Annotated in this window: 76 protein-coding genes, 2 tRNA genes and 2 pseudogenes (1 of these 80 running past the window's edge); 57 read left to right on the forward strand and 23 right to left on the reverse strand. The window is 70.5% G+C overall.

The genetic code is table 11. The features are described from left to right. The 5 genes from ACFQ58_RS07495 to ACFQ58_RS07515 form a co-directional block, all read left to right on the forward strand. Positions 1 to 51: the 3' portion of a TetR family transcriptional regulator gene (locus tag ACFQ58_RS07495; RefSeq protein WP_376950454.1), read on the forward strand. The gene continues 603 nt to the left of window position 1, outside the view; the window shows 51 of its 654 coding nt (coding positions 604-654); its start codon lies off the left edge, out of view; its stop codon occupies positions 49 to 51. A gap of 110 nt (positions 52 to 161) precedes the next feature. Beyond that, complete coding sequence (locus ACFQ58_RS07500; RefSeq protein WP_376950455.1) at positions 162 to 974, forward strand: ABC transporter ATP-binding protein; 813 nt, start codon at positions 162 to 164, stop codon at positions 972 to 974. Next, positions 971 to 1,663, forward strand: a complete 693-nt coding sequence (locus tag ACFQ58_RS07505) for an ABC transporter permease (RefSeq protein WP_376950456.1) — start codon at positions 971 to 973, stop codon at positions 1,661 to 1,663. Before ACFQ58_RS07500 ends, ACFQ58_RS07505 begins: the two co-directional genes overlap by 4 nt. Then, the gene (locus tag ACFQ58_RS07510; RefSeq protein WP_376950457.1) at positions 1,660 to 2,418 is read left to right on the forward strand and encodes an ABC transporter permease; all 759 of its coding nucleotides are present in this window, start codon (positions 1,660 to 1,662) and stop codon (positions 2,416 to 2,418) included. The genes ACFQ58_RS07505 and ACFQ58_RS07510 overlap by 4 nt, the downstream gene beginning before the upstream one ends. Continuing rightward, positions 2,415 to 3,347, forward strand: a complete 933-nt coding sequence (locus tag ACFQ58_RS07515) for an ABC transporter substrate-binding protein (protein WP_376950458.1) — start codon at positions 2,415 to 2,417, stop codon at positions 3,345 to 3,347. The genes ACFQ58_RS07510 and ACFQ58_RS07515 overlap by 4 nt, the downstream gene beginning before the upstream one ends. Here ACFQ58_RS07515 and ACFQ58_RS07520 read toward each other — a convergent pair. From ACFQ58_RS07520 to ACFQ58_RS07530, 3 genes are read right to left on the reverse strand one after another with little or no spacing between them, the layout of a single operon-like run. After that, positions 3,344 to 4,090, reverse strand: coding sequence for a DedA family protein (locus ACFQ58_RS07520; RefSeq protein WP_376950459.1), 747 nt, complete (start codon positions 4,088 to 4,090; stop codon positions 3,344 to 3,346). The two genes, ACFQ58_RS07515 and ACFQ58_RS07520, sit on opposite strands and share 4 nt — an antisense overlap. 49 nt (positions 4,091 to 4,139) lie before the next feature. Next, positions 4,140 to 5,066 carry a M56 family metallopeptidase gene (locus tag ACFQ58_RS07525; RefSeq protein ID WP_376950460.1) on the reverse strand — a complete coding sequence of 309 codons (927 nt, stop codon included), beginning with the start codon at positions 5,064 to 5,066 and terminating at the stop codon, positions 4,140 to 4,142. 1 nt (position 5,067) lies between these two features. Next, a complete protein-coding gene (locus tag ACFQ58_RS07530) occupies positions 5,068 to 5,439 on the reverse strand; it encodes a BlaI/MecI/CopY family transcriptional regulator (RefSeq protein ID WP_376950461.1) in 372 nt (123 codons plus the stop codon). Positions 5,440 to 5,548: 109 nt separating this feature from the next. Here ACFQ58_RS07530 and ACFQ58_RS07535 point away from each other — a divergent pair, with 109 nt between their 5' ends. From ACFQ58_RS07535 to holA, 10 genes are all read left to right on the forward strand, one after another. After that, entirely contained in the window at positions 5,549 to 6,961 is a 1,413-nt protein-coding gene (locus tag ACFQ58_RS07535) for a cytochrome ubiquinol oxidase subunit I (protein ID WP_376950462.1), read from the forward strand. Positions 6,962 to 6,973: 12 nt separating this feature from the next. Then, on the forward strand, positions 6,974 to 7,981 hold the full coding sequence (gene cydB, locus ACFQ58_RS07540) for a cytochrome d ubiquinol oxidase subunit II (protein ID WP_376950463.1): 1,008 nt from the start codon (positions 6,974 to 6,976) through the stop codon (positions 7,979 to 7,981). A 1-nt stretch (position 7,982) separates the two neighbouring features. Continuing rightward, entirely contained in the window at positions 7,983 to 9,635 is a 1,653-nt protein-coding gene (gene cydD, locus ACFQ58_RS07545; protein ID WP_376950464.1) for a thiol reductant ABC exporter subunit CydD, read from the forward strand. After that, entirely contained in the window at positions 9,628 to 11,352 is a 1,725-nt protein-coding gene (gene cydC, locus ACFQ58_RS07550) for a thiol reductant ABC exporter subunit CydC (protein WP_376950465.1), read from the forward strand. Before cydD ends, cydC begins: the two co-directional genes overlap by 8 nt. Before the next feature lie 165 nt (positions 11,353 to 11,517). Then, a complete protein-coding gene (locus ACFQ58_RS07555; RefSeq protein ID WP_376950466.1) occupies positions 11,518 to 13,056 on the forward strand; it encodes a M20/M25/M40 family metallo-hydrolase in 1,539 nt (512 codons plus the stop codon). Positions 13,057 to 13,148: 92 nt separating this feature from the next. Next, complete coding sequence (gene pabB / locus ACFQ58_RS07560) at positions 13,149 to 14,624, forward strand: aminodeoxychorismate synthase component I (protein WP_376950467.1); 1,476 nt, start codon at positions 13,149 to 13,151, stop codon at positions 14,622 to 14,624. 81 nt (positions 14,625 to 14,705) lie between these two features. Next, complete coding sequence (gene leuS / locus ACFQ58_RS07565; protein ID WP_376950468.1) at positions 14,706 to 17,282, forward strand: leucine--tRNA ligase; 2,577 nt, start codon at positions 14,706 to 14,708, stop codon at positions 17,280 to 17,282. Positions 17,283 to 17,373: 91 nt separating this feature from the next. Further along, on the forward strand, positions 17,374 to 18,081 hold the full coding sequence (locus ACFQ58_RS07570) for a helix-hairpin-helix domain-containing protein (RefSeq protein WP_376950469.1): 708 nt from the start codon (positions 17,374 to 17,376) through the stop codon (positions 18,079 to 18,081). Position 18,082: 1 nt separating this feature from the next. Continuing rightward, positions 18,083 to 20,491 (forward strand): ComEC/Rec2 family competence protein, encoded by a 2,409-nt coding sequence (locus ACFQ58_RS07575; protein WP_376950470.1) that lies wholly within the window; start codon positions 18,083 to 18,085, stop codon positions 20,489 to 20,491. A 43-nt stretch (positions 20,492 to 20,534) separates the two neighbouring features. Further along, positions 20,535 to 21,551 (forward strand): DNA polymerase III subunit delta, encoded by a 1,017-nt coding sequence (holA, locus tag ACFQ58_RS07580; protein ID WP_376950471.1) that lies wholly within the window; start codon positions 20,535 to 20,537, stop codon positions 21,549 to 21,551. A 111-nt stretch (positions 21,552 to 21,662) separates the two neighbouring features. Here holA and rpsT read toward each other — a convergent pair whose 3' ends face one another. The 4 genes from rpsT to ACFQ58_RS07600 form a co-directional block, all read right to left on the reverse strand. Further along, complete coding sequence (gene rpsT, locus ACFQ58_RS07585) at positions 21,663 to 21,923, reverse strand: 30S ribosomal protein S20 (RefSeq protein WP_376950472.1); 261 nt, start codon at positions 21,921 to 21,923, stop codon at positions 21,663 to 21,665. A gap of 119 nt (positions 21,924 to 22,042) precedes the next feature. Further along, entirely contained in the window at positions 22,043 to 22,834 is a 792-nt protein-coding gene (locus ACFQ58_RS07590) for an alpha/beta fold hydrolase (protein ID WP_376950473.1), read from the reverse strand. Between the two features lie 3 nt (positions 22,835 to 22,837). Continuing rightward, complete coding sequence (locus ACFQ58_RS07595; protein WP_376950474.1) at positions 22,838 to 23,464, reverse strand: response regulator; 627 nt, start codon at positions 23,462 to 23,464, stop codon at positions 22,838 to 22,840. Beyond that, positions 23,461 to 24,687 (reverse strand): sensor histidine kinase, encoded by a 1,227-nt coding sequence (locus ACFQ58_RS07600; RefSeq protein ID WP_376950475.1) that lies wholly within the window; start codon positions 24,685 to 24,687, stop codon positions 23,461 to 23,463. Before ACFQ58_RS07600 ends, ACFQ58_RS07595 begins: the two co-directional genes overlap by 4 nt. 79 nt (positions 24,688 to 24,766) lie before the next feature. Here ACFQ58_RS07600 and lepA point away from each other — a divergent pair, with 79 nt between their 5' ends. The 3 genes from lepA to hemW are packed head-to-tail and all read left to right on the forward strand — an operon-like array spanning position 24,767 to position 28,543. Next, complete coding sequence (gene lepA, locus ACFQ58_RS07605) at positions 24,767 to 26,623, forward strand: translation elongation factor 4 (protein ID WP_376950476.1); 1,857 nt, start codon at positions 24,767 to 24,769, stop codon at positions 26,621 to 26,623. A gap of 40 nt (positions 26,624 to 26,663) precedes the next feature. Then, positions 26,664 to 27,311 (forward strand): DUF1990 family protein, encoded by a 648-nt coding sequence (locus ACFQ58_RS07610; protein ID WP_376950477.1) that lies wholly within the window; start codon positions 26,664 to 26,666, stop codon positions 27,309 to 27,311. Positions 27,312 to 27,313: 2 nt separating this feature from the next. Beyond that, positions 27,314 to 28,543 (forward strand): radical SAM family heme chaperone HemW, encoded by a 1,230-nt coding sequence (hemW, locus tag ACFQ58_RS07615; RefSeq protein ID WP_376950478.1) that lies wholly within the window; start codon positions 27,314 to 27,316, stop codon positions 28,541 to 28,543. Here hemW and ACFQ58_RS07620 read toward each other — a convergent pair. Both ACFQ58_RS07620 and ACFQ58_RS07625 read right to left on the reverse strand, forming a co-directional pair. Further along, on the reverse strand, positions 28,536 to 29,024 hold the full coding sequence (locus ACFQ58_RS07620) for a DUF4870 domain-containing protein (protein ID WP_376950479.1): 489 nt from the start codon (positions 29,022 to 29,024) through the stop codon (positions 28,536 to 28,538). The genes hemW and ACFQ58_RS07620 overlap by 8 nt on opposite strands. 119 nt (positions 29,025 to 29,143) lie before the next feature. Beyond that, a complete protein-coding gene (locus tag ACFQ58_RS07625; protein WP_376950480.1) occupies positions 29,144 to 29,566 on the reverse strand; it encodes a DUF4870 domain-containing protein in 423 nt (140 codons plus the stop codon). A 206-nt stretch (positions 29,567 to 29,772) separates the two neighbouring features. Between ACFQ58_RS07625 and hrcA the strand changes: the two genes are divergently transcribed. The 13 genes from hrcA (at position 29,773) to leuA (ending at position 43,101) form a co-directional block, all read left to right on the forward strand. Continuing rightward, the gene (gene hrcA, locus ACFQ58_RS07630) at positions 29,773 to 30,792 is read left to right on the forward strand and encodes a heat-inducible transcriptional repressor HrcA (RefSeq protein ID WP_376950481.1); all 1,020 of its coding nucleotides are present in this window, start codon (positions 29,773 to 29,775) and stop codon (positions 30,790 to 30,792) included. A 61-nt stretch (positions 30,793 to 30,853) separates the two neighbouring features. After that, positions 30,854 to 31,954: a molecular chaperone DnaJ gene (gene dnaJ / locus ACFQ58_RS07635; protein WP_376950482.1), complete on the forward strand. Its 1,101-nt coding sequence runs from the start codon at positions 30,854 to 30,856 to the stop codon at positions 31,952 to 31,954. Between the two features lie 25 nt (positions 31,955 to 31,979). After that, positions 31,980 to 32,714, forward strand: a complete 735-nt coding sequence (locus ACFQ58_RS07640; protein WP_376950483.1) for a 16S rRNA (uracil(1498)-N(3))-methyltransferase — start codon at positions 31,980 to 31,982, stop codon at positions 32,712 to 32,714. Between the two features lie 24 nt (positions 32,715 to 32,738). Further along, positions 32,739 to 33,095 carry a histidine triad nucleotide-binding protein gene (locus ACFQ58_RS07645; RefSeq protein WP_376950484.1) on the forward strand — a complete coding sequence of 119 codons (357 nt, stop codon included), beginning with the start codon at positions 32,739 to 32,741 and terminating at the stop codon, positions 33,093 to 33,095. A 76-nt stretch (positions 33,096 to 33,171) separates the two neighbouring features. After that, a complete protein-coding gene (locus ACFQ58_RS07650) occupies positions 33,172 to 34,206 on the forward strand; it encodes a PhoH family protein (RefSeq protein ID WP_376951106.1) in 1,035 nt (344 codons plus the stop codon). 10 nt (positions 34,207 to 34,216) lie between these two features. Then, entirely contained in the window at positions 34,217 to 34,678 is a 462-nt protein-coding gene (gene ybeY, locus ACFQ58_RS07655; RefSeq protein ID WP_376950485.1) for an rRNA maturation RNase YbeY, read from the forward strand. A gap of 2 nt (positions 34,679 to 34,680) precedes the next feature. Further along, positions 34,681 to 35,997, forward strand: a complete 1,317-nt coding sequence (locus tag ACFQ58_RS07660) for a hemolysin family protein (RefSeq protein ID WP_376950486.1) — start codon at positions 34,681 to 34,683, stop codon at positions 35,995 to 35,997. Continuing rightward, positions 35,994 to 36,887: a GTPase Era gene (gene era / locus ACFQ58_RS07665; protein WP_376950487.1), complete on the forward strand. Its 894-nt coding sequence runs from the start codon at positions 35,994 to 35,996 to the stop codon at positions 36,885 to 36,887. The genes ACFQ58_RS07660 and era overlap by 4 nt, the downstream gene beginning before the upstream one ends. 79 nt (positions 36,888 to 36,966) lie before the next feature. Next, positions 36,967 to 38,157 (forward strand): sensor histidine kinase, encoded by a 1,191-nt coding sequence (locus tag ACFQ58_RS07670; protein WP_376950488.1) that lies wholly within the window; start codon positions 36,967 to 36,969, stop codon positions 38,155 to 38,157. Beyond that, positions 38,154 to 38,822, forward strand: coding sequence for a response regulator (locus ACFQ58_RS07675; RefSeq protein ID WP_376950489.1), 669 nt, complete (start codon positions 38,154 to 38,156; stop codon positions 38,820 to 38,822). Before ACFQ58_RS07670 ends, ACFQ58_RS07675 begins: the two co-directional genes overlap by 4 nt. Before the next feature lie 92 nt (positions 38,823 to 38,914). Next, positions 38,915 to 39,676 carry an ABC transporter ATP-binding protein gene (locus tag ACFQ58_RS07680; protein WP_376950490.1) on the forward strand — a complete coding sequence of 254 codons (762 nt, stop codon included), beginning with the start codon at positions 38,915 to 38,917 and terminating at the stop codon, positions 39,674 to 39,676. Further along, positions 39,673 to 41,073 (forward strand): FtsX-like permease family protein, encoded by a 1,401-nt coding sequence (locus tag ACFQ58_RS07685; RefSeq protein ID WP_376950491.1) that lies wholly within the window; start codon positions 39,673 to 39,675, stop codon positions 41,071 to 41,073. Before ACFQ58_RS07680 ends, ACFQ58_RS07685 begins: the two co-directional genes overlap by 4 nt. Positions 41,074 to 41,325: 252 nt before the next feature. After that, on the forward strand, positions 41,326 to 43,101 hold the full coding sequence (leuA, locus tag ACFQ58_RS07690) for a 2-isopropylmalate synthase (protein WP_376950492.1): 1,776 nt from the start codon (positions 41,326 to 41,328) through the stop codon (positions 43,099 to 43,101). 57 nt (positions 43,102 to 43,158) lie between these two features. Here the strand turns inward: leuA and ACFQ58_RS07695 are convergent, their stop codons facing one another. Both ACFQ58_RS07695 and ACFQ58_RS07700 read right to left on the reverse strand, forming a co-directional pair. After that, a complete protein-coding gene (locus ACFQ58_RS07695) occupies positions 43,159 to 43,836 on the reverse strand; it encodes a trimeric intracellular cation channel family protein (RefSeq protein ID WP_376950493.1) in 678 nt (225 codons plus the stop codon). Beyond that, positions 43,833 to 44,624, reverse strand: coding sequence for an SDR family oxidoreductase (locus tag ACFQ58_RS07700; RefSeq protein WP_376950494.1), 792 nt, complete (start codon positions 44,622 to 44,624; stop codon positions 43,833 to 43,835). Before ACFQ58_RS07700 ends, ACFQ58_RS07695 begins: the two co-directional genes overlap by 4 nt. Before the next feature lie 80 nt (positions 44,625 to 44,704). Between ACFQ58_RS07700 and recO the strand changes: the two genes are divergently transcribed. The 3 genes from recO (at position 44,705) to ACFQ58_RS07715 (ending at position 47,131) form a co-directional block, all read left to right on the forward strand. Beyond that, positions 44,705 to 45,442: a DNA repair protein RecO gene (gene recO, locus ACFQ58_RS07705; protein ID WP_376950495.1), complete on the forward strand. Its 738-nt coding sequence runs from the start codon at positions 44,705 to 44,707 to the stop codon at positions 45,440 to 45,442. Then, the gene (locus ACFQ58_RS07710; RefSeq protein ID WP_376950496.1) at positions 45,439 to 46,242 is read left to right on the forward strand and encodes an isoprenyl transferase; all 804 of its coding nucleotides are present in this window, start codon (positions 45,439 to 45,441) and stop codon (positions 46,240 to 46,242) included. Before recO ends, ACFQ58_RS07710 begins: the two co-directional genes overlap by 4 nt. Positions 46,243 to 46,465: 223 nt before the next feature. Then, on the forward strand, positions 46,466 to 47,131 hold the full coding sequence (locus ACFQ58_RS07715; protein WP_376950497.1) for a DsbA family protein: 666 nt from the start codon (positions 46,466 to 46,468) through the stop codon (positions 47,129 to 47,131). Positions 47,132 to 47,229: 98 nt separating this feature from the next. Here ACFQ58_RS07715 and ACFQ58_RS07720 read toward each other — a convergent pair whose 3' ends face one another. Beyond that, positions 47,230 to 47,715, reverse strand: a complete 486-nt coding sequence (locus ACFQ58_RS07720; RefSeq protein WP_376950498.1) for an aminoacyl-tRNA deacylase — start codon at positions 47,713 to 47,715, stop codon at positions 47,230 to 47,232. A gap of 93 nt (positions 47,716 to 47,808) precedes the next feature. Here ACFQ58_RS07720 and dusB point away from each other — a divergent pair, with 93 nt between their 5' ends. The 12 genes from dusB (at position 47,809) to ACFQ58_RS07780 (ending at position 61,171) form a co-directional block, all read left to right on the forward strand. After that, the gene (dusB, locus tag ACFQ58_RS07725; RefSeq protein ID WP_376950499.1) at positions 47,809 to 48,963 is read left to right on the forward strand and encodes a tRNA dihydrouridine synthase DusB; all 1,155 of its coding nucleotides are present in this window, start codon (positions 47,809 to 47,811) and stop codon (positions 48,961 to 48,963) included. 4 nt (positions 48,964 to 48,967) lie between these two features. After that, entirely contained in the window at positions 48,968 to 50,224 is a 1,257-nt protein-coding gene (locus ACFQ58_RS07730; protein WP_376950500.1) for a deoxyguanosinetriphosphate triphosphohydrolase, read from the forward strand. A gap of 20 nt (positions 50,225 to 50,244) precedes the next feature. Then, positions 50,245 to 52,197, forward strand: a complete 1,953-nt coding sequence (dnaG, locus tag ACFQ58_RS07735; protein ID WP_376950501.1) for a DNA primase — start codon at positions 50,245 to 50,247, stop codon at positions 52,195 to 52,197. A gap of 189 nt (positions 52,198 to 52,386) precedes the next feature. After that, a complete protein-coding gene (locus tag ACFQ58_RS07740) occupies positions 52,387 to 54,024 on the forward strand; it encodes an ABC transporter substrate-binding protein (protein WP_376950502.1) in 1,638 nt (545 codons plus the stop codon). 86 nt (positions 54,025 to 54,110) lie between these two features. Continuing rightward, positions 54,111 to 55,202, forward strand: coding sequence for an ABC transporter permease (locus ACFQ58_RS07745; RefSeq protein WP_376950503.1), 1,092 nt, complete (start codon positions 54,111 to 54,113; stop codon positions 55,200 to 55,202). A 1-nt stretch (position 55,203) separates the two neighbouring features. Then, entirely contained in the window at positions 55,204 to 56,277 is a 1,074-nt protein-coding gene (locus ACFQ58_RS07750; RefSeq protein WP_376950504.1) for an ABC transporter permease, read from the forward strand. Next, entirely contained in the window at positions 56,274 to 57,965 is a 1,692-nt protein-coding gene (locus tag ACFQ58_RS07755) for an ABC transporter ATP-binding protein (RefSeq protein ID WP_376950505.1), read from the forward strand. The genes ACFQ58_RS07750 and ACFQ58_RS07755 overlap by 4 nt, the downstream gene beginning before the upstream one ends. Continuing rightward, a complete protein-coding gene (locus tag ACFQ58_RS07760; protein ID WP_376950506.1) occupies positions 57,962 to 58,828 on the forward strand; it encodes an ATP-binding cassette domain-containing protein in 867 nt (288 codons plus the stop codon). The genes ACFQ58_RS07755 and ACFQ58_RS07760 overlap by 4 nt, the downstream gene beginning before the upstream one ends. Next, positions 58,825 to 59,853 (forward strand): D-isomer specific 2-hydroxyacid dehydrogenase family protein, encoded by a 1,029-nt coding sequence (locus ACFQ58_RS07765; RefSeq protein ID WP_376950507.1) that lies wholly within the window; start codon positions 58,825 to 58,827, stop codon positions 59,851 to 59,853. Before ACFQ58_RS07760 ends, ACFQ58_RS07765 begins: the two co-directional genes overlap by 4 nt. 89 nt (positions 59,854 to 59,942) lie before the next feature. Next, positions 59,943 to 60,015 (forward strand) — tRNA-Asn (locus ACFQ58_RS07770). A 143-nt stretch (positions 60,016 to 60,158) separates the two neighbouring features. Next, complete coding sequence (locus tag ACFQ58_RS07775) at positions 60,159 to 60,869, forward strand: AzlC family ABC transporter permease (RefSeq protein ID WP_376951107.1); 711 nt, start codon at positions 60,159 to 60,161, stop codon at positions 60,867 to 60,869. After that, on the forward strand, positions 60,866 to 61,171 hold the full coding sequence (locus ACFQ58_RS07780; RefSeq protein ID WP_376950508.1) for an AzlD domain-containing protein: 306 nt from the start codon (positions 60,866 to 60,868) through the stop codon (positions 61,169 to 61,171). The genes ACFQ58_RS07775 and ACFQ58_RS07780 overlap by 4 nt, the downstream gene beginning before the upstream one ends. Before the next feature lie 19 nt (positions 61,172 to 61,190). On the opposite strand, the gene def is transcribed toward ACFQ58_RS07780, so the two are convergent. After that, the gene (gene def, locus ACFQ58_RS07785) at positions 61,191 to 61,757 is read right to left on the reverse strand and encodes a peptide deformylase (RefSeq protein ID WP_376950509.1); all 567 of its coding nucleotides are present in this window, start codon (positions 61,755 to 61,757) and stop codon (positions 61,191 to 61,193) included. Between the two features lie 41 nt (positions 61,758 to 61,798). Here def and ACFQ58_RS07790 point away from each other — a divergent pair, with 41 nt between their 5' ends. From ACFQ58_RS07790 to ACFQ58_RS07800, 3 genes are all read left to right on the forward strand, one after another. Beyond that, on the forward strand, positions 61,799 to 62,716 hold the full coding sequence (locus tag ACFQ58_RS07790; RefSeq protein WP_376950510.1) for a DMT family transporter: 918 nt from the start codon (positions 61,799 to 61,801) through the stop codon (positions 62,714 to 62,716). Between the two features lie 177 nt (positions 62,717 to 62,893). Further along, positions 62,894 to 64,111, forward strand: coding sequence for a glycosyltransferase (locus ACFQ58_RS07795; protein WP_376950511.1), 1,218 nt, complete (start codon positions 62,894 to 62,896; stop codon positions 64,109 to 64,111). Positions 64,112 to 64,121: 10 nt separating this feature from the next. Further along, positions 64,122 to 64,195, forward strand: a tRNA-Ile gene (locus tag ACFQ58_RS07800). A gap of 192 nt (positions 64,196 to 64,387) precedes the next feature. On the opposite strand, the gene ACFQ58_RS07805 is transcribed toward ACFQ58_RS07800, so the two are convergent. Together ACFQ58_RS07805 and ACFQ58_RS07810 are read right to left on the reverse strand one after the other, a co-directional pair. Then, positions 64,388 to 64,516 carry a hypothetical protein gene (locus tag ACFQ58_RS07805; RefSeq protein WP_376950512.1) on the reverse strand — a complete coding sequence of 43 codons (129 nt, stop codon included), beginning with the start codon at positions 64,514 to 64,516 and terminating at the stop codon, positions 64,388 to 64,390. Positions 64,517 to 64,582: 66 nt separating this feature from the next. Then, positions 64,583 to 64,924 (reverse strand): hypothetical protein, encoded by a 342-nt coding sequence (locus ACFQ58_RS07810; RefSeq protein ID WP_376950513.1) that lies wholly within the window; start codon positions 64,922 to 64,924, stop codon positions 64,583 to 64,585. 365 nt (positions 64,925 to 65,289) lie between these two features. On the opposite strand from ACFQ58_RS07810, the gene ACFQ58_RS07815 reads away from it, so the two are divergent. Together ACFQ58_RS07815 and ACFQ58_RS07820 are read left to right on the forward strand one after the other, a co-directional pair. Next, positions 65,290 to 68,655, forward strand: a complete 3,366-nt coding sequence (locus tag ACFQ58_RS07815) for a BTAD domain-containing putative transcriptional regulator (RefSeq protein WP_376950514.1) — start codon at positions 65,290 to 65,292, stop codon at positions 68,653 to 68,655. 530 nt (positions 68,656 to 69,185) lie between these two features. After that, a pseudogene (locus tag ACFQ58_RS07820) lies at positions 69,186 to 70,384 on the forward strand (DDE-type integrase/transposase/recombinase). A gap of 512 nt (positions 70,385 to 70,896) precedes the next feature. On the opposite strand, the gene ACFQ58_RS07825 reads toward ACFQ58_RS07820, so the two are convergent. Continuing rightward, positions 70,897 to 71,181 (reverse strand): hypothetical protein, encoded by a 285-nt coding sequence (locus tag ACFQ58_RS07825; RefSeq protein WP_376950515.1) that lies wholly within the window; start codon positions 71,179 to 71,181, stop codon positions 70,897 to 70,899. Here ACFQ58_RS07825 and ACFQ58_RS07830 point away from each other — a divergent pair. Continuing rightward, positions 71,180 to 72,343, forward strand: a complete 1,164-nt coding sequence (locus ACFQ58_RS07830) for a hypothetical protein (protein WP_376950516.1) — start codon at positions 71,180 to 71,182, stop codon at positions 72,341 to 72,343. The genes ACFQ58_RS07825 and ACFQ58_RS07830 overlap by 2 nt on opposite strands. Before the next feature lie 275 nt (positions 72,344 to 72,618). Then, positions 72,619 to 72,912 (forward strand): hypothetical protein, encoded by a 294-nt coding sequence (locus tag ACFQ58_RS07835; RefSeq protein ID WP_376950517.1) that lies wholly within the window; start codon positions 72,619 to 72,621, stop codon positions 72,910 to 72,912. A 13-nt stretch (positions 72,913 to 72,925) separates the two neighbouring features. On the opposite strand, the gene ACFQ58_RS07840 is transcribed toward ACFQ58_RS07835, so the two are convergent. Both ACFQ58_RS07840 and ACFQ58_RS07845 read right to left on the reverse strand, forming a co-directional pair. After that, complete coding sequence (locus tag ACFQ58_RS07840; RefSeq protein ID WP_376950518.1) at positions 72,926 to 73,924, reverse strand: glutathione synthase; 999 nt, start codon at positions 73,922 to 73,924, stop codon at positions 72,926 to 72,928. Then, positions 73,921 to 75,102, reverse strand: coding sequence for a flavohemoglobin expression-modulating QEGLA motif protein (locus tag ACFQ58_RS07845; RefSeq protein ID WP_376950519.1), 1,182 nt, complete (start codon positions 75,100 to 75,102; stop codon positions 73,921 to 73,923). Before ACFQ58_RS07845 ends, ACFQ58_RS07840 begins: the two co-directional genes overlap by 4 nt. 266 nt (positions 75,103 to 75,368) lie before the next feature. On the opposite strand from ACFQ58_RS07845, the gene ACFQ58_RS07850 reads away from it, so the two are divergent. Beyond that, the gene (locus ACFQ58_RS07850) at positions 75,369 to 75,809 is read left to right on the forward strand and encodes a nucleoside deaminase (RefSeq protein WP_376950520.1); all 441 of its coding nucleotides are present in this window, start codon (positions 75,369 to 75,371) and stop codon (positions 75,807 to 75,809) included. A 124-nt stretch (positions 75,810 to 75,933) separates the two neighbouring features. On the opposite strand, the gene ACFQ58_RS07855 is transcribed toward ACFQ58_RS07850, so the two are convergent. The 3 genes from ACFQ58_RS07855 to ACFQ58_RS07865 all read right to left on the reverse strand — a co-directional run bounded on the left by ACFQ58_RS07855 (position 75,934) and on the right by ACFQ58_RS07865 (position 78,099). Further along, positions 75,934 to 76,422: a carboxymuconolactone decarboxylase family protein gene (locus tag ACFQ58_RS07855; RefSeq protein WP_376950521.1), complete on the reverse strand. Its 489-nt coding sequence runs from the start codon at positions 76,420 to 76,422 to the stop codon at positions 75,934 to 75,936. A 42-nt stretch (positions 76,423 to 76,464) separates the two neighbouring features. Further along, positions 76,465 to 77,391, reverse strand: a complete 927-nt coding sequence (locus ACFQ58_RS07860; RefSeq protein WP_376950522.1) for an NADP-dependent oxidoreductase — start codon at positions 77,389 to 77,391, stop codon at positions 76,465 to 76,467. A 117-nt stretch (positions 77,392 to 77,508) separates the two neighbouring features. Further along, a complete protein-coding gene (locus ACFQ58_RS07865; protein WP_376950523.1) occupies positions 77,509 to 78,099 on the reverse strand; it encodes a DUF1992 domain-containing protein in 591 nt (196 codons plus the stop codon). A gap of 259 nt (positions 78,100 to 78,358) precedes the next feature. Between ACFQ58_RS07865 and ACFQ58_RS07870 the strand changes: the two genes are divergently transcribed. From ACFQ58_RS07870 to ACFQ58_RS07880, 3 genes and pseudogenes are all read left to right on the forward strand, one after another. Further along, entirely contained in the window at positions 78,359 to 79,651 is a 1,293-nt protein-coding gene (locus ACFQ58_RS07870) for a glycosyltransferase (protein WP_376950524.1), read from the forward strand. A 537-nt stretch (positions 79,652 to 80,188) separates the two neighbouring features. Beyond that, positions 80,189 to 80,389: pseudogene (locus ACFQ58_RS07875) on the forward strand (transcriptional regulator); the annotation flags it as partial. Positions 80,390 to 80,616: 227 nt separating this feature from the next. Next, complete coding sequence (locus ACFQ58_RS07880; RefSeq protein WP_376950525.1) at positions 80,617 to 81,471, forward strand: cation diffusion facilitator family transporter; 855 nt, start codon at positions 80,617 to 80,619, stop codon at positions 81,469 to 81,471. A 42-nt stretch (positions 81,472 to 81,513) separates the two neighbouring features. Here the strand turns inward: ACFQ58_RS07880 and ACFQ58_RS07885 are convergent, their stop codons facing one another. Continuing rightward, positions 81,514 to 81,954, reverse strand: coding sequence for a DUF1801 domain-containing protein (locus ACFQ58_RS07885; protein ID WP_376950526.1), 441 nt, complete (start codon positions 81,952 to 81,954; stop codon positions 81,514 to 81,516). Positions 81,955 to 81,973: 19 nt separating this feature from the next. Then, the gene (locus ACFQ58_RS07890; protein ID WP_376950527.1) at positions 81,974 to 82,957 is read right to left on the reverse strand and encodes an alpha/beta fold hydrolase; all 984 of its coding nucleotides are present in this window, start codon (positions 82,955 to 82,957) and stop codon (positions 81,974 to 81,976) included. Positions 82,958 to 83,157: the final 200 nt, after the last annotated feature.

The following is an 83,157-nucleotide window of genomic DNA, read 5'->3' on the forward strand; positions in this document are numbered from 1 at the left end:
CGCGAGTACCTCGACGAGCACCTCGCCGAGCGCGCGTCGTCGGCCGCCTGACGCGCGACCTCACGGAACGCAACCCACCGAAAGGCGATTGCCTCCGCGGCCTGCGAGGTGTTTGGCTTGACCGTGTGCGCCGAACGGCGCACGCACCGGGAAGAGGCAGCATGATCGAGTTCCGCGGCGTCACCAAGCAGTTCCCCGATGGCACGGTCGCCGTCCGCGACGTCGACATCGTCATCCCCCCGCACAAGACCACGGTCTTCGTGGGATCCTCCGGCTCGGGCAAGACCACGCTGCTGCGGATGATCAACCGCATGGTCGACCCGACGTCCGGGCAGGTCCTGATCGACGGCGCGGATGTCGCGACCCGCGACCCGGTGAAGCTCCGCCGCGGCATCGGCTACGTCATGCAGAACTCGGGGCTGCTGCCGCACCGCAAGGTCATCGACAACGTCGCCACGGTCCCGCTGCTGCGCGGCACGGGCCGGCGCGAGGCGCACGCCCGAGCACTCGAGCTCCTCGACACCGTCGGTCTCGACCGGTCGCTCGCCGACCGGTACCCGAGCCAGCTGTCGGGCGGCCAGCAGCAGCGCGTCGGAGTTGCGCGCGGGCTGGCGGTCGACCCGAACATCCTCCTGATGGACGAGCCGTTCGGCGCGGTCGACCCCATCGTGCGTGCCGAACTGCAGCAGGAGCTGCTGCGGCTGCAGGGCGAGCTCGGCAAGACCGTCGTGTTCGTCACGCACGACATCGACGAGGCGTTCCTGCTCGGCGACCAGGTGGTGATCATGCAGCAGGGCGGCAAGATCGTGCAGTCTGGGTCGCCCGCCGAGATCCTCGCATCGCCCGCCGACGACTTCGTGGCGGGATTCATCGGTGCCGATCGCGGCCGACGGATGCTGCACATCACCGAGGTCGACGGGCGCCGACTCGTCGTGGACGACGACGGCCGCCCGGCCGGGGTGCTCACGCCGTGACTTGGCTGTGGGACAACCTCGACCGCGTCGGCGAGCTCGCGCTCGTCCATCTGGCATTGTCAGTGCCTGCCGTCATCCTGAGTTTCGTGATCTCCGTGCCGATCGGGTGGGCCGCGTGGCGGTACCGGTGGTCGCGCGGCGTCGTGCTCGGCCTCTGCGGGATCATGTACGCGATCCCGTCACTGCCGTTGTTCATCGCGATGCCTGGCATCATCGGCACCAGTCTGCGTTCGCCCGTGAACGTGATCGTCGCCCTCACGCTCTACGGCATCGCGCTCATGGTGCGCACCGCCGCCGACGCGTTCGGCGAGGTCGACCCCGGCGTTCGCCTCTCGGCGACGGCAGTCGGCTATTCGTCGCAGGGTCGCTTCTGGACGGTCGATCTCCCGTTGGCTGGGCCGACACTGCTCGCTGGGCTCCGCGTCGTGATCGTCAGCACGGTGAGCCTCGTCACGGTCAGCGCGGTTCTGGGCATCCAAAGCCTCGGCAGCCTGTTCACTGACGGATTCCAGCGGAACATCCCGGTCGAGATCGCAACGGGCATCGTCGCGACCGTTGCGCTCGCGCTCCTCCTCGATCTCGCGGCGGTGCTGCTCGGTCGCCTGCTCCTGCCCTGGACCACGGCCGCCGGCCGTTCGCAGCGCGCCGTCCGCCATCTCATCCGCGATCCCGAGGGGGCCGTCACGTGAGCCTGTTCGCCGAGGCGTTCGCCTGGATCCTGGACCCGGCGAACTGGAGCGGACCCGACGGCATCGGCGCCCAGCTCTGGTTTCACCTCGTATTCAGCCTCGCCATCGTGGCCGCGGCCACCATGATCGCCCTGCCCATCGGTGCGTTCATCGGCCACACCGGTCGGGGGCGCGAAGCTGCCGTCTCCATCTCCGGCGGCATGCGCGCCCTGCCCACGCTGGGCCTACTCGTCCTGGTGGCGCTCTGGCTGGGCGTCGGGCTCATCGCGCCGTTCATCGCCCTCGTGGTGCTCGCGATCCCGCCAGTTCTCGCAGGCACGTACGCCGGGATCGGTGCGGTCGACCGCCGCACTGTCGATGCGGCCCGAGGCATGGGCATGACCGAGGCGCAGCTCGTTGGGCGCGTCGAGTTCCCGCTCGCGCTGCCGACCATCATGGGCGGCGTCCGGTCGGCGGTGCTGCAGGTCGTCGCGACCGCAACCCTTGCCGCGTATGTCGGTGGTCCCGGTCTCGGCACCTACCTGTTCCTCGGCATCCAAACGCGCGACTACCCGCTCATGCTCGCCGCGTCGATCCTCGTCATTGCGCTCGCGCTCGTACTCGACGGGGTCTTCGCCGCGCTCCAGCGGCTCGTCGTGCCCGTGGGTGTCCGCGCTGCGCGCGATGGCGACGGTCTTCGCCTCCGACCATCCCGGTCGAGGGCGATCGTGGGCTCCCCGGTTGCGGGGCCCGTCAACGAAGGGAATGCATCATGAGGTCCGTGACTGGAAAAGGCCGGCTCGCCGCGTTTGCGGCGGTCGCGGTCGGGGCGACAGTGGCCCTGGCAGGGTGCGCGTCGGGGGATCCCCTCGACGAGGATTCGGGAAACGGGGGTGACGGCGGCGGCGAGACGATCGTGATCGGCTCGCAGGACTACTACTCGAACGAGATCATCGCGGAGATCTACGCGCAGGCTCTCGAAGCGAACGGTCACACGGTCGAGCGCGAGTTCCGCATCGGGCAGCGCGAGGTCTACATCCCCGAAATCGAGTCGGGTGCGATCGACCTCTTCCCCGAGTACACCGGCAACTTGCTGCAGTCCTACGTCCCCGACACGACGGCCACCACGGCTGATGATGTGTACGCCGAACTCGAGGGCGCACTGCCTGAGGGACTCCGCGTCCTCGATCAGTCCCCGGCGACCGACCAGGACTCGTACAACGTCACGCGTGAATACTCGGAGGCGAACGGTGTCACGAGCCTCGCTGACTTGAAGGACGTGTCCGAGTCGATCACACTCGGCGGCAATGCCGAACTGAAGACACGTCCGTATGGGCCCGATGGGCTCAAGGAGGTCTACGGCGTGGAAGTCGGTTTCAAGCAGATCAATGACTCCGGCGGCCGGTTGACGCTGGACGCGCTCCTCGACAACACGGTGCAGATGGTCAACATCTTCAGCGCGAACCCCGAGATCGCAACGAGCGACCTCGTCACCCTCGACGACCCCGAGGGCCTGTTCCTCGCCTCGAATGTCGTCCCCGTGGCGAGCGAGAACGTCACCGACGAGATCGCCGAGATCATCAACGAGGTCAGTGCCGCGCTGACGCCCGAGGGTCTCGTCGAACTCAACTCGCAGAGCGTGAACGAGCAGCGGTCGGCCGACGACATCGCGGCCGAATGGCTCGAGGCCGAGGGGCTGGCCTAGGCCTCGCGCTCGCGCTCCGAGGGGTCGGTCGTCTCGGCGGCCGGCCCCTCGTGCGTCTCGTGCGGCATCGACCCGGCGGGGTGCGGGTGCCCCGAGTCATCCGGGGCCGCCGTCATGTGCCGGGCCTCGAGCTTGAGCAGGACCTTCTTGCCGGCCCAGACGATGACGAGGAACAGCACGATGGCGCCCACGAACAGGTAGCCGGCTCCGTGGAGGTCCTCGCTGAGTTGCCGATATCCGCCTGCCGCGGCCGATCCGACGCTCACGTACGAGAACGACCAGATGACACAGGCCGGCACCGTCCAGGCGAGGAACCGGCGATACGACATGTCGCTCATCCCGACCGTCAGGGGGACGAGCGAGTGCAGCACCGGCAGGAACCGCGAGATGAACACGGCGGGACCCCCTCGGCGCGCGAGGTAGCGCTGCGCCCGGTGCCAGTTGTGCTCGCCGATGCGCCGTCCGAGCCTCGAATGCTGGATGTGCGGGCCGAACCACCGGCCGAGCGCGAACCCGATGCTCTCGCCGATGAGGGCGCCGACGATCACCGTGAGCGCGAGCCCGAAGTACTCGGCGGGCCCGTCGACCGCGGTGGCGGCGACGATCACGATGGTGTCGCCCGGCACCACGAGCCCGACGAGCACCGACGTCTCGAGCATGATGCCGAGCCCGGCCAGCAGGGTCCGCAGCACCGGGTCGACGCTCGCGACGAGTCCGAGGATCCCGTCGAGCAGCTCGTTCACCCTTCCGAGCCTACGGGCTTCGCAGGCGACCGCGGTGGGGTGCCGGCGGTCAGGTCGCGATCGCGGCGAGGATGCCGAGCGGCACGACGACCAGGCCGATGGTGGCGGCCCAGCAGGCCACCCGTGCCCCTCGGTCGAGCGGACGCCGCGCCCCGCCGAGCCGCGTCAGCCGCTGCTCGAGCATGGCCGCGTCGGGATTCACGCCGCCGGAATCGGCGTAGGGCCCGGGCTCGCCGGTCGCACCGAGGCGCGTGAGCGCTGCAGCGAGCGGTTCGGCGCCGACCTCACGGCGGGCGGCGTCGTCGGCGAGCATCTCGGTGAGCAACGACACGGCCCGTTCCGCGCGGTTGGCGATGGGGAACCACGGCAGCGCCTCGTGCCAGGCACGGAACGCCAGGAGCACGAGGTGGTGGAACTGGTCGAGGTGCGCACGTTCGTGGGCGAGCACGGCGCGCAGCTCATCGGCGTCGAGGAGGTCGACGAGGCCCTCGGTGACCACCGTGACGGTGCGCAGGCCGGGTACGCAGTACGCGAGCGGGATGGGATGGGACAGCACGCGCGCCCCGGATCCGTCGGCGGCAGGATCGGCGAGCAGGTCGACCATGGTGTGCAGGCGCCGGCGGGCACGTTCGGCGCGGATCGCGGTCGTGACGAGGTTGAGCGCGAGGTGCACGGCCAGCCCCACGGCGAGCGTGAGTGCGGCGACCTGGACGACGCCGAATCCCGTCGGGATCGGCCCCGCAGCGAAGGCGGGCAGCAGCTGGCGTGCGGCGTCGAGGAGCGAACCGGCCGGAGCGGCGCCGAATGCGAGCAGCGATCCGATCATCGCCAGGCCGCCGCCGAGGGCGATGCCCTGCCAGAGTGCGAGAGCCGCCGCAGGGGAGCGGCTCGGCCAGGCCGCACGTGAGAGTACGACCGGCACCGGCCACGCGAGGGCGAGCGCGAGCGCGCCGAGTGCGACGGCGGCGGCGATCACGTCAGTGGCGGACGAGCTCGTCGAGCAGCCGGCGCAGCGTGTTCGCCTCGCCCGCTGAGGCCGTGCCGACGAACCGTGCGAGCGCCGCGTCGCGATCGGACGACGAGGACAGCACCTCGTGCATGAGTTCGGCCGTGTGCTCGGCGCGACTGAGCAGCGCGTGGTAGCGGTGCGGTCGGATGTCGCGGGCGCGGGCGACGAAGCCCTTGCGCTCGAGCCGGGAGAGGACGGTGAGCACGGTGGTCGTCGCGGGCCCGTGCGATGCGGCGGACGGTTCGGCGAGGCGGTCGCGGACCTCGTTCGCGGTGAGCGGGGTATCGCTCATCCAGAGCTGCTCCATGACGGAGCGCTCGAGCTCGCCGAGTCCTGCCATACGACGAGGATAACGCGCGGGCCGCAATGTTTCTACATGGCGTAGAAATCTGCTCTACGCTGTGTAGAAGAATCGCGTCGCAGTTCACTCCCACGGAAGGGGCCCTCCAGTGAACGACCTCCTCGATCCGCTCCTGCTCGCGCGGTGGCAGTTCGGCCTCACGACCGTCTACCACTTCCTCTTCGTGCCGATCACGATCGGGCTCGCGAGCACGGCGGCGATCTTCCAGACGGCGTGGGTGCGCACCGGCAAGGTGGAGTACCTCCGCATCACGCGGTTCTTCGGCACGATCTTCCTGATCAACTTCGCGATGGGCGTGGTCACGGGAATCGTGCAGGAGTTCCAGTTCGGCATGAACTGGTCGGAGTACTCGCGATTCGTCGGCGACGTCTTCGGCGCGCCCCTGGCGCTCGAGGGCCTGCTCGCGTTCTTCCTCGAGGCCACCTTCATCGGCCTGTGGATCTTCGGCTGGAACCGCCTGCCGCAGAAGGTGCACCTCGCCACCATCTGGGCGACGGCGATCGGCACCATCCTCTCGGCGTACTTCATCATCGCCGCGAACGCGTTCATGCAGAACCCCGTCGGCTACGAGATGAACGCCGAGCGCGGGCGCGCGGAGCTCGTCGACATCTGGGCGCTGCTCACCAACCCGGTCGCGCTGGCCGCGTTCCCGCACACGATCGCGGCCTCGTTCATGGTGAGCTCGGGCCTCGTCATCAGTGCGGCCGCGTGGCACCTCGCGCGCAACCAGCACCTGGACACGATGCGGCCCGCGCTCAAGTTCGGCCTCTGGGCGATGGTGATCTCCGGCGCGCTCACGACGTTCTTCGGCGACCAGCTCAGCCTCGCGATGGTGGCGACGCAGCCGATGAAGATGGCCGCGGCCGAGGCGACGTACGACACGGTCTGCGGGGCGGATGCCTCGTTCTCGCTGTTCACGCTCGGCACCCCCGACGGCAGCAGCGAGCTGTTCTCCATCCGCGTGCCGTACCTGCTCTCGCTGCTGTCGACGCATTCGTTCGACGGCTGCGTCGAGGGCATCAACGACCTGCAGGCGCTCTACACCGAGCTCTACGGCCCCGGCGACTACGCGCCCATCATCTGGGTGACCTACTGGGCGTTCCGCTGGATGATCGGTCTCGGCATGCTCCACGTGCTCGTCGCGGTCGTCGGACTGTGGCTCACGCGCAAGGGCCGCATGCCGAAGCAGCGCTGGGTGTGGCAGGTCGCCGTCTGGAGCTTCCCGCTCTCGCTCGCCGCGATGATCGTCGGCTGGATCTTCACCGAGATGGGACGGCAGCCCTGGATCGTCTTCAGCCTGCTGCCCACCGAATCCGCGGTGTCGCCGAACGTGACGGGGCTGGAGGTACTCATCTCGCTCGTGGTGTTCACCCTCGTCTACGGGGCGCTCGCGGTCGTCGAGGTCAAGCTGATCCTCCGCGCCATCCGGAAGGGCCCGCCTGAGGTCGCGCCGCCCGACCCGGAGACGGGTGAGGTCGAACACGCGGCAACGGTCTACTAGGAGGAGAACGACATGGATCTCGCAGTGCTCTGGTTCTGGATCGTCGCGTTCCTGTTCGTCGGCTACTTCGTCCTCGACGGGTTCGACTTCGGCGTCGGGATGTCGCTGCCCTTCCTCGCGAAGGACGACACCGACCGGCGCGTGCTCATCAATACGATCGGCCCGGTGTGGGACCTCAACGAGACGTGGGTCATCGTGGCCGGCGCCTCGCTCTTCGCCGCGTTCCCCGAGTGGTACGCCACGCTGTTCTCGGGGTTCTACCTGGCGCTGCTGCTCATCCTCGTCGCGCTCATCGCGCGCGGTGTCTCGTTCGAGTACCGGCACCAGCGGCCCGAGGCCGAGTGGAAGCGACGCTTCGATTGGATGATCATCATCGGATCGGCGGTGCCCGCGCTGCTCTGGGGCGTCGCGTTCGCGAACATCGTGCAGTGCGTGCCGCTGGACGCGGACCACAACTACATCGGCACGCTGTTCGACCTGCTCAACCCGTACGCCCTGCTCGGCGGGCTCACGACCCTGCTGCTGTTCTTCACGCACGGCGTCGTGTTCGCCGCGCTGAAGACCGACGGCGAGATCCGCGAGCGCGCCCGGCGCCTCGCCGCTCGCTCCGGCGTGCTGACGATCGTCGTGGCGGCGACGTTCCTCGTGTGGACCGGGTTCGCGCACGGCACCGCGTGGTTCTGGGGCCTCGCCGCGGTCGCCGCCGTCGCCCTCATCGGCGGATGGCTCGCCAACGGGCGCGGCGCGGAGCGCACGGCGTTCGCACTGATGGCCGTGACGATCGGCGCGGCAGTGTTCGCGCTCTTCGCGGCGCTGTTCCCCGACGTCATGCCGGCTTCGAACGACCCGGCCAACAGCCTCACCATCGCGAACGCGTCGAGCACGCCCTACACCCTGACGGTCATGAGCTGGACGGCGCTGATCTTCCTGCCGCTCATCCTCGCCTACCAGGGGTGGACGTACTGGGTCTTCCGCAAGCGCGTCACGCGGCAGACCATCGACGCCGCCGTCGTGCACTGACGTGCGCCCCCTCGATCCGAGGCTGCTCCGCCGGTCGCGTGCCGCGCGGGGCTTCCTCGCGGCCGGTGCGATGCTCGCGCTGCTCCAGGCGGGCGCGATCGTCGCGTTCGCCTGGTCGCTCGCGACGCTCGTGGTCGGCCTAATCGAGGGCGGCGGCGCGCTCGACGCGGTGCCCGGCGGTGCCGGCGCGATCGTCGCCGTGCTGCTCGTCGCCGCGAGCATTCGCGCGCTGGCCGGTTGGACCTGGGAGTGGATCGGCTCCGCCGGTGCCATGCGGGTCAAGTCCGAGCTGCGCGAGGACGTGCTCGCCACGCTCGAGGATCGCCGTCGTGCCCGGTCGATCACGACGGCGCGCGCCGCGACGCTGCTCGGCTCGGGCCTCGACGCGCTCGACGAGTACTTCGGGCGGTACGTGCCGCAGCTGCTGCTGACGGCCGTCGCCACGCCCGTGCTCGTCGCCGCGGCATGGACGGCGGACTGGCTCTCGGGGCTGATCGTCGTCCTCGTGCTGCCGCTCATCCCGGTGTTCATGGCGCTGATCGGCATGGCCACCGAGGTCGTGCAGCGCACGCAGTGGCAGCGCCTCCAGGCGCTCTCCCGCGGCTTCCTCGAGGTGCTCGGCGGGCTCTCCACGCTCATGGTGTTCGGGCGTGCCGAGCGGCAGGTCGGCCGCATCCGGGCCGTCACCGACCAGTACCGGTCGAGCACGATGAAGGTGCTCCGCGTCACGTTCCTGTCCGGCTTCACGCTGGAGCTCGCGGCGAGCCTCTCGGTGGCGCTCGTCGCCGTCTCGATCGGGCTCCGGCTCGTCGCCGGCGAGATGTCGTTCGCGCCGGGGCTGTTCGTCCTCATCCTCGCGCCCGAGGTGTTCCTGCCGATCCGCAACGTCGGTGCGGCGTTCCACGCGTCGACGGCGGGCCTCGAGGCGTCGCGCGATGCGCTCGACGTGCTCGATGGTGGTGGGGACGACGCTGCGGCGGTCGCGCCATCCGACCGGCCGAAGACCACGAGCGAGCCGGATGTCGCGGGGGTGCGCGCTCGGGACCTTCGCGTGCTCCGCGACGGCACGCCGGTCGTCGAGGGAATGGACCTCGACGTCGCGCCGGGCGAGCTGGTCGCGCTCACGGGCCCGAGCGGGTCGGGAAAGAGCTCGGTCCTCGCCGCGCTGCTCGGGTTCGCCGAAGCCGAAGGCGAACTCCGCATCGACGGTGAGTCGGCCGGCGACGCGACTCGCCGAGCGGTGGCGTGGTCGGGCCAGTCGCCCCAGCTGCTCGAGGGGACGGTGGCCGAGAACGTGCGGCTCGGATGTCCCGACGCAGTGCCTGCAGTCCTCGAACGCGCCCTGGCCGTTGCCGGCGTCGACGTGCCGGCCGAGCTGTCGCTCGGCCCGGGCGGAGCAGGACTTTCCGGAGGCCAGGCGCAGCGCGTCGCCGTCGCCCGCGCCATCCACCGATCCCTCGCGACCGGCGCGGGCGTCGTGCTGCTCGACGAGCCCACGTCCGCGCTCGACGCCGAGCGCGAGGCCGCGCTCGGGCGGGCGCTGCGGGAGTTCGCGCGCGAGGAGCGACGAGCCGTGCTGGTCACCACGCACCGCGGCGGACTCGCGCAGGCCGCCGACCGCATCGTGCCGATCATGGAGGACGCGCATGTCTGATCGCTCACGATCGGTGCTCCGGGACGCCGTGCCGCCGGCCCGGTCGCTGATTCCCTCGGTCGTGCTGGGCGTGCTCGCCGGGCTCTCGAGCGTCGCCTTGCTCGGTGCCAGCGCGTGGCTCATCGCCCGGGCCGCGGAGCAGCCGCCCGTCCTCTACCTCCAGGTCGCGGTCGTCGGCGTGCGTGCGTTCGCCCTGGGTCGCGCCGCCTTCCGGTATCTGGAGCGGCTCGCCGGGCACGATGCCGCCTTCCGCCAGCTCGCGCGCATCCGCTCAGGCGTGTTCGAGCGGATGCTGCCGCTCGCACCCGACGGCCTCGCGGCGTCCCGGCGCGGCGACCTGCTCGCGCGGTTCGTCGGCGACGTCGACGACCTCCAGGATGTCTCGCTGCGGATCGTGCAGCCGATCGCGAGCGCGACCATCGTGCTGGTCGCGGCGATCGCCGGGCTGGCGTGGCTCGCTCCGACATCGGCGCTCGCCGTCGGCACCTGCCTCGTGGTCGGCACCGCGCTCGCCGCACTGGCGCAGGTCGTGCTCGCGGCGCGGGCCGACGCCCGGATCGCGCCCCTGCGCGGCGACGTGCAGGCCGCCATCGTCGAGCACGTCCAGGCCCTCGACGTGCTCGTCGCGTTCGACGCCGCCGAGGCCGGCCGTGCCCGGATCCGCCGGCTCGGCGCGCGACTCGAGCGCGCGACCCGCGCGCGGGCATCCGCGGTCGGACTGGCCGCCGGGGCCATGAGCGCGGTGGGGGCGGTCGCTGCCGCGGCGAGCCTCAGCGCAGCGCAGCCGCTGCTCGAGGGCGGGCGGATCGACGGGCCGACCTTCGCGGTGCTGTGCCTCGTGCCGCTCGCGATCGCAGAGGTGGCCGCCGCCGTGCCGGTCGCGATCGGGTCGCTGCGGGTCGTGCGTGCGAGTGCGCACCGGGTGGCCGACGCCGTGCCCGAGCGGGTGCCGCCCGCGATCCCGGCTCCATTCGACGCCGCGACCGCGACGGCGATCGCCGAGGACGCCGACGATTCCGTGCCGGCGATCCGGCTGCGCGGCGTCCGGGCGAGCTGGCCTGCGGTCGTGCACGCGGGCGCTGCGACATCCGCCCCCGTCGCCCTCGACGGCGTCGACCTGGACGTGGCGCCCGGTGAGCGACTGCTCGTCGAGGGCCCGTCGGGATCGGGCAAGACGACGCTCGCGCACGTGCTCGTCCGATTCCTCGAGTACGACGGCTCGTACCTCGTCGGTGGACGGGAGGCGCACGATCGGCACCCGCGGGAGATCCGCCGCGTCGTCGGCCTCGTGGAGCAGCGCCCGTGGCTCTTCGACGAGGACGTGCGCCAGAACCTGCTGTTCGCCCGCGACACCGCGACCGACGAGGAGCTCTTGGACGTGCTGTCCCGGGTCGGGCTGCGCGAATGGGTGGAGCGGCGCGGCGGGCTCGACGCGCCAGCCGGAGAGCGCGGCGCGCTCGTCTCGGGCGGGCAGGCGCAGCGGATCGCGCTCGCCCGCGCGATGCTCGCCGACTTCCCGGTCCTCGTGCTCGACGAGCCCACGGCGAGCGTCGACCCCGAGCGGTCGGAGGCGCTGCTCCGCGACCTGATGGCGGCGGCCGGTCGGGACCGGTCCGTGATCCTCATCTCCCACACCGGCGCGCCGGAGGACCTCGTCGATCGCCGGCTCCGGCTCGAGGCCGACGCCCCCATGGCGCCGGCACGCCCTGGATCCTGACGGCGGGCACGCGCGCGACGCGCGGAATCGCGCGCACGACGCACCCATCGTGCGCCGTGAGCGCGAAGTCTTCCCGAGGCCCCCTCACGTGCGCTACGGTCACGGTCAACGGCGCGCGCCGTTCGACGTGTGCCGAGCACCTCCCTCCAGTACGAAGGAGCACCTGTGAATCACCGAACCCGAAACACCCTCCGTGCCGGCGCCGTCGCAGCGTCGGCCGCGGTCTGTGCGACGCTCGCGATCGTCGGCCCCGCCAATGCCTCGGTCGTCACCGACACCTCCGATCTGCAGGACGCCGTCACCGTCGACGGCGTGAAGGAGCACCTCGAGGAGTTCCAGGCGATCGCCACCGCCAACGGCGGCAACCGCGCAGCGGGAACGTCGGGGCACGAGGCGTCGCTCGAGTACGTCGAGAGCCAGCTCGAAGGCGCGGGCTACACGACCACTCGCCAGGAGTTCACCTACGAGCGGACGAACTTCACAGGGACGTCGCTCTCGCGCACGTCGCCCGACCCCGACGTGCAGTACACGCTGGGCATCGACTACTTCCCCATGGACTTCACCGGCGGCGGGAACGTCTCGGCGCCCGTGACGGCCGTCGACGTCAACCTCGTGGGCGACCGCGCGTCGACGAGCGGCTGCGAGGCCGATGACTTCACGGGTTTCCCGGCCGGGAACATCGCGCTCATCCAGCGCGGCTCGTGCGACTTCGCGGTGAAGGCCGCGAACGCCCTCGCCGCAGAGGCCAGCGGCGTGATCATCTTCAACCAGGGCAACGTCGTGCCCGGCGACGACCGGCTCGGGTTGTTCGGCGGCACGCTGGGCTCGATCATCGACGAGAACCTCCCGGTGGTCAGCGCGCCGTTCGCGCTCGGCGAGGAGTGGGTGAACACGCCCGGACTGGAGATGAACCTCAGCGTCCAGATCACCGTCGAATCGGTCACCACCGAGAACATCTGGGCCGACACCAGCGGCCGTGCCGACCGCACCGTCGTCGTCGGCGGCCACCTCGACTCGGTGGCTGAGGGTCCCGGCATCAACGACAACGGCTCGGGCACGGCAGCGATCCTCGAGACCGCGATCCAGATGTCCGAGCTCGGCATCGAGCCCGAGAACCGCGTGCGCTTCGCGTTCTGGAGCGGCGAGGAGGACGGCCTCATCGGCTCGAGCTATTACGTGTCGCAGCTGACGAAGAAGGAGCTGAAGGGCACCGCCCTGAACCTGAACTTCGACATGATCGGCTCGGTCAACGCGGTGAACTTCATCTACGACGGCGACGGCGACGCACTCGGCGTGGCGGGCCCGAACGGCTCTGGCACGATCGAGGGCGTCTTCGAGGACTTCTTCGACTCGGAGGGCGAGCCCACCGAGCCGACCGACTTCGACGGCCGCAGCGACTACTTCGGCTTCATCGAGGCGGGCATCCCGGCGGGCGGCCTGTTCACGGGCGCCGAGGGGATCAAGTCGGCCGAGCAGGCGGCCATCTTCGGCGGCACCGCTGGGGTGGCGTACGACCCGTGCTATCACGCGGCGTGCGACACGTTGGCCAACGTCGACGACGAGACGCTCGGCCTCATGTCCGACGCGGTCGCGCACTCGACCCTCGTCTTCGCCGAGACGACCTCCGCGGTCAACGGAACGGGCAAGGGCAATGCGGTCGGCCAGTTCACGCCGGAGTTCAAGGGCCACAAGGCCATCCGCTGACACCGACGCGCATCGATCGGGGTCGTCGCTCACGCGGCGGCCCCGATCCGCGTCCGGGTGGGCCGGGGTGCGAGCGCCCGTATCCTGAGGGGATGCCGCGACGCGTCCGGAGCCTCACGCTGTCCGAGTGGCGCGACCCCGAGTCGGTGTTCCTCGCCCTCGCGGCGGACGCTCGCCGCGTGGCCTGGCTCGACGGGGGACACGACGCCCGCGACGGTCGCAGCGTGATCGCGGTGGCAGCCGACGACGCACCGCTCGTGCTCGCGTCGGACTCCGACGACGCCGACGACGTGTATGCCCGGCTGGGCTCCGAGCTCGGCCCGGTCGAACTCGGCGAGGAACTCGATCCCGCGGGTCGTGCCGCCGTCGGCTGGCACGGCTGGTTCGGATACGAGTTCGGCGCCCGCACGCTCGGTGTGCCGATCGCCGAAGCGGAAGGGCCGGCGGTCGCGTTCTTCCTCGCCGATCGGGTGGTCGTGTTCGAGCACGACGCGCGAGTCGTTCGGCTCGAGTGGATCGAGGACGACGGCGACGCGGCAGCCATCCGCGAATGGGTGCGCGCGACGGAGTCCGCGATCGCCGCGATCGACACGGATACCGCCGCCTCGGCGTCGCCGGAGCAGGAGCGCGGTGCTGCGACATCCGTCGCCGCGACACCGGCGACCACCCGGTGGCGACACGACGCCGCCGCGTACCGCCGCATGATCGCGGAGTGCCGCGCCGCGATCGTGCGCGGCGACGCCTACCAGCTCTGCCTCACCAACCGCGTGGAGGTCGACGCCTCGCCCGACCCGGTCGCGGCGTACCTGCGGCTGCGTCGATCGAGCCCGAGCCACCACGGCGGCTTCGTCCGGATCGACGACGTCGCCCTGCTCAGCGCCTCACCCGAGCAGTTCCTGCTCGTCGAGCGCGACGGCACCGTCGCGACCAAGCCCATGAAGGGGACCCGGCCGCGATCCGACGACCCCGCGACCGACCTCGCGCTCCGCGCCGAGCTCAGCGCGAGCGAGAAGGAACGCGCCGAGAACCTGATGATCGTCGACCTCATGCGCAACGACCTCGGCCGCATCGCCGAGGTGGGCAGCGTCCAGGTGCCGAGCCTGCTCGAAGTGGAGGAGTACCCCCACGTGCACCAGCTCGTCTCGACGGTCACCGCGCGGCTGCGCCATCCGCTCACCGCCCTGGACGCCGTGCGGTCGGCGTTCCCGGCCGGATCGATGACTGGCGCGCCCAAGCTCTCGGCCATGACGATCCTGCACGGGCTCGAGCACGGCCCGCGCGGCGTCTACTCGGGCGCGTTCGGATGCCTCGGAGTGGACGGCACGGCGGACCTGGCCATGGTGATCCGATCCATACTGCTCACCCCGTCCGGGGCGTCGATCGGCACCGGTGGCGGCATCACGGCCCTGTCCGACCCCGACGATGAGGTCGAGGAGACCCGGGTGAAGGCCCGTGCGCTCATCGCCGTGCTGGGTGGCGAGGTGCCCGGCGCGCCCGGCTCCCCGCGTGCGGAGGACCCCGCTGCGCCCGACGCGAACGGCCACCGGCCGCCTCGGCCGATCGAATAGGCTTGTCACCCGGGCGTCGCCTCCGCGCGCCCGCTTCCGGGCATGCGCCCAGGCCCCCCGCGCTTCACGATTGAGAGTCACGTGGCATACGAGCAGGACACCCCGCAGGCCGCCGACACCGGCACGTACGACTTCGCCGCGATCCAGGCGAAGTGGCTTCCGGTGTGGGAGGAGCTCGCGCCGTTCCGCGCGGCCCGGCCCGGCGACACGCGTCCGCGCAAGTACATCCTCGACATGTTCCCGTACCCGTCCGGCGACCTGCACATGGGCCACGCCGAGGCGTTCGGCTTCGGCGATGCGGCCGCGCGCTACTGGCGCCACCAGGGCTTCGACGTGCTGCACCCCATCGGCTGGGACTCGTTCGGCCTGCCCGCCGAGAACGCCGCGATCAAGCGCGGCGCCGACCCGCAGGAGTGGACGTACGCGAACATCGAGCAGCAGAAGCGCTCGTTCAAGCAGTACGCGCCGTCGTTCGACTGGAGCCGCGAGCTCCACACGAGCGATCCCGAGTACTACAAGTGGAACCAGTGGCTGTTCCTGAAGCTCTACGAGAAGGGCATCGCGTACCGCAAGGCAGGCCTCGTCAACTGGTGCCCGGTCGACCAGACGGTGCTCGCCAACGAGCAGGTCATCGACGGCCACTGCGAGCGCTGCGGCGCCGTGGTCACGAAGAAGGCGCTGACGCAGTGGTACTTCCGCGTCACCGACTACGCCGACCGCCTGCTCGACGACCTGAACCAGCTCGAGGGCAAGTGGCCCTCGAAGGTGCTCACCATGCAGCGCAACTGGATCGGCCGCTCGACGGGTGCCGACGTCGACTTCGCGATCGAGGGCCGTGATGAGCCCGTCTCGGTGTTCACGACGCGTCCCGACACGCTGTACGGCGCGACGTTCATGGTCGTGGCCCCCGACTCCGAGCTGGCGGCCGAGCTCGCGGCCGGTGCCTCCGACGACGTGCGGGGGCGCTTCGAGCAGTACCTCGAGTCCGTGCGCTCCGAAAGCGAGATCGAGCGGCTCTCGACCGAGCGGCCCAAGACGGGCGTGTTCCTCGAGCGCTACGCGACGAACCCGCTGAACGGCGAGCGGCTGCCGATCTGGGCGGCCGACTACGTGCTGGCCGACTACGGCCACGGCGCCATCATGGCCGTGCCCGCGCACGACCAGCGCGACCTCGACTTCGCGCGTGCCTTCGAGCTGCCCGTGCGCGTCGTCGTCGACACGAACGCGCCCGTCACCGGCGTGATCCCCGTCATCCCGGTCGACGACGAGGGTGTGCCGCTGCCGCTGGAAGACCTGCCCGAGCTCGACCCCGCGAGCACGGGCGTCGCCCTCGCCGGCGACGGCCGGCTCATGAACTCCGGGCCGCTGAACGGGCTCAGCAAGTCCAACGCCATCCGGCGCGCCATCGAGCTGCTCGAAGAGCGCGGCGTCGGGCGCGCGGCGAAGAACTACCGCCTGCGCGACTGGCTGATCTCCCGGCAGCGCTACTGGGGCACGCCCATCCCGATCATCCACTGCGACGAGTGCGGCGAGGTCGCGGTGCCCGAGGCCGACCTGCCGGTGCGCCTGCCGGATGCCGCGGGGCTCGACCTGAGCCCCAAGGGTGCGAGCCCCCTCGGCGCGGCCGAGACGTGGTCGCGCGTCGCATGCCCGAACTGCGGCGGCGACGCGCGCCGCGACTCCGACACCATGGACACCTTCGTCGACAGCTCGTGGTACTTCCTGCGCTACCTCGACCCGAACGACGACACGCGTGCCTTCGACCCCGCCGAGGCCGAGAAGTGGCTGCCCGTCGACCAGTACGTCGGGGGCGTCGAGCACGCCATCCTGCACCTGCTCTACGCGCGGTTCTTCACCAAGGTGCTGTTCGACCTCGGCTATCTGGGCTTCACCGAGCCGTTCACCTCGCTGCTCAACCAGGGCATGGTCATCATGGACGGCGCGAAGATGTCGAAGTCGAAGGGCAACCTCGTCGAGTTCGCGTCCGAGCTGTCGGCGCACGGCGCCGACGCGCTGCGGGTCACGATGGCGTTCGCCGGCCCGCCTGAAGACGACGTCGACTGGGCGGATGTCTCGCCCGTTGGTGCCGCGAAGTTCCTCGCTCGCGCGTGGCGCATCTCGGGCGAGGTCGCCTCGAGCCCCGACGTCGAGTGGAAGACAGGCGATCCCGCGCTCCGACGCGTGACGCACCGGCTGCTCGCCGACGCGCCCGGGCTCGCCGAGGCGTTCAAGTTCAACGTCATCGTGGCCCGCCTGATGGAGCTCGTGAACGCGACCCGGAAGGCGATCGACTCGGGTCCCGGCGCGGGCGACGCGGCGGTCCGCGAGGCGGCCGAGGTGACGGCCATGATCCTCGACCTGTTCGCGCCGTTCACCGCGGAGGACATGTGGCAGCGGCTCGGTTACGAGCCGACCGTCGCGAACGTCGTGTGGCGCAAGGCCGACCGCGCCCTGCTCGTCGAGGAGTCGGTGACCGCGATCGTGCAGGTCGACGGCAAGGTGCGCGACCGGCTCGAGGTGTCGCCGAAGATCGGCGCCGACGAGCTCGAGGCGCTCGCGCGTGCCTCGGCCGCCGTGGCCCGCTCGGTCGGCGAGCGCGAGATCGTCAACGTGATCGTTCGCGCGCCCAAGATCGTGAACATCGCGACGCGGGGCTGACCGGTCCTCCACAGCGCGTTGCCCCGGCCGGCCGCTCACGCGGTGCCTGGCGCGCGTCGAACGGCGACCGTCGCCGCCGTAGCGTCGGGCCATGCCCGAGCCCGCCGCCGATCCGCTGTCCGCGCTCGACGGCAGCCGGGCGCGCCCGCGCGCCCGCATCGCCGTCGGTGCGGCGGTCGCGCTGTTCGTCGTCGCCGTTGCCGTGTCGGCGATCGCCTCGTTCGTCGGTGGGGGCGGCGGAGCGCAGGGTGAGGTCGTCCCCGCGGCATCCGTCGACGGGACGGGCGACGTCGCCGCAGGCGGCGCGCCGGCTTCGGGCACGACCACGACGGAGGGTGCCGCCGACATCCTCCTCGTGCACGTCCTCGGCGCGGTCGCCGAGCCGGGCATCGTCGAGCTGGCACCGGGGTCGCGCGTGGTCGACGCCGTCGCGGCGGCGGGCGGGCTCACGGCCGAGGCCGATCCCGGAGGGGTGAACCTCGCCCGCGCCCTGGTCGACGGCGAGCAGCTCGTCGTGCCGAAGGTCGGCGAGGTGCCGCCGCCCGCGAGCGCCTCGGGCGGCACGGGCGCGGGCGCCGGCGGCGCGCCGGCCGCGGGCGGCGCCGGCGGCCGTGTGAGCCTCAACAGCGCCGACGTCGCGGCGCTCGACACGCTCCCGCGGATCGGTCCGGCGCTCGCGCAGCGCATCATCGACTGGCGCGAGGCGAACGGGCCGTTCACCGACGTGTCGCAACTGCTCGAGGTCACCGGCATCGGCGACGCGGTGTACTCCGGCCTGGTCGATCTCGTGAGCCTCTGAGATGGTGCGCGTCCACGACCTGCGGCTGCTGGGACCGGCGGTCGCCGCATGGGCGGCAGCCTGGCTTGCGACCGGTGCCGCGGATGTCTCGGCGCCGGCCTGGATCGTGCCGGCGGCGTGCTGGGCGCTCGCTGCGCTTGCGGTCGGGAGCCTGGCAGCGGGCGTGCTCGGCGCTCGGCGTGCTCGGATGCGCGCGGATGCGCCCGCCCGCCGCCTGACGACGCTCGCGGCCTTCGCTGCGCCGCTCCTCGTGGCCGTGGTGTGCGCCGCGCTGTCGGCGACCACGGCGGGCGCCGCGCTGTCCGCCCGCCAATCGAGCCCGCTGCTCGAGGCGGCGGCGACCCGAGAGCCGGTCGACCTCGCCGTGCGCCTCGATTCCTCGCCTCGGCCGGCGCCCGCGTCACCGTGGGGCGGGGAGGGCTCCGTGCGCGTCCGCGCCACGCTGATGACCGTCGACGGCCGTGCGGCGCCGCCGCTGTCGCTCGAGGTCTCGATGCCCGACCGTGATCCGCCGTCCGGGCATCTCGGTTTCGGGTCGCGCCTCGAGCTCGTCGGACGGGTCGCCGAGCTCGCAGGCTCCGAGCGGGCGGCGTTCCGCGTACGGGCGTCCGACGTCTCGGCGATCCACCCCGCTCCGGCATTCATCGCCTGGACGCATCCGCTGCGCTTAGGGCTCGCCGACGGCGCCGAGCGCCTCGGCGGCGACGGCGGCGCGCTGGTCCCGGGACTCGCCATCGGCGACACGTCACGACTCGAGCCCGGACTCGAGGACGCGATGGCGAGCGCGTCGCTGACTCACCTCACCGCCGTCTCCGGAGCGAACTGCGCCCTCGTGACGGCGCTGGCATTCTGGGCCGCGGGCGCGATGCGGCTGCGCCGTTCGGTCCGCGTGATCGTCGCACTGGCGGCCCTCGGAGGCTTCGTGGCGCTCGTCACGCCCGAGTCCAGCGTGGTCCGCGCCGCCGCGATGGCGGTGGTCGTGCTGGTCGCGTGCGCCACGGGTCGGACTGGTGGTGGCGCACCCGCCTTGGGGCTCGCGACCATCGCGCTGCTCGTCGTCGACCCCTGGTACGCGCGAGACTACGGGTTCGCGCTCTCGGTCTGCGCCACCGCGGGACTCGTGCTCGGGTCCGGACCACTCGCGAAGCTGCTGGGGCGGTGGATGCCGCGCCCGCTCGCCCTGGTCCTCGCCGTCCCGCTCGCGGCGCAGCTCGCGTGCCAGCCGGTGCTCGTCCTGCTGGACCCCGTCGTGCCCGTCTACGGCGTGCCCGCCAACCTCCTCGCGGCCCCTGCGGCACCGATCGCGACGATGGCCGGACTCGCCGGCTGCCTCCTGCTGCCAGTGCTGCCCTCGGCCGGGTTCGCCGCACTCCAGCTGGCCTGGCTGCCTGCGGCATGGATCGCGCTCCTCGCGGGCGGCGTCGAGTCCATGCCGTTCCGGGCGGTGCCGTGGCTGCCCGATGCCGTCGGGGCCGTCCTGTGCGCGGCGTCCATCGCCGCGGGCGTGCTCCTCGCCGCGCGATCCGAGCCGGGCCGGTGGTCGCGGTCGTTGCGTGCGGCCGCCGCGGTCGTGCTCTGCGTCTCCCTCGCCGTGCCGATCGGAGTCGCCGCGGGCCGACCGGTCCTGGCTCAGGCCACGCTGCCCGACGGGTGGAGCATCCTGCAGTGCGACGTGGGCCAGGGCGATGCCGTGCTGGTGCGCGACGGCGGAGCCACCCTGCTCGTCGACACCGGACCCGACCCCGCACGCCTCGCGTCATGCCTCTCGCTCGCGGCGGTGGACCGCCTCGACCTGGCGATCATCACGCACTGGGATGCCGACCACGCCGGCGGAGTCGCCGCGATCGCGGGCCGCGTCGACGTCGTCCTCCACGGCCCGCTTGACGGCGGGCGATCGGACCGGGCACTCGAGCCGCTCGAGCGCGGCGGCGCCGAACTCGTGCAGGTCGGCGACGGCGCGACCGGCGGGCTCGGCGACGCGCGGTGGCGCATCCTCTGGCCGCCGGCCCGAGCCGAACCCGGGAACGACGCGAGCGTCGTGCTCGATCTCGTCGCGCCCGACTACCGCGCCGTGTTCCTCGGCGACCTCGGTGCCGACGCGCAGGCGGCGATGCGGCACGCCCATGAGCTCGGACGTGCCGACATGGTGAAGGTCGCCCACCACGGCAGCGCCGACCAGGATCCGGAGCTCTACCGCGAGCTCGCGGCGCCGGTCGGGCTGATCGGTGTCGGGGAGGCCAACGGCTACGGCCACCCGACGCCGAGCCTGCTCGGGATCCTCGCCGAGACCGGCACCGTGGTGGTCCGCAGCGACCGCTCGGGAGCGGGCGCGCTCGTCGTCGACTCCGGCCGCTTCGCGCTCTGGTCGGAGCGGGGGGATCCCGCGCTCGGTGTCACCGGGGCTCCGTAGACTGGTGCGGGCCCTGCACCACGGCGCAGGCGAAGGGAGACACGTGGCGGCACGCGGTGGCACGGCGAAGGCGAAGGTCGCGATTCCGCAGCTCTCGTGGAAGGCCGTGCGAGCTGCGCCGATCGTGCTCGTCTCCGGCCCCGAAGACGTGCTCGCCGAGCGAGCCGCGACCATGCTGCGCGATGCACTGCGCAGCGAGGACCCCTCGCTCGAGGTCAGCGATCTCGAGGCCGACGGGTATGCGCGCGGCACGCTATTGACCCTCGCGAGCCCGTCGCTCTTCGGCGAGCCCCGGCTCATCCGGGTCAGCGGTGTCGAGAAGGCGAGCGACGAGTTCCTCGCCGATGCCCTCGACTACCTCGCCGATCCCGCAGACGGGACCACCGTCGTCCTGCGCCATCGGTCCGGCGTGCGCGGCAAGAAGCTCCTCGACGCCATCCGCGCGGGCGAGGGCAGGGGCATCGAGGTCGTCTGCGCCGAACTGCGCAGGGACCCCGAGAAGCAGGACTTCGCCGCCGACGAGTTCCGGCTCGCCGGCCGGCGCATCGCCCCGGCGGCCCTGCGCGCGCTCGTGGGCGCCTTCAGCGACGACCTCGGCGAACTGGCCGCGGCGTGCCGGCAGCTCATCGCCGACGTCCCCGGCGACGTCGATGAGGCGACGGTCGCCCGGTACTACGGCGGTCGCGTCGAGACGACGGCGTTCGAGGTCGCCGACGCGGCGATCGCCGGCCGGCACGGCGAGGCGCTGATCGCACTGCGCCACGCGCTCGACTCGGGCGCAGATCCCGTTCCCATGGTCGCGGCGTTCGCCATGAAGGTGCGCACGATGGCCAAGGTCGCGGGTGCGCGCGGCGCGGCCGCCGGCTCGCTCGGCCTCGCGCCCTGGCAGGTCGACCGGGCCCGACGCGACCTGATCGGCTGGACCGACGAGGGCCTGGGTTCCGCGATCCAGGCGCTGGCCGCCGCCGACGCCGCGGTCAAGGGCGCCGAGCGCGACCCGGTGTTCGCGCTCGAGCGGCTCATCGGGGTCATCGCGGCGCGCGGCCGCGTCGAGGCCTGACGACCTCCGCATTGGGCTCGGAATCGCAGGGCCTTCGACGGTCCGAGCTCCGGCCGGAAACGACGAAGGCCCCGCACCGAACGGTGGGGGCCTTCGAACGAACGGCTCGGATCAGAGCGCGGCGACCTGCTTCGCGATGGCCGACTTGCGGTTCGCGGCCTGGTTGCGGTGGATGACGCCCTTGCTCACGGCCTTGTCGAGCTTGCGCGTCGCGACGCGGAGGGCGGCGGTCGCCTTCTCCTTGTCGCCGGCGGCGGCGGCCTCGCGCGCGGCGCGGACGACCGTCTTCAGCTCGCTCTTGACGGCCTTGTTGCGCTCCTCGGCCTTGCGGTTGGTGCGGATGCGCTTGATCTGCGACTTGATGTTTGCCACGTGGTTCGTCTTTCGTGTGTTCTGCGGGTACCGGATGAGTGCCGCAATCGGTAGAGGGGCCGTCGCGGCGAATCGTGCGGGGTGGGACCCACACGCAAGCCAACAGGCAACGATACCAGCTACGACCGGGCGGCACCAATGCGGCGGAGGCCCCGCCGCGCTTCCGCTCGGCCGCGACGAACGGCGCGCACCTCGAGCTCGGCGACCACGCCGAGCACCGCCGCGGCGAAGTCGTCCGGCCGCACGAGGCTGACCAGGTGGGTGGCGCCGTCGATGAGCACGAGGTGTCCATCGCGGGCGGCGCGGACGATGCGCTGTTCCTCGAGGCGGAAGTGGTCGTAGCGCCCGTTGACGAACCAGATCGGCACGTCGATCGCCGCGATCGACCGTTCGATGTCGAGCTCGGCCACGGCGGAGATCGCGGGCTGCATGACCTCGAGTGCGACCCCGCCGGCGAGCACGTCGTCGACCGCGGCAGGGGAGAGGAACAGCCGGGCCATGGCGTCGTTGAGTCCGCGGCCGCGGTCGGGGAGCCGCCGGATCGCCGCCGCGATCGCGAGGTACCCGCGAAGCGCCGCGCCGCGCGGCCGTGTGCCGCACGATGCCGCGATGAGCCCGTCGATCCGATGCGGATGCCGCGCCGCGTACTCGATCGTGACGTAGCCGCCGAGGCTCAGTCCGACGAGCAGTCGCGGCACCAGGTCGTCGCCGTCGGCAGGCGTGCCGATCGCCTCGTCGATCGCGCGCATGGCGGCCTCGAGCGTGAACTCCTCGTCGATCCGGCCGCCGTGCCCGGGCAGGTCGACGGGGACGACCTCGAGGTCGTGCCGCTCGAGGCGCGCGACCTGCCCCCGCCACATGGTGGCGGACGTGCGGATGCCGTGCACGAGGATGACGCGGGCCCGCGGCATCCGTCAGCCCGCCCTGATGGCGCCGAGCTCGCGCGCCCTCGCCACCGCCGCGGTGCGGGAGCCGACGCCGAGCTTGGTGAAGATGTGCACGAGGTGCGACTTCACGGTCGCCTCGCTGAGGAACAGGGCCTGCCCGATCTCGCGGTTCGTGCTGCCGGCCGCGACGAGCTGCAGCACCTCGGCCTCCCGCACCGTGAGCCGCTGGTCGGCGCTGCGCTGCGATTCGTCGAGGCGCGATGCGACCGCGGGAGCGAGTGCCGACTCGCCGGCGGCCGCGGCGCGGATCGCGGCGACGAGCTCGCCGGGTGGGGCGTCCTTGAGCAGGTAGCCGCTCGCCCCTGCCTCGATCGCGCCGAGGATGTCGGCGTCGGTGTCGTAGTTCGTCAGCACGAGCACGCGCGGCGAGTCGGGCAGGGACCTGATGCGGCGCGTGGCCTCGACGCCCTGCAGTGAGCCCGGGAACTGCAGGTCCATGAGCACGAGGTCGATGCCCGGTGCCGCGGCGAGCTGCACGGCCTCCTCGGCGGACGCCGCCTCGCCCGTGACCTCGAGGTCGGGCTCGGCCTCGAGGAGGGCGCGCATGCCGGCCCGGACGACGGGGTGATCGTCGCTCAGCAGGAGCCGGATCACGCGGCCACCGCCGGGATCCGCACCGACAGCGCCGTGCCGCCGCCGGGCCTGGACTCGACGTCGGCGGTGCCGCCGAGGTTCTCCGCGCGCTGGCGAATCGCCCGGAGCCCGAACGACGGCTCGCCGGCGCGCTCGCCCTCGAGCGTGGCGGGATCGAAGCCCACGCCGTCGTCGACGACGTCGAGCGCGACCTCGTCGCCGAGGTAGCTCAACGTCAGCTCGGCACGCGCCGCATCGGCGTGCTTGACGACGTTCGAGAGCGAGCCCTGCGCGATCCGCAGCAGCGTCGCCTCGATCGACATCGGGAGTGCGACGGGCTCGCCGCTCATCGAGAACGACACGCGGGTGCGGGAGCCCGCCTGCGCCGACTGCTCGTTCGTGGCGTCGGCGAGCCGGCGGAGGGCGGCGGGCAGCGTGCGCTCGTCGAGCGCCGGCGGCGTGAGCTCCCGGATGAACCGACGCGTCTCCTGGAGGTTGTCGGCGGCCGTCTCGCGAGCAAGCCGCAGCTTGTCGCGCGTCGCCTCGTCGGCGACGTCGCGCTCGGCCGCGTGCAGCAGCATCTGGATCGACGAGAGCCCCTGGGCGACGGTGTCGTGGATCTCGCGCGCGATGCGCTCGCGCTCGGCGAGCGTGCCGGCTTCGCGGCTCGCGGCAGCGAGCTCCTCGCGCGTGGCGAGCAGGTCGAGGATGAGCGCCTGGCGCTCGCGCGACTCCACGGCCATGGCGCGGTACCCGAGGCCGATGATGACCGCGACGCCCGCGGAGATCAGGGGGCCGAGCACGCTGCCGACCTCGAAGCCGAGGTGGGACGTCGAGCCCCAGACGCTCAGGACGAACGTCACCGCGACGAGCGGCACGCTCCAGCGCGCCGGGAGGACGTGCAGCTCGATGAAGAACAGCGGGAACGCGAGGAACGCGGCATCGGGTGTCAGCGCACTGAGCCCGAGCCAGAGGCCGAGCAGCATCACGAGCCAGCCGGCGCGCATCCACGGCGTGATCACCTGGTGCGCGGTGACGATGCCGACCGCGTACGTGCCGAGGAACGCGATCGACAGGATCGCGATGGCGACCAGGTCCTCACTGCCGACGACGACCGCCCGCGCGGCCACGAAGACCGTGAGGCCGACGACGAGGACGTGGAGGCCGACGCGCAGCGAGGTGAAGACGGGCCGCAGCGCCGATGGCTGCACCCGTCCGACGAGGGGGGCATCGAGCACGGTCATGGTGCGATTCAGCCTAGTGACCGGCCCCTTCCGCGGCATCCGTCGAAAGTGTGATCGGGCGCATGGGAGAATCGTCGGGATGTCTCCGAGAGCCGCCAACCCGCCGGTGCCCGCCGCCACCGACCCCGCGCTGATCCGCAACTTCTGCATCATCGCGCACATCGACCACGGCAAGTCGACCCTCGCCGACCGCATGCTCCAGATCACGGGCGTCGTGGCCGACCGCGACATGCGGGCGCAGTACCTCGATCGCATGGACATCGAGCGCGAGCGCGGCATCACCATCAAGAGCCAGGCCGTGCGCATGCCGTGGCAGCTCGCCGACACGTCGTACGCGCTGAACATGATCGACACTCCTGGGCACGTCGACTTCAGCTACGAGGTCTCGCGCTCGCTCGCGGCGTGCGAGGGCGCGATCCTGCTCGTCGACGCGGCGCAGGGCATCGAGGCGCAGACGCTCGCGAACCTCTACCTCGCGCTCGAGAACGACCTCGAGATCATCCCCGTGCTCAACAAGATCGACCTGCCCGCGGCCGAACCGGAGAAGTACGCGAAGGAGCTCGCCGACCTCATCGGCGGCTCGCCCGACGACGTGCTGCGCGTCTCGGGCAAGACCGGCATGGGCGTCGAAGACCTGCTCGACCGCGTCGTCGACCGCATCCCGGCGCCCGTCGGCAATGCGGATGCCCCGGCCCGCGCGATGATCTTCGACTCCGTGTACGACAGCTACCGCGGCGTCGTCACCTACGTGCGGATGGTCGACGGCAAGCTCAACCCGCGCGAGCGCATCCAGATGATGTCGACGAAGGCGACCCACGAGATCCTCGAGATCGGCGTGAGCGCGCCCGAGCCCACGCCCACGAAGGGCCTCGGCGTCGGCGAGGTCGGCTACCTCATCACCGGCGTGAAGGACGTGCGCCAGTCGAAGGTCGGCGACACCGTGACGACGGCGGTCAAGCCCGCCGCCGAGGCGCTCGCCGGCTACACCGAGCCGCTGCCCATGGTCTTCTCGGGGCTCTACCCGATCGACGGCAGCGATTACCCCGAGCTCCGCGAGGCGCTCGACAAGCTCAAGCTGTCGGATGCCGCGCTCGTCTACGAGCCCGAGACGTCGGTCGCCCTCGGCTTCGGCTTCCGCGCCGGGTTCCTCGGGCTCCTGCACCTCGAGATCGTGACCGAGCGCCTGCGACGCGAGTTCGGGCTCGACATCATCAACACGGCGCCGTCGGTGGTCTACGAGGTGACGACGGAGGACAAGAAGACCGTCACCGTGACGAACCCGAGCGAGTTCCCGACGGGTGGCAAGATCGCCGAGGTCCGTGAGCCCATGGTCAGGGCGGCCATCCTCGCGCCGAAGGACTACGTCGGCACCATCATGGAGCTCTGCCAGTCGCGTCGCGGCAGCCTCCTCGGCATGGAGTACCTCGGCGAGGACCGCGTCGAGATCCGCTACAACATGCCGCTCGGCGAGATCGTGTTCGACTTCTTCGACCAGCTGAAGTCCAAGACGGCCGGGTACGCCAGCCTCGACTACGAGCCCTCGGGCGAGCAGGCCGCCGACCTCGTGAAGGTCGACATCCTGCTCCAGGGCGAGCAGGTCGACGCGTTCAGCGCCATCGTGCACCGCGACAAGGCGTACGCCTACGGCGTGCTCATGACCGGGCGCCTGCGCGAGCTCATCCCGCGCCAGCAGTTCGAGGTGCCGATCCAGGCCGCGATCGGCGCGCGCATCATCGCCCGCGAGTCGATCCGCGCGATGCGCAAGGACGTGCTCGCCAAGTGCTACGGCGGCGACATCACCCGCAAGCGCAAGCTCCTCGAGAAGCAGAAGGAGGGCAAGAAGCGCATGAAGATGGTCGGCCGGGTCGAGGTGCCCCAGGAGGCGTTCATCGCCGCGCTCTCGGGCGAGACCGAGAAGAAGGACGCCAAGAAGTAGGCGGTCCGACTCGGTCAGGGCCGTTCCGTAGAATCGACGGATGACTCGCCGGAGCACCTTCACCGACCAGTCCGTCACGTACGGCGCGATCGGCGCCACACTCGACCCCGACCTGCTGCGCTACCCGCCCGCCGGATTCCGGCCCGCTGAGGACTCCGTGAAGCTCGGGTCCGGCAGGGATCGGTTCGACCGCGCCGCCGAGGAGCTCATGACCTGGGGCGTCCAGAAGGGCGCCGGCTTCGAGATCGTCGACGCGGCGCCGGGAACGGGGGCGCAGTACACCGGCATCACCTACGGCCCCGACGGGGCGCCGCTGGCCGACCAGCCGGCCGCTCGGGTCGAGCAGCGGTACGGCCCCGACGGCACCCCCTACGTCGGCGCGGGCATGACGGCGACGCTCAAGCCGCGCGGGCGACGCCGCGCGCGCGGCATCCCGGTGCTCGTCGTCTACGTCGTCGACGAGCCAGAGCGCGTGGGCTTCGCGTACGGCACGACCGGTGACGCGCCCGAGAGCGGCGAGGAGTCGTTCATCCTCGAACATCGTGACGACGACACCGTGTGGCTGACCATCAGGTCGGTGCTCGAGCCGCGCGGCGGCATCCGGCGGATGTTCTCACCGCGGACCCGCCGCCGTCGTCGCGAGCTGACCACGCGCGAGCTGCGGGCGCTGCATCCCGCGTACGCCTGACGATGGCGGGAGCGCTTCCCCTCGCCGACCCGGCGCCCGCCGACGGGCTCCTGCCCGCCGTCGCGGCGACCGCCGCCGCCGGGCGCGCGTTCGGCGTCTACGTGCACGTGCCGTTCTGCCGCGTCCGCTGCGGCTACTGCGACTTCAACACCTACACCGCCGGCGAGGTGCGCGGCACGTCGCAGGCGCAGTACGCCGACCAGGCGATCGCCGAGCTCCGCTTCGCGCGCGGCGTGCTCGAGGCATCCGGCGCTCCCGACCGCCCCGCCGACACGGTGTTCTTCGGCGGCGGGACGCCGACGCTGCTGCCGGCCGCCGACCTCGTGCGGACGCTCGACGCGATCCGCCACGAGTTCGGCATCGCCGCCGGCGCCGAGGTGACCACCGAGGCCAACCCCGACTCGGTCGACGCCGACGACCTCAGGCGCCTTGCCGACGGCGGGTTCACGCGCGTCTCGTTCGGCATGCAGTCCGCCGTGCCGCACGTGCTCGCCACGCTCGATCGCACGCACGATCCGGCGCGCGTGCCCCTGGTGGTGCGCTGGGCCCGCGACGCAGGGCTCGACGTCAGCCTCGACCTCATCTACGGCACGCCGGGGGAGTCGCTCGACGACTGGCGTCGGAGCGTCGATGCGGTCATCGCCGAGCGGCCCGATCACGTCAGCGCCTATGCGCTCATCGTCGAGGACGGCACCAAGCTCGCACGGCAGATCCGCCGTGGCGAGCTCGCGACCCCCGACGACGACCTCTCGGCCGACATGTACGAGCTGGCCGACGACCTGCTCGCCGCCGCGGGCTACGGATGGTACGAGGTGTCGAACTGGGCGACGGATGCCTCGCACCGCTCGGGCCACAACCTCGGCTACTGGCGCGGCGACGACTGGTGGGGCGTCGGCCCGGGCGCGCACAGCCACGTCGGCGGCGTGCGGTGGTGGAACGCCAAGCACCCCGCGGCGTACGCGGACCGCCTCGCCGCCGGGATCTCTCCGGCGGTCGGCCGGGAGACGCTCGACGGCGCCGCTCGCGAGACCGAGCGGGTGCTGCTGGCGACGCGCATCCGGGAGGGCATCGAAGTGGCCACGCTCGGTGCCGGGGGCCGGCACGCGGTCGCCGGCCTCATTGCCGACGGCCTCGTGGATGCGGCAACCGCCCTCGCCGGTCGGCTGACGCTGACGCGACGAGGGCGGTTGCTCGCTGACGCCGTCGTGCGACGGCTGTTGACGGCTAGCTGACGAACTTGATCGTCAGCGGGTAGGTGTAGGGCTGACCCTGGTTGGCCTTCACGGCCGCGATGATGCTGAACACGATCGTCACGACCCAGATGGCGATCGACAGGAAGATGCCGATGATCAGCACCCACAGGATGCCGGCGACGATGTTGGCGATGAGCATCGTGATCTGGAAGTTCAGCGCGGTCGCCGAGTGCTCGCGGACGAAGTTGCCCCGGTCCTTCAGGACCAGGTAGCCGACGAGCGCCGGGACGAACGAGAAGAAGATGCCGCCGACGTGGATCAACGTCGCCCACAGACGCTGGTCCTGCGGGCTCATCGCCACGTTCTGCTGGTAGCCCTGCTGGTATCCGGGGTCGCCCGCGGGCGGCGGAGGCGGGGTCGGACCGCCGGGCGGCGGCGGAGGCGTGGTGCCGCCGGGCGGCGGAGGCGTGGTTCCCCCGGGCGGCGGGGTGGGGGGCGTGGGAGGTGGTGCGTCGGACATGATGCTGGCTCCTTGGAAGGTCGCGCCCGGATCGCGGGTCGTTGTCATCATGCTGGCACAGTGCGACGCGCCGGTCGAGGCATACCCGACCGGCGCGTCGCGAGCCGCGAGGAGGCGGACTACTTGATGAGGCGGATGGCGAAGGGATAGCGGTAGTGCTGTCCCTCCTTGGCCTTGAGGAAGCCCAGGACCGAGAAGACGATCACGGCCGCCCACAGCGCGAGGTACAGCAGGCTCGCGACCACGCCGAACAGGCCGAACGTCACGGCCGTGAGGATCGACGAGACGATGAACAGCGCCACCCAGCCGATCAGCGCGGTGATCTGGAAGTTCAGCGCCTCCTTCGACTCGGTCGCGGTGAAGCGGCCGCGGTCCTTGAACACGAGCCAGATGATCAGTGAGGGCAGGATGCCGAGGATGCCGCCGAGGTGGGCGAAGGATCCCCACTGCACGTCCTGCTCCTGCGAGAGCGGGGCGCCGGGCTCGGCGGCCGGCTGCGAGGCGACGTTCGGGTCGTGCGGGGGGACGTTGGGGTCGGTCATGTGACTGCCTTTCGGATCGGGAAGCGCGCACCGGCCACGAGTGGGGGATGCCGGCGCGGTGCTGCGAGGACGTTGCACACGCTACTGCCGCGCAGATCCGGGCGGCAACGGTGCCATCGTCGAATGTCGCGATATGATTAGCAGTCACGTGAGCCGAGTGCTAAGCCTCGGCGCGCCCCGTGCGACGGTCGAGGGAAGCGAGGGCCATGGTCTCCGAACGCAGTCTCGCCGTGCTCCGCGCGATCGTGCAGGACTACGTCGCCTCGCGCGAGCCCGTCGGGTCGAAGACGATCGTCGAACGGCACCACTTCGGCGTCTCGGCCGCGACCATCCGCAACGACATGGCCGTGCTCGAAGAGGAAGAGCTGATCGCCGCGCCGCACACCTCGTCGGGCCGCATCCCGACCGACAAGGGATACCGCGTGTTCGTCGACCAGCTGGCCGACATCCGCCCGCTCACGAGCGCGCAGCGGCAGGCGATCGAGACCTTCCTCGGGGAGTCGAACGACCTCGACGAGTTGCTCGCGCGCACCGTCCGGCTGGCGTCGCAACTGACTCGGCAGCTCGCGGTCGTGCAGTACCCGAGCTTCCAGCGCGCCCGGGTGCGCCACGTCGAGCTCGTCTCGCTCGCCCCGACGCGCGTGCTGTGCATCCTGATCTCCGACACCGGCCAGGTCGAGCAGCGGCTGGCCGAACTCGACCACCCGGCCGACGACGAGACGCTCGGCCGCCTGCGCAACCGCCTGAACGAGGTGGCGGCCGGGCTGACGATGACGGATGCCGCGACCGCGCTGTCGGCCGAGACCGCGAGCGCCGATCGGGCGCACGCCGAGGTGCTCCGCACGCTCGCGGCGACGCTCGCCGACCAGGCGGCGTTCACGCGGAGCGATCGACTCGTCGTGGCCGGCGCGGCGAACCTCGTGCGGACCGAGCAGGACTTCTCGGGCAACATCCTCGGCGTCATCGAGGCGATCGAGGAACAGGTCGTCATCCTGAAGCTCTTCGGCGAGATGCACTCCGAAGACGGCATCACCGTCCGGATCGGCCGCGAGAACGCCGCCTACGGCCTCGGCGACGCGTCCGTCGTGTCGAGCTCCTTCGAGATCCCGGGTCGCGACGTGTCGCGGCTCGGCATCGTCGGACCCACCCGCATGGACTACTCGCAGGGCATGGCCGCCGTGCGCGCCGTCGCTCGCTACCTCTCCCGGACGCTCGGCGAGAGCTGAACCGCGCGGAGCCGCCCGTCGCGGCATCCGCCACCGGCAATTCGAAAGGAACCCGCCTGCAGTGGCCGACCACTACGAGGTCCTCGGCGTCTCCCGCGACGCCACCCCCGACGAGATCAAGAAGGCGTACCGCCGTCTCGCGCGCGAACTCCACCCCGACGTCAATCCCGGCGCCGAGGCGTCCGAGCGGTTCAAGCAGGTCACGCACGCGTACGACGTGCTCTCCGACCCCAAGCAGCGCCAGCAGTACGACCTCGGCGGCGGCCAGGGCGGATTCTCGGGTGCCGGGTTCGGCGGGTTCGGCGACATCTTCGAGACGTTCTTCGGGGCCGGACAAGCCAGCCGTGGGCCGCGGTCGCGCCGTGAACGCGGCCAGGATGCGCTCATCCGGCTCGAGGTGAGCCTCGACGAGGTCATCTTCGGCACGCATCGCGACCTCGAGGTCGACACCGCGGTCACGTGCGAGACGTGCCACGGCTCGTGCTGCCAGCCGGGCACGGCGCCGGTCACGTGCGACATCTGCGGCGGCTCCGGGCACATCCAGCGCTCGGTCCGTTCGCTGCTCGGCAACGTGATGACCTCGAGCCCGTGCGGATCCTGCCGCGGCTACGGCACGATCATCGCCACGCCCTGCGTGACGTGCCAGGGCCAGGGGCGCGTGCGTGCGCGTCGCACGGTGCCCGTCGACGTGCCCGCCGGCGTCGACACCGGGGTGCGCCTGCAGATGCCGGGCTCGGGCGAGGCCGGGCCCGCCGGGGGCCCGAACGGCGACCTCTACCTCGAGGTCAAGGTGCGCAACCACGACGTCTTCAGCCGCAACGGCGACGACCTGCTCTGCACGCTCGAGGTGCAGATGACCGATGCGGTGCTCGGCACGACCGCGAAGGTCGAGGCGCTCGACGGCGACGTCGACCTCGAGCTCAAGGCCGGCGTGCAGAGCGGCGAGATCCTCACCGTCAAGGATCGCGGCATCACCCACCTGCGGGGCGGCGGGCGTGGCGACCTCAAGGTCGCGGTGCACGTCGTCACGCCCACCAAGCTCAGCCACAGGGAGCGCGAGCTCGTCGAGCAGCTCGCCAAGGCGCGCAAGGCGCAGCCGCCGGAGCTGGGGCACTTCCAGCAGGGGCTGTTCGCGCGGCTGCGCGACCGGTTCCTCGGCTGACGGCGACGATCGGGCGGATGGCGCGATGAGCAGCCTCTACCTCGACGAGACGCTCGACCTCTCGGCGGTCGGGCGCGGCGATGAGGTGACGCTCGGCGGCGACGAGGCGCGCCACGCCGTCACGGTCGCACGGGTGCGCGCGGGCGAACGGGTCTCGGTGGGTGACGGCCACGGCCGGGTGGTGACCGGCGTGGTCGCGACGGCCGAGGGGAGGCGGCTCGAGCTGACCGTCGACGAGGTCCGCGACGAGCCCGAGCCCGCGCCGCGGATCACGCTCGTCCAGGCGCTCGCGAAGGGCGACCGCGACGAGCTGGCCGTGCAGGCCGCGACCGAGCTCGGGGTCGACCGCATCGTTCCGTGGTCGGCCGGCCGCTCGGTGTCGCGCTGGGACGGGCCGAAGGCCGAGAAGGGTCGCGCGCGCTGGGCGACCATCGTGCGCGAGGCGGTCAAGCAGTCCATCCGTGCGCGCATCCCGTCGGTCGAGCCCGTCGCGTCGACGCGTGAGCTTCCAGAGCGCCTGGCCGGCGAGCGGATGCTGCTCCTCGTGCCCGGCGCCACGACGCCGTTGTCCGCCATCCGCCCCGACGGCCGCGACCTCGCACTCGTCGTCGGACCCGAGGGCGGCATGGATCCCGCCGAGATCGAGCGGCTGCGCGAGGCCGGCGGCGAACCCGTCCGGCTCGGGACGGGCGTTCTGCGCACCTCGACCGCCGGGCCCGCCGCGATCGCCGTGCTCTCGGTCGCGCTCGGGCGGTGGTGAGCGATCGCTCGCTACGATGGGGGCATGAGCGGAACGGGTGAGCCCACGGTCTTCGAGCGCATCGCCGCGGGCGAGATCCCGGCCAGCATGGTCCTCGAAACCGACCGCGTGATCGCGTTCCACGACATCGCGCCGCAGGCGCCCGTCCACGTCATCGTGACGCCCCGCGAGGGCCGGCACCGTGACGTGGTCGAACTCGCCGCGGCCGACCCCGAGCTGCTCGCCGAGCTCGTCGCGGCCGCCAAGCGGATCGCCGACGAGCTGACCGACGGCGAGTTCCGGCTCATCTTCAACACCGGCCCGGCCGTGGGGCAGACCGTGTTCCACGTGCACGCGCACCTCCTCGGCGGAGGCCTCAAGGAGGGATCGCTTGCCGGCTGACGACCTGGGCGAGACGCCGCTGCCCGCACCCGAGCGCCGCGCCGACGAGGAGCGGCTGCACATCGACGGTATCGCCATGGTGCGGCTCCTCGGCCCGCAGGACCGCCTGCTCACGAGCATCGAACACGAGTACCCGGGCGTCGAGGTCCATGTGCGGGGCAACGAGATCGCCATCCGCGGTGAGCCGGAAGACCGCGCCCGCGTGCGCCGCCTCATCGAGGAGCTCCTCGAGCTCGTCCGCGGCGGCGAAGACCCGACGCCCATCGAAGTGAGGAGCTCCGCCCGCATGCTCGACGCCGATCCGGCATCCCGTCCGTCCGACACGCTCGGCCAGGTGATCGTCTCCAGCCGGGGCAAGTCCATCCGGCCGAAGACCGAGGGCCAGCGCGCCTACGTCGACGCGATCGACGACTTCACCATCGTGTTCGGCATCGGGCCTGCGGGGACGGGCAAGACCTACCTGGCCATGGCGAAGGCCGTCCAGGCGCTGCAGCGCAAGGAGGTCAACCGCATCATCCTTACGCGGCCGGCCGTCGAGGCGGGGGAGCGGCTCGGGTTCCTGCCGGGCACGCTGACGGACAAGATCGACCCGTACCTGCGGCCGCTGTACGACGCGCTGAACGAGATGATGGACCCCGAGATCGTGCCGAAGCTGCTCGCGTCGGGCACGGTCGAGGTGGCGCCGCTGGCGTACATGCGCGGCCGCACCCTCAACGACTCGTTCGTCGTGCTCGACGAGGCGCAGAACACCACGCCCGAGCAGATGAAGATGTTCCTGACGAGGCTCGGGTTCGGGTCGAAGATGGTGGTCACGGGCGACATCACGCAGGTCGACCTGCCGGGCGGCGCGTCGGGGCTGCGGCTGGTGACGCGCATCCTCGACGAGGTCGACGACATCCACTTCGTCCGGCTCACGAGCGACGACGTCGTGCGACACTCGCTCGTCGGCCGCATCGTCGACGCCTACACCGAGTACGACCAGCGCCAGCAGGCGGCCCGCTTCGAGCGCGAACAGGCACGGGAGTTCGCCAACCGCGCCGAGCGGCGCGGCGCCGACCGGCGCACCCCGCCGGGCCCCCGCGACCACCTGCCCCGCAAGCGGCCGTCCTGAGAGGAGCATCGTGAGCATCGAGATCAACAACGAGTCGGCCATCGAGGTCGACGAGGGGGCGCTGCAGCGACTGGCCGTCTACGCGCTCGATGCGATGCACGTGCATCCCGACGCGGAGCTCGCGATCGTGCTGGTCGACGAGGGGGCGATGGAGCAGCTTCACGTGCAGTGGATGGATGAACCGGGTCCGACCGACGTGCTGAGCTTCCCGATGGACGAACTGCGCCCGGGCACCGAGGACCAGCCCTCGCCTCCGGGACTGCTCGGCGACGTGGTGCTGTGCCCCCAGGTCGCCGAGTCGCAGGCGAAGTCGGCCGGCCATGCGCTCCTCGACGAGCTGCTGCTGCTGACCACCCACGGCATCCTCCACCTCCTGGGTTTCGACCACGCCGAGCCCGCCGAGGAGAAGGAGATGTTCGGGATCCAGCGCGACATCCTCGTCGGATTCTCGATGCAGGAGCGCCGCCGCTGACCATGCTGCCCTGGCTCTTCCTCGCGGCGGCGTTCGTGCTCGTCGCCTTCGGCGGCCTGATGGCCGCGGTCGACTCCGCGATCGGCGTCGTCTCGCGTGCGGACATCGTCGACCTCTCGATCGGCGCACGCGCGGCGCGCTCCCTGCGCGCGATCGCCGACGACCCCGGCGCGCACGTGAACGCCGTCAACTTCATGCGCATCCTCGCCGAGACCGCGGCGGCCGTGCTGGTCACGCTCGCGTTCACGTTCTTCATCGACGACGTGTGGCTCGTGCTGCTCGTGTCGGCGCTCGTGATGACGGCAGTGTCGTTCGTGCTCGTGGGCGCGAGCCCGCGCAGCGTCGGACGCGCGCATCCCGACGTCGTGCTGCGGCTCTCGGCACCGCTCGTGCGGTTCGTCCGCGTGCTGCTCGGCCCGCTGGCCAACGCGCTCGTCTCGCTCGGCAATCGCGTGACGCCGGGACGCATCCGCTTCGCCGGCGTCTCGAGCGAGGAGCAGCTGCTCAGCATGGTCGACGAGGCGACGGAGCTCGAGGTCCTCGAGCAGGGCGACCGCGAGCTCATCCACTCGATCTTCGAGTTCAGCGACACGCTCGTGCGCGAGGTGATGGTGCCGCGCACCGACATGGTCACGATCGAGACGACCGCGCACCTCCCGCAGGCGATGGCGCTGTTCCTGAAAGAGGGGTTCTCGCGCATCCCCGTCGTCGACCGCGAGGCCGACGACGTCGTCGGCATCCTGTACCTGCGCGATCTCGCGCGTCTCGGCTTCGAGCGGCCGCTCGACGCGGAGACCCTGACCGTGGGCGACCTCGCCCGGCCGGCGTCGTTCGTCCCCGAATCGATGCGCGCCGACGCGCTGCTGCGGCAGATGCAGCTCGAGTCCAACCACCTGGCGATGGTCGTCGACGAGTATGGCAGCATCGCCGGCCTCGTGACCCTGGAAGACCTGATCGAGGAGCTCGTGGGCGACATCTCCGACGAGTACGACCGCGAGGCCGCGCAGGTCGAAGAGCTCGGCGAGGGGCGGTACCGGGTCAACGCCCGGCTGCCCGTCGACGAGCTCGGCGAGCTGTTCGGGCTCGACCTCGAGGACGAGGACGTGGACTCCGCCGGCGGCCTGCTCGCCAAGGAGCTCGGCCACCTGCCGCAACGCGGCGACCGTGCGTCGGTGAGCGGGCTCCTGCTCGAGGCCGAGCGCACCGAGGGGCGTCGCAAGCGCATCGCGACGATCCTCGTCGAGGCCGACCAGGCGCTCATCGACGTGCGCACCGCGTTCGCGGGCGACGCCACCGCAGACCAGGGGGATCGAACATGACCGACTACCGCGCCGGATTCGTCTCGTTCGTCGGGCGCCCGAACGTCGGCAAGTCGACGCTCACCAACGCGCTCGTCGGCGAGAAGGTCGCCATCACCAGCTCCAAGCCGCAGACGACGCGTCGCGCCATCCGGGGCATCGTGCATCGCCCGTACGGCCAGCTCATCGTGGTCGACACGCCGGGCCTGCACCGGCCGCGCACGCTCCTCGGCGAGCGACTGAACACACTCGTGCAGACCACGCTCGGCGACGTCGACGTGATCGGGTTCTGCGTGCCGGCGAACGAGGCCATCGGCCCGGGCGACCGGTTCATCAACGAGCAGCTCGACCAGTACCCGCGCGCGAAGAAGGTCGCGATCGTGACCAAGACGGATGCCACGGGCAAGGCGAAGGTCGCCGAGCAGCTGCTCGCGGTGTCGCAGCTGCGCGAGTGGGACGCGATCATCCCGGTCTCGGCGCCGAAGGGCGAGCAGCTCGACGTGCTCGTCGACGAGCTGCTCGAGCTCATGCCCCAGTCGGAGCATCCCCTCTACCCGGCCGAGACGACCACTGACGAGGAGACGGCGGAGCGCATCGCCGAGTTCGTGCGCGAGGCGGCGCTCGAGGGCGTGTCCGACGAGCTGCCGCACTCGATCGCGGTCACGGTCGACGACATGATCGAGCGAGACGACAAGGACCTGCTCGAGGTGTACGCGAACCTCTTCGTCGAGCGCGACAGCCAGAAGGGCATCATCATCGGCAAGGGCGGCGCGCGCCTGCGCGAGGTCGGCGAGCGGGCCCGCCGCGAGATCGAGGCGCTCCTCGGCCGCAAGGTGTACCTCGCGCTGCACGTGAAGGTGGCGAAGGACTGGCAGCGCGACCCGAAGCAGCTCGGCAAGCTCGGCTTCTGACCCGGTGGGGCGTCAGACCGGAGGATGATTTCCTGAGGTCGCCTCTCCTGGGGCCGTGCCGAGGACGTAGCGTGGGTCGGTGAGCTTCTCGTCCCAGCGCGCCGTCCTCGTCGTCGACGGGATCCTCGCGGCGCTGTTCTTCGGGGTGTGCTCGCTCTACGCCCTCGTCGCCGGGCCGCCCGACCTCATCGTCGTCGCGCTGTTCTCCGCGGCGCTCGTGCTGCGCCGCGCTGCGCCGGGCGCCGCACTCGTCGTGGCCTGGATCGCCGCGTGCACGCAGATGCTCATGCTGCGCGACCTGCAGCCGGCGGATGCGGCGGTGTTCGTGATCGTCTACTCCACCTCGGCGCATGGCTCGCGTTCCGTCCGGTGGTGGGGGCTCGGGTCCGCCGGCGTGGGCGCGTTGCTCGCTACGATCTACCTCGGCGTCGTCGTGCCGATCGTGGGCGGCGTCGGCCCGGCGGTGTCCGGCGACCTTCCCGGGCGGATCATGTGGAGCGCGATCCTGTTCGGCGCCGCCCTGGCGGGGCTCGTGCTCGCCTGGACGATCGGACTGCTGACCCGAACGGTGCGCGATGCGCGCGAGCAGCGGCGCCGCGCCGAGTTCGACCGCCGGGAGCGCGAGCACGCCGAGTACCGCTACGTCGTCGAGCAGGAGCGCACGCGGATCGCCCGCGACATGCACGACGTGGTCGCGCACTCGCTCGCGGTCGTCATCGCCCAGGCCGACGGCGCCCGCTTCGCGGCACGGAGCCGACCCGACGCCGCCGTCGAGGCGCTCGGCACCATCGCCGGCGTCGCGCGCGGCGCGCTCGGCGACGTGCGGTTGCTCCTCGGCGAGCTGCGCCACCGCGAGGGCGCGTCGCCGCAACCCGAGCTCGACGACCTCGACGACCTCGTTGAGCAGGTGCGCGGCGCCGGGCTCGACGTGCGACGCAGCGACCGCGGCGAGCGCGTGCCGCTCGGCGCGGGCCACCAGATCGCGGTGTACCGCATCGTGCAGGAGGGACTGACGAACGCGCTCCGGCACGGCGACACCTCGAAACCGGTCGAGCTCGAGCTCGATTGGGACGCCGATGGCGTCGGCGTCCGGCTCGAGAACGCGGTGCCGGCGGATGCCGCGGCGAACGAGGCCGGGTCGGGGCCGCGGCATGGCATCCCGGGCATGCGCGAGCGCGCCGAGCTCGCCGGCGGCGCATTCGCCGCGGAGGCGACGGAGGACGGACGGTTCCGCGTCACCGCGCGCATCCCGGCGCGGAGCGCCGCATGAGCGCCATCCGCGTCGCCCTGGTCGACGACCAGGCCCTGTTCCGCGCCGGGATCCGCATGCTGGTCGAATCGCAGGACGACCTCGTGTTCGCGGGCGACGCGGCGGACGGGCGGGCGGCCGTCACCCTCGCCGAGCGCAGCCGTCCCGACGTGATGCTCATGGACGTGCGGATGCCGCAGCTGGACGGCATCGCGGCCACCGAGCAGATCCTCGCCGACGCCGAGCTCGACGGTCGCGAGCCGCCCCGGATCCTCGTGCTGACCACGTTCGACCTCGACGAGAACGCGGCGCGCGCCATCCGTGCCGGTGCGAGCGGCTTCGTGCTCAAGGATGCGGATCCGGAGTTCCTGCTCGCCGCGATCCGCACGGTGCATCGCGGCAATGCGGTGATCGCCGCGAACGCGACGCGCGAGCTCATCGCGAGCGGCGCGCGGCGGAGCGGGCGACGTCCGGCTCCGCCGACGTGGAACGACCTGACCGCGCGCGAACGCGAGATCTTCGCCCTCGCGGCGAAGGGCCTCTCGAACGCCGAGATCGCGGCATCCGAGTACCTCAGCGAGGCCACCGTGAAGACGCATCTCAGCCGCGTGCTCGCCAAGCTCGGGTTGCGCGACCGCGTGCAGCTCGTGGTCTTCGCGTACGAGCACGAGCTGACCGGAGGCTGACGCCCTCCGCTCAGCCGTCATCCGATCGGATGACGCGGAAGGCGACGCGCGGCCGACGCGGCGGGTGATCCGCCGTCCGTAGCGTCGACGACATGCAGATCCAACCTTCGGACCTCGGACTGGTCGCCCGCGTCGCCGGGCTCGGCAAGCGGTACGGCACGGGCGCGGGCAGCGTCACGGCCCTCGCGGACGTCTCGCTCGGCCTGCGGCGCGGCGAGTTCACCGCGATCATGGGCCCGTCGGGCTCGGGCAAGTCGACGCTCATGCACATCATGGCCGGTCTCGACACGCCCACGTCGGGCCGCGTCTGGCTCGGCGACACCGACATCACCGAGTTGCCGGATGCCGCGCTCACCGTGCTTCGCCGTCGCCGGGTGGGCTTCGTCTTCCAGTCGTTCAACCTCGTTCCCACGCTCGATGTCGAGGGCAACGTGCTGTTGCCGTTCGAGCTCGACGGCCGGCGTCCGACGCGCGAGGAGCGCGCGCTGATCGACGGCCTCATCGAACGCCTCGGCCTCGCATCCCGCCTGCGGCACCGGCCTCACGAGCTGTCGGGCGGGCAGCAGCAGCGCGTCGCGATCGCCCGCGCCCTCGCGACCCGCCCCGACCTCGTCTTCGCCGACGAGCCGACGGGCAACCTGGACTCGCGCACGGGGCGCGAGGTGCTCGCGATCCTGGCCGACGCGAGCCGCGAGTCGGGCCAGTCGATCGCGATGGTCACCCACGACCCGATCGCGGCGAGCCACGCCGACCGCATCCTGTTCCTCGCCGACGGCCGCATCGTGCGCGACGCCGCACGCTCGAGCGCCGAGGAGATCGCCACCTACATGCTCGCCATGGAGCGTGCCGCGTGATCCGGCGACTGCTCGCCGAGCACGGTCCCACGCTGCTCGTCGCGACGCTCGCCTCGTCGTTCGGCGTGGCGCTGCTGCAGGTCACCGGGTACCTCGGCTCGGCGATCCGCGCCGACGACGTCACGGGCGAGAGCGGCACCGCCGCCCTGATGGTGCAGATCGCCGCGTGGGTCTTCATCGTCATCGCGATCTACGTCAGCGCGATCGTCACGTCCAACACGGTCGCGACCGTCGTCGCCGGCCGCACGCGGCTCATCGCCCTGCTCAGGCTCATCGGGTCGAGCGCGCGGGCGCAGCGGGCGGCCATCGCGCGCGAGGGCCTCGTGATCGGCGCGATCGGCGCGGTGCTGGGGCTCGTGGTCGGCACGGCGGCCGCGATGGCGCTGGCCGAGCTCGCGGCCGCCGCGGACGTCCTGCCGCGCGTCGAGCACGCGTGGGTCGATGCCGCCGTGCTGCCGCCCGCCGTCGTCGCCGCGCTCACGACGTGGCTCGCCGCATGGGTGGGCTCGCGCCGGGTGCTCGCGGTGCGCCCGGCGGAGGCGCTGGGCAATGCGACCGAGTCGTCCCGCGACGAGCTCGCGGCGCGGCGCGGCCGCACGGCGACCGCCGCCGTGCTCGCCGGAGTCGGCCTCGTCCTGCTGCTCGGCGGCGTCGCGCTCGGCCTCGTCACGCCGCTCGGCGTGCTCGTCGGCCTGCTCGGCGGAATCCTCTCGTTCACGGGCATCGTGCTCGGCGCGCACGTGATCATGCCGCCGGTGCTGCGGCTGGTCGGCCGGGCGCTCGGCACGTCGCCGCCGGCGCGACTGGCCGCAGAGAACGCGGTGCGCCATCCGGAGCGCAGCTCGCGCATGACCATCGGACTCGTCAACGGCGTGACGCTCGTCACGATGTTCGCCGTCGCGATGGAGTCGTACCGGACGCTGCTCCTCGCTGCGACGGAGGACCGCCCCGAGATGGGCGCCGCGATCGAGGAGATGGTGGCCGCCACGGTCACGGTGTTCAGCATCCTGGTCGGCTTCAGCGCCCTCATCGCGGCGATCGGCTTGGTGAACACGCTCTCGCTCAGCGTGCTGCAGCGCACGCGCGAGCTCGGCCTCCTGCGCGCGCTCGGCTTCGAGCGGCGCCAGCTGCGGCTCATGGTCGTCGCGGAGGCGGCCGCCCTGACCGCGGCGGCGACCGCGACCGGGCTGGTGCTCGGCGTGTTCTACGGGTGGGCCGGCGCGCAGTCGATGCTCGGCAGCGTGCAAGGCGACCCACTGGTGATCGCGCCGTCCGTTCCGTGGCTGCTCGTGGTCGCGCTCGTCGGCGCCGCGGCGGTGCTCACGGTCGTCGCCTCGCTCACGCCCGCTCGACGGGCCACGCGCGTGTCGCCGGTCACGGCGCTCGCGATCGAGTGAGGCCGACCGGATGACGCGTGGCGGGTGCCGTGACCTGGGGGGCGGCACCCGCCACGACGCGCGCGGACGCCCGCCCGCGCCATCCGCTCGCCGATGTCATCGTTGCGCACCCACCGGACGCCGGTGTTAGCCTTGCTTCGTGCTTCACGGCGTGCTTCTCCTTAGCTGCCGCAGCGAGTCCTAGTTCACAGGCCTCCCTCGCTGCGGAGTTCGTCGTCGGCTGAAACCCCCGAAAAGCGAGAAGAGCGTCCCATGCAGAACCATCAGAAGCCGTCGCCGATGCCCGTGCATCGGTATCGCCCGTTCCACGAGCAGATCCGCGTCGAGCTGCCCGACCGCACGTGGCCGTCCAAGCGCATCGAGAAGGCGCCGCGCTGGTGCGCCGTCGACCTGCGCGACGGCAACCAGGCGCTCATCGACCCGATGAGCCCCGAGCGCAAGCGCATCATGTTCGACCTGCTCGTCAAGATGGGCTACAAGGAGATCGAGGTCGGGTTCCCGAGCGCGAGCCAGACCGACTTCGACTTCGTGCGCAGCCTCATCGACGAGGGCGCCATCCCCGACGACGTCACCATCCAGGTGCTGACGCAGGCGCGCGACCACCTCATCGAGCGCACCTACGAGTCGATCCGCGGCGCCAAGCAGGCGATCGTGCACCTCTACAACTCCACGAGCGTGCTGCAGCGCGAGGTGGTCTTCCGCACCGACAAGCAGGGCATCATCGACATCGCCCTGCACGGCGCCCGGAAGTGCCGTGAGATGGAGGCGACGGTGCCCGGCACGACCGTCTACTACGAGTACTCGCCCGAGAGCTACACGGGCACCGAGCTCGAGTACGCGGTCGACGTGTGCAACCAGGTGATCGAGGTCTTCGAGCCCACTCCCGAGCGCAAGGTCATCATCAACCTGCCCGCGACCGTCGAGATGGCCACCCCCAACGTGTACGCCGACTCGATCGAATGGATGTCGCGGCACCTCGCGCACCGCGAGAACGTCATCCTCTCGCTCCATCCCCACAATGACCGCGGCACCGCCGTGGCGGCTGCCGAGCTCGGCTACCTGGCCGGCGCCGACCGCATCGAGGGGTGCCTGTTCGGCAACGGCGAGCGCACCGGCAACGTCGACCTCGTCGCCCTCGGCATCAACCTGTTCACGCAGGGCGTCGACCCGCAGATCGACTTCTCGAACCTCGACGAGGTCAAGCGCACCGCCGAGTACTGCAACCAGCTGCCGGTGCACGAGCGCAGCCCGTGGGCCGGTGACCTCGTCTACACGGCGTTCTCGGGCTCGCACCAGGACGCGATCAAGAAGGGCTTCGAGGCCATGGAGGCGCGCGCCGACGAGCGCGGAGTCTCGGTCGACGACCTGCAGTGGGCCGTGCCCTACCTGCCGGTCGACCCGAAGGACCTGGGCCGCAGCTACGAGGCCGTCATCCGCGTCAACTCCCAGTCGGGCAAGGGCGGCGTCGCCTACCTGCTGAAGAACGACCACGCGCTCGACCTGCCGCGCCGGCTGCAGATCGAGTTCTCCGGCGTGGTGCAGGCCAAGACCGATGCCGAGGGCGGCGAGGTCACGAGCGAGCAGATCTGGTCGGTCTTCACCGACGAGTACCTGCCCGCTCCCGAGGATCGCCCCGACGAGAAGTGGGGCCGCTTCGAGCTGCTCTCGATGCGCACCGAGAGCGACCTCACGGGCGACGTGCGCGTGCGCGTCGGCCTGCGCGACGGCGACGAGCGCGTCGACGCCGACGGCTCGGGGAACGGCCCGATCGCGGCCTTCCTCTCCGTGCTCGCGGCTGAGGGTGTCGACGTCCGCGTGCTCGACTACAGCGAGCACGCGCTCTCCGCGGGCGGCGACGCGCTCGCGGCGGCGTACGTCGAATGCCAGGTCGAAGGCCGCACGCTCTGGGGCGTGGGCGTCGATGCCGACATCTCGACGGCGTCGCTCAAGGCCGTCGTGTCGGCCGTCAACCGCGCGCTGCGCGCCGCGCGCGTGCGCGAAGAGGCGGCGGCCCCGGCGCTCGCCTGAGCTCCGATCCGGATCGCACGGGCGGGCGCGACCTCGGTCGTCCCGCCCGTCGCCGGCTCAGGGGCGCGCGGTGCGCTCGGTGCGCCGCCAGACCCGCCAGCTCGCGATCGCGCGCTGCTCGGGCAGGCTCCAACCCCAACGCACCGACCCGAGCCGGATCAGCGTCGTCACGATCACGCACGTCGTCGCGGCCACCGTGATGTTCGCCCCCAGCGCGACGAGCACCACGATGAGCACGGTTCCGGCACCCGCCGCGACCGCGTAGAGCGAGCCCACGTGCATGAGCGCGATCGGAAGGTTGAGCGACACGTCGCGCAGGATCGACCCGCCGACCGCCGACACGACGCCGACGAACACGGCCGGCACCTCGGGCACGCCGTACGCGAGCGCCTTGGTCGTGCCGATCGCCGCGAACAGCCCGATCGTGACGGCGTCGAGCGCGATGATCAGCGGGTTCAAACGCGTGAAGACGCGCAGCAGCGCCATCCCGAGCAGCGCGGCGAGCGTCGCGACGACCAGGTACCAGTTGGTCTTCATCGCCGCGGGCAGCTGGTTGAGCAGGATGTCGCGCAGGAGGCCGCCGCCGAGACCGACGAGGATGCCGATCAGCGCGACGCCGAGCAGGTCGAGCCGGCGTTCCTTGAGGCGGCCGGCGAACATCGCGCCCTGCAGGGCGCCGATGCCGACCGCGGTGAGGTCGGCCCAGAGCGGGATCTCGAAGGGTGCAAGCGTCATGCCTCGGTCGTCCCATGCGAGTCGCGCGGCGCGGCCGTTGGGGCGGCGTCGGTCTCGAGGAACTCCTCGAACGTGATGCGGCCGTACGGCTCGCCGGGCACGAGGTTCGCGCCGGAGGAGAACGCCCGGAATCGGGTGCCGGGAAGCCGGAACGCGAGCGTCGGACGCCGGGACCCGCGCGCGGCGAGGTAGGCGCGGGCCAGGTCGCGGGCCGTGCGGACGTCGGGGCCGCCGATGTCGGGTGCCATGCCCGCGGCATCCGCGTCGAGCAGCTCGACGAGCCGGCGCGCCACGTCGTCGACCGCGATCGGCTGGAACGAGAACGCCGGCGCGGCGACGACGGGGGAGAAACGCTGGATGCGGAACAGCATGGCGATGAAGTCGTGGAACTGGGTGATGCGCTGGACGGTCCACAGCATCCGCGATTCCGCGATCAACCGCTCGGACGTGCGCTTGCCCGCGTAGTACGCGAGCGGGATGCGGTCGATGCCGACGATCGACGAGTACAGGATGCGCGGACGGCCCGCCCGATCGGCCGCCTGGACGAGCGTGCGGGTGATCTCGGTGTCGTCGCGCAACGTCGTCGCCAGGTGCAGGATGGCGCGCGTGCCCTCGATCGCGGCCTCGACGCCCTCGCCCGTCGCGAGGTCGCCCCGCACCGTGCCGGGCGCACCGCTGCGACTGAGCACGCGAACGTCCTCGCCGCGATCGGCGAGCAGGCGGACGACGGCCCGGCCGAGGGTGCCGGTGCCTCCCGTGACGAGGACGGGCGCTGACGACGTGGTCACCCGACCATTCTGCCGTCCGATCCGGTGCGCCGTGCGCGGCCCTCGGCCGGGGTGCCGGCGGTCGGTGGGACAATCGACAGGTGCCCGTGTACCGAGATGACGCCGTCGTGCTGCGCACGCACAAGCTGGGCGAGGCCGACCGCATCGTCACGCTGCTCACGCGCCGCCACGGCAAGATCCGGGCCGTCGCGCGAGGCGTCCGGCGCACCGCGTCGAAGTTCGGCTCGCGGCTCGAGCCGTTCATGGTCGCCGACCTGCAGCTCTACGAGGGCCGCACGCTCGACGTCATCACGCAGGCCGAGACCATCGGGGCGTACGGCGCCGAGATCAGCCAGGACTACGCGGCCTACACCGCGGCGAACGCGATGGTCGAGGCCGCCGACCGGCTGACCGAGGCCGAGGGCTCGCTGCAGCAGTACCTCCTGCTCGTCGGCGCGCTCCGGTCGCTGTCGCGGCGCGAACACGGCCCGGCCCTCACGCTCGACTCGTACCTGCTGCGCGCACTCGCGATCGCGGGCTGGGCGCCGACCTTCGCCGACTGTGCGCGCTGCGGTCGCGAGGGCCCGCACACGGCGGTCGTGGTCCAGCTCGGCGGCGTGGTGTGCGACGAGTGCGCCCCGCCGGGCACGCCCCGCATCGCGGCGTCGACGGTCGAACTGCTCGGCGCGCTGCTCGCCGGCGACTGGGAGCACGCCGAGGCTGCTCCCGAGCGGGAACGCGGGCAGGCGAGCGGTATCGTCGCCGCGTACGCCCAGTGGCACCTCGAGCGCGGGCTCCGCTCGCTCTCCCACGTCTCCCGAGAAACGGCCCCCCAGTGACCCCGAAGCCCTACACCCACAAGGATGCCGTGCCCTACCGGCCCATCGACTGGACCGGCGTGTACCCGCCCGCCCTCCCGAAGGGCGCGGTTCCCGATCACGTCGCGATCGTCATGGACGGCAACGGGCGCTGGGCGAACCGCCGCGGACTCACGCGCATCGAGGGGCACAAGGCCGGCGAGGCAGCACTGCTCGACGTCGTCGCCGGCGCGGTACAGGTCGGGGTGAAGCACCTCTCGGTGTACGCGTTCTCGACCGAGAACTGGAAGCGCTCACCCGACGAGGTGCGCTTCCTCATGGGCTACAACCGCGACGTGCTGCATCGGCGTCGTGACCAGCTCAACGAGTGGGGCGTTCGGATCCGATGGGCGGGCCGTCGGCCGCGGCTGTGGCGGTCGGTCATCGACGAGCTGCAGTACGCCGAGAAGCTCACGGCCGGCAACGCCACCCTCACGCTCACGATGTGCGTGAACTACGGCGGCCGGAACGAGCTCACCGACGCCGTCCGATCGATCGCCGACGACGTGGCATCCGGTCGCCTGCGCCCCTCGGCCGTGAGCGAGAAGCTCATCCAGAAGCGCCTCTACGTGCCCGACCTGCCCGACGTCGACCTGTTCGTGCGCAGCTCGGGGGAGCAGCGCACGTCGAACTTCCTGCTCTGGCAGTCGGCGTATGCCGAGATGGTGTTCCTCGACACGCTCTGGCCCGACTTCTCGCGCGTCGACCTGTGGCATGCGATCGAGCTGTACGCGGGCCGTAACCGCCGCTTCGGCGCGGCCATCGACGCGCCGACGGCGTAGGGGCGCGGTCGAGCAAGCCCGCGGATGCCGCGGACCGTCATGCTGCCGGCCCTTGCGTCACACCCGCGCGACTCCTGAATCGAAGGACAGTCCCACGCCGCTCCGCGGTGCGCGTCGGCGTGTCGACGCCTCCGTCCTTCGATTCAGGAGTCGCGGCAGGGGTGAACGCCGGCCAGTTGCATGCATGGGAATACGGATGCCGCGGCATCCGTTCGCATTGAACGTGACGTCCCCCATCAAGATCGACATCTGGTCCGACATCGCGTGCCCGTGGTGCTACATCGGCAAGCGGCACCTCGAGGGCGGTCTCGCCGCGCTCGGCGCCGACGCGCCTGAGGTCGAGATCGAGTACCACTCGTTCGAGCTCGCGCCCGACACGCCCGTGGACTTCGAGGGGTCGGAGGTGGACTTCCTCGCCGGGCACAAGGGCATCCCGATGGAGCAGGCCCGCATGATGATCGACCGCGTCACCGGCGTCGCGGCGCAGGCCGGGCTCGAGTACGACTACGACGCGCTCCAGCACACCAAGACGCTGAAGGCGCACGAGCTCCTGCACTTCGCGAAGGAGCAGGGCAGGCAGCTCGAGCTGTCCGAGCGTCTGTTCCGCGCATACTTCACCGAGGGCCGGCACGTCGGTCGCATCGACGAACTGGTCGAGCTCGCGGCCGAGGTGGGGCTCGATGCGGATGCCGCGCGCGAGGCGCTCGAGTCCGGCCGGTACGACGCGGCCGTGCAGGCCGACATCGCACAGGCCGGGGCGTACGGCATCCAGGGCGTGCCCTTCTTCGTGTTCGAGGGCAAGTACGGCGTCTCGGGTGCGCAGCCGGCCGAGGTGTTCGCGCAGGTGCTGACCCAGGTCGCCGGCGAGCGCGACGGAGCCGCAGCGTGAGCGACGCGGTGACGCCGTTCACGATGCTCGGCGGCGCCGGAGTCGTCTGCGAGGGCGACGTGTGCGAGATCCCGCCCGCGGCGGTCTCGGGCGAGTAGCTATTCCGGGTCGCTGATGTCGGCGACCGTCGCGTCGAGCGCGCGGACCAGCGCGTCGGCATCGACGAAGAGGCTGCGGCCGTGCTCGCCGGCGCCCATCGAGACCCGGCGTCCCGGGATGGTCGCGTCGACCACGACCGGCCACGCGGTCGTCGAGCCGAGCGGGGTGATGGTGCCGCGCTCGTAGCCCGTCGCGGCGAGGGCCAGCGAGGCATCCGGCAACTGCAGCTTGTTGACCGAGAGCAGCGCGCGCAGCTTCGGCCAGCTGATCTTTCGGCCGCCTGGCACGAGCGCGAACACGTAGGTGTCGTCGCTGCGCTTGACGACGAGCGACTTCACGATGTCGCCGGGCTCGATCCCCATGAGCTCGGCCGCCTCCTCGAGGCTGCGTGCGGCGGGCCGATCGATGACGTCGATCTCGAGGCCGCGGGCCGCGGCATCCGCCCTCACGCGCTCGACCCCGACGAGTCCGTCGAACGCGGTCATGCCGTCCTCCACAGCGCAGCCATGACCGCATCCTAGGCCGCGCCGCTGCCGCGCCGGGCCGAATGCACCGCCGGTCTGGGAGAATCGAAGGCGATGCCAACGACCACGACCCCCACCCGCCCGCTCACGATCGGCGGCCTCGACCTCGAGGTGCCGGTCGTGCTCGCTCCGATGGCGGGCATCACCAACACGGCGTTCCGGCGGCTCTGCCGTGAGTTCGGCGCCGGGCTCTACGTCAGCGAGATGATCACGTCGCGCGCGCTCGTCGAGCGCACGCCCGAGTCGATGCGGCTCATCACGCACCACGAGTCCGAGACGCCGCGTTCCATCCAGCTCTACGGCGTCGACCCCAAGACCGTGTCCGAGGCGGTCACCATGCTCGTCGCCGAAGACCGGGCCGACCACATCGACCTCAACTTCGGATGCCCCGTGCCCAAGGTCACCCGCAAGGGCGGGGGAGCCGCGCTGCCCTGGAAGAGCGGGCTCTTCCGCGACATCGTCGAGGGCGCCGTGCAGGCCGCCGGCGACGTCCCGCTCACGATCAAGATGCGCAAGGGCATCGACTCCGACCACCTCACCTACCTCGAGGCGGGCCGCATCGCCGAGGGTGCGGGCGTCGCCTCGATCGCCCTGCACGCGCGCACCGCCGCCGAGTTCTACTCCGGCCAGGCCGACTGGTCGGCCATCGCGAAGCTCAAGCAGGCGGTCACGAGCGTGCCGGTGCTGGGCAACGGCGACATCTGGTCGGCCGACGACGCCCTGCGCATGGTCGACGAGACCGGGTGCGATGGCGTGGTCGTGGGGCGCGGATGCCTCGGGCGGCCGTGGCTCTTCGGCGACCTCGCGGCGGCGTTCCGCGGTGAGGCGTCGAAGGCCGAGCCCTCGCTCGGCGACGTGGCGCGCACCTTCCGCCGTCACGCCGAGCTGCTCGCCGACTTCTTCGACAGCGAAGAGCGCGGGTGTCGCGACATCCGCAAGCACGTCGCCTGGTACTTCAAGGGCTACCCGGTCGGCGGCGAACTGCGTGCGAAGCTCGCGACGGTCGAGTCGCTCGCCCAGCTCGACGACCTGCTCGGAACGCTCGACTGGTCGATGCCGTACCCGGGCGAGGGCGCCGAAGGGCCGCGCGGGCGCGCCGGCACCCCCAAGAATCCCTCGCTGCCCGACGGGTGGCTCGCGTCGCAGGAACTCGCCGGACACGACCGGGTCACGCTCGTCGACGCCGAACTCGACACGAGCGGCGGCTGAGCCGGTGCGCGACCGACTGTTCGGCGGCTACCACGAGGCCGACGCCGAGCGCTTCCTGCCCGAGCAGCACGAGAACCGACGTCGCAGCGACTTCGCACGCGACCGGGCGCGCCTGTTGCACTCGTCCGCGCTGCGCCGGCTCGCCGCCAAGACGCAGGTGCTCAGCCCGACGTCAGGGCTCGACTTCGCCCGCAATCGGCTCACGCACTCGCTCGAGGTCGCGCAGGTCGGCCGCGAGCTGGCGGGCAGCCTGGGGCTCGACCCCGACGTAGTCGACACCGCGTGCCTCGCGCACGACCTCGGCCACCCGCCCTTCGGCCACAACGGGGAGAAGGCCCTCAACACCTGGGCCGCCGGCATCGGCGGCTTCGAGGGCAACGCGCAGACGCTGCGGATCCTGACGCGACTCGAGCCGAAGGTGTTCACGCCCGAGGGCCGGCCGATCGGGCTCAACCTCACGAGGGCCAGCCTCGACGCGAGCTGCAAGTACCCCTGGCCCGAGACCGCGGGTGTCGGCGACCCGAGCGGGCGCACCAAGTTCGGCTTCTACGCCGACGACGTCGACATGTTCGAATGGATGCGACGCGGCGCGCCCGAGCGACGGCTGTGCATCGAGGCGCAGGTCATGGACCTGTCCGACGACATCGCCTACTCGGTGCACGATCTCGAGGATGCGATCGTCGGCGGCTACGTCGACGTCGCCGCGCTCGGCCGACGCGTCGACCACGACGAGCTCGTCTCGTCGATGTACGAGTGGATCGGCGGCGCGATCGGCCACGACGAGCTCATCGCGGCATTCGACCGGCTCGACTCGCTCGACGTATGGATGTCGTCATGGGAGGGCAGCCGGCGCGATCACGCCGCCCTGAAGAACCTCACGAGCCAACTCATCGGCCGCTTCGCGCACGCCGCGACCTCGGCCACCAGAGCGCAGCACCCGGTCGCAAGCCTCATCCGGTTCGACGCCGACATGGTCGTGCCCCGCCACATCCAGGCCGAGATCGCCGTACTCAAGGGCATCGTCGCCGCCTTCGTGATGTCGCGCAACACGCGTCAGCCCATCTACAGCCAGCAACGGCAGGTGCTCATCGCCCTCGCCGACGTGCTCCACGGGACCGGCGACGCGAACCTCGACGCCGGCTTCGCCGAGGACTGGCGAGCCGCCGCCGACGACGCAGGACGCAAGCGGGTCGTCGTCGACCAGGTCGCGAGCCTCACCGATCAGTCCGCGCTCGCCTGGTACGAGCGGCTGTGCCAGTGACCGGGGAATAGGATCGAAGCATGGCGGGCCGCATTCGACAGAGCGATGTCGAAGAGGTGAAGGCCCGCACGAACATCGCCGACATCGTCGGCGAGCATGTGGCGCTGAAGTCCGCCGGCGTGGGCTCGATGAAGGGCCTCTGCCCGTTCCACGACGAGCGCAGCCCCAGCTTCCACGTGCGACCGCAGCTCGGGTACTACCACTGCTTCGGCTGCGGCGAATCCGGCGACGTCTACACGTTCCTCCAGCGCATGGACCACGTCTCGTTCACCGAGGCCGTCGAGCGGCTCGCGGGGCGCATTGGCTTCGAGCTCCACTACGAGGATGGCGGTCCCGCCGCCGAGCACGGCAACCGCGCCCGGCTGCTCGCTGCGAACCAAGCCGCGGCCGAGTTCTTCGTCGAGCGCCTCACCTCGGCCGAGGCCGAGGTCGGTCGGCGATTCCTCGGCGAGCGCGGCTTCGACGCCGTCGCCGCGAAGCACTTCGGTGTCGGATTCGCCCCGAAGAGCTGGGATGCGCTCACCGACCACCTCAAGGCGAAGGGCTTCACGACCGAAGAGCTCGCGGCAGCCGGACTGGTGTCGCAGGGCGACCGGGGCGTCTACGACCGATTCCGCGGGCGCCTCATCTGGCCGATCCGCGACGTGACCGGTCAGACCGTCGGCTTCGGCGCTCGCAAGCTCCTCGACGACGACCCCGGGCCGAAGTACCTGAACACCCCCGAGACGGCGATCTACCACAAGGCGCAGGTGCTCTACGGGCTCGACCTCGCCAAGCGCGACATCGCGAAGACGCACCGCGTCGTCGTGGTCGAGGGCTACACCGACGTGATGGCGTGCCACCTCGCCGGGGTGACGACCGCCATCGCGACGAGCGGCACCTCATTCGGCGTCGACCACATCAAGGTGCTCCGTCGTGTCCTCGGCGACGATTCCGGAGTCGGCGAGGTGGTGTTCACGTTCGACGGCGACGCGGCCGGCCAGAAGGCCGCCATGCGCGCCTTCGCGGAAGAGAAGCGGTTCGCGGCGCAGACGTTCGTCGCCGTCGCTCCCGACGGGCTCGACCCGTGCGACCTGCGGCTCGCGCGAGGCGATGCGGCCGTCAGATCGCTCGTCGAGGCCAAGACGCCGATGTTCGAGTTCGTGATCCGTCACACGCTGGCTCGCTTCGACCTCGAGACCGTCGAGGGGCGCGTCGCCGCGCTGCGCGCCACCGCACCGATCGTCGCCGACCTGCGCGATCCCGCCCTGCGACCCGGGTACACGCGCGAGCTCGCGCGCATGCTGGGGATGGAGCTGGGCGAGGTGGACCGTGCGGTGCGTGCGGCCGGGGCTCGCGACCGTGCCGCGGGAGGCCGCGAGCGTACCGAGGCCGAGCGCGGTCGCGGCACCCGCACGGACCCGGACGGCCGGCCCGGCGGCCCGAACGGGGGAGCGGCTGCGCCCGACGGCCGCGGCGCACCGGGCCCCGCGATATCCGATCGGCCGTTCTCGATCGTGCAGCTGCCGAACGACCCGGCCACCCGACTCGAGCGCGATGCGCTGCAGGCGATGCTGCAGTACCCAGATATCGTCGGGGCCGACCTGCTGCGCCAGGGCGTCGACTGCCGATTCGGCAACGCCACGCTGGCCGTCGTCCGCGACGGCATCGCCTCCGCGCTGGCGTCGGGCGCGGGCGGCACCGCGGCCACCACGCTCTCGGTGGATCGCGTCGTCGCCGAGGTGCCGGCGCGGTTCGCATCGATCGTGCAGCAGCTCGCCGTGCTGCCCGTCCCGCAGCGCAACGACGCAGAGCTGGCCGCGTACGTCCGCGGCGTCGTCGGCGGACTCGTCGATCGCGAACTGCTGCGCCAGAAGCAGGAGCTGCTCGGGCGCCTCCAGCGCACCGACCGTGCCGACCAGACGACGTTCGCCGCCATCCAGCGCGCGCTCGTCGACCTGGAGCACGAGCGGCGCTCGCTTCGCGGCGACTGATCGCGTCGCGTCATCCGTGCGCGGCGGCGCTGCGCAGACGAGCACAAGGTTGCAGATCGGTCACATTCGGCAGCCCGGAGCCGCCCTGCCGAGTTCGCGTCCCGGCCCGTGTGCTAGGTCTGGGAGATACGAGATCTGCGAGGCGGCGACCCCGTCCGCGATCATCCCGACAGGAAGAGGTAGACGGATATGTCATCCGCATCCATGCACCGCGGGCGCGGCATCGCCCTCGCCGCGGGCTTCTCCGCGGCGGCGCTCGTACTCGCCGGCTGTGCCGCCGGTGGAGGCGACGAGGGATCGTCCGGCGGCGCCGACACGATCACGATCGGCACCACCGAGCAGATCACGTCGCTCGACCCCGCCGGCGCGTACGACAACGGCTCGTTCGCGGTGATGAACCAGGTGTACCCGTTCCTCCTGAACACCCCCTACGGCAGCCCCGACGTCGAGCCCGACATCGCGGAGTCGGCGGAGTTCACCTCCGACAGCGAGTACACCGTCACCCTCAAGGAGGGCCTGACCTTCGTCAACGGCAACGAGCTCACCTCGTCCGACGTGAAGTTCACGTTCGACCGCCAGCTCGCGATCGCCGACCCCAACGGCCCGTCCGCGCTGCTGTACAACCTCGACAGCGTCGAGACGCCCGACGACCTCACCGTCGTCTTCAAGCTGAAGTCGCCGAACGACCAGATCTTCCCGCAGATCCTCTCGAGCCCGGTGGGTCCGATCGTCGACGAGGACGTCTTCTCGGCCGACTCGGTCACCTCCGACGACGACATCGTCGCGGGTGAGCCGTTCGCCGGCCAGTACACGATCTCGAGCTACAAGTTCAACGAGCTCGTCTCGTACGAGACCAACCCCGACTACGCGGGCATCCTCGGCGAGGCGAAGACCCCGACGATCAACGTCAGCTACTACACCGACGCGTCGAACCTCAAGCTCGACGTGCAGGAGGGCAACGTCGACGTCGCGCACCGTACGCTGAGCGCGACGGACATCGAGGACCTCCGTGGCAACGACAACGTGAAGGTCGTCGACGGCCCCGGCGGCGAGATCCGCTACCTCGTCTTCAACTTCAACACGATGCCGTTCGGCGCCGAGACCGCTGAGGCCGACGAGGCCAAGGCACTTGCCGTGCGCCAGTCGATCGCGCACCTCATCGATCGCGACGCGATCTCCGAGGACGTCTACAAGGGCACCTTCACGCCGCTGTACTCGTACGTGGCCGAGGGCCTCACCGGTGCCAACGAGTCGCTGAAGGGCCTCTACGGTGACGGCAACGGCGCGCCCGACCCCGACAAGGCCGCAGAGGTGCTCGAGGCCGCCGGCGTCGAGACGCCGCTGGACATCAGCATCCAGTACGTCGCGGAGCGGTACGGCCCGTCGTCGTCCGACGAGTACGCGATCATCAAGGAGAACCTCGAGTCGAGCGGGCTCTTCACGGTCAACCTCCAGTCGACCGAGTGGGTCCAGTACTCCGAGGACCGCGTCGCCGACCTGTACCCGGCCTACCAGCTCGGCTGGTTCCCGGACTACTCGGACGCCGACAACTACCTGACGCCGTTCTTCCTCAAGGAGAACTTCCTCGCCAACCACTACGACAACCCCGAGGTCAACGACCTCATCCTGCAGCAGGCCGTCACGGCCGACCCGGCCGAGCGTGAGGCGCTCATCAGCGAGATCCAGGACAAGGTCGCGGCCGACCTGTCGACGATCCCGTACATGCAGGGCGCGCAGATCGCGGTCGTCGGAGCAGACGTGGAAGGCGCCGAGGACACCCTCGACGCGTCGTTCAAGTTCCGCTACGCGGCACTCTCGAAGGGCTGATGACGGACTAGAGTCGTTGAAGCTCGACGACGGGGGCGACCTGCTACCGCGGGTCGCCCCCGTTCCCCTGTACCCCTGAGGAATCCATGAGCACCGTTGACACGACCTCCACGGCGGAGGGGCCGGCCGCAGCCCGACCGAAGCCGAAATCGCAGGGCGGAGGCTTCGGCCGATACCTCCTGATCCGCTTCCTGCTGATCTTCCCCACCATCTTCATCCTCGTCACCGTCGTCTTCTTCCTGGCGCGCACGACGGGCGATCCCATCACCGCGGCGCAGGGCGGACGGCTCGGTCCCGAGCAGCTCGCCGAGCTCCGCGCCGCGGCCGGGTACGACCGGCCGCTCATCGTCCAGTACTTCGAGTACCTGGGCCAGCTCCTGACGGGCAACTTCGGGTCGACGCTGACCACGAACCGCCCCGTCATCGAGGTGCTGCTCACGTACGGCCCCGCGACCTTCGAGCTCGTGTTCTACTCGCTCATCGTCGCGTTCGGTGTCGGCATCCCCCTCGGACTCCTCGCCGCCTACCACCGCGACAAAGTGCAGGACGCCATCTACCGCGTCCTCGCGATCCTCTGGTACGCGATCCCCATCTTCTTCGCCGGCCTCCTGCTCAAGCTGGTGTTCGGCGTCTGGCTCGGCTGGTTCCCGATCGCCGGCCGTGCCAGTGTGCGCTCCGAGATCGAGATGGAGACCCTGCCCAACCCGACCGGGCTGTACACGATCGACGCCATCCTCACCGGAGACCCCGCCGTGCTCATGGACGTGCTCTCGCACGCCGTTCTCCCGGCGGTCGCCCTCGGCCTGCTGACGGCGGGGATCTTCCTCCGGCTCGTGCGCACGAACGTCATCGGCACGCTGTCGACCGACTACGTCGACGCCGCGCGCTCGCGGGGCGTCGCCGAGTCGCGACTGCTGCGGAAGCACGCATACCGGCCCGCCCTCATCCCGATCGTCACCGTGATCGGACTGCAGATCGCGCTGCTGCTCGCGGGCGCGGTGCTCACCGAGACGACGTTCGAATGGCGCGGACTCGGATTCATCCTCGCCGAGTTCCTGGAGTCGCGCGACTTCGTCGCGGTCCAGGGCATCGTGGTGCTGCTGGCCGTGATCGTCGCGCTGACCAACTTCGTCGTCGACATCATCGCGGCGTTCATCGACCCGAGGGTGAGGTACTGAGATGACCGCCGTCACCGCACCGGCCGTCCCGCGTCGTCGCTGGCGCGACCGCCTTCCCGTCGTGCACCAGCTCCGGCAGAGCGTCGGCCTCCAGCGCGGCATGCTCGTGGCCGGGCTGCTCATGCTCCTGGTCTTCGTGCTGTGCGCGATCTTCGCGCCGCTCCTGGCGCCGTACGGCTTCGCGCAGCGTTCCGACGACGCCGGGTCGTTCGGCACCCAGCAGCCGCCGTCGGCCGAACACTGGTTCGGCACCACCGTCGGCGGGTACGACGTGCTCTCGCGAGTGATCTGGGGCACCCAGACGGCGATCCTCGTGATCATCATCGCGGTGCTGCTCTCGATCTTCATCGGCGTCGCGCTGGGGCTCTACTCGGGCTACTTCGGCGGATGGCTCGACCGCGTGCTCGTCGTCATCTGCGACGCGATCTACGCGTTCCCGTCGCTGCTGCTGGCGATCGTGCTCTCGATCGTGATCTCCGGCGGGCAGTCCAACCTGTGGGGCGGCGTGCTCGCGGCCGCGGGATCGATCACGGTCGTCTTCATCCCGCAGTACTTCCGCGTGATCCGCGCCGAGACCGTCCGCATCAAGTCCGAGGCGTTCGTCGAGTCGGCCAAGGTGCTGGGCGCATCGAACTCCCGGATCGTGTTCAAGCACGTCTTCCGGAACTCCACGCGCACGCTGCCGCTCATCATCACGCTGAACTCGTCCGAGGCGATCCTCACGCTCGCGGCGCTGGGCTTCCTCGGCTTCGGCATCGAGCCGTCCGCGGCGGCGGAGTGGGGCTACGACCTGAACAAGGCGCAGTCCGACGTCACGAGCGGAATCTGGTGGACCGCGATGTTCCCAGGCCTCGCGATCGTCTTCACGGTGCTCGGCATCACGCTCGTCGGCGAGAGCCTGAACGACCTGGCCGATCCGCGTCTCCGCGGACGCCGACGCGTCGCCCAGGCCGCGGGCGAGGTGGCGCAGACCTCGGTCGTCCCGGGCGGCACGCTCACGGCCGGACCTGGCGGGCTTGCCGGGCTGGAGGACGGCGAGACATTCGAAGAACACGGGATCGAGGTCAACCGATGAGCACGGTGGTCAGCATCGAACGGCTCGGCGTATCCTTCGCGACCGACGCGGGAGCAGTGAAGGCCGTCGACGACGTCAGCCTCTCGGTCGAACGCGGCGAGGTCCTCGCGATCGTGGGTGAATCCGGGAGCGGCAAGACCGTCACGGCGAAGACCATCCTCGGACTGCTGCCCGAGACCGCGACGACGGGTGGAGCGGTCGTCCTCTCGAACCGCGCCGGCACCGAGGAGAACGACGTCATCAGCCTGTCCGGCGACCGGCTGCGCGCCATCCGGGGAACCGACGTCGCCATGGTGTTCCAGGAGCCGTCGACGGCATTGAACCCCGTCTACACGGTGGGTTGGCAGATCATGGAGGGCCTGCTCGCGCACGGCAAGCTCTCGAAGAAGGATGCGCGCGCCAAGGCGATCGAGATCCTCGGCAAGGTCGGCATCCCCGACCCCGAACACCGCGTCGACCACTACCCGCACCAGTTCTCGGGCGGGCAGAAGCAGCGCATCGTGATCGCCATGGCGCTCGTGCTCGAGCCGGGACTCATCGTCGCCGACGAGCCGACGACGGCGCTCGACGTCACCGTCCAGGCCGAGATCCTCGACCTGCTTCGCCGCGTCCGCGACGAGTTCGGCACGGCGATCGTGCTCATCACGCACAACATGGGCGTGGTCGCCGACCTCGCCGACCGCGTCGTGGTCATGTACCAGGGCCGGATCGTCGAGGAGGCCACCGCACGCGAACTCTTCGCCGCGCCGAAGGACGACTACACGAAGGCGCTGCTCGCCGCCGTCCCGTACGTCGGACACGGGTCGGCGAGCGCGATCGAGCGTGCCGCGGCCCGACCTGCGGGTTGGGCCGAGGAGGCACCCGTCGTCGAGGCACGCGGGCTCGAGATCGAGTACCCGGGCCGCTTCGGCCGTGCCGGGTTCCGCGCCGTCGACGGCGTCGACCTGCTCATCCGTCCCGGCGAGGTCCTCGGGCTCGTGGGCGAGAGCGGTTCCGGAAAGACGACGATCGGGCGCGCCATCGCCGGGCTGACGAAGGTCACGGGCGGCTCCCTGAAGGTGCTCGGTCACGAGATGCTGGGCATCCGGGAGCGCACGTTCCGACCGGCGCGCAGCCGCATCGGGTTCGTGTTCCAAGACCCGGCGTCGAGCTTCAACCCGTTGCTCACGATCGCCGAGTGCGTGGCCGAACCCCTCGTCATCCACGAGCGCGCGGTCGACGCCCGCGACGCACGTCCGCGCGTCAACGAACTGCTCGAGGCCGTGCAGCTGCCCGCGTCCTACGGCGACCGGTATCCGCACGAGCTCTCGGGCGGGCAGCGGCAGCGCGCCAGCCTGGCCCGCGCGCTCGCGCTCGGACCCGAGCTGCTGATCGCCGACGAGCCGACCTCGGCGCTGGATGTCTCGGTGCAGGCGCGCGTGCTCGACCTCTTCGCCGAGCTGCAGCGCGAGTTCGGGTTCGCCTGCCTGTTCATCAGCCACGACCTCGCCGTCGTCGACCTGCTCGCCGACAGGATCGCGGTGCTCTACCACGGCCGCCTCGTCGAGGAGGGCACCGGCGCCGAGGTGCTCGGTGCACCGGAGGAGCCGTACACGCAGCGGCTGCTCGCGTCGCTTCCCGTGCCCGACCCCGTGGCACAGGCCGAGCGGCGTGAGGAGCTCCGGCGCATCCGGGAGGCCGGCCGATGACCCGTGGCGCGACCCACGGCTACCCGATCGTCATCAGCGACCTCTCGGTCGAGTATCCCGCGCACGGTGCGAGCGCGGCCCACGTGGCCGTGCACGGCGTGAACCTGCGTATCGCGCCGGGTGAGGTTCTCGGCCTGCTGGGCTCCGCCGGCAGCGGCAAGACCACGCTCGCGCGCGTGCTGTCGGGCGTCGGCCTCGAGCCGGGCGGGCCGGGCAGCGACGTCCGGCCCGTGATCACCGGCGGCGAGGCGATCGTGCTCGGAACGCCGCTGCGCGGCATCACGCGGCGCCGGCTCAACGAGCTGCGGTTCCACGTCGGCTACCTCGCGCAGGATGCCGCCGAGCACCTGCCGTCCGACCGCACCGTCTCCGAGATCATCGGCGAGCCCATCCTCGAGCGTGATCACCGCTACAACCGCAAGGCGCTCGCGACGCGCGTCGCCACCATGGTCGACGCGGTGCGCCTGCCGCTCGGCATGCTCGAGAAGTACCCGTACGAGCTCAGCGGCGGCCAGCGCCAGCGAGTCGCCCTCGCGCGGGCCCTGGTGCTCGGGCCGAACCTGCTCATCGCCGACCAGCCGACGGCGGGCATCGACCTGACGGTCCGCGACGCGGTGGCACAGCTGATCAGCGAGCTGCGCGACGGCCACACGTTCTCGGCCGTCATCATCACGCACGACCTTCCGGTGCTCCGCCGCGTCGCCGACCGCGTCGCGGTGCTCGACCGGGGCGAGGTCGTCGCGCTCGGCACCATCGACGACGTCTTCGACGATCCGTCCCACCCGTACGTGCAGGCGCTCGCGGGCGCCCTCGACGCCGGGCACGCGGTGATCGACGACCTCCAGCCCGAGCCGCCGGCGTGACGGAGCACGACGCCGTCCACGGACCGCCGCGCCACCGTGCGGTTCCCGGCGCGCTCGTCGATGCGTGGCCGGATGCCGCTGCCGCCGCGTCCGCGGCCGACATCGGGCCGATCGCCATCGTGCCCGACACCGAACCGCGGTTCGCCGAGGCGGTGAACCGGGCCGGCGGCGTGGTCGCCCCGATCTCCGCGGATACGCGCGGACTCGTCTGGACCAGCTCCGAGGGCGAGGACGAGCTCGAGGCGCTGCTCTCCGCGCATCCGTGGATCGCCTGGGTGCAGCTGCCGTGGGCCGGCGTCGACGCGTTCGCCGGCCTGCTCCAGCGGCACCGCGACGACGGCCGCGTCTGGACGAGCGCCAAGGGCGCCTATGCGCAGCCCGTGGCCGAGCACGCGCTCATGCTCGCACTGGCCGTGCTCCGCGAGCTTCCGGCCCGCATCCGCGCGGGGGAGTGGGCGGCCGACGAGCGCGGTCGCAGCCTCTACGGCGCCGACGTCGTGCTGGTCGGCGCGGGCGGCATCGCTGTCGAACTCCTGCGCCTCCTCGAACCGTTCGGCGTCCGTGCCACGGTGGTGCGGCGATCGGATGTCGCGGTGCCCGGCGCCGCGCGCACCGTCACGACCGACCGCCTCGCCGAGGCGCTTTCGACGGCCGAGGTCGTGTTCGTGGTCGCGGCACTCACCGACGGCACGCGCGGGCTCATCGGTCGCGACGAGCTCGCGGCGCTGCCCGAGGGGGCCATCCTCGTCAACGTGGCGCGCGGAGGGCTCGTCGACACCACGGCGCTCGTCGACGCGCTGGAGTCGGGACGGCTCGGCGGCGCCGGGCTCGACGTCACCGACCCGGAACCGCTCCCGGCGCGCCATCCGCTCTGGGATGCGCCGAACTGCATCGTGACGCCGCACGTCGCCGACACCGAGGCGATGACGGTTCCGCTGTTCGCCGAGCGGGTCCGCTCGAACACCGCGGCGTTCCTCGGGAACGGCCGGTTCGAGGGCCTGATCGACCTCGACGCGGGCTACTGAGCGGCGACGGGCGGGAGCCCGGACGCGAGCCCGCCTCGGATTGGGAGTCCGGCGCTCGCTTTGCTAGAGTGTCTCTGCGCGATACGCGATCCTCCATAGCTCAATTGGCAGAGCAATCGGCTGTTAACCGATAGGTTCTTGGTTCGAGTCCAAGTGGGGGAGCTTCGAACCCCGGTCCTCCCTGAGGCCGGGGTTCTTCCATTCGCACCCCACGATCGACGCGGAGGAGGCGGCCCGTGGCCGAGGAGTCCGTCGAGCCCGACGCCGTGGCCGCCGATCCGGTCGATGCCGCCGACGGGGGCGCGATCGCCGATGACGCCGAGGCCGAGCGCGCGGAGATCCGCATCGCCCGGCGCGACGGGCTCGCGGTCGGACTGGCCACTGCCGCGTACGGCATCTCGTTCGGCGCGCTCTCGGTCGCGTCGGGCCTCGACGTGTGGCAGACCTGCTTCCTCAGCCTCGTCATGTTCACCGGTGGATCGCAGTTCGCGCTGGTCGGCGTCATCGGCGCCGGTGGCCTCGCCGCCAGCGGTTCCGCGATCGCCGCGGCGGCGCTGCTCGGCGTGCGCAACGTCGTCTACGGCATGCGCATGCGTCCCGTGGTCGGCGAGCACGGGATCGCGCACCGCATCGCCGCGGCCTGGGTCACGATCGACGAGTCCACCGCGGTGGCGCTCGCCCAGTCGCGCGAACGGGCGGCGCGCGTCGGCTTCTGGGTCACCGGGATCGCGATCTTCGTGGGCTGGAACCTGACCACCCTCGCGGGCGCCCTCATCGGCGATGCGCTCGGCGACACGCGCGCGTACGGGCTCGACGCGGCGGCCGCCGCCGCGTTCCTCGGCCTGCTCTGGCCGCGGTTGAAGAAGCTGCAGGCGGGCGCGACCGCGGTCGTCGCCGCCGTCGTCGCCACGATCGCCACGCCCGTGCTCACGCCGGGCCTGCCAGTGCTCGTCGCGGCCGTCGTCGCCGTCGTGATCGGATGGTTCGACCTCTTCCGCCGTCGGGAGGAGCGATGACCCTCTGGCACGTCATCCTGCTGGCGACCGCGGCGACCCTCGCGCTCAAGCTGGCCGGCCACCTCGTGCCGGCGGGCTTCCTCGAGCGGGAGCGCCCGGCGCGCATCGCCGACCTGCTCACCGTGGCGCTGCTCGCGGCCCTGATCGCCGTGCAGACCCTCGGCGCGGGTCAGTCGCTCGTCGTCGACGCCCGGGTCCCGGCCGTCATCGTGGCCGCCGCCCTCTACGCCGTGCGGACGCCGTTCATCGTGGTGGTCGCGGTGGCGGCCCTGGTCGCCGCGGGCATCCGACTGATCACCTGACCGAGCGGATGTCGCGGGGTCATCCCTCGAGGTGCTCCTCGCCCGGCGTCCAGCTCACGCCGGGCCGGCCCCATCCGCGCTTCTTCGCGATCTTCTGCACGATGCGCTGGTCGTGGTCGTCGAGGCGGTCCACGTAGAGGACGCCGTCGAGGTGGTCGTACTCGTGCTGGAGGATGCGGGCGAGCCATCCGTCGCCGACGATCTCGTACGGCTCGCCCTCGAGGTCGGTCGCGCGCAGGATCGCGCGCTCCGCGCGGCGCAGCGCGAACCGCTCACCGGGGAACGAGAGGCATCCCTCGGACTCGTCGTCCTCGTCGGGCATGCCGGGCACGAGCGGTGAGATCCACAGCTCGGGATTGACGGCCACGCCACGCCACTCGCGCTCGCCCTCGTCGGTCCATCCGTAGGTGAACAACCGCAGCGGGACGCCGACCTGCGGGGCGGCGAGTCCGACGCCGGGCGCGGCATCCATCGTCTCGAACATGTCGCGCACGAGCGTGCGGATCTCGTCGTCGATTCGGTCGACCGGAGAAGCCGGCGCGTGCAGCACCGGGTCGCCGGTGATTCGGATGGGGAGGACGGCCATTCGCCAAGGATATCGACGGGCGAACCGGTAGGGTCGTGGTCGTGGATCCGGACCTGAGTGAACTGACCGAGCTCATTCCGCTCGATCCCACGCAGTTCATCGGGATCCCCCTGGCGCTCACCGGCGCGGTGTTCCTGTCGCTCGGCGCGCAGTTCCAGCACCGCGGCGTCGTCAAGGTCGAGGCGCAGACCGTCGACACCCTGGGCAAGGGACTGAACGGGCGCCAGCTCGCGCTCCTGCTCGCGCGGCCGTCGTGGGTGCTCGGCACGCTGATGCTGGGGCTTGCGATCGTGTTCCAGCTCGCGAGCCTCTACTTCGCCCCGATCATCGTGGTGCAGCCGCTCGGCGCGCTCGCGCTCGTGATCACGTCGATCCTGAACTCGCGGATCAACCACGTCCAACTGAACTCCAAGTCGATCACCGCGATCGTGATGTGCGTGGGCGGCGTGCTCCTGTTCGTCGGCGTCGCCGCCTTCACCGCGGTCGACCGGCCGGTGACCGCGCGCCAGCTCATCATCATCCTCGTGATCCTCGCGGTGGTGCTCGCGGCGGCGGCGGTGACATTCGCCCTCTTCCGCCGCCGGATCCGGGCGATCTTCTACGTCCTCATGGCCGGCGTGCTGTACGGATTCGTGGCCACGCTCGCCAAGGTCGTGCTCGGCCGGATCCAGCAGGGCGACTTCGAGTGGCTCACCCTGACGTGCGTGCTCGCGCTCCTCCTCGCCACCGCGCTCGGCGCGTACTTCGTGCAGAACGCCTACGCGAGCGGGCCGCCCGACCTCGTGATCGCGGGACTGACCGTCGTCGACCCCATGGTCGCGGTGCTCATCGGCATCATCGTGCTCGGCGAGGCGTCGCAGGCGCCGCTCTGGGCGAACATCGTGTTCGCCGTCTCCGGCGCGATCGCCGTGTGGGGCGTGTTCCTGCTGGCCAAGAACCATCCGCAGACGCGGCTCTGATCCGTCTTCGCGTGCGCATCCGAGCAGGGCGCCGCGCCATCCACAGGTCCTGCGGATGCCACTCTCGTAGACTATGTTCGGAGAATCCCGCCCCGATGGCCTCGCCGCACCCCGCGAGAGCCTGCCACCCGTTCCACGAACAGCGAGGTACCGCAAGACGTGTCCGACTCATCGCGAGTGACCGATGACGCCGAGCGTCCGCTCCGCATCCTGATCGGCGCCGACACCTTCGCGCCAGACGTCAACGGTGCGGCCCGGTTCGCCGAGCGCCTCGCCGCAGGACTGGCCGAGCGAGGACACGATGTGCACGTCATGGCGCCAGCCGCGAGCCGCAAGCACGGCTCGTGGAAGGAGGTCCACGAGGGCCAGGAGATCACTGCGCACCGGGTGTACAGCTGGCGCTGGTACCCGCACGACTGGCTGCGCTTCGCGCTGCCGTGGCGGATCAAGCAGAACGCGGCCCGCATCCTCGACACGGTCAAGCCCGACGTGGTGCACTTCCAGTCGCACATCGTCGTCGGGCGCGGCCTCTCGGTCGAAGCCGAGAAGCGCGGCATCCGCATCGTCGGCACCAACCACTTCATGCCCGAGAACATGCTCGAGTTCTCGCTCATCCCGAAGGCGTGGCAGCACTGGTCGGTCGGCCTCGCCTGGAAGGCGGCCCGGCGCACGTTCGGCCGCGCCGAGTCGGTCACAACGCCGACGAGGCGCGCCGCCGACTTCCTCGAGCGCTACACCGGGCTCCGCGGCGTCCACGCGATCTCGTGCGGCATCGACGCGCACAAGTACTTCCCGAACTGGGCGCCGCGCACCGAGAACCGCATCATCTTCGTCGGCCGCGTGACCGGCGAGAAGCAGATCGACGTGCTGCTGCGCGCCGTCACCCTGCTGCCGGCCACGCTCGACGCGAAGGTCGAGATCGTCGGCGGCGGCGACCAGAAGCGCAACCTCGAGCACCTCGCGGCCGAGCTCGGCATCGCCGACCGTGTGACCTTCTCGGGCTACGTCACCGACGAGGAGCTGCGCGAGGCCTACCACCGTGCGTCGGTCCTCGCGATGCCCTCGATCGCCGAGCTGCAGAGCATCGTGACCATGGAGTCGATGGCGTCGGCCCTGCCGGTCGTCGCCGCGAACGCCATGGCGCTGCCGCACCTCGTGCACGACGGTGAGAACGGCTACCTGTTCGAGCCGGGCAGCGCCGAAGACCTGGCGGCCAAGCTCCGCCGCGTGCTCGAGGCCTCGCCCGAGGACTACCGCGCGCTCAAGGAGGGCTCGGTCCGCCTCATCGCGGCACACGACATCCAGCGCACCATCTCGACGTTCGAGAATCTGTATCGTGGGAAGCCGGTGACCGACCCGGTCACCGACGTCGCGCCGGTCGCCGTTCCCGAGTGACTCGACGCGCGGGGCGGTAGCTCAGCCGGTCAGAGCAGTGGACTCATAATCCATCGGTCACGGGTTCAAGTCCCGTCCGCCCTACGAATCTCCATCTGATCTGGGATTTTTTGCGCCATCACGGTCATTGCGGCATGGGTATGTGCCTTCGAAGGGAGTTCGTCCGTGCTCGCGCGCGCTCCGGCACACCCTCCTCGGACCTCCAACTTCGTGAGAAACTGACAGGACCGCGTTCAACCCCCACCACAACTCGTGCGGCGCAGAACGGGTCGAGCGTCATTCGTTGGGTCCGACGAACACGATCGAGTCGAAGATGGCGCGCGCCTCCTCGATCAGCGCGGGATCGATTGATTCGTGGGATTGGCTCACCGAGATCACAGCGCGCTCGCCGTTCAGGTCGACCACTAGGTAGGTTTCGCGCTCGCCTGCATTTGAGTACTGGCGTCCGGTGCAGTCCCCTACCTGATCCGATTAGATGCATATTTTGCCGATGTCGCAGTCGGTGATGTCGACGTCGCTCTCGACGGCGTGGTCGAACTCGTAGCCGGAGTAGTCGCCCACCATGACCTCGACGGGAGGGGTGGTTACCGTTGACGCCTGTGCCGTCATCGCATCGACGAACGCCTCTGCGGTCGGATCGATCTGGACGAGCGCGCCCTTCCAGGCGCATGCGTCCGTCGGGACATCGGTGACGGGGTCGGGGTAGAACCACAGGAAGGCATTCCACTCATCCGGTAGATCCGGGTCGTCCCTGCCCAGTTCCCGGCCGTTGTAGGTCCTCCAGCCGTCTGGGACGGTGATCTCGAAGGGCACCGGGTATCCGGTCACGAGGTATGTGCCGGCGTCGAGGACGCCGCGCTCCGGGAACGGTGCGATCGTGTCGGCCTCCGTGGTCGATGCGGGGGACGGCGGTTCGGTCGCGGTGCACGCGGCGAGGCCGACGCACGCCAGTAACGCGACGGCGACACCCGCCAGCTGCGAGCGAGTCGACTGAGCGGAGCGGGTTCGCGGAGTTGAAGTCCACATGTCACGTCCTTTCCTTCGATCCATACAGCGCCGTGGCTGCTCGATCCGTGAAGGACTGACGTGTATCAGCGGGATAACGGCGCCTATCGGGTGTGTATCGGTCCGATATCAGCCGTCTTGACGGATGTCGGAGCCGGGCGCACAGTGGCCCCATGGAGGTTCGCGTTCTTGGAGCGCTGACGCTCGATGACGGTGGGATTGCACTGGCTCCGCGCGATCGTGCGGTGATGGCAGCGCTCACGATCCGCCTGGGTGCGCCATTGTCGGCGGCGTCCCTCGCGGCGGCGCTGTGGGGTGGTAACCCGCCCCCGTCCTGGTCGCATGTCGTTCCAGGGTGCATCATGCGGTTGCGGCGGCTTATCGCGCCGGCCCAGATCGAAACCACGCCGCACGGGTACCGACTGGTCCCGGAACACGTCGAGGTCGACGCGGAGCGGTTCGAACGACTCGTCGAGCGGGGTACGCAGCAGCTGGAGCTGGGTGAACCCGATCGCGCCGCGCACACGTTCTCGGAGGCGCTCGCGCTGTGGCGGGGCGAGCCGTTCGTCGAGCTCCCCGACTGGGAACCGGCTCAGATCGCGGCGGGTCGCCTGGAGGAGGTGCGACTCGGCGTTGAGGAACTGCTCCTGGACGCACGGCTGCAGGCGGGTGAGGTGCAGGAGGTGGCCGCGCTGTCGCGCGCCCGCGTCGCCGAGGCACCGCTGCGCGAGCGGCGTTGGGTTGTGCTGAGCGTTGCGCAATACCGATCGGGTCGGCAGGCGGATGCGCTCGACACCGTGCGCCGCGCCCGGGGGCTGCTCGCCGCCGAGCTCGGTTTAGATCCCTGCATCGAGCTCGCCGAACTGGAGCAGGCGATCCTCCGGCAGGATCCCTCGCTGCTGTCGGAGCGGGTGTTCCGGGCGGCTAGCCCTGAGTGTCCGTACTTCGGCCTGCCGCCCGCGGGCGTCGGCGACGCCGAGCGGTACTTCGGTCGCGAGCAAGAGTTGGCCGGAGCTATTCGGGCGCTCGACGAGCACGGTGTTCTCCTCGTCGCCGGATCATCGGGCGTCGGCAAGTCCTCATTCGTTCGAGCAGGGATCGGTGCGCACTACATCGCGCAAGGCAGGGAGGTCGCCATCGTCACGCCCGGCGAGCACCCGATCGATGCCCTTCGCAACATCGATCTCACCGCCGGAGCGTCACTGCTCATCGTCGATCAATGCGAACAGGCGTTCGCCGCAGACGATCCCGCCGAGATCCGGGAGTTCTTCGACGCCCTGTCGCAGATGGCCTTCCGCGGCATCCTCGTCGTCGCGATCCGGGCCGACCGCCTCGGAGACCTCGCCGATCACCGAGGATTCGCCCAGATCATCCAGTCGCACCTGCTCATGCTCACCGCGCTCAGCCCCGACGGACTCCGAACCGTGATCGAAGAGCCCGCAGAGCAAGCCGGGCTCATCCTGGAGCCGGGCCTCGTGGAGATCCTGGTCCGCGACGCCGATGGGCGGGCCCTTCCACTGCTGTCCCACGCCCTGCGTCAGGTGTGGTCACGTCGTGAGGGCCGCGTTCTGACCGTCGAGGCGTATCGGGCATCCGGTGAGATCGACGGTGCCGTCGCGAAGACCGCCGAAGAGGTCTACGCGACGCTCTCGGAGGGGGGCGTACGCCTGCTGCGCGACATCCTCCTCCGTCTCGTCGAATCATCCCCGGACGGCGCGGTGATCTCGCGCCGCGTCGAGCGCACCCGGATCGCGATCGACGACGCCCACGCGAAGATCATCGACCGGCTGGCCGATGCACGCCTGCTCACTACCGATGAAGAGTCCGTACAGCTGTCGCACGAAGCGCTCGCACGTGAATGGCCACGGCTGAAGGAATGGCTCGCCGACGATGTCGAGGGCCAACGCATCATGCGGCACCTCGGCTCCGCCGCCGCCGCTTGGGACGCGATGGGACGACCGGACAGTGAGCTCTATCGCGGCAGCCGGCTCACCACCGCCGAACACTGGCGGGATGCGGTCGATCCCGCACTCACGGCGGTCGAGCGCGAGTTCCTGGACTCCGCTGCGGCGAATGAGACCGCAGGACTGGCCGCCGCGGAACGACAACTGCGCAAAGAGCGCCGGATGGTGCGCCGACTGTCCTGGGTGTCGGCGGGCGCCGCTGGTCTCGCGATCGTCGCTGTCACGGCCGGCATCCTCGCGGGGCTCCAGGCGAATCTCGCCGCGACGGCCGCTGAGGCACGGCACGTCGCCGCACGCGCGCTCGACGAGCCCGACCTCGACCGCGCACTCCTGCTCGCCGTGGAGGCCACCCGGCTCTGGGACAGCTCCGAGACACGTCTCAACCTCGTACGCGTCATCTCCCGCGCACCCCGCCTGACGAGCATCATCCACATACCCGAAGACGAGGTGGCCGCCTTGAGCATGTCACTCTCGGAGGACGGGACCCGAGCATCCGTGATCGACAGCGACCAGGGTGTGCGCCTGTTCGATCTCGACGACCGCACGCAGCTCGGTGAGTACTCGCCGCCGGGCGAGATCGTGGACCCCGGCAGGATCGTTGTGACCTCGGCGATCGACCCCGTCACTGGGGCGGTCGTGTTCAGCAAGATATCCGACCCTGTCCTGCGAACGGGAAGGCTCGATCTCGCAGACGCCGGCCGATCGCGGGTGACCACCTACGAGGGGGTGGATCGGACGGCCGCAGACGTCGAGTTCTCGGTCGACGGATCCCTATTTGCAGCGGTTGCGCCGACAGGGCAGACCGGTGGCGTCGCCCTCTGGTGGGGCGCCAAGGGGAAACTGACCGGGCCGGTTTTCCTGGACCTGGACGTGAGGTTCCCCGATCCTCCGTCCGGGCAGGTCTTCACCTTCAGTGCCGTGAAGTTCTCTCCGGACGGCTCGCGGATGTATGTCAGCGGATCCAGAACGACACTTGTTCTTGAGACGGCAACGGGCGAAGAGCTCCATCGGATCCCCGGCAACGGAATTCTCGCCATCAGTCCGGATGGCAGCCGGATCGCGGTCCGAGATGGCGCACGCGCCGTTCGGATCGTGGATCCCTCCGGGGTCGCAGCCCCCATCACCGTCTCGCTGTCATCCTTTCCGTGGGCGGCCGACTTCGACCCCGACAGCCCTCAACTCGCCATCGCAGGTGCAGGGGTCGTGGTGGCCAGCACCAGGACCGGCGAGATCACCGAGACACTCGTCGGTCATGACGGCTGGGTCAGCGCGGCCGAATTTCGACCGAACGGCGAGTTGGTCACGGCCGGAATCGACGGTGCGATCATCACATGGAATCTCGGGGACTGGTCGGCGGACCTTCCCGGCAGTGTTGTTCAACGGCACCAAATGGGGATCGAACCCAATGAGCGCACCGTCAAGCTCAAGGAGACCCTCGGGGGTTGGCAGCATGTCGTCGCCGAGCCGGCGGCGTGGGAGGAACACGCCTGTCGGATCGCGGGACGGGTACTGACCGAGGAGGAGTGGGCGGAGCTCCTGGGGGCTCGGCCGTACGCCCCCGCATGCGGGGAATGAGCGCGCGGCTGTAGCTTGAAGACGCCCTAGGCTCGCGTGGCTCGCGCCGGCGTATCCGGAGGCGGACTTGCGCGCGAAGGCGAGTTCTCCGCCAAACCTACCTGGGGTAGGTCGCCCGCGGTCGGGAGCTCGACAGAGACGGCGAGCGCCATGCCGGCGGTATGTGCCAACGCTCGGCAGCCGCGGATATCAGCGTGATTCCGCGAACCTCAAGGCAAAGGTCGGTTCGACAGGCTCAACACGGCTCATCCCTTACAGATGGAGGAGAAGTGTCACCACCAACTACCCCGGAAGCGTCACCGATGTCCTGATACAGAAACGTCACCGATGTCCTGAGACATACAGTTGGATCGATGACTGTCATGTCGCAGGACATCGGTGACAGTTATGCATCTTTGCATCGGCGACGTTTCGGATCGGTTTGGTGGTGACAGTTCCCCGACGTTTGGGGAATGAGCCGCAACGAGCCCGTCGATCCTCGTGTCCGTCTCGCGATCACGCAGTGGCCGCCTGATGCGCCGCGCGGGGCGGTGTCGACGTTCTGCCTCGAGCATGGGATCTCGCGGAAGACGTTCTACGAGATCCGCAGGCGGGTGCAGGTTGATGGGCCGGCCGCGGCGCTCGAGCCGCGCAGCCGGCGACCGAAGACGAGCCCGAACGCCATCACTGATGACGTGAAGCAGCAGGCGGTCGGGGTGCGGGCCGCGTTGGAACGTTCGGGTTTGGATCACGGGCCGATCAGCGTGCACGAGAAGATGCGCTCGCTCGGGATGACCGCACCCTCGGTGGCGTCGCTGGCGCGGATCTTCCGCGACGCCGGGGTCGCCAAGCTCGAGCCGCGGAAGAAGCCGCGGGCCGCGTTTCGCCGGTTCGTGTACCCGGCGCCGAACGCGTGCTGGCAACTGGACGCGACCGAGTACGTCCTCGCGGGCGGGCGGGCGCAAGTGCGTGATCTTCCAGCTCATCGACGACCACTCCCGGTACGCGGTCGCGTCACTGGTCGCGGACGCGGAAACCTCGGACGCTGCGATCACGGTCGTGGACAAGGGCATCGCCGCGCACGGGGTGCCGCAGCGGTTGCTCACGGATAACGGGTCGGCGTTGAACCCGTCCCGGCGCGGCTACGACGGTCAGCTCGTCGCGCACGTGCGAGCGCTCGGCGTGCAGCCGATCACCGGCAAGCCGTACCGGCCCACGACGCAAGGGAAGAACGAGCGCTTCCACCAGACCCTGTTCCGGTTCCTGGACAAGCAGCCCATCGCCGGCATCCTCGCCGAACTACAGGAGCAGGTCGACCGGTTCGACGCGATCTACAACCAGGAGCGTCCGCACCAGGCGCTGCCCGGCCGGATCACCCCGCAACAGGCCTGGGACGCGACGCGGAAGGCCGACCCTCCCAGGCCGGGCGTGCCGGCGCCGCGCACGCCGATCGCGTTCCGCACCGATGGCCGCGACGATCAGGTGCGGGTCGTGAAGGTCGCGGGCAACGGCACCGCCTACGCCCGCGGGATCAGCTTCCAGACCGGCCGCGACACCATCGGCCAGTACGTGTACGTGGTCTACCCGAGGGCGTCATGATCTTCGATGACCGCGGCACGCTCATCGTCGAGCACCCCTGGCCGGCACCCGGAACCCGATACGTCGGCAACGGCAAACCCCGCGGCCGACGGCCCAAGACCCTCCCACCGTCACCGATGTCCTGAGACATCAACTGTCACCGATGTCCTGAGGCAGAACTGTCACCGATGTCCTGAGACATCACAAGCTGGATCGATGACTTGATCCGCGCACGTTTATCCAGCACTTTTGACCCGAGATGCCCCGAGGGAAGTCGAGCTCATCGGGTAGCATCGGAGACCGACAGTGACGATCGCGGCAAGGAATTCCTGATCACGTCGAGATTGTTCGAGGCATCCCGGCTCACGCCGAGACCGAGGCTCCAGGATGAGGAGATCCATCGGTCACGGGTTCAAGTCCCGTCCGCCCTACGAACACCTGTATGTCTTCGCCCGATCCTTGACGTTTGATCGTCGGGTGATGCTTGAGGTGTTTCGGCTGATCCTTGACGGTTGTGTCGGGTGATGGTTGACACTCAAGCAGTCGCGCACGATTCTCAGCATGCTGCTCGGCTTCGCGGTCCGTCGTGGCGTCATCGCGGCGAATCCGGTCAAGGACATTGCTCGCATGAAGTGACCCAAGCGCATTCCGAAGGCGCTCACCGAGCGCCGACGCGCCCATCAGCTAATGGCAGCTGGTCGCCGGGTCCCCGTCGATGTCGCCGAGGAAGCTACCGAACTCGCCGACGTGGGCGTCTTCGCCCAGAATTTCTCGGGTGACGTTCCCGAGTCCGAGGCGTGGCTCCTCCTGGGACGATGCGTGCTCGCCGATGTCGTGGTGGGCTATCGCTCGCTGCTGGGTCACCACGCCAAGGCAGTTGGCGGAGTCGGGCGTGTCTGCTGCGACCGGGCCGGCGGTTCCGAGTACGAGGAGTGACGCCGCCACCGCTGTCGCCAGTGTCCTGTTCATGCTGTCTCCTGATTGTCGTCTGGGCTCGAAGGAGTGTCCTCGAACCGGCGCCCAATTAATACTCAGCGCTGCCGAGCGCCGCAATCGTTTCGGGCCCAGCCGAAACGTGGCGGCCGTCGTTGGCATGATCCGGCCTCGGGCCGACAATGAACTCATGCTGCGTCTTCACTTCGGGATCGACGACCTCGCCCGGACGACGTTCGAGATGCCGTCGGTGATCGACGACATCGTCGGCAGCGCGCAGTCCGTGCAGCAACCTCACAGCCGGGTGCGAAGGCAATTCCAGGGTGCCAGGATGCCGCTGCCCCCCGCAGCCCGACCGCTGCTTGAGCTGGCCCCTGCACACGGTGATGTGCCCGGCTTCCTCATCCCGGAGGCCACCGGCACGGTCGAGGAGCTGTTGGACCTGGTGATGGCCACCCCTCCAGCGCAGGTTCGGGCCGACTTGGAAGCTGCGACGGCCACGTCGCCGCGAGTAGCCTGGGCGAGCGAACTCGCCACCGGGAGAGGGCGCGCGATGGATCTGCTTGGCGCGGCGTTGGACGCCTTCCACCGGGAAGTAGTGGCACCGATGCGGCCCGGGTTCCGCAGGATCGTGACCGCCGAGCTCGGCCGCCTGGCCTGGCAGGCCGCCACACTAGGGATGGAGTCGGCACTGAACAGCATGCATCCCGCGATCAGGTGGCGCGAAGGGCGGCTCGATGTCGATCTCCCGGTCGACGCCGACGTTCATCTGGAAGGGCGTGGCCTGATCATCAGCCCGTCCGCCGCCTGGTCCCGTCCGGGGTTCACTTTCCACTGGCGCGACCAGCTTGGCCTGATCTACCCGGTCCAGGCCGACTGGGCAGCACCGGCTGCGGTCGCCGACGACCCGAATCTCCGACTGGGCACCGTGCTCGGGGCGACCCGGGCGAAGGTGCTCACTGCGCTCGCCGAGGGGCCGGCCGAGGGCCACACCACGAGCAGCCTGGCGACCAACCTCGGCATCAGCCTGGCATCGGCCTCCTCACATGCGGCGGCACTGCGCGGCGTGGGCCTCGTCACTACCAGGCGCGCCGGGCGGGCCGTGCGGCACACCCTCTCAGACCTGGGCCGCAGGATGGTCACCGCCGAGCCGAGCGCCGAACCCGGCAATGCCGACCTGCGCCTGCTCGGCCCGTGACAGCCAAGTCTCGACAGCGGTGCTGTGGGGAGGCTCCACCCTTTGGACGTCGGTGTCCAGTGGTGGGCGGCGAGAGCACGGTGGCCGTGGATTGGGACTGGCTGATCCAGCCCCAGTCATACCTCACCCGGCTGCTGCATCGTCACGCCACGTGAACTCGACAGAATCTTTGCGCTGTGGCTCTGCCTCATTGCCTCCGCTGAGCGTGCCCGAATAGCGTTCTTGGCATGGAGACGACACGACGCGAGCGATTGTCGACGACCGCTATGTCCGGAGTGGCGCTCGCACTCGCCGCGTGCGGCGCCCTGTCGCTTGCTGCGGGCGAGGCGATGTGGTTCGGCATCCCGAGTTCAGACGATGTGCCGACCCTCCTGTTCATCGTCGGGTGGCTGTTCGTCGTGTGGGCGATTGTCGTCGGCGGGCTCGCTTCAGCACCGCTCATGCGCACAGTTCGCCACGGTCGCGGTCTGTCCTTGATCGACGCCGTGCTCTGGGGCGCGACCATCGCGGTCATCGCGGGCAGTATCTGGCTCTACCCGCTCGCCGGCAGCGGAGCGGGGGCGGGGTAAGCGGCGGTACGGCTCAGGGCCCCGGGCTCGCGCGGCGCTCGAGGGCCTCGATGACGGTCTGGGCGATGTCGATGTCGTAGAGCCTCTCGACGCTCTGGAACCCGCCGGGACTCTCCGCGTTGATCTCCACTATCTTGCTGCCGATCACGTCGATGCCCACGAGGAACATGCCATCGGCGACGAGCTTGTCGCCGATGGCCTCGACGATGCCGAGCTCGGCCTCACCCAGCTCGAGGGGCACCGACCGACCGCCGGTGCTGATGTTGGCGCGCGGGTCGTTGCCAGTGGGCACGCGTCGGAAGGCGGCCGCCTTGCCGTCGCGCTCGAGGATGCGGCCCTCCAACAGGAAGATTCGGGCATCGCCGTCCTGGGCTCCGTCGATGAACTCCTGGACGATCGCGTAGCCGTCCTGCAGGACCGCCTCGGTCATCTGCGCGAGGTTCGTCTCTCCCGGGCCCTCGATCATGAAGACGTTGCGGCCCTTGGCCCCGTACAGCGGTTTGACGACGCAGTGGCCGACTTCGTCGACGAACCGCTCGATCGCCTCCGGATCTCGTGTCACCAGCGACCGGGGTCGGACCTTCTCGGGGAACTCCTCCAGGTAGAGCTTGCTGGTCGCTCGATGGAGGGTGTTCGGGTCATTGACCACCGTCACGCCTCGGTCCGCGAGCATCTGTCCGAACACCACGCCCATCGGGCTGGCCCACGGGCGTTCCTGCAGGTCGTCGACCGACTCGTTGCGCAGTACGAGCGCATCCAGGTCGTCCATGACGATCCGCTCGGCATCGCGCGCCTTGATCCCCTCCATGAAGCTCGCGAGGGTGTCGTCGCTCTTCCACTTCGCGGCGCGAGCCCTGCCCGCGAACAACCCGTCGCTGCTGCCGAACTCGAGGTCCCCGACGCCGACGTACCAGGTCTCGTGCCCGCGCCTGGATGCGGCCCTGGCGAGTCGGGTGGTCGCGTACTCGTCCACCTCGGTGTCGACGTCCTTGACGAGGAATGCAAGCCTCATGCCGCCACACCTCCCTCGTAGAGGTCGGTGACCGTCGCGCCCGCGCGCAGCCTCTCCAGACGTTCTTGTGCACCGGGCGCGTCCAGCCATCGTGGCCGAACCCACGGCGCGTGGAGCACGTCGCGGTCGAGCAGGTCCTGCACCAGGGGGATGTGGTCCAACGCGAGCTTGCCGACGAGCAGGACGTCCAGGCGGCTGCCCTCGGCGAGGGCGTCGAGGATGCGCGTGATCCCGCGCAGGTAGATCGCGTCCTTCACCGAACCGCCTCCGACGATGACCCGGATGGCGATGGACCACGCGGTGCGTGCCGGCATGCGGTGGTCGGCTCGCAGCGACTCGAAGATGTCCAGGAAGCCGGCGCCGTCGAGCATCTTGCCGACCGCGACCACTCGCGCCGCGAGCACGCGCAGCCGCCGGGGGTCCAGCCCCCCGGTCAAGTACTCGGCGAGCACGGCGAGGCCCTCCTGGGTCTCGTCGTAGCCGGGCAGGCCGATGGTCAGCAGCGTCAGTGGCTGCCGGGCACCGTTCTGGTAGGTGACCACGTGGGTGCCGACCTCGTGGTGCAGCAACGGCTCGACCCGGTCGGCCCGGAAGGCGGCGGACTCCGGGATGAGCAGGTGGCCGAACGACACCATCAGCTCGGAGATGTCGTCCCGTACCTCGACGTGGACCGGGAAGTCCGGGTACACGGCGCGGTAGCGCTCGAACTCCGCACGGGCCGCGTCGGCGAACGCCCCGGCCGTGACGGTCTGGGTGCTGGGCGCCTGCGGGGGGATCGTCTCGAGCAGCTCCTCCGCCGCTGCGGCCAGCGGGGGAGCCACCGTTCCGTAGAGCTGGAGTGAGCCGTAGAGGAATCGTGACGTGTCGCGGTCCTCCAACGCGGTGATCTGCCGGGCGATCTCGTCCCTCTTCGCCCGGAAGAGCGTGTGCAGCGCCGGGTCGTCCACGTTCTCGACCTCGAGGTCGTACAGGTCACGGTGCGCCAGGTCCGGGTCGAAGTCCAACGGCCGCAGCCGCAGCGTGGGTGCCATGCCGAAGTCACTGCGTTCGAAGTCCGCCCACGCCTCCGCCGCGTTGAGTGGCGTGACGTTGACGAGCAGGTCCACACGGCGCTCGATCTCGGTGAGCCGGGCGTCGATGTCGAGTGCGGGCGCCAGCTGCTCGGTCGGAGATGACATGGCACGAACATACCCACGGGTGGTAGGCCCAACTCAACCCCTTGCACAGGCCGAGCTTCTTCGTCCCAGCACGTTCGATACTGTGAAGCGCACTGATCGCTGGGAGCCACGCGGGCCGCAATGGCCGAACTCGCGTCGAACCTCGGCGGGAGTCGTCGCTCGCTACGTGATCAGAGGTCGACGTCCGGCGCGACCAGCCGGCCAGGAACAAACTCGGAAGGCTGGTGATCCGAGTGGCTCACCGAAGGCTCGGTGACGAGCAGGCGATGGGGGAGAGCATCCGTCTGGCGGCTCTCGCACGCGAGCGTGGCGAGCTTCCCTATGGCGCCGTGGTCCTGACGCCTGAGGGCGCCGTCGTCGGACGTGGGCACGATCAGGTCGAAGCCGACTCGGACCTGACCAGTCACGCGGAGATCCTCGCGGTCCGCGACGCCGTGCGTCGCCACGGGCGGTCGCTGGATGGCTGCACGCTGGTCAGCACCGTCGAACCGTGTGCGATGTGCTTCTCGGCCGCTTGGACAGCCGGCGTCTCGCGTCTGGTCTTCGGGTTGTCCATGGCCGAGTTGCTCGTGATTGATCCTGCGTCGATGGACGAGATCTCAATCGACGCGGTCGAACTCAACCATCGCACGCGGCGTCGCCTCGAGATCCGAACGGGGGTCCTCCGGTCGGAGTGCCTGGCGCTCTGGGCCCAGCGCGAGCGGTGATGCCGCCTTGGTCAGTCAGGGAAGGTTCGTTCACGAAGATGGCCAGAACCCGTCTGAGCGGTGCCTCGGCCTGACGCGGACCATCCCGACCAGTCCAGCACGAACCTGTCGTGCATCATGACGCTCATCCGAGTGGCGCCTCCACGTTGCCGGCCGCGCTGTGCGGGGTGGCGCCTTGTGCGAGTTTCAATCGTGTCCAGACGTTCATGTTGATGACGACGGCGGCGAGTTCCGCGATCTGGGTTGCGTTGAAGTGGTTGATCAGCTCGCCATGCAGGGCGGGGAACCCGATCAGGTCGTAGTTCGTCAATCCTTCGCAATACGCCAAAGCGGCCTGTTCGGGTGCCGTGAACATGTCGCTCTGGCGCCAGCTTGCGAGATGCGCGATCTTGTCCGGGTTGATGCCCTTCTCGACGGCCGTCCTCGTGTGCAGGATCAGGCAGTACGAGCAGGGCGTCAGCTGCGCGACACGCAACCGGACCAGTTGGGCGAGTTGAGTATCGATGGCGAGCTCGGCGGTATATCCGAAGGCGTCTGCCATCTGCTTGGCGATCGAATGCATCGAAGTCAGGTCGGGGTCGAATCGGAGATTGGTGTACGTCACATCGTTCATCTCTGTCGCTTTCTCCATTTGGTCGGCGAGACCGTCACACCGTTACTCGGACGTTGGGCGAAGGCTGATGATCGTCTTCCCTGTGACCCGCTCGGTCGGATTGAACGCCGCAACGGCGTCGTCGATGGTCGCGACCGTGCCGATGTTCGTCCGAAGTCGTCCGTCCCGCACCCGCTGGACGATCTGACGGAGTTGGGCGCGATCGGATTCGACGACGAAGTCCACCGCCAGGCCGTCTGCAGGCCGGGCCTCGGGCGGCCCGACGACGGTCACCAGTGTTCCTCCGGCTCGAACTCTGCGTGCGGATTGCTGCTGGATGTCCCCGCCGATGACATCGAACACCAGATCGACTGCGCCGACGTCTTCCAGTGCGTCGTTCTCGAGGTCGACGAACTCGTGCGCGCCGAAGTCGAGTGCGGTCTGACGGTCGGCGGCGCGTCCCGTGCCGATGACGTAGAGACCGGCCTCTCGTGCGAGCTGCGTCACCATCGAACCGACTGCGCCGGCCGCGCCATGTGCCAGGACGCTCTGCCCCGCCTGGACGTGGCCGTGCTCGAACAGCCCCTGCCACGCGGTCAGGCCGGAGATGGGTAGGCTTGCGCCTTCGATGAAGTCGACGTCGCCAGGCAGTGGCGCGAGGTTGCGTGCCTCGACGGCCACGTACTCGGCCAGGGTGCCGTCGCGATGCCAGTCCGTAAGGCCGAACACCCGCTGGCCCACCGAGAGTCCCGTCGTGCCGTAGCCGAGGGCGGTCACCACCCCAGCCAGTTCGTGCCCGGGAATCGACGGCGTTCGGTCACGATCGAGGCGATCCGCCCAGGTCGACGGCCACGTCAGCTCGGTCGGCACGAATCCCGCCGCATGCACCTGAACGACGACGTCGTTGATCGCTGCGCGCGGCTCGGACCGTTCCACCAGCGCCATCCCAGCCGTTCCCGCCGCCTGGTCCGTCACCACTATCGCCTTCATCCGGCATCTCCTCGTATTCGGCTTCTTCGTCCCGGGTTGCCGCACGGAAGGGTCCGGTCCGGCTCACGACGGGCGACTCAGGCGGCATGGGCATGCGCCGTCCTCGCCGCCTCATCCTCATCCTCGGCGCCGCCACCACCGGGTTCGTGATGCGCCCTGCTCGTGCTGTGCGCCCTCCTCTGCCGCCTGGCGTTGATGGGCCTCGCGGCGCTCGCGCCATGCACGAACCTCGTCGCCGGCATCCCGAGTCGGCGTCACGACGGGCGGCCCGCCGAGGAGTTGGCGGCGCGCCTCGACCACGCGCCGGTTGAAGTCCTCGACTGCTTCGCGTACGTCGGATTCGCGGTGCATGCGATCCAGGCGAGCCTCGAGCTCAGCGTTCTCGACTCGCAATGTGAGCGCGGGCGGACCCAATCCGCTCAGTTGCTCGCGGTCGATCTTGCGACGAATCCACCAGTCGGGGTCATGCTGCCCCGTCAATCCCTCGAGTGGCTTTCCCGCGCCGGGGAGGTTGTCGAATTCGCCGCGGCGGATCGCCTGCTGGATCGCGTTCTCCACGTACGCCGATCGCTCGGCCTGCGTGGGCGGTCGAGCCGGTTCGTGCGTCACGTCGGCGACATCGGGCTCTTCGCCACGGGCGATCGCCTCTTCGCGGGCGAGGCGATCGAGCTGGTACTGCCACGCGGCGCGCGCGGGATCGTCGCTCATCCTCGACCTCCCTCGCAGCGTGGGATTTCCGTCTTCCACGATACGACGCCGCACACCGGGGAGTGCGTGGTGGGCGCCGGTGGCCGAGCGGCTCTCGGGCGGATTCATGACTCAGGGAATCGGCGTGACTGCATCGCCTCCGAGACGCCCGTACAACGCACGGGTCAGCACCGAGGCCGCCCCCGACCCCGCTTGCTAGCGTTCGCAGTGAGAACTCCGCAGACCTGCAATGACCGTTTCCAAGCATCGGAGGCGCGAGATGCCCCGCTACCTGCTCTGCTCGACGCCAATCCAAGGTCATGTCGCACCGATGCTCGCGATCGGGCGGCGCTTGGTCGAACGGGGGCACGTCGTCACGATGATCACCGGGACCCGATTCCGGGGTGCGGTGGAAGGCATCGGTGCTGAACACCGGCCGCTGAAGGGCGCAGCCGACTACGACGACCAGACGCTCCAAGAGGACGACGAGGAGGGGCAGAAGCTGAGCCTCCGGCTGATTCGAGAGGGCATGGAGACGATCTTCGTCCTTCCCATCCCCGAGCAGGCCGATGCGATCAGCCGTGCGATGGACGACCTCGCACCCGACGCGATCCTCGTCGACTCCGCGTTCATGGGCGTCATCCCATTCCTGCTCGACGCCCCGGCGACGCGACCTCCGGTGCTCGCCGCTGGAGTCGTGCCGCTCAGCCAGTCGAGCGCCGATGTCGGCCCCATCGGCCTGGGCCTTCCGCCGGCAACATCGATGGCAGGTCGGCTCCGGAACCGAGCACTGAACGCCCTCCTCGCGAACGTCGTGTTCCGCCCAGTCCAGCAACTCGCGGACCGCATTCTCGAGGACCTCGGCCGACCTCCCCTCGACATCTTCGTCTTCGACTTCTCGCGCCTGTTCGACCGATTCCTCCAGCTGTCGCCTCCGGAGTTCGAGTATCCGCGTCGCGACCTCTCCGCGAACGTACGCTTCGTCGGCACCGTGCTTCCCGCAGCACTGATCGAGGCACCACTGCCGGGGTGGTGGTCCGAGCTCGACGACGAACGGCCCGTGGTGCACGTGAGTCAGGGGACGATCGACAACCACGACTTCGGCCTACTCGTGGGCCCGACGCTCGAGGCACTGGCACGCACCGACGTGCTCGTGGTCGCAGCGACGGGCGGCCGTCCGATCGAAGAGCTCGGCAGCCTGCCGACCAATGCACGCGCCGCCGAGTTCCTGCCTTACGACCTTCTGTTCCCCAAGACCGACGTCTTCGTGACCAACGCGGGATTCGGCGGCGTGCAGTACGCACTCAGCCATGGCGTTCCGGTCGTCGCCGCAGGAGCGGGCGCCGACAAGCCCGACGTCGCGATGCGCGTGCAATGGTCCGGCGTCGGACTCAACCTGAAGACCGGCCGGCCGACGCCTGACGCGATCAGGTCTGCGGTGGACCGACTGCTCGGGGAACCGGGTTTCCGTCTGCGAGCGCGCGAGCTTGCCGCACACATCGCCGAGCTTCGCACTCTTGACGTTATCGAGGAGGAACTCGCAACTGCCGTCTCGGCCCGTCGCTCGTCATGAGAACGTCTCCGGCGCTTGCTCGCCGGGCACGGTGCGAGCCTTCACCAGTGGATCCGCCGTGAGAAGTCCCCGCTCGGGCAGGATCCATCGTGGTCTGCGTATCGCGACTGGCAGCGGACCAACCGGATGGCTCGCAGAGGGCACCCGCACCCGTCGGAGCGAGGCGGCCCGCGTTACGGTGATCGGGTGACCGCCACGCCCGAACGCCCCGTCGATCGTGTCCCCGGATCGCTCGTGCACGTGCGGGCGACGAAATGGGACCGCCCGCCGCACGGGGAGTTCGACGGCATCTGGCTGGGCGAGGACGCACACGGCGTGTGGCTGGGCTTTCCGCGCGGGACCCGCTACGACCGCCCCGGGCACGGATTCACAGTCGAGTGGGACTCGGTGACGCTGTTCCCTCGCTCGGGTTGGGCGCCCTCGTTCGTCGCGGGGCATCCGCGTGGCCTCATCACCTACGTCGACCTGGCGACGGTGCCCGAGTGGCGGGCGGATGCCTCGGGGTGGACGCTTTCGTACGTCGACCTCGACCTCGACAAGTCTCCGGCGGCGGTGTCGCAGCACCTGGCGAAGCTCCGCCTCGCGCGGATCGTTGCGACCCGGCAGGACGGGCAGCGGGTGTTCTACCGGCTCGAGAAAAAGCACGCATCGCGCCTCGTCGCCGACGCGATCCACCAGGCCGAGCATTCGCTCGGCGGCACGCCTCGCCGCCACCGCGCAGATCGGGTCGTCGAATGAGCCGCCAAGGCGAGGGCCGATCCGAGGACCAGCATGAGCAACGCCCGGATCGTGCGCAAGACCACGACCCTGCGCACGCCCATGGCCACGACCATTCGCACAACCGCGATCACGGCCATCCGCATGGTTACATCCACGATCACGGACACCCGCACGGGATCCGAGGGTTCCTGCACGACCTGTTCGTCCCGCACACGCACGACGCCGCGGATTCGATCGACGATGCGATGGAGGCCAACAGCGCCGGCATCCGTGCGCTGAAGATCAGCCTCGTCATCCTGCTGGTCACCACGGTGCTGCAGGCCATCGTGGTCGCGTTCAGCGGGTCGGTCGCGCTGCTGGCCGACACGGTGCACAACTTCTCGGACGCACTGACCGCGGTGCCGCTGTGGATCGCGTTCGTGCTCGGCCGACGGGTCGCCACGAGGCGGTACACGTACGGCTTCGGTCGGGCTGAAGATCTCGCGGGCCTCTTCATCGTGTTCGTCGTCGCGCTGTCGGCGGTCGTCGCGGCGTGGCAGTCGATCGACCGCATTTTCAACCCCCAGCCGCTCGAGCACGTCGGGTGGGTCATCGCGGCCGGCGTCATCGGCTTCGCCGGGAACGAGGCCGTCGCGATCTACCGGATCCGGGTCGGCCGCCGGATCGGCTCGGCCGCCCTCGTCGCCGACGGCGTCCACGCCCGCACGGACGGATTCACTTCGCTCGCGGTCGTGTTCGGCGGCCTCGGGGTGCTCCTCGGATTCCCACTCGCCGATCCGATCGTCGGCCTGATCATCTCGGCGGCGATCTTCGTCCTCCTGATCGGCACCGTTCGCAGCGTCGGACAGCGCCTGCTCGACGGCGTCGAGCCCGAGCTCATCGATCGGGCCGAGCACGCCATCGAGCATGTCAGCGGTGTCGTGCGGATCGAGCGCATCCGGCTCCGCTGGGTCGGACATCGACTGCACGGCGACGCGGTCGTCGCCATCGGCGACCACGTCGTCCGGCTGGACCACGTGGCGACCGAGGTCGAGCACAGCGTTCGCGCCCACCTGCCCAACGTGGACGATTTCCTGGTGAGGGTGCACTCCGATCGGTAGTCCTTCGAGCCGCCAGGTCGACGCTCGAATGGTGGGGGGTGACTACCCGTCTGCCTTCCAGAGGATCTCGCGTATCGGGCCGACCCGCGATTTGGACTCGATGAACTCGTACGACTCCTTCACGATCTGCGCGAGCACACCCAGGTCCACGTCGCTGAGTCGCTTGATGTAGACGCAGTACCCCGTGGCGGAGTGTTTGCCCAGCCTCGCGAGATGCGCCGAGTGGCGCGCCGTGCCGTCCATCAGGTAGACGGTCAGCTTGCCCTTTCGTGGATAGAAGCCGATGGTGTGACCGTCGCCTTCGCGGCCGCTGTCGTACTTGTAGTGGTACGTGCCGAAGCCGATCGTGCCGACATTCCAGAGGGTCGGCTCGTGCCCACTGATCCGCTGCATCATCTCGATCAGCGTCTCGGTGTCCTCGAGCGTCTGTTCATCGAGCGATGCGAGGTATCGGTCGACCGGGCCGTCGTCGAGCCGTGTCATCCCGTCACCGCGTTCCAGCTCACCGAACCCAGGCGAGGACCTCGCGGGGAATCCGACCGCTGGAGGCGGCGCGGACGTGCCCCATGCCCTCGAACCAGACCACGGTGCAGTCTGGGATGCCCGCCGCTGTCTCTCGGACGATGTCGGGCGTGAAGAACCGGTCGTTGTCGCCGCAGAGGAGGAGGACGGGCACGGTGATGCGCCCGAGCACCTCGCGCGCATCGAAGGCTGCCTCGGCCTCTCCCTCCACGAGCAGATCACCCGGCGGGATGTGGGACTGCGCGAACATCCGGCCGATCAGTGGGCCGAGCCGGCGCCGCAACCCCGCCATCTCGTCACCAGGCACGACGTATTCGAGGGCGATGGCACCGGCATCGTCGAACCGGCCCTCGGCGCGCGCCTGCGCCCATCGCAGGTCCAGGTCTCGTCCGCTGGCTGTGATCGTCGCGGCGGCGAGCGCGAGCACCACGCGGTCCATCAGGCTAGCGTGATCGGCCGCGAGGTGGATGGCGATCAGCCCGCCGTACGACTCGCCGACGACGACGTCGACGTGTCCGCCGAGCTCGTCGCGGATGAACTGCGCGTAATCGTTCGCCATGTCGGCGACCGTGTGGCCTACTGGCATGTCCTGGCGCCGGCACACGTGCCACACCGTGTATCCGGCAGCCGCATACGGCTTGACCTGCGCCAGGATTCCCTTCCTGGCGAAGCCTCCTGTCGGGATCTCACTTCCGGGCCCGCCCGGAATGAAGAGCAGCGTCTTCGGCCCATGGCCCAGCGCGGCGTACTCCATTCCGTTGTCGGAGACCTCGACTCGTGGCGTGAATGCATCAGCGCCCGCCCGCTTGCGCCGAGCAACGACGACGAGTGCCGCACCGATCGCGGCCAGGAGCGCGAAGGCTCCGACGAGACGAGCAGCGCGCCGGCGTCCGTGTCGGTGCGTGGTAGCGGCCATCAGCCCTCCCGAAGAGACGCGGCTCGGCCGGGTGCCGAACGGGGCCATGATCCCGCACTGGCGTGGCTCACGCCAGAGGCACCCAGCTGCGATGCGAGACGGGGGTGGGGGGGGGGGGGGGGGGCCCCCCCCCCCCCCCCCCGGGGGGGGGGGGGGGGGGGGGGGGGGGGCTCGGACCCCAGCCAAGGGGGTGCCGCAGCCGACCCGCACCCCGCCGCCGGCGGCCGCGCCGGGGGCGGGGTGCGGGG

The sequence above is a fragment of the Agromyces sp. NPDC056523 genome (assembly GCF_042794545.1).
Taxonomy (GTDB): domain Bacteria; phylum Actinomycetota; class Actinomycetes; order Actinomycetales; family Microbacteriaceae; genus Agromyces.

Bases quoted from the DNA above. Each gene is read 5' to 3' on its own strand.
- ACFQ58_RS07500 (WP_376950455.1), top strand. From the start codon at position 162: ATGATCGAGTTCCGCGGCGTCACCAAGCAGTTCCCCGATGGCACGGTC.
- ACFQ58_RS07515 (WP_376950458.1), top strand. From the start codon at position 2,415: ATGAGGTCCGTGACTGGAAAAGGCCGGCTCGCCGCGTTTGCGGCGGTC.
- ACFQ58_RS07530 (WP_376950461.1), bottom strand. From the start codon at position 5,439: ATGGCAGGACTCGGCGAGCTCGAGCGCTCCGTCATGGAGCAGCTCTGG.
- cydB (WP_376950463.1), top strand. From the start codon at position 6,974: ATGGATCTCGCAGTGCTCTGGTTCTGGATCGTCGCGTTCCTGTTCGTC.
- cydC (WP_376950465.1), top strand. From the start codon at position 9,628: ATGTCTGATCGCTCACGATCGGTGCTCCGGGACGCCGTGCCGCCGGCC.
- pabB (WP_376950467.1), top strand. From the start codon at position 13,149: ATGCCGCGACGCGTCCGGAGCCTCACGCTGTCCGAGTGGCGCGACCCC.
- ACFQ58_RS07570 (WP_376950469.1), top strand. From the start codon at position 17,374: ATGCCCGAGCCCGCCGCCGATCCGCTGTCCGCGCTCGACGGCAGCCGG.
- ACFQ58_RS07575 (WP_376950470.1), top strand. From the start codon at position 18,083: ATGGTGCGCGTCCACGACCTGCGGCTGCTGGGACCGGCGGTCGCCGCA.
- ACFQ58_RS07590 (WP_376950473.1), bottom strand. From the start codon at position 22,834: ATGCCGCGGGCCCGCGTCATCCTCGTGCACGGCATCCGCACGTCCGCC.
- ACFQ58_RS07600 (WP_376950475.1), bottom strand. From the start codon at position 24,687: ATGACCGTGCTCGATGCCCCCCTCGTCGGACGGGTGCAGCCATCGGCG.
- lepA (WP_376950476.1), top strand. From the start codon at position 24,767: ATGTCTCCGAGAGCCGCCAACCCGCCGGTGCCCGCCGCCACCGACCCC.
- ACFQ58_RS07610 (WP_376950477.1), top strand. From the start codon at position 26,664: ATGACTCGCCGGAGCACCTTCACCGACCAGTCCGTCACGTACGGCGCG.
- hemW (WP_376950478.1), top strand. From the start codon at position 27,314: ATGGCGGGAGCGCTTCCCCTCGCCGACCCGGCGCCCGCCGACGGGCTC.
- ACFQ58_RS07620 (WP_376950479.1), bottom strand. From the start codon at position 29,024: ATGTCCGACGCACCACCTCCCACGCCCCCCACCCCGCCGCCCGGGGGA.
- ACFQ58_RS07625 (WP_376950480.1), bottom strand. From the start codon at position 29,566: ATGACCGACCCCAACGTCCCCCCGCACGACCCGAACGTCGCCTCGCAG.
- hrcA (WP_376950481.1), top strand. From the start codon at position 29,773: ATGGTCTCCGAACGCAGTCTCGCCGTGCTCCGCGCGATCGTGCAGGAC.
- ACFQ58_RS07640 (WP_376950483.1), top strand. From the start codon at position 31,980: ATGAGCAGCCTCTACCTCGACGAGACGCTCGACCTCTCGGCGGTCGGG.
- ACFQ58_RS07645 (WP_376950484.1), top strand. From the start codon at position 32,739: ATGAGCGGAACGGGTGAGCCCACGGTCTTCGAGCGCATCGCCGCGGGC.
- ACFQ58_RS07650 (WP_376951106.1), top strand. From the start codon at position 33,172: ATGGTGCGGCTCCTCGGCCCGCAGGACCGCCTGCTCACGAGCATCGAA.
- ACFQ58_RS07660 (WP_376950486.1), top strand. From the start codon at position 34,681: ATGCTGCCCTGGCTCTTCCTCGCGGCGGCGTTCGTGCTCGTCGCCTTC.
- era (WP_376950487.1), top strand. From the start codon at position 35,994: ATGACCGACTACCGCGCCGGATTCGTCTCGTTCGTCGGGCGCCCGAAC.
- ACFQ58_RS07675 (WP_376950489.1), top strand. From the start codon at position 38,154: ATGAGCGCCATCCGCGTCGCCCTGGTCGACGACCAGGCCCTGTTCCGC.
- ACFQ58_RS07680 (WP_376950490.1), top strand. From the start codon at position 38,915: ATGCAGATCCAACCTTCGGACCTCGGACTGGTCGCCCGCGTCGCCGGG.
- leuA (WP_376950492.1), top strand. From the start codon at position 41,326: ATGCAGAACCATCAGAAGCCGTCGCCGATGCCCGTGCATCGGTATCGC.
- ACFQ58_RS07695 (WP_376950493.1), bottom strand. From the start codon at position 43,836: ATGACGCTTGCACCCTTCGAGATCCCGCTCTGGGCCGACCTCACCGCG.
- ACFQ58_RS07720 (WP_376950498.1), bottom strand. From the start codon at position 47,715: ATGACCGCGTTCGACGGACTCGTCGGGGTCGAGCGCGTGAGGGCGGAT.
- dusB (WP_376950499.1), top strand. From the start codon at position 47,809: ATGCCAACGACCACGACCCCCACCCGCCCGCTCACGATCGGCGGCCTC.
- dnaG (WP_376950501.1), top strand. From the start codon at position 50,245: ATGGCGGGCCGCATTCGACAGAGCGATGTCGAAGAGGTGAAGGCCCGC.
- ACFQ58_RS07740 (WP_376950502.1), top strand. From the start codon at position 52,387: ATGTCATCCGCATCCATGCACCGCGGGCGCGGCATCGCCCTCGCCGCG.
- ACFQ58_RS07745 (WP_376950503.1), top strand. From the start codon at position 54,111: ATGAGCACCGTTGACACGACCTCCACGGCGGAGGGGCCGGCCGCAGCC.
- ACFQ58_RS07750 (WP_376950504.1), top strand. From the start codon at position 55,204: ATGACCGCCGTCACCGCACCGGCCGTCCCGCGTCGTCGCTGGCGCGAC.
- ACFQ58_RS07755 (WP_376950505.1), top strand. From the start codon at position 56,274: ATGAGCACGGTGGTCAGCATCGAACGGCTCGGCGTATCCTTCGCGACC.
- ACFQ58_RS07760 (WP_376950506.1), top strand. From the start codon at position 57,962: ATGACCCGTGGCGCGACCCACGGCTACCCGATCGTCATCAGCGACCTC.
- ACFQ58_RS07780 (WP_376950508.1), top strand. From the start codon at position 60,866: ATGACCCTCTGGCACGTCATCCTGCTGGCGACCGCGGCGACCCTCGCG.
- def (WP_376950509.1), bottom strand. From the start codon at position 61,757: ATGGCCGTCCTCCCCATCCGAATCACCGGCGACCCGGTGCTGCACGCG.
- ACFQ58_RS07815 (WP_376950514.1), top strand. From the start codon at position 65,290: ATGGAGGTTCGCGTTCTTGGAGCGCTGACGCTCGATGACGGTGGGATT.
- ACFQ58_RS07830 (WP_376950516.1), top strand. From the start codon at position 71,180: ATGCTGTCTCCTGATTGTCGTCTGGGCTCGAAGGAGTGTCCTCGAACC.
- ACFQ58_RS07825 (WP_376950515.1), bottom strand. From the start codon at position 71,181: ATGAACAGGACACTGGCGACAGCGGTGGCGGCGTCACTCCTCGTACTC.
- ACFQ58_RS07840 (WP_376950518.1), bottom strand. From the start codon at position 73,924: ATGAGGCTTGCATTCCTCGTCAAGGACGTCGACACCGAGGTGGACGAG.
- ACFQ58_RS07845 (WP_376950519.1), bottom strand. From the start codon at position 75,102: ATGTCATCTCCGACCGAGCAGCTGGCGCCCGCACTCGACATCGACGCC.
- ACFQ58_RS07850 (WP_376950520.1), top strand. From the start codon at position 75,369: ATGGGGGAGAGCATCCGTCTGGCGGCTCTCGCACGCGAGCGTGGCGAG.
- ACFQ58_RS07855 (WP_376950521.1), bottom strand. From the start codon at position 76,422: ATGAACGATGTGACGTACACCAATCTCCGATTCGACCCCGACCTGACT.
- ACFQ58_RS07860 (WP_376950522.1), bottom strand. From the start codon at position 77,391: ATGAAGGCGATAGTGGTGACGGACCAGGCGGCGGGAACGGCTGGGATG.
- ACFQ58_RS07865 (WP_376950523.1), bottom strand. From the start codon at position 78,099: ATGAGCGACGATCCCGCGCGCGCCGCGTGGCAGTACCAGCTCGATCGC.
- ACFQ58_RS07870 (WP_376950524.1), top strand. From the start codon at position 78,359: ATGCCCCGCTACCTGCTCTGCTCGACGCCAATCCAAGGTCATGTCGCA.
- ACFQ58_RS07880 (WP_376950525.1), top strand. From the start codon at position 80,617: ATGGAGGCCAACAGCGCCGGCATCCGTGCGCTGAAGATCAGCCTCGTC.
- ACFQ58_RS07885 (WP_376950526.1), bottom strand. From the start codon at position 81,954: ATGACACGGCTCGACGACGGCCCGGTCGACCGATACCTCGCATCGCTC.
- ACFQ58_RS07890 (WP_376950527.1), bottom strand. From the start codon at position 82,957: ATGGCCCCGTTCGGCACCCGGCCGAGCCGCGTCTCTTCGGGAGGGCTG.